This is a genomic window from Rudanella paleaurantiibacter, assembly GCF_009184635.1.
GTDB classification, from domain to species: domain Bacteria; phylum Bacteroidota; class Bacteroidia; order Cytophagales; family Spirosomataceae; genus Rudanella; species Rudanella paleaurantiibacter.
Genome location: NZ_WELI01000001.1, coordinates 288,358 through 403,700, shown reverse-complemented (window position 1 = coordinate 403,700; position 115,343 = coordinate 288,358). Strand labels below are relative to the sequence as shown.

Below are 115,343 nucleotides of genomic sequence, written 5' to 3'. Positions count from 1 at the left end.
TGGCCTTGGGTTCGCCCTGACTACCGAGAAAGGGGCCGCCCGGATGCCTATTTCAGAAGGGTCGTTCGACTGGGGCGGCTATTTCGGCACTACCTATTGGGGCGACCCTAAAGAGGGTATCGTTGCCCTGATTTACACCCAAAAAGTCCCCAACTCCTTCGGCGACCTCACCGATAAGTTTAAGGTGCTGGTTTATCAGGCGATTGGGGAATAAGAAATAAGGAGGAAGGGAGGAAAGGGAAAGGGACGCAAGCGTAGTTTCGTCTTCTCCTTTCCTCCCTTCTCCCTTCCTCCCTTCTCCTTTCTCCCCTTTTCCGCAAGAATCGGGTTGATCGTCGGGGCTTGGTTGACGACCTTTGAAGCGATCAAACAACACCTCCTGATGAACCCGAACAACCCGAACAACCCGTACACGTACGAGCAAATTGCCCGCGCTATCGAACACCTGAACCGAACGTTCCGGGATCAGCCAACGCTGGGCGAACTGGCCGAGCATGCCAACGTCAGCGCGTTTCATTTTCAGCGGATGTTCACTGAGTGGGCGGGTGTGAGCCCCAAAAAATTCAGCCAGTACCTCACCCTCGAATACGCCAAGGAGCGTCTCCGGCAGGGTGTACCGCTCACGGCTGCGGCTCAGGACGCCGGCCTGTCGGGCACGGGTCGCCTGCACGATCTGTTTGTTTCGATTGAAGGCGTCACGCCGGGTCAGTTCAAGCAGGGTGGAGCAGGACTTACCATGCAGTATGGCCTTTTTGACAGTCCGTTTGGTACGTATGTGCTGGGCGCGTTCGAGGGAAAAATCACGGTTCTACAGTTTCTCAACCCGACCGACGATCCGCTTCTCCAGCTTCAGACTACCTGGCCCGAAGCCACCTGGCAGCACCATCCAGCAGCTGTGCAGGCATTGGCTACGCTTATTTTCCCATCCCTTAACACCCATCAAGCCCGGCCGACCCACCCCTTGCCGGTGTTACTGCGTGGGTCGGCCTTTCAGCTAAAAGTGTGGGAAGCCCTGCTACGGATTCCGGAGGGCCAACTGGCCAGTTACGATCAGATTGCCGAAGCCATTGGGCAACCCACAGCCTCACGGGCGGTAGGTACCGCTATCGGTAGCAATCCCATTGGCTACCTCATTCCCTGCCATCGGGTTATCAAGAAAACGGGCCTGTTTGGTGGCTACCGCTGGGGCATCGACCGCAAGCAGGCCATGCTCGGCTGGGAGGCCGCACGTTGCGAAGTAGGCCTTCGGGTCTGACGGGCCGGGCGGCAAATCCAGCATACAGCTCATCGCTGTGCGTAATTCCGATTAACTTGGCCCAACAATCCAACGCCCGGCCATGCCTTACGCACTCGAACATCACTACGTCCAGACCAACGGTATCCGACTGCATGTGGTGCAGGCCGGACCCACCAACGGACCCCTTATCCTTCTGTTGCATGGTTTTCCGGAGTTCTGGTACGGCTGGAACCACCAGATTCTGCCCTTAGCCGAAGCGGGTTTCCGGGTGTGGGTACCCGATGGCCGGGGCTACAACCTGAGCGATAAACCAACAAACACGGCCGCTTACAACCTCGACGAACTGGCCGCCGATGTGGTTGGCCTCATGGATGCGGCCCAAACGCCCAAAGCCATTGTGGTTGGGCACGACTGGGGGGCGGCCGTAGCCTGGTGGGTGGCCGCTACGTATCCCGAACGGGTTGAGCGGCTCGTGACCGTCAACGTACCCCACCCGGCTGCGATGAAGCAGTTTACCCGACAGCAACCCCGGCAGATGCTCCGAAGCTGGTACATCGGTTTCTTCCAAATCCCGGTGCTACCTGAGTTTTTTTCGCGGCTGGGCAACTGGTCGGCCCTGGCGCGAACCCTTCAGTCGAGTAGCCGACCCGGTACGTTTTCGGCCGACGACTTAAAGCTTTACCGCACTGCGTGGTCTCAGCCGGGGGCCATTCGGTCCATGATAAACTGGTACCGGGCGCTGGCACGGCATCCGCCCCGCCGACGGGCGCAACGCCGAATCACCGTGCCGACTTTGTTGATCTGGGGAGCTCAGGATCGGTTTCTGATGCGTGAGATGGCCCAGCCCAGCATTGACCTCTGCGAACAGGGGCGGGTGGTTTATTTTGAAACCGCTACCCACTGGGTTCAGCACGAAGAAGCCGAGGCTGTTACAAATCTGATTATCAGCGGATAGCAGTTTTATAGCCGCTTAATTAGCGGGGTAATAGCAAACGCTACATCGGGTTTATTTCCCGGCCTCTAAAACCCGCTTCAACACGGCCACAGCCTGAGTCAGCTCATCTTCAGTGCTGGAAGCAAATCCCAGCCGGGTGCTATGGAGCCATTTACCCGCCGGGTTGTGTACCAGCCCCGGCGATAAGTATAGCCCAGCCCGCAAAGCACGCTCGGCCAAACGCGCTAGATCGACGGCCGGGTCAAACGTAGCCCAGATAGCCATGCCACCGTCAGGCTTCTGAAACTGCACCCAATTGGGCAGCTCGTGGGTGAGCAGAGCGCACACATGGTCGCGTCGACTCTGATACGCCCGCAGCGATTTCCGAAAATGCCGCTTCATCTCGCCCGTGTGAAACAACTGGCCCACTGCGTACTCGAGGACAATATCGCCCTGCCGGTCGATGATGCGCCGAAACCGGGCCAACTCGTCGATCAGGTCGGTTGGTGCAACCACATACCCCACCCGAAATCCCGGCGACACCGATTTGGTGAGTGAGCCCACATAGACAACCAAACCATGCCGGTCGGCGCTGGCCAAAGGCAAAATGGGGCGACCGAGGTAGTGGTAGTCAAAATCGTAGTCATCTTCGAGCACGGCAAACCGGTACTGCTCGGCCAGTTGCAACAGCCGCACCCGGCGGTCGGACCGAAGGGTTACGGTGGTTGGATAGTGGTGATGGGGCGTTACATACACCATCCGAACGGGCTGAGACTCGCACAGGTGCGCCAGAGCGTCCACGTCGAGCCCATGCTCATCCACCGGCACCGTGCGCACCGTAGCCCCAGCCCGGCGCGCGTTCATGGTAGCTCCCGCCCAGGTGGTTTCGCCCGTCACGACCACATCGCCCGGTTGCAGCAACACCTGACAACTTAGGTACAGTCCCATGATGCTCCCCCGCGTGATCAGAATATTGTCGGGCGTGGTGCGCAGCCCCCGGGTTGCATTGAGGTATTTCGACAGCTCCTCGCGTAGCAACGGATGGCCCTTCACGTCGCCATAGCCTACGTGCGCCTGCGGGTTGCCCCAGTTCAGGTACGACCGATACGCCCGGCTCATGGCATCGAGCGGAGCCAGCCGGGCGTCCGGGAACCCATCGTCGAAACGCAACCCTACCGGGCTGCTAAGTACGGGCCGCTCCAACTCGGTCCGGCGGGTAAAAGCAAAGCCCGTTTGGGTACCCATACGGGTGGGCGCTCCCGTATCTAACGCCTGTGGGCGTATGCTGGGCAGGTGCGAGGCTATAAACGTGCCGCTTCCGGGTCGGCTTTCGATCCAGCCCTGCGCCAGCAGATCGTCGTAAGCAGCCACCACGGTTTGCCGGTGTATGCCGAGCCAAAGCGCCAGTTGGCGGGTGCCGGGCAACCGTTGCCGAGCGGGTAAGGTACCCGCCCGAATCAGTTGCCCCAGCTGCTCGCTCAACTGTTCGTATATGGGCTGCCCAGCCGCCTTATCGAGCTGTATCAGCGTTTTGAAGGGCAATGTCATCGGCTCACGAAGTTGAAAACGTCAGATGGAGGTATTCGCTACAACTTACGAAACCGAATAGCGCACCCGCCCCCTTTAGCCAATCGCAACGTCAGTTTAGATGCGCGGGTAACGCGCTGTTTATCGATTGTGTAGGCTTCCGGGTTGGTGTCCCAATCAGCGTTGTCAGCGTCGCGGTAAAAGGTTGCCTCATAGGTGGCTCCTGCCTCCAGAAAATCGAGCGGCAGGGGCAGCGAGCGGCTGTTCTCGTCGGTGATTGCCCCCAGAAACCAGTCACTGCTCCCCTTTCCTTTGCGGGCTGTCATGACATATTCGCCTGGTTCGGCCGCCAGAATCCGGGTATCATCCCAATCAACGGGAACATCCCGGACAAACTGGAAGGCATCCAGATATTTCAGGTAATTCTCGGGCAAATCGGCCGCCATCTGAAGGGGGCTGTAGAGTGTCACAAACAAGGCCAGTTGCTTGGCCAGCGTCGTACGAACGCGCGTGGTACGGGTGCTCTCAAACTGGTTGAGCCGCATGTGGAACAGCCCTGGTGTGAAGTCCATTGGGCCGCCCAGCATCCGCGTAAAGGGCAGTATGGTGGTGTGCTCGGGCGTAATGCCGAGGGTTGGGGCATTGTTGAACTCACTGCCCCGGGCGGCTTCGCTCGCCAGCCAGTTTGGGTATGTCCGATGCAGGCCCGTCGGGCGCGACGATTCGTGCGAATCGACCATGATTTTGTACTGAGCCGCCTTTTCGGCTACCCGCTGGTAATGGTTGTTCATCCATTGACCGTCGTGGTGTTCTCCCCGAGGGATAATCCGGCCTACATAGCCTGTTTTTACTGTATTGATCTCTTTTGAGCGCATATACCCAAAAGCCGCGTCCATCCGTCGCTCGTAATTAGTGACCGAGCCGGAAGTTTCATGGTGCATAATGAGCCGGATGCCCCTTTGCCGGGCGTAGGCCGTAAGGGCGTCGATGTCGTAGTCGGGGTAAGGAGTCACAAAATCAAATACGTCCTCTTTCCAGTTCCCGAACCAATCTTCCCAACCCACGTTCCAGCCCTCAACCAATACCCCATCGAAACCGTACTGAGCCGCAAAGTCGATGTATTTTTTCACATTGGCCGTGTTGGCCCCGTGCTTCCCGCCCGCCAGGGGCCAGTTTGCTTTCCCGACGTGCATTTCCCACCACATACCCACAAACTTCTGGGGTTTGATCCAGGAGGGGTCCGCAATGCGGGACGGCTCGTTGAGATTCAGAATCAGTTTGGATGCCAGCAGATCGGTTGCTTTATCGCTCACAATCACCGTGCGCCAGGGCGTTTGTGTGGGCGTTTGCAGGTAGGCTTTGTTACCAACAGCATCGGGAACCAACTGCGCCCGGAACGCCAACCGAGCCTTATCGAGCCGCACGTGCATGACCGGATAATTCAGCACAGCCGCTTCGAACAGGCTGATATACAAGCCCGAAGCCGTTTTCATCAGCAACGGCGTTTGCACGGCATCGGGGCCTATAATGGCCTGTAAGGCAATGTCTTTCTCTTTAGCTGCAGCCGCCACCGCATCTATTTCGCTCAGCTTGGTAGTATTATAAAGGTACTCGTTGGTGTCATAATCGCCCGGAATCCAGAAGGTCTGATGATCGGCCGCCATCCGAAACTCCGTATGCTCGTCGGCTACTACAAAATGCTGGAAGTCGGGTTGTTGGGGAAACTCATACCGGAACCCCAGACCATCGTTAAACACTCTGAACCGAACCACTACCTGCACGGCCGGACTTGTCTGACTAGCCAACCGAAGGGCCAATTCGTTGTACTGATTCCGAATTTGTGCCACCTCACCCCACACCGGTTTCCAGGTCTCATCGGTCCGCGACGAATCCACCGAAACCAGCCGAAACCGGTTGAGTGCCAACGCCGGTTTGCTCAGGGTGAAGCCAAGAGCCGAAGGTTGCACTACGGGCTGCCCCTGAAATGTAAGGGCGTAGGCGAGTTCGCCCGTAGCATTGACGCTGACAGTGAGCCGAATACGCTTATCCGGCGACGAAGTTGTGCGAGTCGTCTGACTATAACAGACAGCAGAAAGCGCACTGAGCCAGCAGAGGGTAACCAGAAAATAGAGGAGCTTCATACAAGGCAGATTGGTTAAACGGCCTATCTCAGTCACCCAGACCCGGCCCCTGAAACGGTCTGGCAAACTACAAACTTTAGCGCAACAACAGACAAAGCCCTTAGGAGTGCCACACCATTGCATGGACTACGGTCTGTGTCTCTGCCCCTGATTCGGGCTGGCAACGGTCGGCGTATCCTCTTAATTTTTCCTAAATCGCCCGGCCAGCCGCTAATAAAAAAGTGGCATTCTACAGAAACCGTTATTTTTGTATCCATACGGTACGAGATTCAATGATTGGATCTCGCCGTTCGTTTAACAGTCTGCATGGCGCGTAGAAAGAAAAAAGTTGGTCGGTACCCCGGAGGTCTCATCCTGTTCAGCATGACGGTGGCCCTGTTTCTGATTGGGTTTTGCGGTTTGCTGGCTCTCCAGTCAAAGCGGCTCGTGACGTATATCCGCGAAAACTACGAGGTACGGGTGTTTCTGGACCGCGATATCGACTCCGCAAAGGCCGAACCGGTGTACAAAAAGATTGTGGCTCGCCCGTACGTGCTGACGGCCAACGGACAACCGCAGGTCAATTTTGTAAGCCGCGATGCCGCAGCCCGCGAGTTTATTGCCGAAACCAAAGAAGATTTCAAGACGTTTCTGGACGATAACCCCCTGCACGACAGCTACCGAATCCGGCTGGCCGAAGACTATTTCGAAGAGGCTAAACTACAGGCGGTCAAGAAAGACCTGGAGGCTATCGACGGTATTTCGGAGGCCGTGTATCAGGAGAATCTGGTCGATACGATCAACCGTAACATCAATAAGATTTACATTGTGATGACGGGGTTCGCAGTGGTGCTGTTGCTCATCATTGTGTTGCTCATGAACAACACCATTCGGCTGGCGTTGTATTCACAGCGGATGCTCATTCGGAGTATGCAGCTGGTAGGTGCCACCAACGGGTTTATTACCCGCCCCTTTCTCTTGCGGGGCTTGTGGCAGGGCCTGCTGGCCGGACTGATTGCCTCGGGTTTGCTGGTGGCTTTACAACAGGCGGCCGTGTATAACCTGCCCGAATTGGCGGTGTTGCAGGAGCCGGTCAAAATCGCGATGATACTCGGAGCCTTGGTGGTGCTGGGGATGCTCATTGGTTTTGTGAGCACGTATCAGGCCGTTCACCGTTACCTGGGCGTTTCGCTCGACGAATTGTATTAAGAGAATGCACAATGAATAGGGTGTAATGAATAATTGGTTTGTGTGCTGGCTATCAGCTTTTTCATTACACATTTTACACTATTCATTATACATTCAATTCAACCTAAGTGCTTAAAACAGCCTTCGGCACGGCAAACCTGATGCCCCCGGAAGCGTAAACCGACATAAAGACATGGCAAAAGGTAAATCGTTAATGACCCCTGTGCCGAGCCGTACAGACAAGACTGCGGCCCGGCCTGCCTCAGCGGCAGCCTCACCCGTTGCTGAAGTGGCCCCCGCGGAAGAGCGCGTCGTATCAGCAACGCCCAAATCAACGGTAAGTGCGATGCCCTTTGGCGCAGCTAACTACCGGCTCATGGCCATTGGCCTGGCGGTTATTCTGGCGGGCTTCTTTATTATGACGCTCGACAAAGAAGAATTTGGCTTCGGCTTTCTGGGTCTGACCCTCGGTCCGTTGGTGGTTCTGAGCGGCTTTATCATCGAATTCTTCGCAATTCTGAAGAATCCAAAGGCCTGATTGGACCCCTCGGAGCAGGTTGAGGTTTGGGAAATCAATAGGGATTTTCCAAACCTCAACCTATTTTTGGGCCTCCAAACTGCTCTTGCATGGATTTACTGCATGCCGTTCTTCTGGCAATAATTGAGGGTCTGACGGAATTTCTGCCGGTGTCGTCGACTGGCCACATGATTATCTACTCCTCACTCGCGGGTATCGCTGGCGACGAATTTACCAAGCTCTACACCGTCAATATTCAGTTCGGCTGTATTCTGTCGGTGCTGGTTCTGTACAGTCGGCGGTTTTTGCAGACCACCGATTTTTACGCCAAACTGTTTGTGGCGTTTCTGCCCGCAGCCGTAATCGGCTTCCTGCTCAATGACTTTATCGACTCACTGCTCGAAAACGTGACGGTGGTGGCTATTTCGCTCGTTCTGGGCGGCATTGTACTCGTGTTTATCGACCGCATTATGCGCGAAGTCCCCCGCGATTACGACGTCACCTTTCCCGAAGCGGTTAAAATCGGATTCTTCCAGTGCATTGCCATGATTCCGGGGGTGTCGCGGTCGGCAGCTACCATCATTGGCGGCATGTTTCAGGGCCTGACCCGCACACAGGCGGCCGAGTTTTCGTTTTTCCTTGCCGTACCTACCATGGCTGCGGCTACCGGCTACAAACTGCTCAAAACGTACAAAATGCTCGAGCCCGCCGACTACCAGACGCTGCTTATCGGCAACGGCATTGCCTTTGTGGTTGGGTTGCTGGCCATCCGGGGCTTCGTGGGTTTCCTGACCCGCTACGGCTTCAAGGTGTTTGGGTATTATCGTATTGCGCTCGGGCTGCTGCTGCTTGGCCTCATGGCGGCAGGGGTGAAACTGGACGTGGTGTAAAGACAGCTTAGACTTGGAAAAACCAAACGTACCCATTGACCCCGCGCTGGTCATTCTGATTGATAAACCGCTGGAGTGGACATCGTTCGACGTGGTTAACAAGCTGCGCCGGGCCTGTAAATTCAAAAAAATCGGACACGCGGGCACCCTCGACCCGCTCGCTACGGGCCTGCTCATTCTGTGTTCGGGCAAGAAAACCAAAGAGATCGACGGGTATCAGGCGCAGGAAAAAGAATACACCGGCACGCTGGTTCTGGGTCGCACAACGCCCTCGGTTGATCTGGAAACCGAGTTCGATGCGCAGTTCGACACCTCAGCCATTACCCCCCTTCAGGTGCAGCAGGCCGTTGGAGAGCTAACCGGCGAAATTCAGCAGATTCCGCCTATATACTCGGCCGTGCGCGTCAACGGAGAGCGGCTGTACGAGAAGGCCCGCCGGGGCGAAACCGCCGACATCAAGAGCCGCACCGTTACGGTATCGCGGTTCGAGGTCGACACGAAGCAGGTAGGTCAGGAGCCTTTCCCGGAAATCCCGTTTCGTATTGTCTGCTCCAAAGGCACGTACATTCGGAGCCTGGTGCGCGATTTGGGCCTTTTGCTGAACAATGGCGCCTACATGAGCAGCCTGCGCCGGACCCGAATCGGTGATTTCAGCATCGAAGACGCCGACACGGTCGACGCGTTTATTACCCGCTACCGTACCGAAAACGGACTCGACCTACGCCCATGAACGTACACCACGGTATAGATCAACTAACTCCCCTGCGCAATGCCGTTGTCACGAGCGGTACCTTCGATGGTGTACACCGGGGGCACCAGAAAATTCTGACCCGCCTGACCGAAATAGCGGAGAGTATTGGTGGCGAATCGGTTGTGCTGACGTATTGGCCACACCCCCGCACGGTTGTTTCCAACGACAGTCAGAACCTGCGTCTGCTGTCTACGCTGGAAGAAAAAATTGAGCTTTTAGCGGCCGCCGGCGTCGGTCATCTGGTAGTCATTCCGTTTACACGCTCGTTTTCGCAACTGACTTCCGAAGAGTTTATCCAGTCAATTCTGATACAACGTATCGGCACCCGCAAGCTGGTGATCGGCTACGACCACCGGTTCGGCCGCGACCGCGAAGGTGGATTCGACTACATTCAGCAGCATCAGGTGCAGTACGGGTTTGAGGTAGAGGAAATTCCCCGTCAGGACATTGAGGATGTCGGCGTTAGTTCGTCTAAAATTCGGGCGGCCCTGGCCGAGGGGCACATTCACGCTGCCAACCTGTTTCTGGGCCGGGCGTATAACCTCACAGGCACCGTGGTAAAAGGGCGGCAGTTGGGCCGGACGCTCGGTTTCCCGACGGCCAATTTACAGGTCGACGACCCGATCAAACTGGTGCCGGCCAATGGCGTGTATGCGGTCGATGTCCTGTACAAAGATCAGGTACTGGGTGGGATGACCAACATCGGTTTCCGGCCTACGGTAGCTGGCGAAAATCAGACCATCGAAACGTACATTTTCGACCGAGACCCGGCCGTTACGTTTAGCCGCGATATTTACGGCGAACATCTGACTTTGCGGTTCCGCGAGTTTATCCGGCCCGAGCAAAAATTCAGCGGTTTACCGGCCCTTGTGGCACAGCTACAAGCCGACGAACAAACCGCCCGCACGCTGCTGGCTGATAAGTAGTTTATGGTTTTTGGTTCATAGTTTTTGGTTGCGGGGGTCGATTCGTTTGAATTGGCCAATGGATACCAATTGAATGTGGATCACGCGGATCGGGCAGATGTACGCCGATTATCAATCCGCGAGAATTCACTTAATCGGTGTCATCCGCGTGCCAATTCCTCAATACTGCACAAATGTCCAATACTACGATCGCCAAAACCAATGCGCTAAAAACTATAAACCCCCGAAGCGGCTTCGGGGGTTTTCTTTTGTTGTTTACTGGATGAGCAGGGTTGTGGATCAGCCTTCGGCCAAGCCCACCTGGATATTAGTCACGCAATTCTCGGGTATTTCGAAATCGGGTATAGTATAGACTTCGCGTAACCGGTTGTCGGGCTTGTACCCCTCCCGATACAGGGTCGCAAAAAGCACATCGTACATCGGCATCAGCTCGGCCCAGGGACCAACAAACGTGTAGTTCACGTGGCGGAAGGCGTCAAATGTTTTGAGAACAAACGCCGACGAACCCGTGGGCTCACCCGAAACCGGCAAAGCAATCTCCAGATCAAACGGAACCGTTTCGTCGCCCGTGACACCTGTGTAGATGAACTGAATCGGACCGGCCGGCTGTAGCCCCAAACGAGCGGCCTCTTCAAACAACTGCTCCGGCACGGGGTCGTACTGCGTGATGGTCGGCAAGGTGGCACGTGTCTTAAACGCAAGCGCCGTAAACGGGAGTGTTTCGGCAACGGAGAGGGCGGTGGCCGGGATAGTCAGTTGGGTTGTCATACGCGGTATCGGTTTTGGTGAATGACTATCCCAAAGGTCGGTTGGGTGAGTGACAGCCCTATGTCAGCAGGGTTTGGAGAGGCCCAACTTTTTGTTTTTACCGGGTCAGCCAGGCCACCAGCAACAAGGATAGAAACGCCGATAATCCCATCCAAACGGTCATTACGCTGTAGGTTCGGAGCATGAGCGGAGTGGGTAACTGCCCAAACCGGGCCACCACCCAAAAATACGCGTCGTTGGCGTGCGAGAGCGTCATCGACCCAGCCCCCATGGCGGCCAATACCAGCACTTTGTCCCAGTCGGTCACAAACCCCAGCATGGGCAATAGCGGCTGCAACAGCGACGCTACAGCCAACACAGCCACGGTCGAAGAGCCCTGCGCAGTTTTGAGCAGCACCGTCAGTCCAAACGGCAATAATAAGCCCAGGCTCACCTGTTGAGCAAAGCCTGTGAGCTGGGTTTCGAGGCCCATATGCTTAATAATTTCGCCAAAGGCCCCACCAGCCGCTACAATCACCAGCACAGGCCCCGCTTTAACAATCGACTCCTCCGTCAGCTCGTTGAACAGAGCTTTTGTGAGCTTCGGAAACAGGCTCAGGGCAATGCCGATACCCACTCCCAGAGCCGCAATCGGGTCGCCCAGAAAACCGACCCCGGTTAGCAGCGTTGCGGGCCAAAGTGCTGGGTTCAGGCCCAGCACCGACTTGAGCGCAATAAGTCCGATAGGCACAAAAATAGCCGCCAACGCCCCTGTTACGGACGGCAGCAGGGTGGGCGGGCTCGGCTCAGGCCGGAGCGTATCAATCTCCGCATCAAACTGATCGACAGACCAGCCAAACCGCCGGTCGGCGTACCGCGCCCAAAGGTAGGCCACTACGGTTGGTGGCAGAGCCAGGGCAGTACCGAGAAGCATCATTTGGCCCGTATCGGCATTGAGCACCCCCACGGCGGCCGTAATACCCGGATGCGGAGGCACCAGACAATGCACCGAATACAAACCTCCCGCCAGGCACAGCACCAGCCGCAGATGCCCTTGCTGCACCCGTTGGGCCAGGGCCAGCACCAGACCGCTCAGCACAATAAAGCCCGAATCACAAAAGATGGGGAGCCCCACCAAAAAGGCCATCAGCGTAACAGCCAACGCGGTTTGGCCCGCCCCTACCCGACTGAGCAGAAAATTGGCGATGCTCAGCGTAGCCCCGCTCCGGTCGAGTAAGCTGCCCAGCAGGGTACCCAACACAATAAGCAACCCCACTTTCTCGATGGTGTGCCCAAACCCCTCGCGGGCGTATTTGAGCACATCGGCCGGCACAAACCCGGCCAGTAGCCCCAGCGTGAGGGTCAGGCCGAACAAGACAACAAACGTGTGCAGTTTAAACCGGGAACTAAGCAAAATAATGGCCACAATGCCAAGCAGCAACAGGAATAGGGGGTTCATACCTGCATAAAGAAACCGGCCCCCGAAAGCTACGCAAAGCGCGTTTCGAAGGCCGGTTGGTTTAGTATTGCCCCGAAGGGGGCCATAGCCCCTATACCACCACTTTTTTGGGCTGGGTGGTCATAAATTCTTTAAGGTAAAACGGCTCAAATGCGGCTACGTCTTCAAAGCGGCCCGCTTCAAACTGATGAAATGCGAGCTGCCCAATTGTGCGGGCCGACGGCCGGATTGGCTCATCGGGAAACAGAGCGTTGGGGTGTAGGCCCAACACCGGGCGGCACTTAGCGGCTCCGTCGCCAAAAAAGACAACCGGCCCCTCTGCCAGCCATTCGGCAAACGATTGCTCATCAATGATTTCGGCAGCCGTGAGCTTCACCTCCCGACCTGCCTTGTCGTACAGCGCACAGTACACCTCCATTCGGCGGGCATCGATCATGGGGCAAAGCAGAGGTGCCTTTTCGCCCAAGGGCATCAACCGCCGGACCTGCTCGGCCATAGCCCGTAGCGTATTGACGGCCAACAGGGGTTTATCGAGCGCAAAACACAAGCCTTTGGCGGTCGAAACGCCAATGCGCAGGCCCGTGTACGAGCCCGGCCCTTTGGCCACAGCAATGGCGCTCAGGTCGCTTAGGTCGAAGCCCGCCTGCCGCACCACGTCGCCCATAAGCGTAGTCAGCATAGCCGACGAGGTACGCTCGGTAAACAATTCGTAAGCGCCCAGCAGCGTAGCCGACGTAGCCCCGGCCTCGGCCCGGTGCAGCGCTACCGAACAAACCGTTGTCGAGGTATCAATTGAAAGAAGAAGCATAGTGAAAAGGGAGGAAAGGAGAAGGGAGGAAAGGAGAAGGGAGCTTGTATCATATTGCCCCTTTCTCCTTTCCTCCCTTCTCCCTGTTCCTTATTTTTTAAGAATTCCCCGGTATTTGTTCATGTCTTTGAACAGGTCGAGGGCGGCTTTCATTTCAGGGTCGTTGTTGAACGATACCTCTTTCATGCCTTTTTGCAGGTAATAGTGGCCCGCAATTTCGTTTTCGAGCAGGGCTTTCAGCTCCGGCTTAAACGTAGCCAAATCAGCATCTTTGCTGTGACCCACGCGGGTTTTCAGTGCCTTGAGCTGATCCTGAATCTGATCGAAATACTTTTCTTTTTTGGCCGATGCTTCGAGCGTACCGAGGTCTTTTTCAACCTGCGTAGTGTAGTCGTACTCCTTGTCTTTGAGCCAGTTGGCAAACTCGTTGTACTCGGCATCAGTCAGCCGAAACTCACGGGCGGGTTTGATGGTCGGGTGCTCGTTACGATACTTCACGGCATAATCGAAAATCAACCCCTTGTTGGTCAGGCTCAGTGCAATTGGTGTCGGATTAGGCTCCTCGGTCACCAGGTCGGGCAATACTCCTCCCCCATCATACACCACCCGACCGGACTTAGTTTTGAAGGCCGTGCGGAGTGAGTCGGGAATCTTACCCACGCTGCCGTCGGGGTTGCGGTGACTATAATCAATAGCCTGAATACAACGTCCACTCGGAATGTAGTATTTCGCGGTGGTGATTTTCAGCTTCGTATTGAACGACAGCTCGCGGGTAGTCTGCACCAACCCTTTGCCGTAGCTCCGCTGCCCAATCAGCACACCCCGGTCATAGTCCTGAATCACGCCCGCCACAATTTCAGCGGCCGATGCGCTCCGGCTATTCACCAACACCGCAATCGGAATTTCCAGATCGAGCGGGGGGGCTAGTGCCGTGTAGGTTTTGTTCCACTCCTGCACCTTACCTTTGGTGGTCACTACCTCCGAATCTTTCGGGATGAACAGGTTCGAAATATCAATGGCCATGTTGAGCAACCCACCGGGGTTCTCCCGAACATCCAGAATGAGCTTTTTCATGCCCTTCCCTTTCAGCTCAACCACCGCCTGACGCACCTCGCGGGCCGCCGTTGCCGTAAAATCTTTGAGGTCAATGTAGCCTACTTCGTCGTTAATCATGCCGTAGTAGGGCACGTTGGTCATCTTCACCACGTCGCGCATCACGGTCAGCTCCAGCGGGTCTTTCTGTCCGTAGCGTTTCACCGTCAGCTTCACGGCCGTGTTGGTTTGGCCGCGCAACAGCTTACCGGGGTCGGCATCTTTCCGGTCTTTCACGGTCACGCCATCCACCTTCAGAATCTCATCACCGATACGCAAACCCGACTTTTCGGCGGGCGTGCCCTCGTAAATCATCATCACGATGCTCTTATTCTGCCGCTGCCCAACCAAGGCCCCGATTCCGTTGTAGCGGCCGGTGGTCATGGTCATGTAGTCTTCAATTTCGTCTTCGGCAAAGAAGTTGGTGTACGGGTCCAGGTTCTTGAGCATCGCGTCGATACTCGTTTTCACCATCCGGTTGGGGTTCACCTCATCCACGTAGTACATGTTCAGTTCCTTGAACATGGTCGCGTAGATGTCGAGGCTACGGGCAATTTCGAAGAACCGATCGTCGCGGTTGAAGGCGGTAAGGCCACCTGCAATCATCAGGGCCGACGTGCCAAGCAGTAGTTTTTTGCGGATAGTCATGTGCTTCATTGTTCGTCATTTACCATTCGTTGCGGCCCGTGAGGTTAGTAAAAACCTGCCGGATGCAACACGCCATCATCGGGGCGGATCAACGTGCTTCACATCTACTTTTTGCAGGGCTCGTCGCATACCGCGTTCTATATCCTCAAACGATAATTTTGTTTTGGCAATATACAAAAACGCAAGTTCTGTTGGTGGCGTATTGGCGTGCCCTAGTCGCTGCTTGTGTAGCCGGTATGCTTCGCGGACCCGTCGGCGCAACAGATTACGGTCGACGGCCCGCTTAAACTGCCGCTTGGATACATTGATGAGCACCGCCGGGAGCGTTTCGATAGGCTCAGCAGCGACCGCAAGCCGTTCACTATCCGTATCGTCAGACAGCGGTGCGGGGGAGGTCTCCGGCCGTGGGGGGGCGTATTGGTAGATCACCCGAAACGGAAAAAGGTAGAACGAATACAAGTCCGCTCTACCTTTTTGGAATAAACTCTGAATTTTCGTTTTGCCCGACAGGCGTTCTGTTTTGGGGAACGTGTGGCGCATAAGACGGTGGTTGATAATAGCAGTTGAGGAGTTGGCAGACACGTTGCCAGCAACCGGCCACTACCGGCTATAAATCAGCCACTACAATTTGAAGCGATTGCCTTTCTTCTCGTCAGAAACAGTCAGTTTGTGACGACCTTTCGCCCGACGACGAGCCAAAACGTTCCGGCCATTAGGCGTCGACATACGCTCGCGGAAACCGTGCTTGTTTCTCCGCTTGCGATTTGAGGGTTGATATGTTCTTTTCATTGCCGTATAAATTCAATAGCGTAATGCCTGTTTCCAAAATGAGTCCGCAAAATTACGCGATACCCGGCTATATTACAAGGAGTGTTTTGAATTTATTATGGCTGTAACCGGCTATACCCCAGCCCAGCCCGCCAATCGCCCATAGCCACACGCGCAAACCGACTTTTCAGCGGCTTTTCGCCCCAAAAACAATCCCGCGCTTTCGGCGTATTACCTTTGTCTATTGCTTAGTTGACCGGTTCGGAAACGGAGGATACAGGCTCCGGTGCCCCCTAAACGAACAACCCAAACGTATTGAATCGTATGTATTACCGACTCGCTGCCGACCCTTCTCTCCCTCATTACATTGCCGTAGAGGCCCGACTCACCCAGGTAAATCAGGCGGAGGTCGAACTGCAATTACCCGCCTGGCGGCCGGGTCGGTATGAGCTTCAGCACTTTGCCAAAAACATACAACGGTTTGCCGTCACCGATGGCGCAGGTACCCCGCTGCCTTTCCGCAAAATCACAAAAGACCGGTGGTTGGTACAGACCAACGGGGCTCAGGAAGTGGTAGCCCAATACAACTACTACGCCAACCTCATCAATGCCGGTAGCAGCTACCTGAGCGACGATACCGACGCGAGCCCCATGCTGTACGTAAACCCCGTAAATCTGTGTTTGTACACTGAGGGGCGCATTCACGAGCCCTGTACGCTCGAACTGGACATTCCGGCCAACTGGGTCATTGCCTGCGGAATGCCCCAAACCGCTCCCCGAACTCTGTATGCCCGGGATTTTTACGAGCTGGTCGACTGCCCGCTCATTGCGGCTCCGGCTCTGCACCAAATTCAATACGAAGCCCGGGGTGTTGATTTTACGGTTTGGGTGGCCGGCCGGATGGCCTTCGACCCCGAACGGGTTGTGCGCGATTTCAAGCGGTTTTCCGAAACGCAAATTGACCTGTTTGGCGAGTTTCCTGAGGAGAACTACCATTTTCTGACCATTGTGCTGCCCGTAGCACACTATCACGGTGTGGAGCATCGCAACAGCACCGTGTTGGTGCTGGGGCCCGCCGATGAGGGCGAGGGGCTCTACACTGATCTGCTGGGCGTAGCCTCGCATGAGTTGTTTCATGCCTGGAACGTGATCCGAATCCGCCCAGCTGAACTACTGCCTTACGATTTCACAGCCGAAAATTACTTCCCCACCTGCTTTGTCGCCGAAGGCGTAACCACCTACTACGGCGACCTGATGTTACGCCGGTCGGGGGTGTTCAACGAAAACGCATACCTCAAAGAGCTGCACGTAACCCTGAAACGGCACTTTGAGGCCAACGGGCGGGCTTTTCAGTCACTCACCGAATCGTCGTGGGATCTCTGGCTCGACGGATACGATAAAGGGGTGCCTGACCGGAAAGTATCGGTTTACCACAAAGGGGCCATTGTAGCGCTTATTCTGGACTTGCACCTGCGGCAGATAAGCGGAGGCACCCGATCGCTCGATGATGTAATGCGACTCATGTGGCAGCGGTTCGGCAAGCCGTTTGTGGGCTACACCCTGGCCGATTACCGGGCCGTAACTGAAGAAGTCGCGGGCGAGTCGCTGGATTGGTATTACAACACCTGCATATTCGGCAATGAATCGTTACTCCCACTGCTGAACAGCTATTTGAATACGCTTGGGCTCACCGTCTCGACCGACGAAAATGGGAGCGTTCAGCTTATCTCGTACAGCCAATCCGCCTAATCAAGGATTAATTTCTTTCGGAATCTGATTCAGCGAGATGCAGTGGAGTAGACCGACCATATCGTCGCATAACTTCATTGGTCAGACCCATGCTGGTTCACGCATTTTTAGCCGGCCTCTGACTGCTTGCTCTGGCGAGAGGGTGAGCAAAATGCTCTTTAAGTCTACTATATACATATTATATATACACTAACAATCAATGTATTAAATATTTGATGTAACCATTACTTTAACTCATCTTTATGGTTCACTGAGCATATTTGCCTGTATATTTACCACCGGCAGTCTCAGCCCAATTCAACCCATCAAAATCGCATGATTACCTCTTTACTACGAATCAGTTTACTGATAGCCCTACTGGCCCCCGCTGTGGGCTTTTCTCAATCAGCACCTTCGGCTTCTGACTATTTCAACGAAGGCATCCAAAAAAGTAACGCGAAGGATTACCCCGGTGCGTTGCAGGCTTTTACCACGGCCATCATCATGAACCCCGAAAACGCGCCGAGTTATTACAACCGGGCGTTAGCCAAAATCAGCCTAAACGACATTCAGGGGGCTATTTTAGACCTGGACCAGGCCATTGAGTTAAACCCGCAGGATGCCAACGCGTTTCTGTACCGGGGCATCAACCGGACAAAAATCGACGATTTCCGGGGGGCCGTACAGGACTTCAACCGCGCCATCGAGATCAACCCCAACGACGCCCTGCTGTACTACCATCGCGGGCTTAGCCGGGCGCAGGTCAACTATCTGGCTTCAGCATTGGCCGACTTTAATAAGGCGGCTACGCTGGCACCTAACGACGTAAATATACTTACAGCTCGGGGCAACTGTAAGACACAGATGAACGACTTCAAAGGGGCCCTCGCCGACTTCAGTCTCGCACTGGAAAAATCGCCGAACAAATCGCAGGCCCTAGCCGGCCGGGGCTACGCCCGCTTACGGCTCGAAGATGCCAAAGGGGCCCTCGCCGATTTTGTACGGGCTATCGAAATCAGCCCCAATGACCCTGATCTCTTTTACAAGCGTGGGCTCGTGAAATCGCGCATTGGTGATTTTGAAGGGGCAACGGCCGATTTCGACAAGACCCTCCAACTGGAGCCGAGCCATTTCCGGGCGCATTTTAGCCGGGGCTATTGCCGTAGCCGTCTGGGCAGCCAGAAACAAGCCATCAGCGACATTGACAAGTCGATTGAGATGGGCAACAATAACCTGCAAACCAAGGCGTACTACAGCGAATTTATCACGCAAAACCTGTTGCCGCTGCTGGGCACGGTGATTCAGGATCGGTACAAGATCAACGAACTCCCCGACGACCGGTCGGATGCGTTTTTGCTTCGGGGTCTGCTCAAAAATGCGTCGGGTGAAGGTAAATCCGCCCTGGTTGATCTGAACCGGGCTATCGAACTGAACCCCACCAATGCCGAGTCGTATTTTATCCGAAGCATCATCCGCTCATCGCTCGGCGATCAGCGCGGGGCTGTCATCGACTGCAATAGCGCCGTGAAGCTGAACCCCCGACATGGCGAAGCGTATTACCTGCGTGGAGTAGTTCGTTACGATACCGGCGACGAACAGGCCGGCTGCATCGACCTGAGCCGCGCGGGCGAACTGGGTTACACACCGGCTTACAAGATTATTGGTGAGAAGTGCAACCGCGTGACGGCTCAGCGGTAAACCCGTCTGGTTTATCGGTTTGGGTTTAGGAGGTTCTCTAAGTACAGCCAGGTGCTCCAGCTCAATCCATTAAACCATCGAAATAACCAATATAGAAAAGCCCCGAAACTGGCCAGTTTCGGGGCTTTTCTATACCTCTACTCGAAGTCCTCAAGAACGTCGGTTACGCAGCCGTTCGGCGAGCAGGGCCACGCCTACCCCTACTACTACGCCCACCGCATCGGCCAGCCCATCATACCAATCGAAGGTGCGGCCGATGGGCATGATTCCCTGCCAGACTTCAATCAGCATACCGTAAGCGATACCAGCCAGAATCACCAACCCCGGCCGGCGGCCCAGGTTGACCCACAGGATACCGAACACAAAGAAGACACCGGCATGATTCCACTTGTCGGAGTTGGTCAGGTTGACCTTGCCATTGCCCGGCAGCGAGCAGGCAACGAAAATGGCGATGGTCCAGCCTACAGCCAACCAGTATTGTAAAGATCGACCGGCAATTGTCATCGGAGTCGGCGCGTAGTCAGAAAGAGGAAAAAGGCCGTGAGGCTCACAAAATACACCACATTACGGGAGTCGATAAGCCCCCGGCCCAGCGCGCGGTATTGCTCATCGAAAGCCACGTAGGCAAGGTAATAGCCCAGATTGCCTAAAGCACCCAGGCCCGCCAGCGAGCTCAGGCCCACATAAAACAGAAAGCACACAAACACGCCGAGCACAAACGCCACCACCTGATTGTCGTTGAGCGACGAGGCCCACAACCCAATAGCCACAAACACGGCTCCCAGCAACAGTAAGCCCACATACGAGCCCAAAACAGCCGCCGAGTCGATGTTACCGGGGGGGCTGCCCAACTGATACAGCGTCAGGTAATACAGAGCCGTTGGCAACAGCGTGAGCGCCACCAGCAGCCAACAGGCCAGAAACTTACCGCCCACAATAGCCCGGCGACTCACGGGCTGGGTCAAAAGCCATTCGAGCGTGCCGGTACGCACCTCGTCGGCAATGGAACGCATGGTAATAGCCGGCACCAGAAACAGCATTACATACGGCACCAGATTGAAAAACGCAGCCATATCGGCATAGCCGTATTCCAGCAGACTGGTATCCGGAAACACCCACAACATCAGGCCCGTGGCGGTCAGAAACACCGCCATGATGATGTACGCGATGGGCGAACTGAAAAATTGGTTAATCTCTTTCCGAAAAATGGCCAGCATCAATCAAAGGGGTTCGTTTTTTTGCGGCTCATGAACGCGCTCACCAATAACGACAAAAGGAAGCCCCAAAATATCCAACCGAGAATTCCGGTGATGAAACTAATACCGCTCACCCCTTTTTTCTGCTGATCGGCCAGGGCGTCCATCTGCTCATCGTATTTCTCCAGTTGTTCGTCGGGCACGTTGAACCCTTCCATGAAATCGCGGGTCTGCGCCAGCGTTTTTACCACTACATCGGGATCAATAAATGCCGTGTACACCATCGTGTAGGTGGTATCAAGGAGGCCGATGATGGCAAACATCTGTACCCCAAGGCTCAGTCCTTCGGTGTAGGTCATGTAGCCGCCGTTCTGTTCCCGAAGCTCCCGCATGGCCAGTATCAGGCCAACCAGCAGGATAACCAGAGTCAGGGCCGGAAACGCAAAACTAAAGTAGTAACCCAGTGCGTACCGGATCGACGTCATCAGGATTTCGACTAAGGCCGTCATCAGGCCCCATTTAAGCGCAACACGAGCGGGAGATGGTTCCATAGTTTGTTTGAAAGTGGTTAAGGGGTGTACGGTTCAGGCTCAGCCTGGATTCATGATGCTGTAATCCTGCTTGCGGAAAATAAGCGACAAAATGAGTGCCGGAAAAACCGTCATGAGCGACTTTTTCAGCAGTTCGTCCCAAATCAGCTCGGCAGGCTGAGTGGCTTTGGTTTTGGCGATCTGAGCCGCAAACGCTTCTTCACTAAACTGCTTCACAAACGCAGCCTTATCACTCGTCTGAAATTTCAGCAGGTCGGCAATATAACGGGTAAACAGGTCGGCATCGACAAAGCTGATGAAGAGGTAAATAAACCAGCCCGTCAGCAAGGCTGCCACCACATTAATCACGTAGCAGATCGTGAGCCCCTCCCACAGGTGCAGCAGGCCGCCATTGATGTATTTCCGGTAATACCAAAGCGTGGTCCCCATGGCAATGAGGTAAAACCCAAAGTCGAGCGGGCGCATGGAACGCACGTACAACACCGACTCAACGCCCATCACGTACAGCACCAGCAAATACGCTATGGCCAAAGCACCCGTAGCCGCCCCTGCAATAAGCGGAACGCGGAGCAATGGATGCGAAAAAAAAGAGGTTTCAGCAGACATAGTTCAAATAGTAATGGCCAAAGGGTGTTGGGCGTTAGAGTTAAGAGTTGACCGAAGCAGCCCAACGGTTACGTAGTTGAGCAGAATTGGCCTTACCTTTTAACCCTTACCGCCAAAGCTTCCCTCCCCGAACGGTGCCGAGCACCCGCCCGGTGAGCGTTTGGCCCAGAAACGGTGAATTTTTTGATTTGGAAACCGAACGGTCGAAGGTCCAGGTTCCCGACGGATCAAACAAGGTGAGCGTAGCTGGTTCGCCCTCGGCGATGGTCGCGGTGGGTAGCCGCAATACGCGCCGTGGGCCGGTGGTCAGGGCCGCAATCAACTGCCCCAGCGGCAAGCCGGGATTATGCGACATCAGGGCACCGAATACTGTTTCTAGACCGGTCATACCAAACTCGGCATGATCGAACTCCACCTGCTTGCTTTCGTCGTCCTGCGGGCTGTGGTCCGACACGATAGCGTCAATAGTGCCATCGGCCAAACCGGCCCAGAGTGCCTCTACATCGGCCCGTGACCGGAAAGGCGGGTTTACTTTCAGAAACGTGTCGAAACCCGCCAGAGCGGTATCGTCGAACACCAGCTGATGGGCCGCTACGTCGCAGCTCACCGGAAGGCCCTGTTCTTTGGCCTGCCGAATCAGCTCCACCGACTTAGCCGTTGAGAGGCACGAAAAATGCAGCACCGGCAGGGTATCTGCTTCGGTGGTACCGGCCTCGCCCAGCACGTAAGCCAACAGGCGCAGGTCGCGGGCTACCATCAGCTCCTCGGCCATGGCAGGCATTCCTTTCAGGCCCAGCAGGGTACTTTGCACGCCCTCGTGCATCTGCCCGAAGCGGGTCAGGCCGGTTTCTTCGGGGCGGTTCATAAGCAACCCACCCAACGGCCGGAGATATTGCAAAGTTTTGAGCAACAGGTCGGCGTTTTGCAGAGGGTGCTCCCCATCCGAAAACGCAACCGCACCGGCATGGTGCAGGTCGATCATATCCGTAAAGTCCTCGCCTTTGGCCCCTTTGGTAATGGCCGCGATGGGGTGCACCGCCACGGGTTGCCCCTCAGCCATGCGCCGGACGTAGCCGAGCGTGTCTTTCGAGTCGACCACGGGGCGGGTGTTGGGCAATACGGCAATATCGGTAAACCCACCGGCTACGGCGGCCCGGCAGGCACTCGTCAGGTCTTCTTTTTGCTCAAAACCGGGGTCTCCGGTCGACACGCGCATATCGACCCAACCGGCCGACAGGTGCAGGTTAGGCAGCTCGACCACCTGCGCATGGTCGGGCGCATCGATTCGGTCGGCAATCTGACGAATCAATCCGTTTTCGATGAGCACGTCGCGCGTCAGGCCGTTAAAAGCCGACTCAGAATGGATAATGTGCGCGGAACGAAGAAGAATGGACATAATTTTGGAGGTAATACCCTAAAAAAAAGGCCCCTGATGGAGCCTTTCCTCTATTCAAACGGTAAACTTACTGACCGATTAATTCCTTGTACGCATCCACGCTCAGCAGGTCGTCGGGTTGGGCGGCATGGGCGGGTTTCACCTTCACAATCCAACCAGCACCGTAAGGGTCAGTATTGACCAGTTCGGGCGATTTTTCGATCTCGGTATTTACCTCCAGAATTTCGCCTTCGATGGGCAAAAACAGATCCGAAACCGTTTTTACGGCTTCGACCGAGCCAAACACATCACCCTTGCTCAACGACTGACCAACGGTGTTGATGTCTACGTAAACAATATCGCCGAGTTCGTGCTGAGCGAAATCGGTAATCCCAACGACAGCCGATCCGTCGGCTTCAAATTTGATCCACTCGTGATCCTGGGTGTACTTCAGTTCCTGGGGAAAGTTCATTGATCGCGCGATGTTTGCCCCGCAAAATACGGCAGTCCGGGCGGGATTTGCAAACGCGAATCGGGGTTGGCCTATTCCAATTTATGGCCGTACATTCGTCCTCGTCAAAACCGAAACCCGACCTCATGCTTCAGTGTCTGCTCTCTATCGCGCTGCTTTTTCTCAGCTGCGCGTTCGCTAAGGCCCAGCTCATCAGCGACTCGCTCCAAATCGAAGGCCGTTACCGTTCGTTTCATTTCAACGCCCCCACGCAAGCCCTAAGGCAACCGGCCCTTGTGTTTGTGATGCACGGCTCGGGCGGCAATGGCCGGGGCATGATGAAAGCCGCCGAAAAAATGGAGCAATTGGCCGCCACGAGCAACACACTGGTGGTTTACCCCGATGGCTACAAGCGATACTGGAACGAGTGCCGCAAGGCATCGCCCGCACAGGCCAACCTCGACGATGTAAACGAGCAGGCCTTTTTCACAGCCATGATCGGGTATTTTGTCAAAAAATATGGCGTCGATACGAAGCAGGTATTTGCGGTGGGAACGTCGGGCGGAGGACATATGGCCTACAAACTGGCCCTGACCATGCCGCAACAGTTCCGGGCGGTAACGGCCCTCATTGCCAACCTGCCCGATACGTCTAACCTGGACTGTGTTCCGTCGGGCAAGCCGGTGGCCGTGATGATTGTTAACGGTACCGACGACCCCATTAACCCCTATCAGGGTGGCCCGGTGGTGCTGGGCAAGAACATGAACATGGGCGAGGTACGCTCTACCGACCGGACGTTTGCGTACTGGGCCGAGCTGGCAGGCCATACTGGCTCGCCCACGCACGAAACCCTGCCCGATACCGACCCTAGCGACGGCAAAACGGTAGAGCGGTTTGCGTACCAGACCCCCGGTAAGCCCGATGTGGTGCTGCTCAAAGTAAACGGTGGCAAACACGACTACCCCAACGATCTGGATGTACACGTTGAAGCCCTGAATTTTTTCCGCAAGCAGGTCCGCTAAACACCTAAACCCCATGTCAACCCCAACCAACCGCCGTTCTTTTTTAGGTAAACTGGCCCTCGCCGGGGGCGCATTCTCTGCCAACAGCCTGTTTGCCCAGGCCCACGCAGCCGACTGGGCCGAGGCCTCGGCCCGCGTCGATCAGCTCACACCCCAACAGGCCGCTACCGACGAAGATTACTGGCACCGGATTCAGCAAGCGTACCCAGCCTCGTCGTCGAACATCCTGATTCTGAACAACGGGGGGGTATCGCCGGCTCCGCTCATTGTGCAGCACGCCCTCGAACGGTACAACGCCCTCATCAATCAGGGGCCATCGTACTACATGTGGCGGATTCTGGATCAGGGCCGCGAGGCCGTGCGCGACAAACTGGCCCTGCTGGCAGGCACCCCGGCCGACGAGATCGCCATTAACCGCAACGCTACCGAAGCCCTCCTGACGGTGATTTACGGCCTCCCGCTCCAACGGGGCGACGAGGTGGTGGGCACCTTACAGGATTACCCCAACGTGGTGCAGGCCTGGCGGCAACGGGCGAGCCGGGAAGGTGTGGTGTATAAACAGCTCAATTTTAACTTCCCCATCGAAGACGACGACGCCATTGTGCGCGCCTACGAGAAAGCCATTACGCCCCGTACCAAAATTCTGCACGTAACGCACGTGATTAACTGGATGGGGCAGATTTTACCGGTGCAGAAAATCTGCCGGATGGCCAAACAGCGCGGAGTGGAAGTGCTCGTAGACGGGGCGCACTCGTTTGGCCTGCTCGATTTTAACATTGCCGACCTCGGCTGCGACTATTTCGGCACCAGCCTGCACAAGTTTTTGTCGGCCCCGGTGGGTACGGGTATGCTCTGGATCAAGCAGGAGAAAATTGCCGGTATATGGCCGCTGCTCTGCAACCCCAGCCCCAACAGTGCCGACATCCGCAAATTCGAAACGCTGGGCACCCGCAGCTTTGCCATTGAGCAGGGCATTGGCGAAGCCCTCAATTTCCATAATGCCATTGGCACCAAACGCAAGGAAGAGCGTATCCGCTACCTCAAAAACTACTGGGCCGAGCGGGTGGTCAACATCCCCCGCGTGCGCCTGCACACCTCGCTCAAGGCACCGTACTCGTGCGGTATCTGCGGAGTGAGTGTCGACGGCATGACCATTGCCGAGCTGGAAAGCGGATTGTTTGGCAAATACAAGATTAACACCTCACCCACGGTCTGGGAGAACATCAGTTGCGTACGCGTAACCCCCCACGTGTACACCTCCCTCGCCGACCTCGACCGGTTGGTGATGGCCATTACCCAGATCGCGAAAAGTAAATCTTGATAGACCTGTTTGCCCCGCTCTGTTCCGTTTCGGGTGGGCTACTTGGTCGATGAGGAAAGCCCCGTTTGGGCAAATACCCTCCCCAATTAAGCGGCCCATTGGTAGAAGCAGACCCCTTACCCGTTTTTAGGGTAACAGACACGTATGCAATAGAAAACCATGAGTCGACGTACCTTTCTGAAAACCACCGCCACCGCGACCCTCGGAGCCGCCCTTTTACCAAATTCTCTGTTTGCCGGAATGCAGTACCACCACCCCGATGACAAACCCGTGCGGCTGGGCTTTATCGGGGTGGGCCAACGGGGCCGCAACCACCTCCGCAACGCGCTTAACTTCCCCAACGTCACCGTTACCGCACTCTGCGATACCGACCCGGCCGCCCTCACCCAGAGCCAGCAGATGCTGACCAAAAACGGCCGCAAAGAAGCCGCTACCTACGGCAAAACCGACCGCGACTTTGAGAACATGGTCAAGCGCGACGACATCGACGGAATCATTATCTCAACGCCCTGGGAATGGCACGTGCCTATGGCGCTGGCCACCATGCGGGCGGGCAAATACGCCGGGGTTGAGGTGTCGGCTACGGTAACGTTGCAGGAGTCGTGGGACCTGGTAAACACGTTTGAGAAAACGGGCTCCCACTGCATGATTCTCGAAAACGTGTGTTACCGGCGCGATGTGATGGCCGTGCTCAACATGGTGCGGCAAAATGTGTTTGGGGAGATCAACCACCTGCAATGTGGCTATCAGCACGACCTGCGCGAGGTGAAGTTCAACGACGGCACCAAGCCCTACGGCGGAGGGGTGGAGTTTGGCCCCAAAGGCTACTCGGAAGCCCGCTGGCGCACACAGCACTCTGTAGACCGCAACGGCGACCTCTACCCCACGCACGGCCTGGGGCCGGTGGCCGAGATGGTCAACATCAACCGGGGCAACCAGTTTTTGTACCTCACCTCGATGGCCTCGCCCGCGCGTGGGCTGCACAAGTACGTGGTGGATAAAGGTGGCCCCGACCACCCCAACGCGAAGGTGAAGTTCAAACTGGGCGACGTGGTGCAGACCATGATCAAATGCGCCAATGGCGAAACCATTCTGATTACGCACGATACCAACTCGCCCCGCCCCTACTCGCTTGGGTTCCGGGTGCAGGGCACGCAGGGCCTCTGGATGGACGATGGCAACCTCATTTACATTGAAGGCCGTAGCCCCAAAGCCCACCAATGGGAGCCCGACGAAGCCTACATGCAGCAGTACGACCACGCCTACTGGAAAAAAGAAGGCAAACTGGCCGAAGGGGCCGGGCATGGCGGTATGGACCACTTTGTGATGCGCGACTTTATCGACTCGGTTCGGAACCGCACCGCGCCCCCCATCGACGTGTACGACGCAGCCGCCTGGAGTGCCATCAGCCCGCTTTCCGAAGAGTCGATTCGGAAAGGCTCAACGGCCGTTGCCATTCCCGACTTTACGCGCGGCAAATGGAAGACCCGCAAGCCCGTTTTTGCGTTAGATACCGTATAGACATCCGTGTAGCTTCTGTAGGCCGGTCGCCCCGACCGGCCTACCTCCAATACCACAACCCTCAACCGAATGAACGTAAACCGATTAACCCCCACCCTCTGCCTCGTGGGGCTTTCGCTGCTGACAGCCTCTACCACCCGGCTCAACCCCACGCGCGCGCCCGGCGAACTGAAGTTTGCCCGGCATTTTGTAGCCGCCGAAAGCTTTGAATCCGTCGGGATTATCGACGTGAACAAAGACGGAAAACCCGACATTGTTTCGGGCGATTTCTGGTACGAAAACGGCGAGGAACGCAAAAACTCGTTCCGCAAACGGAAGCTCATCGGCGACCAGAAACGCTTTTCGGAATACTACGACGACTTTTCGACCATTCCGCTCGATGTGGATGGCGACGGCGATCAGGACGTCGTGACGGGGGGCTGGTTTAGCGGAACGTTGCGGTGGCTTGAAAACAACGGCCCCGAGGGTAAGCAGCCCTGGCCAGAACACGAAATTGCGCAGGTCGGCAATGTAGAAACCACCCGCGCCTGGGATGTAGATGGCGACGGAAAAGTGGAGATTGTGCCCAACAACCCCGGCAAGCCGCTGAAGTACTTCACCCTGCAAAAACCCAACACGTTCAGGCAGGTACCCGTGGCGCCCACGCAGGGCCACGGCCTTGGTTTCGGCGACATCAACGGCGACGGTAAAGGCGACTTTATTGTGAGCAACGGCTGGCTCGAAAACATGGGCAACGAGCGCTGGGAACTCCGCAAAGAGTTTGACCTCGGTACGGCAAGTGTCCCGATTATTGTGACTGATCTCAATGGCGACAAACTGGCCGACATGATTGTGGGTCAGGGTCATAGCTACGGCCTGCACTGGTACGAGCAGAAGCGCACTGGCAACACACGCACCTGGGTGAAGCACAGTATCGACGAGAAAAACTCGCAATACCACAGCATGGAGTGGGCCGATATTGACGGCGACAAACGCCCCGAACTAATCACGGGCAAGCGGTTCAGAGCCCACAACGATGGCGACCCTGGTTGCTACGACGACGTGGGCCTGTATTACTTTACGTGGGACGGTAAAACCTTTACCAAACACACCGTAGCCTACGGCCCGGCCGGGGTGGGCAAAGGCACCGGCATCTATTTCGCCCTCGCCGACCTGCGCGGCACCGGCCGACCCGACATCGTAGTGGCCGGCAAAGATGGGCTAACGGTGTTTTTTAACGAAGGAAAGTGACCATCTCTTAACCAACAGTTGTCGTCCCGAATTTTCCGTAATCGGTAGAATAGGCATCCAAGGCATCAGCTTTCTACTAAATTCAGACCTACCCCGAGTTTGCTTGCCTATCCGGTTGGCAATTCGGGACGACTTCCGTTTGCCTATTCTGTATCCTTACGAATCAGAACCTGATAACCCGTGTACAAGACCGTTTTTCGGTCGCCGAAATGTTTGAGCAGCAGGTCGATAGCCCCCTGACAACGTGCATGTACCGGCTGATCGGGCTCCCAGAGGTAATCATCAAATAACATAAGCCCGCCTACTTTAAGTAGCTCCCAGCTATAAATTCCGTCGGCCAGTACATTAATGGCCTCATGCGCACCGTCGATGTAAATTATATCGAAACTAGCGGGCGGTAGCTGAAGCAGGGCTATCTCCGACCGTTCCTGAATCAGGGTTACCTGCCCAGCTTTGCCGGTGAGGCTAATGTTGTGCATAAAGCGCGGGCGGGGCGGGTTGACAGGCCACGGCATAGGATCTACACATACCAGTTGAGCCGTTGGGTGTGTTAGTACATTCTGGAGAAACCAAACCGCCGACCGGCCCTCAAAACTACCGATTTCGAGTATGCGCAAATTAGGTGCATTGCGGTAACGTGTAAACCACTGTTCCCAGTTGGAGTAATTATAGGTAGTCCAGTCGGAGGTAAAATCAAACGTACTGATCTGCTTGAGCTGCCTTTCAAACTTCTTTTCCCGTAGCGAACGTAAGTAGTTCATTAATAAACCTGTAACCTGATTAATCCGATGGAGAGAAGAGATAATATTACGGTGCATTGTGTAGTAACGAAAGTAAAGTTGGCAAAACAACCCGCTAAAATTAAGGGAAATCCCTTAGCCTAACAGATGAAAGTAATACTATGATAGTATATTTGCGTTGAGTCAAGTAGGTTTACTAACCTGTTTTAATAGAGGGACTTACACCTCTTACCTGCAAGTTACCTCCCTACCGAAACGCCCCGTTACTTGTTATCTCTTTCGTGCAAGACATGTCTTTTCCTGTTTACCGTACTAATACCCCCGCCGTTGTAGGTGAGTTTTTTGATAACGAAGTTATCCTCGTCAACATGAGCATGGGCCATTACTATAGCCTACGCGACACAGCAGCTACCATCTGGCAGGGCCTCGATGCTGGCCTCTCAACCGAAGCCCTCGTCCAACGGCTCGTAGACAGCTACACCGTTGAGGCCGCCGAGGCCGAAGCCGCCGTGCTCACCTTTTTAGAGCAACTTGTCCGCCAACACCTCGTTGTTCTGACCGACCAACCCCTCGCGACTAAATCGCTGGATACGCCCTCAGCCCGCCGACCTTACACCCACCCCCTGCTTGAAACCTACACGGATATGCAGGACTTACTGGCCCTCGACCCTATTCACGACGTTGACCCTCAGCAGGGCTGGCCTATTCAGAAGTAAACAATGCCTGCTTCTACAGTCTCCTTTTCAGCGTTTGCCCAAGCCTGTTTCTCCGCCTGTGCCAACCTGACAGCTCCCGTGTATACGCAGACATTTGATTTTGCCGCCTGCCGCTTACAGATTCAATTTGTGGGGGAGGTACCTGTCTCTTTTTTTACCGATGCCATTGCGCATCGGGCCGTAAACGACCAGGCCAATCTCTCCATTTCCGACTTGACCGTTTGGGTAGCCGACCGCCACAACTCGGCGCTCCAACTACCCGCACCTTTCTGGTCGTGGGGAGAGCTGGGGCAGCACGGTACTATTCCGGGCATTGACCCCCAACAGGGCTACGCATCCTATCAGCAGGTGGGCAACGTATTTACCCTTCTCGACCGGGCAAACAACCGGGCTCTTATCTGGGCCGACAACCTCACCGACCTCCCCGAATGGGAACGTAGCTTTCCCTTTCGGACACTGCTCCACCAATGGCTCGAGCCTACACCCTGGGTACTGGTGCACGCGGGGGGTGTAGGAGACCCTACAAGCGGGCTGCTGCTTACGGGGAAGGGGGGCGCAGGGAAGTCGACGGCCACACTAGCCTGTCTCGATGGTGGCCTTGGCTACGCCGGCGACGACTTTGTACTTATCGACACCACCACCGGACTCGTCCATTGTCTCTACAATGTAGCCAAACTCGAAGCCGACAACCTGAGCCGTTTTCCGCACTGGGCCTCTCAGGTGGCCAATCGCGATTCGATGCCCGCCCAGAAAGGACAGCTGTTTGTTTACCAGCACCGGCCCCAACAGGTGCTCAATCAGTTTCTATTGCGGGCCATTGCCCTACCACACTTTGGCGGAACAACAGGCACCACCTATCGCCCGGCAACCTCCGCCGAGGCTCTGCTAGCCCTTGCCCCCTCTACGATGGCCCTGCTCGGAGCCGGACCGACTACCTTCCGCAAACTAACCCAGCTGGTAGAGCAATACCCCCTCTACTGGCTCGAAACCGGTACCGACCTGCCCCAGATTCCGGCGGCTGTTCGGGGTATATTAAGCCAACTTAACCCAAAGCCAATGCCCGACGCCAAGCCCCAAACCGACACCAGTAAGGCTGCCCCACAGCCCCTAGTCAGTGTGATTATGCCTGTTTACAACGCAGAACGGTTTGTAGGCGACGCTATTCGATCGGTGCTCAACGGACAATACCCAAATGTTGAGATTATTTGTGTAGACGATGGCTCCACCGATTCGTCGGCCCAGATTGTGCAGGCTTTTGGGCCAGTAGTGCGTTACGTATATCAGGAAAACCGGGGGCCGGCAGCCGCCCGTAACCGGGCCTTCGAGCTGGTGCGGGGCGAGTTTGTAACGTTTCTGGACAACGATGATCTTTACCCGGACTACAAACTGAGCAAACAGCTGGCTACGTTTGCCGCCGAGCCCGACCTGGACGTGGTCTTTGGCAAAACCCAGTATGTTTTTCTGGATGGTTCTAACCCGGAGCGGTTTCACTTCCCCGATGAGTCGCGCACGGTCTGGAATATTCTGATGGGGGCCGGGCTGTTTCGAACAAGCGTATTTCGGCGCATTGGCCTTTTCAACGAAGAACTGCGTATTGGCGAAGATGGCGACTGGTACAACCGCGCCCGCGAACAAGGTGTCCGAATTCGCTCTACCGATGAGGTCATGCTCTACTACCGACACCACGATGCTAATTACACCCGCGATGAGGAACTGGTCAAAAGTACCCTGCTAAAGGCCATCAAATACTCGCTCGACCGCCGACGCAGCGGACAAACCGTGCAGGCACTGCCCCATTTTTCACAATTCCAGCAGGAAACTCCCCCAGCCGAAACCCAAAGCCCGTCATGACCGTCAGCCCTACCGTTAGTGTAATCATACCAGCCTACAATGCCGGGCGGTACGTGGTTGAATGCCTTGAATCGGTATTAACCCAGACCCGGCTTCCGACCGAGGTAATCGTGATCAATGACGGCTCAACCGACGACACCCTCGAATGGCTATTGCCGTTTGCCGACCGGGTCTGGCTCCACAGCCGCGAAAACCGGGGCGTATGTCAAACTCTCAATGAAGCCATCGGTTACGCATCGGGCAACTTAATTGCTTTTATTGATGCCGACGACCGCTGGGAGCCCCACAAACTGGCTCGCCAACTCGAATATATGGCACAAAACCCGGCACTGGATGCCTGTTTTAGCTATATCAAGCAATTTGTCAGCCCCGACCTGCCCGCACCCGTCAGGGCCAGTATTGCCTGTCCTGCAGAGGCCCAACCAGGGTGGTCGAAAATTACGTTACTCATTCGACGCGACGCCTTTGCTCGTACTGGCTTGTTTGACCCGGCTTACCATACCGGTGACTTTATCGAGTGGTTTACCCGCGCCAAACACGTAGGGCTCTGCTATGCCATGCTGCCCGATGTACTGGCCCACCGGCGCTTACACCGCAACGGACTGGCTTCGCAAACCCAGCACCAGCACGAATTCGCCCAGATTCTGAAAGCTCACCTGGAACGCCAGAAAACAAAAGCACCCCAACAGGAACCCTAAGTTATTCATATCGAGTGCGTTATTACTACCAACTTCTTCCCGACCAGCAACTGCTTCTTAAAGCAGCTGTGCTCCCCGCTGCAGAAGCACTCCCCTATTGGCAGGCTTACCGACAGGCACGGGGAGTCGGTCGGTTTTCGCCCACCGACCAATCGTTACTCCCCCGCTTATTTGATCCCGTCGACTGGGAATCTCAACGGCTGATGCCCCTTATTTACCGTAATCTGGAACCGACCGGCGACGCACTTGTTCCGCACCTGCGCGGTATTTATCGCTATACCTGGATGAAAAACCAACGGCATCTTCTCAAAATGCAGCAGGTAGTACGCGTATTCAATGAGGCCGGTATTGAGTCGATGATGCTGAAAGGAATCCCGCTGACCCTCCACTATTATGCCGATGCAGGGGTACGAATGATGGGCGACCTCGACGTGATGGTGCCTTTTGAGCAGGCTACGCAGGCAATTGCCTGTATTCAGCGCCCCCCGCTGAATCTGCGGGTGAGCCAATACGAAACCCGCCACCGCGATACTATACACGCTATGCACGGATGGGACGCCGACAAAATTGACGTAGACCTGCACTGGCACCTGCTATCCCAGCATGCCTACCCATCGGCCGATGCCCCGTTCTGGAATAACCGGCAAACTATTACTCTGCCCGATAGCACACCGGCCTACATGCTCTCGGCTACGCATCAGTTGTTTCACGTACTCGCCCACGGCAGCCCGCTTTTTCACGCTACGACCACCCCCATTTTGCGCTGGATTCCCGACAGTCTGGCCGTTTGTCGGCGGGCTGACCCCACCATCGACTGGACCGAGCTGGCCGAGCTGGCCCGCCAATACGGCCTTACCGCCCCCATTCAGCTTGGGTTGCGGCTGCTGACAGATGAGTTTGGATTGGCCCTGCCCGACTCGGTACACCGCTGGCTACACGACGCGCGCCCCTCGGCTACCGAGCAAACGTACTATAGTCTCTTGCCCGTTAAGTCGTCGAATATGTTGAGCAAAGCCTACCGTTACATCAGAAAACAACAGCTGGCTTACAACCTGTTTCGGAAAGGCAAACCCGGTCCCTCGCAGATACGCTGGATGTATAAACAGGCCCGGATGCGCTACGACTGGAAAAACCACGATTTACCCTACGACGTATGAACGCGTCGCTCGTTCTGGTTATCGGGCTAACTTTTGTTATTACCCTCATCGGGACACTCGCCCTGGCCGTACGAATTGTGGGGTTACGCACCCACCGCTGGTCAATGGCGTATGCCCTGTTCAACATTATGGTGTTGGTATCGCGGTTGGCTAGTACCCTACAGGCTCCGTTGTTGGCCAAAACCATCGAAACAAACATAAAAGCCGGGCAGCTGGGAGGAACCGCTGAGTTCCGGTTTATTATGTTCTCGGCCACCCTCGCCACCCTGGTGGGGGGCGGGCTGTTACCTTCGTTTCAGCGCGTACTGGGGCGGGCTGTCGAACGGTACTATGATTACCGCTCTATCCCAAAACTTATGCTCTCCAGCCTACGCTGGCGTACGCTGCGACGGATGCCAGCCTACCTCAAATGGCCCGATCCGGCCAACCTCGACGGCTTGTATCGTCGGCGGGTGGTGTCGATACCTATGCTTATGCTCAACGCCGTATCAAGCGCTGTGCTGACGGCCGGGGTGCTGGCTACACTCTACGCGGGCTACCTCAACCCCGATCTACGCTCAACCTCAGCGTCGATGTCAGGGCTAATTAACGGACTGGCTACTATTCTGGCCACCCTGTTTATCGACCCCGATTTGGCACTGCTGACCGATGAGGTGGTCGCCGGGCAAGTAAGTCAGGGAGCGTATCGGCGGTATCTGGCGCAGACACTACTGGCCCGGCTGGCTGGAACAGTACTGGCACAGGTTCTACTCATACCATTTGCGCATGGGATAGTATGGGGGGCTGAGATGCTACGGGTGTAGGAGCTAATCTAAACTTTCATGCCCACAACCAGGCTAGTTTGTTTGGGTAAACAACCCGTGCCTTGTGCCTTTGGTAGGCATGAAAACCACAACCCGACTCGCCTTTTTCGCCCTCCTTCTCTTTCTGGCATCGACGCTCTCCCGCGCCCAGACCGACACCGTGCGGGCCAACGCCAAATTGCCCGATCACCCGCGTCTGTTGCTGCTGAAAGGCGAGGAAAAAGCCCTGCTCAAAGCCATTCAGGCCGACCCGGTCTGGACGAAGGCGCACGGGGCTATTCTGGCCGAATGCGACCGGATGCAGAGCCTCCCCCCCGTTGAACGCATCCAGATTGGTCGGCGGTTGCTCGACAAGTCACGCGAGGCCCTGCGCCGGATTTTCTTTCTGTCGTATGCCTACCGGCTGACGGGTCAGAAACCCTACCTCGACCGGGCCGAGCGCGAACTGCTCGCGGTGTCGGCCTTTAGCGACTGGAACCCGTCGCACTTTCTCGATGTCGCCGAGATGACCATGGCCGTGTCTATTGGCTACGATTGGCTTTACAACGACCTCTCAGAAACGGCCCGGACGCAAATCCGCGAAGCCATTCAGAAAAAAGGCATTGAGCCTTCGCTCGAAAAGAAACATAACAGCTGGCTGACCGCTACGCACAACTGGAATCAGGTTTGCAACGCGGGCATTACGTTTGGCGCGTTGGCCCTTTACGAAAATAACCCTGAGCAGGGGCGTATGCTGGTGAACCGCGCCGTTCGGACGGTGGTGCGCGCTATGGCCGACTACGCCCCCGACGGTGCCTACCCCGAAGGCTACAGCTACTGGGGCTACGGCACCACGTTCAACGTGCTCCTGATTAGTGCCCTCGAACGTGCCTTCCGCAGCGATTTTGGATTATCCCGCCAGCCGGGTTTTATGCAAACGGCCGATTACCTCCTGCACATGACCGGCCCCTCGGGAGCGTCGTTTAATTACTCCGATGCCGGCCGTGGGGGCGGGGTTCAACCGGCTATGTTCTGGTTTTCGCAGAAACGCAACGACCCCTCGCTCCTGTGGGTTGAGCGCACCCACCTGACCGCCGACCCCAAACCGATGCTCAACGACCGGATTCTACCCGCCATGATGGTCTGGGGAAAAGGCGTGAAAATGAACCGGATTAACCCGCCAGCCGCTACCCTGTGGGCGGGCGGTGGCAAAAACCCGGTGGCTTTGTTCCGGTCGTCGTGGCAAGACCCCAAAGCCGTATATGTGGGCATGAAAGGCGGCTCGCCCTCGGTGAACCACGCGCACATGGACGCGGGCTCGTTTGTACTCGAAGCCAATGGCGTGCGCTGGGGCATGGACCTCGGTATGCAGGATTACAACTCGCTCGAATCGAAGGGCCTGAACATCTGGGGCAAAGACCAGAACGCTCAACGCTGGCAGGTGTTTCGGTACCGCAACGAGGTACACAGCACGCTGACCGTCAACAACGAACTGCAACGGGTAAACGGCAACGCCCCGCTGACCAGCTACGCCAGTACGCCCGCGTTTCAGAATGCCACAACCGACCTGAGCAGCGTGTACCAGGGGAGCCTTAAAACGGCCCGGCGGGGTATTGGGCTCATGGCGGGCAGCTACGTGGTGGTACGCGACGAACTGGAAGCCGCTGCCCAACCGACCACGGTTCGTTGGTCGTTGCTGACACCGGCTGAGGTGAGCATTACAGGCCCCAACACGGCCGAGCTGCGGAAAGATGGGCAAACACTCACCCTCCGCGTGCAGGAGCCCGCTCAGGTAACCATGAAAACCTGGAGCACCACCCCGCCCAACTCGTACGATGCGCCAAATACTGGTTCGTCGGTAGTAGGATTTGAGGTGCAGATGCCCGCCGGGGCAACGGGTGCACTCACGGTCTTGCTCATTCCGCAGGGGGCCAACGTGCCCACCACGCCAACCCCGGCCCTGAGCAGTTGGCCGCGTAAATAAATCTGTCGTGCGTGTACCCGTTGGCGGGAACGGCCCGGCTTTTAAACCCGTGTTTTTCGGTATGAAACGTCATAAACGCATTCTTCTCGGCATAGCGGGGCTCGTTTTTGGGGCCTCGGTGGCTCTGAGCTGTCAGTCAGAACGGCAGGAGCGCCTGAGCCAGAAAGAGCCGCCCGACGACATTTCGGTGCTGGAAGCCTTGCCGGTACACGTACCCGAACCCAGCGACAACCCCGGCACACCCGCCAAAATAGAACTGGGCCGGATGCTTTTTTACGACCCAATTCTGTCGGGAAAACGGGATGTAGCCTGCGCCACCTGCCACCACCCCGACTTTGGGTACGCCGAGTTTTTGCCCGTATCCATCGGGGTCAATGGGGAGGGTACAGGCACCAAGCGGCATTTCCGCGAGCCCAACACCATTCCGTTGGTGAAACGTAACTCGCAGTCGGTACTCAACGCGGCTTTCAACGGACTAACCCACGAAAACCCCGTTGGGGCCGAGCAGGCACCCATGTTTTGGGATTTACGGGCCAGCAGCCTCGAAAAACAGGCACTCGAACCCATCAAAGCGTTTGAAGAAATGCGGGGCCATGCCTACGCCAAAGAGGTAGCCCCCGACAGCGTAGTGGCCCGGCTTCGGCGTATCAGTGAGTACCGACGCCTGTTTGGGCAGGCCTTTGCCGACCCCGTGCCGGTCACCGTGCCGAATCTGGCGCGGGCGTTGGCCGCCTACGAACGTACGCTGGTTGCCAACAACTCACGCTTCGACCAGTTCATGCGGGGCGACAAATCGGCCCTCTCGCAAACCGAGCAGGAGGGGCTGGCGCTGTTTCTGAAGTCGGGCTGTGCTAAATGCCACAACGGCCCCATGCTGTCGGACTTTAAGTTGCATACCCTCGGTGTGGCCGATTACGCGGCCTTGCCCGAATCCGACGCTGGCCCCGACAACCGGTACGCGTTTCGGACGCCCACCCTCCGCAACCTGAGCCGCACAGCACCGTACATGCACAACGGCACACTGCCCGACCTTCAGAAAGTACTTATGTTTTACGAAGACCTATCGGGCACTACCATTGCCAACCCGCGCGTACAGGCCGAGCAGCTCGACCCGCTCACCAAACACCTGCGGGTGCAGTTTCGCGACATCAACACGATTATTGAGTTTCTGAACACGCTCAACGACGATTCCTTCGACCGGAACATTCCGAAGCGCGTACCCAGCGGCCTGCGTGTTGGTGGCAACCTTTGAATGGTTTAGATTTTTGGCGGTCGAAAGACCTTTTAGATTTACAATGGCACGCGGATAACGCTAATTTAACGGATTCGCGCTGATGAGTAAATCTGTGAAAATCGGCCCAATCCGTGTCATCCGCGTGCCAATCTTTTACGTGTAAACGGCACGCGGATAACGCTAATTTAACGGATTTACGCTGATGAGTAAATCTGTGAAAATCCGCTTAATCCGTGTCATCCGCGTGCCAATCTTTTACGTATAAACGGCACGCGGATAACTCTAATTTAACGAATTCGCGCTGATGAGTAAATCCGTGAAAATCTGCCTAATCCGTGTCATCCGCGTGCCAATCTTTTGAATTCAAATCAAACGCAGATAACGCTGAAACCACAAACAACCTCAATCTGTGAACCGTCGCTTTTTTATTCGCCAATCGGCTGGCGTACTGGCCGCACCCGCGCTGACCATCCCGAACATACAGCCTCAGCCCAAGCCCACCACCGACCGGGTCTACTGGCTCCAGACCCTGCTCAAAATTGCCGAGCCGGTGCTGGTAACCGCAGCCGCTGGGCAACTCCGCGAGAAGATGCCCGTCGAGTCGGCACCGGGACAGCAGGCAAGTCGGCAGGCGGTTACGCATCTGGAGGCTCTGGGCCGCACACTGGCGGGTATAGCCCCCTGGCTTGAGGCCGAGGTACCCGCCGATGAAAAAGCGCGTCAACAGCGTTTTGGCGAACTGGCCCGGCAGGCCATTGCCCGCGCCGTTGACACAAATAGCCCCGGTACGTACCTCAACTGGACCAAAAATAACCAGCCCGTTGTAGATGCCGCGTTTCTGGCCCATGCCCTCGTTCGGGCGCCGAACGCCCTCTGGGCCAGGCTCGACACCACTGCTCAACAGAATCTGCTGGCAGCCCTCCGCCAAACCCGAACCATCAAGCCGTTTTTCAACAACTGGCTCCTATTCAGTGGGATGATTGAAACGGCCTTGCTTAAACTGAACAGCGAAGCCGACGAAATGCGGCTCGACTACGCCATTCGGCAGCATGAGCAGTGGTACAAGGGCGATGGTGTGTACGGCGACGGGCCTAATTTCCACTGGGACTACTACAACAGTTTCGTGATTCAGCCAATGCTCGTAGACATAGTGCAGACCTTGCTGCCGCTGCGGAAAATAAGCAAAGCCACCGTCGACCCGATTATGGCCCGCGCCAAACGGTTTGCCGTCGTGCAGGAGCGGCTCATTGCCCCCGATGGCTCGTTTGCGGCATTCGGGCGGTCGCTGGCGTACCGGTGTGGGGCGTTTCAGCACCTGGCCCAGATGGCTCTGCAACGGTCGCTGCCCGACGAGCTACCGGCCCATCAGGTTCGGTCGGCGCTGACGGCCGTGATTCGGCGCACCATGGACGCTCCCGGCACTTTCGACCCGAATGGCTGGCTCACCATTGGGCTATGCGGGCATCAGCCCTCGCTCGGCGAAAATTACATTTCAACCGGGAGCTTGTACCTCTGTACGGTGGCGTTTCTGCCCCTGGGTCTACCCCCTACCGACCCGTTCTGGAGCGGCCCCACCGTGGATTGGACGGCCCGTAAAATCTGGTCAGGGCAAGACGTAAAAGCCGACCATGCCCTGTAAAATTGAGGGAGTGAATGAATAATGTATAATGAAGAATGATTCTCCAGCTGATTATCAAGCCATTTATTACCTTTCTTACACTATACATTTTACAGTATCCATTCTACATTATACGCTATACATTTGACGTTTACTGATTACTCCATGACACCCTTTTCCGACAGTCGCCGAACGTTTCTGAGCCATCTGGCCACCACAGCCGCCGTAGCGGCCAGCACCGACCTCTGGGCCGCTACCCCCGCCCCCGAACCACTCCGGATTCAGGTCTTTACCAAACACCTCGACGGATTTAGCTACGACGAAATAGCGGGCCTATCGGCCGAAGCCGGTTTCGATGGGCTCGATATGACCGTCAGGCCAGCAGGGCATGTACTGCCCGAACGCGTTGCCGACGACCTACCTCGCGCTATTGAAGCCGCCCGGAAAGCGGGACTTAGCATCCCCACCATTGTGACAGCCCTCACGAGTGCCGAGTCGCCCCAGGCCGAGGCTATCGTGAAAACAGCTGCCGCGCAGGGCGTACGGGCCTACCGAACCGGCTGGATTGATTACCTACCAAACGAAACGATGGAGGCCGGGGTCGCGCGGATTCGCAAAGACCTGGCTGGACTCGCCCGGCTCAATCAGAAATACGGTATTCACGGCGGGTATCAGAACCATAGCGGCCAAAAATTTGGCGCTCCCGTTTGGGACCTCGCCGATGCCCTGCGGGGGCAGGATGCCCGCTACCTCGGTTGCCAGTACGATCTGTACCATGCCACCGTCGAAGGGTCGAACAGCTGGCCACTAGGTTTCCGACGCATTCACCCCTTCGTGCGTACGGTCGACGTAAAAGATTTTCGCTGGATGGGTTCGGGGCAGAAACTAAAAAACCAATCGGTGCCGCTGGGTGAAGGGCAAACCGACTTCCCGGCTTTTTTCCGGCTTATGAAACAGGTTGGTGTGCGACCGCTGCTGTCTATCCACTTTGAATACCCCATGCCCACTGCCAAAGACGGGGCTGAGGGACGCAAACAACTCGTAGCCGGCATGAAACGCGACCTGACAGTGCTCAAAAACTGGCTCTCCGAAGCGGGTCTGTAGCAAGTCCTGCTTCATCCAATCGCCAATTCATCAAATCGCTCATTCACTCAATCAACTCAGCGTCACCACGTCGCGGCTGTATTTCCGGCGGTAGTCTTGCGGAGTAAGGCCGGTAATCTGCTTAAACACCTTCCGAAACGTTTTCACGTCGTTATAGCCCGCATTGTACATGATGGAGCTAACGTCGTCGGCGTTTTTTTCGAGGGCTTTCTTGGCCGACTCCACCTTCACGCGTTGCAGGTATTCGAGCGGGGTGTTTTGGGTGGCCTGTTTGAAGCGCCGGATAAAATTGCGCTTGCTCATATTGGCCTGTTCGGCAATTTGCTCCACCGAAATAGGCAGATGGTAGTTTTGTTCGATGAAAGTCTGGGCTTTCAGAATCGGCGCATCTTCGTGCTTGCGCTGCCCCTGAAATACCACAAAATGCGACTGACTTACCCGGTCGAGGTCGATATTGAACCGGCGGCTGACTCCAATGCTGATGTCGCGCCCGCAAAACTTCTCGATCAGGTACAGAATCAGGTTCCACGACAGCAAGGCCCCGCCACTGGTGTAGATACCGTCTTTGTCGGTCATAACGCTATCGGTCAACACCTCCACATCGGGGTAGCGGTGTTGCATGTCTTCGAGCGCGGTCCAGTGCGAGGTACACGACCGCCCCGCCAACAGGCCCGCTTCGGCCAGAAAATAGCTTCCCAAACACATACTGGCAATTTCGGTGCCCTCAGCCCGGCGGGCCAGTAACCATTCAATCAGGCGGCCGTTTTTCGACAGGGCCAGCTCGGGGCTGACATAAAACGCGGGCACCAGCACCAGATCGGTTTCGGTTACCTCATCGAACGTGCGTGAGCTGATAAACTGAGCCGGTACATGGAGCTGAATAGGCCCGCCGGCATCGCTCACCAGTTCGAGCTGAAAGGCGGGCGACTGGCCCATCTGCCCCAGAAATCCGTTGGTGGCGAGCAGGAGATCAATGGCGCCGGAGATCGACGACAGCACCGCGTCTTCGTAGACGAGCAGGGCAACTTTCTTCATGGTTTTCGGGGAAATAGGTACCCCAAAAATACGCAATTCCGGGCAGATTTGGTGGCACAAACGCCCCCGAAAATAGGCACGCTTAGCCCGTATACGTTTGGAGAATTTTGCCGATTTTTACCGACCGCAAAACAACAAATCCCGATGAACCTCCGAACCGATTTCCCCGAGTCGATCCTGTTCAAACGACGGGTCGAAGTATTCAAAACCAACGTGGCCGCCCCCCAACAGGCCGATGCCCTCGCCCAATTACTCAGCCGTCAGTTCGGATTGTACCGCGTCAATTTCGACCTCGACGACTGCGATAACGTGTTGCGGGTTGAGGGTAGCCAGATCAACCCCGACCGAATCATGAGCGTTCTGCACGCCGTGGGGTATGAGTGTGATTTATTGTAAGGAGGAAAGGAGAAGGGAGGAAGGAGCAAGGGAACGGTTGAGCGATGTGTACCCTTACCTCTCTTCCTCCTTCTCCTCCGATTCCTCCTTTTTCCCTTACTCCTTCCCTACCGCCGTCACTTTCACCCGGCTGTAGTAGAGCGACTGATCGCCTTCAAAGCCTGAATCGGTGCCGACGAAGACCCAGAGTTCACCAGCCTCGTTTGTCTTGACCGTCAGGGGCTTGCCTTTGTTCGACCGCTGAATCAGGGCGTATCCTTCTTCCTGTTTACCGTTGGCTACGTTGCCAATGATAACCGCATTTTTACCCTCATCCGACTGTGAGCCTTTGTCGACACTCAGGTGGTAAAAATCGTCTTTCTTCACTTTTTCGGGTTTCTGCGCCGATGCCCCGGCTTTCAGAAACACGCTCGTAGCCGGTGAGCCGCCAATGCCGATGCTGTTTTCGGGGTACATGGAGGCCAACTCCACATCGAACAGCAACGTGTACTCCGTATTGGGAGCCAAACCGGTCAGTTTTTTCCGGACAAACATAAACAGATCGTCGCTACGGTTGCGACCGTACACGTGCAACGACTTGCGCGTGCTATCGAGCGGGCTGGGCAGTTTTACGTATTCAAATTTAAATTGGATGAGGGAGTCCTGCGCGACCCCGTAATCGGTGTATTCGCCCTCCCAGCCGTTCTGTCCATTGGCAAATGTTTCGTCCAGCAAAACACCGGTAGTTGGTTTGGGAGTCAGCGACTGATTGTCCTGACAGGCCACGCTCACCAGGGCGAGTAGGGCCAACACAGACGTGGTTAATCGATTCATGCGTGTTGTTAAAAAATAAAACAAAAGGGGTTGAACACCTCCGGAGTGTACCCAATAGACCCCGTTTATTTCTCGACCGTTGGAATAGAGTATCAAAAAAATGGTCTTATTTCCCGCTGCCGTCCGCAACATGCATACAATCAATTTATTAGCAAACGGCTCATCATTTACTAATTAGTGCGTTACATTGCATTTTCGTCCCATCACCAACACGTTCCCTATATGTTGCACGCTATTCACCCATTGAAAAGCGGTTTACTCGCCCTGGTGGCATTGCTCACGCTGAGTACAGCGCGGGCGCAATCTCTACAACCCGGCTTCGATCCGGCCGAGTACATTGAGCTAATGAAAGTGTCAGCTCGCTTTGGCGACTCCACCTACGTAGCCAGTTATCCGGCCCCGCAACGCTTCAAGCCCGTATATCGCTCGCCTATTGTGGGGCTCGACAACCGCTGGGACCTCTGGACCGACAACGCGCAAACGGCCGTTATCAGCCTGCGCGGCACTACGGCCAACAGCACCAGCTGGCTCGCCAACTTCTACGCGGCTATGGTGCCGGCCAAAGGTGATTTACAGATAAGCGATACCGAAACGTTTGCCTACAACCTGGCCGAGAACCCCAAGGCGGCCGTACACGTAGGCTGGCTGGTAGCTACCGCATTTTTGAGCAAGGATATTCTGCCCAAACTGGATTCGAGCTACCAGAAGGGCGTCAGAAATATTCTGGTGATGGGGCACAGTCAGGGCGGGGCCATTGCTTACCTGCTGACGGCCCATTTGTACAACCTCCAGAAATCGGGGCGGTTACCCGCTGATATGCGCCTGAAAACGTACTGTAGCGCCGGGCCTAAGCCGGGTAACCTGTACTTCGCCTACGAGTACGAAGCCATGACGCAGGGCGGCTGGGGCTTCAACGTGGTCAACTCCGCCGATTGGGTGCCCGAGGTGCCTCTGTCTATCCAAACCCTCAACGATTTCAACGTGACTAACCCGTTTTCGGGCGCACCCGATGTAATCAAAAAGCAAAAGCTCCTGAACCGGATTGTGCTCAAACACGTGTACAACAACCTGACCAAACCCGCCCTGAAGGCGCAACGAAACTACCAGAAGTACCTGGGTACCATTGCCTCCAAAACGGTTCGCAAAAACCTGAATGGCTACGTAGCGCCTGAGTACTACAACAGCAACCACTACGTTCGGACGGGCCAGACCATTGTGCTCCGGGCCGACTCCGCCTACTTTGTAAAATACCCCGAAAGCAAAGAGAAAATATTTGCTCACCATTTTCACCCGCCCTACCTGTTTCTGACCGAGCGGCAGTTTTTGGGGGCCGCGCAAACAGGGGCGGCAGGGAAAAACACGGGGGCACTGGGCGGCAGCTGGGAGCTCAATTACATATCGGGGCCTCGCATTGCGTTTGGCGGCCTCTACCCGGAACAAAAGCCTACCCTTACGTTTGGCACCGACGGACGCCTGAGTGGCAACACCAGCTGTAATGCGTTCAACGGGCCCGTAACGGTCAGCGGCAACGGCATCCGTTTTGCCGACAGTATGGCTATGACCCGCAAAATGTGCCCCGGCGAGGGCGAGACCGTCTTTTTGAACACGCTCAAACGCGTGAATCGGTACGCTCTGAGCGACCCCAATACCCTTGTCCTCCTGACCGACGACGTGGCCGTAATGCGGTTTACCCGAAAATAACCACCTATTATCATCCCCATGAAAACACGATATAGAATCCTTCTGGCAGTATGCTGCCTCGGAACAGGCTGCCAGCAAGAACGGTCGGCAACAGATACGGAGCAAACGACACAAACCGCAGCCTCTACCAAACCAGGCAGCGCCATAACCACCGAATGCTACGCCTTTGCCTCACCCCAGGATAGCGTCCGGCTCAAGCTTGTCCGCTCCGGCAATACCATTACCGGCGAGTTACTTTACAGGTTTAGCGGAAAAGACCAGAACACGGGAACGATTACCGGCAGCGTACAGGGCGACACTATCCTCGCCAATTACACCTTCGAGTCGGAAGGGCAACAGTCGGTGCGGGAGGTGGTGTTTCTGCGCAAAGGGAACAAACTCGCCGAAGGCTACGGCCCTGTGCAGGAAAAAGACCAAGTGATGGCGTTCATTGACCGGTCGAAGCTGTCATTCGATAACGACATGCTGTTAACGCCCGTGCCATGCATACCCTGACCTTATCGCTCCGCCGGTTTAGTCGGCACCTCGCCTTCTCCCTGCTTTGCTGTAGCCCGGCTCTGGCGCAAACCTCGGCCCCCGAGCCGGGCCAAAAAACGGTTTATCTGCACTCCGTACTGGGTGTATCGGCCCCGGGGCTTTCGGCCCTCAACACCGAATTAACCAAAGCCGGTTTTCTGGCCCTGCCCGAACAGTATCTGGTTCGGGGGGCAGGTTTTACTACGTTGTTTCCACGGATCAGGCTGGCTACGTTGTTCAATTTCTCGTCGTACAGCACCACCCGAACGGAGCAGGGCCGCAGTAGCTGGACCCGGGCCTCTACGGCAGGCACCTCACTGGGGCTTATTGTCCGTAACCGCGAGCAGTTTCAGCTAATCCCGTACGCCGGGCTGGTGTTTTCGTGGTTTGGCGCTCGGCTGTCCGACGTTGCCCCCGCCAGCAACACCTTTGCCGGGTATCTGGTAGGCCCCACCAATCAGATTCACGTGGCCCGCAACCAGTTTATGGGGAATCTGGGCCTGCACGTAGCCCGGCCGAGTTTGGGCAGTAGCCCACTCGCCCGCAAACTGTTTGTGGGGGCGCGGGTCGGGTATTTCGTGCCCCTCACCCAGCCCGACTGGCAAACCAACGGGGTGTCGTTGAGTGGAGGTCCCCGACCCAACACCCAGGGGGCTTACCTGCATCTGTTGCTTGGCAGTGCGCTCTGATTAGCCCTAATAAGGCCAATAAAAAACCGGTCGGCCGGGCGCTTTCCCTGAAGAAAGTCGCCGGGCCGACCGGTCAGCTATGAGGGACATTACCCTTGGCAGTCAACACCCTGTTGATACGGAGCCGACTACCCTAAAAATACATCTCCTTGCGGTTAAATTAGGCAGCAACGAGGCTATTGCCCATCAGTTGCCGGTGACTTTGCCGACACCAGCGTAACAAATGGAGCCGCTCGGCAGGCGTTAACCAGCCCAGAAACTTACGCAACTCCTTACGAAACAACGCCCGGTCGAACCGCACTTTCTCCAGGACACATTTACTGTATTCGAGCCAGTTCATCGATTGGGGTGATTTAGGTTGAACGTCTACTACTTGAACTTCTTCTCTCAAAACAACACCAACAATCTTAAACCACCCTTACAGATCCATTAGAAAAAACTTAGAATTAGGGTGTGCACCCACCAACAACGTTAAACCCAAAACTCTAAACTAAAGATGCGGCAGCGAAAGCCGGAACGTGCTCCCCTCGTTTGGTTTACTTTCAAGGGTAATCTTGCCCCGGTGCAATTCAGCAATGCGCTGACAAATGGGTAGCCCCAGCCCAAACCCCTCGTACTCATGCACGTTGGACGCCCGCCGGAAGGGCTCGAAAACGGCAGCCTGCTCACCCACCGGAATGCCAATACCCGCATCCTGTACCACCACGTGGCACTGCTGATTATCGGTCGTGATGCACACCCGCGCCGTATGGTCGGGCGAGTATTTACAGGCATTATCAAACAGGTTGAGCAATACCCGGCGCAGGAGCATCGCATTGCCTTCTACCAGTGTTTCGTCGTCAATGTCGGGGGCCTGCCCGTAGTGAATATCAACCCGGTAGTTGGGGTGGCTGCTGAGCAACTCGTCGCGGGCTTCGAACACCGCATCGTCGATTCGTACCGGCTCCAGCGGCATCTGAATCACATCTTCGAGCGACCGCGCCAGAAACAACAAACTGTTGGCCAGGCCAATCAGCCGGTCGGTATCGAGCAACATCGTGTGCAGTACCCGTTCGTGCTCCGCGCGGTCGAGGGGTTGGCGCAGAGCCAGTTGTATTTCCGACTTGAGGGCCGTAAGCGGGGTACGCAACTCGTGCGACGCGTGCGAAACAAAGGCCCGTTGCTGGGCAAAGGCTTCGTCGAGCCGGGCCAGCAGGGCGTTGAAATTCATCGCCAGTTGTTCGAGTTCATCGCGCCGGTTGCCCTCGTCAAGCCGTTGCCGCAGGTTGCGGGCTGTTATGGACTTAATCTGCTGGTTGAACTCATTCAACGGCCGCAGCGACTGCCCCGCGAAGAAAATTCCCGCCAGAATCGTGAGGCCCACCCCCCCAATAAACCCCCAGAATAAGGTGTTGCGCAGGTGCCTCAGTTCGGTCAGGCCGGGGGCATCCAGAGCCGAGGCCAGTACCACGAGTTGCTGTTGTTTCTGGGTCGAAGCAATACCTACCATCTCGTACTGCCCCATTTGTACTTCGAGTTCGCCCTCCTGCCGGATTCGGTTTAGCAAGGCGGGTGGATGGTCAATCTCGGCATCATCAACACTGCTGTAGATGAGCTTATTGGCATGATCGAACACCAGCACTTTCTCGTCGAACAAGGCTGTGAGCGAGTTCCGGTCAATGATTTTGAGCATAGCCCGGTCTACCTCCTTCACGTGCACCAGAAACCGCACCGTTGTGCGGGCTTTTTGCTTCAGCCGGTCGTAGAAATCGTCGCGCCGGTAGGTCGATGCCGTCACGTAAATGATGCTGAACAACAACAGCAGAATGGTGGCTACAATGAGCGAAAACCGAAGGGCAATCTGAGCCCGGAGCGTCATGATGGTTGGAAACACGGGGCGGTTAACGGTCAGGTTAGTCTACTTTAAGCACATAACCCAGCCCCGACCGGGTATGGATCAGCTTGGGCTCAAAATCCTTGTCAATTTTCTTCCGCAAATAGTTGATGTACACCTCTACCACGTTAGTTCCTGGGTCGAAGTTGAGGCTCCATACACGCTCGGCGAGATCGGCTTTGGTCACTACCCGGCCCCGGTTCCGCACCAGTTCCTCCAGCAACCGAAACTCCTTCCCCGTCAGGTCAATACGCTGGGTATCGCGGTACACATCTTTGGCGGTCAGGTTCACGGTCAGGTTAGCGATCCGCACCACCTCATCGGCAATGTTGGCGTTGAGCCGCTCCGACCGCCGGAGGCAGGTAGCCACCCGGGCGCTCAGCTCCCGCCAGTCGAAAGGCTTCACCATATAGTCGTCGGCCCCGCGTTCCAGCCCTTCCACCTTGTCTTCCACTTCGCCCAGAGCCGTGAGCATGATAATGGGCAGGTGCGGCTTGGCCGACCGCAGGTTGCGGCATACCTCAAACCCGTTGAGGCCGGGCAGGTTAATATCTAAAATAACCAGATCGACCGGCTGTTGCAAGGCCAAATCACGCCCGTTGTACCCTTCGTACGCTATTTCGGTCTGATACCCTTCGGCGGCAAGGCCCCGACTGATATTCTGAGCAATACGGCGGTCGTCTTCAATAATCAGAATCGTTTTCATAGTGCGGCATCATACAGGCCGGTACAGCACCGGCCCAGCCTTCGTAATTCAGTAGCCTTTTGTTTCGTTACAGGAACCAGTAAAGATATCAGACGCTGGATACTGGACCTCTATCCTCTCTCATATCGGGGAATATTATCTATTGCCCAACGTACAGTACTGAAAACAAAGGTATCTTTCTCTTTCAAACGCCCGAAGGGCGCGCTATGTGACGGGTTCGGACACCCAGAGCAAAACAATATAAGTAATTATCTGTAAACCAATTTATTATAACCTTAAAATTAAAACTACAGTCCCAAAATGGGGCTAATTTCTAAGCTTTTTCTAAGGAAAGTGTAAGCTTCTTCTAACAGGCAAATGGTTAGTTTGCCAAACCAAATAAAGTCCCCCCCGTATGCCGAAGCCAACCGGCAAAAAGTACTAAGAGACTTTATATTACCTGGTGTTTCTGTTTTGAGTCGAGCCCGATCAGTCACGCAGATGACTCAACGTTATGAAGTTGTCTGTGAGTTGATTTTGCCATTGAAGCGTACTGTAGGGTTACCAGATAGCTCCCGACCTGCTGGCCGGGAGTTATTTTTTTTGACACTCCCCGGCCTAAAGGCACGGGGATTCTTGCTTCAACGTCCAACTAACGCCGGACTCCACAAGCTGAGAGACGCGGGGTCTCCCGTGCGGTATGCCCTACCGCCCTATTCTTTATATTGGTTGCTGCGTTCACGTCCCGCTCGTGCGTTACCCCACATTCAGGGCAAATCCACTCCCGAACCGAAAGTGTCAGGTCTGTATTGCGATAGCCACACTCCGAACAATCCTGCGAGGTGTGACGGGCATTGACCTTCTCAAACGTCCGGCCATACCAACAGGCCTTATATTCGAGCATTTGGGTTAGCGAGTACCAACCAGCATCCGATATGGATTTTGCCAGATGGTGATTCCCTAACATATTCTTAATCTGCAACTGCTCGACGGATATAGATTGGTTCTCTCTAATCAGCCGGGTCGTTAGCTTATGGTGAAAGTCTTTGCGGGTGTTGGCTACCTTCTGATGCTGACGGGCTAACTTCTGAACGGCCTTTTTGCGATTGGCAGACCCTTTCTTTTTGCGGCTCACCAACCGTTGCAGACGCTTTAATTTCTTCTCAGCTTTGTAGAGGTGTTTGGGATTCTCAATTGTTTCACCGTTCGAGGTGACTAAAAGGCTTTTGATTCCAACGTCGATACCAATACTTGCCGATGTTTCGGATAGTTGCTCAATGTATGTTTCCACACACAGGCATACATACCACCCGTCCGCACGTTCCCGAACGGTAGCCCGTTTGATTCGGTCCGGCGTTCCGGTTCCCGTACAAGGTTGACTATTGCGGTATCTGATCTTTCCAAGCTTGGGTAGCTGAACGTGCGTAGAGTTGATCTTAACGCCCTGCTTAAACGAAAAGGATTGATACTGACCCTTCCGGGCGAACTTGGGAAAACCCTTGCCCTGTTTAAAGAATCCATCATACGCATTGAATACGCGGTCGGTTACGTCCTGCAACGTCTGCGAGTGAACACAACCAATCCACGCTGTTTCTTTGGCAATTGGAGTAAGTTCTTTTTGAATCTCATTCTTGCCAATGCTCACTTTATGCTGTCCCCAAAGAGTATTTTTGTAGTCCAGTGTCAGGTTATAAATATACCGACACGCGCCTAACCATTGCCCCAATGCCTGTTGCTGGCTCGGGGTAGGGTTAAGTTTATAGCGGTATGTTTTGACCGCGTGGCGGACCGTCTGAATCATTACGCAATTGTATATCATTTATATATCACTTGCAAATATTTATGATATATATTTGCAAGTGATATGGAAAAGGAAACTCAAAAAGCCTATTTGGTTCGTATGAACCCAAGTCTACATAAGCAGGCCGAAGAAGCGGCTAAAAAGTTAGGTCTTAACTTTTCGGCATACGTCCGGTATCTTATCTCGAAAGACACTAACCCACCAGTCTGACGCACAGAACCTTACACCCATTCGGGCGCGTTGATCCGCCACGGGGCGCCCCGATTATATCCCCGACGGTCGGCCGCTGCCGCATAAAGGCGCGGGGCTTTGCGGGAGAATATTGTAATTTAATACCCTCTATGGCGGCTCGTCTTTCTCCTGTTGATTCCCTGACGGCTCTGGCCCGGTGGGCTCCCTCTCTCGTTTTTATTACGCGGTGGCTGGTCATCTGTACGCTCCTTTCGGTAGGCGTTGGCTCGGCTTCGGCTCTGTTTCTCGTCGCCCTCGACTGGGCCACCAACTGGCGCGAATCGAACCCCTGGATAATTGCCCTGCTGCCCCTCGGCGGCTTTCTAATTGGGCTGATGTATCACTACTGGGGGCGGTCGGTCGAAGGTGGCAACAATCTGCTCCTCGAAACCATTCACCGGCCCCGGTCGCCCATTCCGTTTCGGATGGCACCGCTCATTCTGATCGGTACGGTGGGTACGCACCTGTTTGGGGGCTCGGCCGGGCGCGAGGGTACGGCCCTACAACTGGGTGGGGCTATTGCCGACCGGCTTACGCCCGTGTTTCGCCTGCGCCCCCGCGACCGTCGGCTCCTGCTCATTGCGGGTATCAGTGCGGGGTTCGGCTCGGTGTTTGGTACTCCGCTGGCCGGGGCGATATTTGGCTTAGAAGTGTTTCTGGTGGGTCGGCTGAGTTACGAGGCCCTGTTTCCGGCCTTTGCTGCGGCTATTGGGGCCGATTACGTCACGCGGTGGTGGCAGGTTGGGCATACCCATTACCACATCCCGGCCGTGCCCGACCTCACGCCCGCCTACGCGCTCTATGCGGCTCTGGCGGGCCTTGTCTTTGGGGCAACGGCTATCCTGTTCAGCACCCTGACCCACCGCATCGGGCGGGCATTCAAAGCCCGGCTGGCGTTTGCACCCCTCCGGCCGCTGGTGGGCGGTACGTTGGTAGCCGGAGCCGTGTGGGCCCTCGGCAGTACGCGCTACATTGGCCTGGGCGTACCAGTTATTGTCGAATCGTTTGAGCAGACCCTTTCGCCTGCCGATTTCATCCTCAAAATCCTGTTTACAGCCCTTACGCTCGGTGCCGGGTTCAAAGGGGGCGAGGTTACTCCCCTGTTTTTTATCGGGGCCACGCTGGGCAGTGCCCTCTCGGCCTGGCTCCCCTTACCCACGGCCCTGCTGGCCGGTATGGGCTTTGTAGCTGTATTTGCCGGGGCGGCCAATACCCCCCTGGCCTGCATTCTGATGGCGCTCGAACTGTTTGGCGTAGCCTGCGGCCCTTACGTAGCTATTGCCTGCGTAGTGGCGTACCTGTGCACCGGGCACCGGGGTATCTACGGCGCGCAGGTTATTGGGCAGGCCAAGCAGTTGCGATGGGGGCGGCAACAGGGGCAGCGACTGACCGACCTGACCCGCCCGAAGCCCTGAACACCCGCCGAACCCGGTACGGCTTCTTCCCCTGCGATTCGTGATAGGTACGTAGCTGACCCTCAGCCAGCAACCCCATACCAGCCAGTTGCAGGCTCCCCAGCATGGCCACCGCACCCAACGTGACCAAACTGAACGATTCGGACCGGAAACCCAGCCCCTGCCCAACCCACAGCAATGCCCCCACGGTGGCCAGCAACAAGCTGAGCCCTCCAAACAGGTGCATGGGCTTGTGCCGGTAGCGTTTCAGGAAATACAGGTAAATGAGATCGCTCAACACCCGAAAGGTGCGGCTCAGACCGTATTTCGACTGGCCAATGGTGCGGGCATGATGCCGCACAGGCACTTGTACGATCCGCGCCCCCTCCAGATAGGCCAGAATACCCACAAACCGGTGCATCTCGCCATAGAGCCCGATGGACTTGGCCAGCTCAGCCCGAAACAGCTTAATGCCACAGCCATTGTCCTGCACAGGCGCTTTGAGCACCCAACGCACCAGCGCATTGGCCAGTTGACTGGGCAGTTTTCGGAGCCAGAACCCATCCTGCCGGGCCTGCCGAATACCCATGACCAGATCTACGTCCTGCCGTTCGGCAGTTTCGAGCATCCGCAGAATATCGGTCGGGTCGTTTTGGCCATCGCCGTCCATCGTGACGATAAAGGCCCCCGTGGCTGCGTCGATACCGGCAGCCAGAGCCAGACTTTGCCCGTAGTTCTTTTGTAAATCCAGCACCGTCAAACGCGGATGAGCCATCGCCTTCAGCTCGGTCAGTGTGGCATCGGTCGAGCCGTCGTTCACATAAATCAGTTCGTAATCGACGGGTTCGAGGGCCGCGCTCAGCTGACTGATAAGCGGGGCAATGTTGCCGGCCTCGTTGTACACCCCCACAACAACCGAGAGGTATGGTTTTTTCATGATAGAGAAAGTACGGTCGGTTTTCCTAACTGCTCGACCATGTGTGTGAGGCCCTCGCGCAAATTGGTGGCTGGCGCATAGCCGAGCAACCGCCGGGCTTTGTCAATGTCGGCGTAAGTCAGTGGAACATCGCCCGGCTGATCGGCCTGCCATTCAATGGGCGAATGCCGCCCGGTAATATCACGCAGCAACCAGACCAGTTCGAGCAGCGATACCGGAGCCGCGCTACCCAGATTGATCACCTCGTACCCACTCACCCGCCGGATGGCCCGTACCATACCGTCGACAATATCATCGACGTACGTATAATCGCGCTGACTGTGTCCATCGCCGAAAAGCCGGACGGGCTGCCCCCGGTACAGCTGATGCAGAAACCGCGAAATGGCCATATCGGGCCGCTGCCGGGGGCCGTACACCGTAAACAGGCGCAAACAGTACGCATTGAGACCATACAAACGGCTGTACTGACTGCACACCAGCTCAACCGCCCGTTTGGAAAGCGCGTAGGGCGATACTGGTTCATCGGCCGGGTCGGTTTCGAGAAAAGGCCCCTGCACCCGGTTGCCGTACACCGACGACGACGAGGCTACCACCACCCGACTAACGCCCGTATCGCGCATGGCGTCGAGCAGCACTGTGGTGCCGTTGAGGTTATGATCGAAGTAAGCAGTTGGGTTTTGTAAGGATGGCCGCACACCCGCCAGACCCGCCAGGTGCACAACCACATCAACGGCCTCGTGCCGAAGTACGTGACGCATAAACTGCGGTTGCCGCACGTCGCCCTCGTACACCATCACCGACCCGGCCGGGCCCAGCCGCCGGATGTTCTGGCGTTTCAGGGCCGGATCGTAGGCACTGTTGAAATTGTCGACAATACTCACCCGATACCCCTCACGCAGCAGTCGGCCCGCCAACGTTGATCCAATAAAACCGGCTCCTCCCGTAATCAGTACATTCATAACGCGCAAACAATGAGCGGTTTAACACACAAACCTATACACACTAAGGGGATAGTTTAGAACTCTGTATGCAATTTAATATGAACATTTAATAAAATTAGCTTTTTTTGTTATGCCAAACCAAAGTAGGTCGACTCAAACGATCACCGTAACAGCTAAAGAATCCCTCTTCAGGAGTGGAGTACGTGTACAAACGCAGTACGGTAGTCGGATGGGTTTGGCGTTTTGAGTGGATAGAAAGGTATGTGGGAGTATTTTCGACGGTGGCGTATGGGGAAACCCGACGATGGCCCTTTTCAGGAGCGCATGGCGGCTACATGGCCCGTAGATATGCACAATCACTTGCTTCCGGGCGTCGATGATGGGGTGAAAACCCTCGACGAAACCATGACGTGCCTCCGGCAATACGCGCAGTGGGGTATCCGGCGGGTGGTTTGTACCCCGCACATTAGCCAGGATTACCACCCCAACACGGTAGCCTTGTTGCGCGAGAAAGAAGCCCTGGTGCGGGCAGCCATTGCCGATGCGGAGTTGCCAATTACGTTTAGTGTGGCAGCCGAATACCTGCTCGATGAGAACTTTGACCATCAGCTCCGGACCGACTCGCTTATGACATTCGGAGAGGCTCAGTATGTGCTGATCGAAACCGGGTGGGCAGCCGCGCCCCGGCAACTCACCGACTGGATTTTTGCTATGCAGGTGAAAGGCTACACCCCCGTGTTGGCCCACCCGGAACGGTATCGCTATTACCAGACCGAGCCGTATTTGCTCAAGCAATTACGAGCCCAGGGGTGCCATATGCAGCTCAACCTCTTGTCGCTGACGGGGCGGTACGGCTCCCGAACCCAGCGGTTCGCGCAATTGCTTTTGCAGGAACACTGTGTTGACTTTCTGGGCAGTGATCTGCACCGAGAGGCTGATTTGGCCTGTTTGCCCGCCGTATTCACCTCAGCCGACTGGGACTTGCTTTCGAAACAACCTCTTGTGAATCAGAAGCTTTTGTAACGTGAGTTTATAAAGATTGGCAGTTCGATTCTGTGCTCTGCCCAAGACCTTCTAAGCCAGTTCCCACGTAATCATAACCCCAAACCGATACACTGAAACGTCGGCCACTCCAAAAATCTGGACCTTACCCTAACAACGATAAACCAGAAACCAAAAACGATAAATCACTCAATGTCCAGTTTTACAAACGGTTCGCCCATACGCGCTCAACAGCCCGAACGAGCGCCCGTAATTAGCCTCAACGTCTCCCTCGGCTCGTACGACCACATTCGGGAGTCGATTATCCGGGCCGCTCAACAGGGCGAGTCGCGGACGGTCTGCTTTGCCAACGTGCACATGACCATTGAAGGCCAACAAAAGAAAGAGTTTGCCGAACTGGTCAACGGGGCCGACTGGGTGTGTGCCGATGGCGTACCCCTGACCTGGGCTATCCGGCTGCAACGCCAGATTCGGCAGGATCGGGTGGCCGGTATCGATATGCTACCCGACCTGGTTCGGCGGGCAGCCGACGAGAGCCTGCCGGTCTTTTTCTACGGTTCCACGCCCGATGTACTGGCCAAAACGGTAGCCGTTTGCCAGGAACGGCACCCCAACCTGCAGATTGCCGGCGTTTTGTCGCCCCCGTTTCGGCCGCTCACCCCGGCCGAGGAAGAAGCGACCATTGACCAGATCAACGCGTCGGGTGCCCGGCTGGTGTTTGTAGCCCTCGGATGCCCCAAGCAGGAACGCTGGATGGCGCAAATGCGGGGTCGTATTGGGGCCGTGCTGCTCGGTATTGGCGGGGCGCTCCCCATTCTGGCCGGGGTGCAGTCGCGGTCGCCCCTTTGGATGCAGCAAAACGGGCTCGAATGGGCCTACCGGCTGGCTATGGAGCCCCGGCGGCTGTTTAAACGCTATGCCGTGACCAACTCGCTGTTTCTGTTGCACCTGGCCCGGCACTCGTTCCGACTCATGCTTAACCCGCAACGCTCATGAACGCACCTCATTCGTTAGCCCCGATTGTGTTGTTTGGCTATAAACGCCCCGCCGAAATTCAACAGACGCTCGACGCCCTGCGGGCTAATTATCTGGCTTCCCAGAGCGATTTGCATGTGTTTATCGATGGACCTAAAAAACCCGCCGATGAGCCTAAAGTAGCAGCCGTGCGGGCTATTGTCGACGCGGTTGATGGATTCCGAAACGTGTATCGGCACTATGCCTCCGAAAACCGAGGGTTAGCCACCTCGGTCATTACGGGCGTATCGGCCGTGATGGCGCAGTATGGCAAGGTTATCGTACTGGAAGACGACCTGCTTACTACGCCCAACTTCCTCGATTACATGAACAGCGCACTCACGCACTACGCGCATGAGCCGCAGCTGTTTTCTATTTCTGGCTATACCTTTCCGTTTACCAAACCCGCCCATTATCCGTTTGATGCGTACGTATTTCCCCGCACGAGTTCGTGGGGGTGGGCTACCTGGGCCGACCGGTGGGCCAAGGCCGACTGGTCAGTAGCCGATTATGATGAGTTTGTGGCCGACAAAACCCGTTACCGCCAATTTGCGTACTTCGGCAGCGACCGACCCAGGATGCTCCGGCGCTGGCGCACCAAAGAAATTGACTCGTGGGCCATCCGGTGGTGTTATGCACAAGCCAAACATCAGGGTGTAACCCTCTACCCGACCGTATCGAAAATTCGGAACATCGGTTTCAGCCTCGACTCAACCAACACATCAGGCTATAACCGGTACGAAACCATCCTGGACCCCGGCACCCGGCAAACGTTCACGTTTCCCGATTCGCTCGTTTGCTCCAGCCATTACGTGCGGGGTATGCGGCAGCGGTTTAGCCTGCCCACCCGCCTGACCAGCCGGGTTTTATCGGACCTGACCCGTATGCGCCGACATCTTTCATTTTGACCCTCCGTTTGCAAACTCTCGTAATGAAACGACTTTTCTTCGGTGGCCTCACGGCCATTGCCGCTCTGACTCCTGGCTTCGCGCAACAAATTCCGGACACCACCCAACGGGGGCAACGGGTGTTTGCCGAGGCCGGGGGGCTGGTGGCTTCGGGCTCGTCGACGCCCTTCTGGCTGCGCTCGCGCCAGTACGGAATTGTTCCGCTCAATGCACCAGCCGGTCTGGTACGGGTGGGCGCCGTCCGGTTTCTGGGCGACCCCGACAACCCCAAACAGGTACACCTGAAACTGGGCCTTGAAGCTGTAGGCACAGCCGCGCCCGGTGCCGCCCGGGTGTTGCTCCCCGAGGCTTACGCCAGCGCCCGGCTCGGTGCGTTTGAACTTTATGTCGGCAAACGGCGCGAGGTGTTTGGCCTGGGCGACACCCTGCTGACATCGGGTAGCTACGCCTGGTCGGGCAATGCAATGCCGATTCCGAAACTACAGATTGGCACGCGGGGGTTTGTGCCCGTGGGCTTCACCAAAGGGATTCTGGCGGTGTCGGCCCTGTACGCGCATGGCTGGTTTAGTAACACCGACTCGGTGCAGGGGTCATTTCTGCATCAGAAAGCCCTGTTTGGCCGAGTCAGCCTGTTTCGCAACCGGGTTCGGCTGTTTGGGGGCGTCACGCACCATGCGCAATGGGGTGGCCGGTCCGAAGCCGTGGGAAAACTCGCGCCCGGTGGTCGGCTCCCCAGCTCGCTCCGCGATTACTGGCGGGTCATCACCGTAGATCAGCCCCCGGCCAGCGACTCGGCCCAGTACAGCCAGTTTGACCTGCTCAACCGGGTAGGCAACCACCTCGGCTCTATCGACGTGGCCCTCGAACTGGCCGGTAGCCGGGCCAACTGGTATCTGTACTACCAGCACCCGTTCGAAGACAAATCGGGGGTAGCCATGCAAAATATGCCCGACGGGCTGTACGGCCTGCGGTGGCGCAACGCGGCTCCCGAGATCGGCACGGGGTTTCGGCTGCAGCAGGTTACGGCCGAACTCCTGACCACCATGAATCAGGGCGGATTTACCATCGACACTAAAAACCGGCAGTACGACGGAGCCGACGACTATTTCAATAATTATCAGTACCGCGACGGCTGGACCCATCAGCAGCGGGTACTGGGAACGCCATTTCTGACACGTTACCTCGACACCCGCCCCGACCTGCGCGATTTGCGCGGGGGGTTCGGTCGTATGATGATCAGCAACAACCGGGTACAGGTGCTGCACCTGGGGTTGCTGGGCGGCTGGCCTTCGGGTGTACAGGTACGGGCGCTAGTGTCGCACAGCCGCAACTTTGGTCGCCCTATCTGGCACGACCCCCGTACCCCGCGCACGCAACTATCGGGCATGGCCGAGGTACTGGTACCCGTGCGGTGGGGCACGCAGTCGCAGGTACGGCTCACCGTAGCCGCCGACGAAGGGCGTTGGCTCAGCAACAGTTTGGGGGCCATGCTCAGTTTTCGTACTCTTTTATCCCAACGTTGACGTATGCGGATTCTCTTTATTCATAATTACTACCAGCAACGCGGTGGCGAAGACGTCATTTTCGAACAGGAAGTGGATGCGCTGCGGCAGGCTGGCCTACCGGTCGAAACGGTTACGTTTACCAACGAAGGGTTCGATGGGTCATTGCTGGGCAATCTGAGCGGAGCTATCCGGTCGCTGCACCATAGTGGATCGGCCCGGCGGGTTAACGAAGCGCTCGACCGGTTCAAACCCGATGTGGTGCACATTCACAACCTGTTTTACACGGCCTCGCCGGGGGTAATTGATACCATCAAGAAACGGGGCATTCCGATTGTGATGACCCTGCATAACTACCGCCTGGTGTGCGTGGGGGGGATGCTGATGCGGCCCACCGAGGTGCCCTGCGAACGCTGCCTCACCCAAACGCTTCCGCTCGATGGAATCCGGTTTGGGTGCTTCCGCGACTCGAAGGTGCAGTCGGCCCAACTCACGGCCATCACGGGCCTGCATAAGCTCATGGGCACCTGGCAACGTATCGACCGGTTTATCAACCTCACCGAGTTTGGCCGGAAAAAGATACTCCAGTCGTCGCTAAAACTCAGACCGGAGCAGGTAGTCGTCAAACCCAATTTTGTGCCCGATCTGGGGTACTCCGGCCCCGAACACCGGGAGGATTTTTTCCTGTACGTAGGCCGACTATCCCCCGAGAAAGGGATTCAGACCCTGATCGACGCAGCCCGACTGGGCACTCACCCCATCCGGATTGTGGGCGATGGTCCCCTCCGGCCCCTGGTTGAGCAGGCAGCCGCCGAACTCCCGCATCTGCAATATATTGGCAAGCTACCCCGCGAAGAAGCCGCCGAACAACTGAAACGTTGCCGGGCGTTTGTGATTACGTCTATCTGTTACGAAGGCCTCCCGACTACCATGCTCGAAGCCTTTGCCACCGGAACGCCCATTGTTACCTCGGATGTCGAGAATCTGCTTACGATTATCCGGCACGGTAAACTCGGCACGGCTTTCAAGGCTGGTGACGCTCAATCGCTGCACGAGGCCCTGACACAGACGCGCCAACAACCGCTGACAACCGCCCAGACCGAGTTGCTCTACCACGAATTTCAGGAGCGGTACGCAGCCGACCGCGTACTCGACCAGGTCTTGTCGATTTATGAATCGGTGGTCAAGGAGAATACGTTCGCCCAACGGCCGGCATAGTGTCCAGCTAAAGGCTATCCAATACGCGTAGCTAGCCTCATCATTTACCCCCTAATGTGCTATTCATGCATGTTAGGGGGTTTTGTTTTTATCCATGTTCTTCTGTTTGTAAATCCTGTCCCGCGTCGCTCAGAAGTATAGTCACACGAATAGTAGCCCCAAAAAGTACAATTATTAAAAGCAGATTAACAAGAATGATTATAGGAAAAATACAACCAATACCTCTATGTTAATAGGCAAAAATTCCAAATTTTATTCTTATAAATTATTATAATATAATATATAATTATGTTTTTAATGCCCTATTAAGGCCACAGTCAAAATAATAAACTTATTATCATTTATAATAAACAATCATTCGAGATTAAAAATCATTTAATAGTGCAATTTTTAACTGTTCACCCAAACCAGTTTTGTTCAATATCCTGCCAAAAAACCGGCGGATTCTGCAACTCATCGAATTAGCCCCCTCCTCCCCTCATTTAGAGGCCAATTTTGATCAGCCAACGCGCTAAAACGATCAAAAACATGGCCCTCTCTACAGCTAACACCCTTACTCAAGTTCGTCTGACCAGCTCAATGGTCCGCTCAGCGGTACTGGCGATTACGGTACTGATGAGTGGTTTGCTGACGAGCTGCAACCCTACCGCCGACGAAGTGGCTCCGCAAGCCGTAGCTACCCCGGTGGTTGAGACTACCGCAGCACGGGTAAGTGTTCAGATCGACGCGAATGCAGTTGACGTGCGGACGTTCGGCGCAAAGGGCGATGGTCAAACCGACGACACCGAGGCTATCCGGAAGGCCCTGAAAGCCAGTACAGGCAAGCAACTGCTGTTTGGTGCCGGTACGTACAAGCTGTCGCAGGTAATCAAACTGGAGGAGTCGAATGTGGAGCTGGTAGGCGTTGGCGACGCTAAACTCGTAACGGGTGTACGCACCATTTTTGATCTGGGCTCGGTAACGAACGTTTCGTTTGCCAACCTGACGTTTGAAAGCAGCAGCCGCGATGGTAGCACGTACTACTTTGGACTGGTATCGGGCAACCGCAAAGCTATCAAAGGGTTGTCGTTTACGGGGTGTACGTTTACGGCCCCTTACGGTGCTACCTCGGGCATCAAGCTCGTGACCGACGCCGTAGGAGCCTCCGTGAGCGACCTTCGGGTAAACAACTGCACGTTTACCAATCTGGGCAACATGGGTATCGAGATTCAGAACCACCTGACCGACGGCGTGGTTCGGTTCAGCAACATTGAGGTTCGGAACTCGGTATTTCGGAACCTGGGCCTGAACGAAAACAGCGCGTACCACCACGGCATGGCGGTTAGCCTGTCGGGCAAAGGTGGCGAGATTGTCATTGCCAATAACACCATCAGCAATCCGTACGATTTGGGCATTGAGCTGGCCGGAGCCGTTAAAAACGCACAGATTCTGCAAAACGTGTTTACGGCTCTGAACCGCACCAACGTGGAAGGGAATCGCCCAACGGCCATCATCGCCATCTCATCACTGAAAGGTGATTTTCACGAAAACGTGACCATCAGCGGCAATCAGAACACGGGCGCCAACGACAATGCCTACCTGTTTCTGGGTAACATGCTCCGCTCAACCATCGAAAACAACACGTTCAATACGAGCCTGTTTGTACAAATCCGCAACGTATCGGACAGCCGTTTCCACAACAACCGGATCACGAGCCGGGGCGCCTGCGCCGTTAGCATTGAGTCGACGAGCTTCGACTGCCAGAACAATAGCTTCACCAACAGTACCATTAGCTGTGAGCAAAGCAAATCGGCAGCGGCCATTGTGAAATTCACGGGTGCCAAAACCAGCCGCAACGTAATCAGCAACAGTCAGTTGCACCGCAAAGGCACGTCAACCAAGTTTATGCACGAAAGCGACTCAGCTACGGGTAACGCCCTGAAAGACTGCACGCTGGCCAACAAGTAATCAGAATAAAACCCTACCCAAACGCAACGGGGGCCGATTCGAAAGAGTCGGCCCCCGCTGTCTTTTAGGGGTTAAGGTTTACGCGGATTATCGTTTGGGGCCTCGGGCTGGTTCGGCGCGGGCTATCGTGAAGTCGCTGAACAGGACGGTGTACTCGCTTAGAGCCCGGCTTTGAGCGTACGGGATTTGTACCGGCGCAGGGTGTAGCCGGTAAACATGCGGGCTACATCGAGCAGAAAGTAAAGCAAATGGGTTGGTGAGTGCCGGAGGGCAAAATAGAACCGGGGCTTGAGGTAGGTAGACGACCGCATGGAGAACATCCCCCGGACAAACTGCCCCAACGATAGCGTTCCTTTCACATCGAGGCCAGTAGCGTGTACGTGCTCGCGCACAACGGCCAAAACCGATACCATAAGCGGGAAACCGGCCTTGTGCGCACGAACGCTAAACTCAATATCCGCCATGTAGTGCGTAAACCGGCGCGAATCGAACAGGCCAATCTCGTGCAACACCCGAAACGGAATCAGTACACCCCGACCCGGCAAACTATCTGAACGCAGGGCCGTTGGGCCGCTTTTCAGGCGGCTGTACTGATTCTGATACTGCTGACTGGCCAGATCGACCTCACCCGTCCAGCGCAGGTTTACACGGGTACCAGCGTATTCGAGCCGGGCCGGGTTGGCCGAATCCACACTTACTGAACCAACCAGACAGGGGCCGTGCTCGCGGTACGTAGCCAGCAGCTGCGCCACGTAATCGGGACCCACCTCGGTATCGTCGTTGAGGGTCAGGATAAAGTTTTCTTCGTTGGCGGGAGCCTTATGAAACGCGTACCGGATACCTACATTGGTGGCTTCGGTCCACCAAAGGTTACCATCGCCTTTGAGCAGCACGGCTTCGGGAAACTCGGTCTGCACCATGGCGTCGGTACCATCGGTAGAGCCATCGTCTACAATAATTGTCTGCACCGACGGGTACGTTTGCCCGCGCAGGCATTGCAGGCAGGTACGGGTGTACTGTTTGCGGTTATGAACGGGAATAACGACGTAAATCATGACGAACAAGATAAGGTACGGCAGGCTGAGGGCTCTTTCGGCCCAAAATCAGATTGAAAACAGACAACAGGGCATACAGATAAGCCAGTACGGTGAGGCACCCGCCCCAAACGGATAGCTGCCCGAACACGGTCAGGAGCGTAAGGCCGTACACGGTAGCCAGCATCACCAGATGGCTAAACCGACCCGCTCTGAGCAGGGCATTGCCCAAGGCACTGATCCCGTACCCGATGAGAACCATCAGCAACAGACCGGCAAAATCATAGGCGAAATACACTTCCGAAATCAGGCCCGTTCGGATACCGAGCGCATTGTTATCGTCGAAGAGTTTCATCCAGGCGGTGGCACTATCCTGGCTAATCAGCTCGGTCTTGTCGAAACCCGCCAACCGAATCAGCGACGAATTAAGCATTTGACCGAGGGTACTCGTGAGCAGGTCATAGTTGGCAATATCGCCCGGCCCGAAGCTATTGACGGTTCGGATGTACTCCCGAAACTCGACGCCCACGGGTAAACCCTGACTCGAATATTTACCCACGTCGCTGTTACCGAGCCGGACACTTTGAAGACCACTATACATGACAAGCGCAAACAAACCCGCCACAATCATGCCTTTGTTGATCCGAAAGCTGCGGGTTGTCATCTGCTCGTAGACCATGATGGCCAGGATTGTCAGCAGGAGAAAGAGCCGCTTGCTATCGAACGACATAATCAGGACTACCACCAGCAATATCAATCCCCAGAGAACCTTGGCCATCAGAGCCCGGCTCATGCGTAGTTTGCGGTACACCACCAGCGCACTGACACAGTTGTAGAGGCCATAGCCATAAATGTAGCCGTACTGAATCTCGTACATGCTGTCGGTAATGTCTTTACCAGCCAGAAGCGGAATAAAACCAATGTTGCTGTAGATAATGGCAATCCAGATAAACGGATACGCCACAAAGCCGTACTCCAGATACCCCAGGTCGTACGACACCGAGGTGTGCATAGCTTTATGAATGGCTCCGTGAATTCGCTGCGGGTTGCTTTGTTCGTACAGCAGCATCCCGGCCGACAGAGCCGCCAGAAAGAGGGCGTAGATAAGGCAACCCTCAGCCTGCGCGATATAATACGGGTTGTGTTCGTAGTACGAGAGAATGAACGTTTCGCCAACCAGCAACCACGCTACCCAAACCGACAGGAAGAAGCGGGTAAAGAAATTACGGAGGGTAAAAATGGCAATAATGGGTAGTAAGAGGGGCAAATGACTCTCTACCGATGGGTACAGGTACGATTCGCCAAACCCGAAGTAAAGTTCGAGAGCGTACGGGAAAGCCAGTACCCCCGCGTACATGAGCAATATGTAAGGTAGATTCTTCATTGGTCGACGGCTTTGATAAACTTGGCCGGGTTACCAGCCCAGATTTCGTAGGGGGGAACATTGCGCGACACCACCGACCCGGCCCCGATCACGGCCCCCCGGCCAATGGTCACGCCTTTCAGAATAGTCGAGTGGGCGCCAATAAACACATCGTCTTCGATGCGTACCGGCTTTTTGGCGGCCTGTTCGGCGTGGGAGCCCCGGCGTCGGCCCTCGGCCGTAATCGGGTGAAAATCGGTATCGTAAATGGCGGTGTTGCCCCCGATCAGTACATGATTGCCAATACTGATGCCGCAGTGGCAGATCAGGGCCGTTCCACTCATACCTACGTGGTTACCAATGGTAATTATCCCGCCGTAGTTGGCCACAAACATGCACCGCTGTTGCCGCCCTATCCGGTTGTAATTCAGCCCGTTGTTGAGCGACACATTATCACCCATACGCATAGACGCCGGGTGCCGAATGTCGACAATGGATACGCCGTTGCTGCGAAAATTGGCTCCGTATTCCACCATATTGGCCCGGAGTAGCAGCTTACTTAGCCCCTGACCGATAGCGCCCCGCACGAGCCGGTATCCGTACCGCACGAGCCGATAGAGGCTATTCAGTAGGGTAGGCTTTTTCATAGCGTTGCCAGTGATTTTTGGTATTCGTACCGGCAACACAGGGTCAGTAAGAGGCACCAGACCGTGCTCACCCACACCACACCCGACAACCCTAATCCCAGCACCTCGATAAACAGGTAGTTGAGCGGGAAAAAGAGAACACAACCAACCGCTGAGACAATCGTAGCCAACCGTAACCGACCCACCGCGTTGGTGTAGTAGTTGTAGTTACTCAGGAGCACATACGCGCCCGAATACACCGTGAAGGCAAACGCCAGCTCAAACGGAATAGTCACCGTATTGCCCAGCCAGATCCGGCACGCGATATTGCTCATCAGGAGCATACCAGCCGCCACTAGTACCGTAGCCACACAGAACTTGTGTAGCCGACTCATAGTACCCGTAATCCAGCGATGGTCACGCTTCAGAAACGCTTCGGCAAAGGCCGACCAGTAGGGCGCAATCACGATGCCGTAGATGGTCGGAATAAGGCTGTAATACTTGGCCGTAACGGCATAGGTAGTCACTTCGGTAGCCGAAAAGTACCGGGCCACCACCAGGCTACCCGACGTAAACATGAGCGTACTCACGAGCTGCAACACAAAAAAGCTACCGCTACGGCTCAGCACCGAGCCAATACGTACACTTGCCCAATGCCCTATGTTGGGCACAAGCCGGGCGTACGTCGTCCGAAACCCATACGCCAGAAAGCCGCCGTACACCACAATAGGCATGAAGCTCTGAATGGCCGAGAATACAAGTAGTGAGTTAACCTGAAAGTAGGCCAGCAGCAGAATCGCGACAAAGCTGATGAGGTTACAGGTCAGCAAACTCACCGATGTCAGGTACACTTTATGGTCAGCGAGCAGCACCCCGTTGTACAGCTTCATCATCATCTGCAACACGTGCCCTACCAGCACCACCCCAAACGCCTGCTGCACACCCGGTTCGTTGATCGAAAGCAGGCTAAGCAACGGGCTGAGCCAACCCATCAGATACGCCACACCAGCCACGCCAACCAATGCCAGCGCAATGAGGGCGGCCGTAGCCACCGCCGAGGCCACCACCTGCCCGGCCCGGTCGGTATCGTCGGCCACAAAACAGGCAATCAGTTCATTGCGCAGGTAATTGATAACCGCCGTTTCGACAATGGCCAACCAGTTGACCATCGAAAACAACACCATCCAGATTCCGAACTCATGCCGCGAGAGCGTCTGAATAGCCAGCGGAATAAACAGAAACGTAACGGCTATACTCAGAAACCGAACCCCAAACGAAACCACAATGCTCCGGTTGATTTTCGATTCGAGTGCCGCACCGGAGGGTGCGGCACTGGAGGGTGCCGCACCGTCTACCACATTGGCAGGTCGTTGCAGGCGAAACCGAAGCGCATGAATTACGGCGAACATGAAAAGCTTTCGTGTTTTTCGGAACGGCAATCAATGCCTTTCCGGGTTATATCGCAGTCTGATACCTGCGTGTTTTACTTGATCGTAGCGGACGACCACCCCCTAACCCCCTCCTTGAACTAAGGAGGGGGAATTGTACACCACCAACTTGACATATTGAAGGTCACCTGTAGGTAAACTGTCTGTCTGTTTCCCCTCCTGTTTTTCAAGAGGGGGTTAGGGGGTGGTCACTCTCGGCCGGTGGTCCCTCCCCTACCAGGCATTAACATTACCCTTCACCATCGCCTTCACTGTAGCGAGGCATAACTTGACATCGAGCCCCAGCGACTCCCGCCGAACGTACAGCAGATCATAATCAACTCGGTGTTTCATATTGATCAGTTCGCGGGTTTCGCCCCGTGCCCCGCGCACCTGCGCCAGGCCCGTAATACCCGGCCGCACCAGATACCGCTTATGATAGCTCGGAATCCGGGTCCAGTACATTTCGTCGTGCTGAATGGCATGCGGCCGGGGCCCTACAATGCTCATATCGCCCCACAGTACATTCAGAAACTGCGGCATTTCATCCAAGTTAGTCCGACGCAAAAACCGGCCAATGGGCGTCACGCGGGAGTCATGCTGTCGGCACTGGGCAAAGTTCCCTTTAGGGTTGTAATACATCGTCCGAAACTTGAGGCACCGAAATACCTGCCCCCGCCTACCCGACCGCACCTGCCTGAACAAACCCGGACCCGGTGAGGTAATCCGGATGATCAGGCATACAATGGGCAGCAGCCACGAAAGCACAAAGAGCGTAACAAGCGAAGCAACCGTAATATCAAACAATCGCTTACCGTATTGCGAATACCAGGATGATTGTAAACCGGTAGCTACCGCATCAACATCACGACGAACGTCGTGAACCTTAGTATAAGTTGAATCGATGGAAAGCATGGGAACAAAACGAAATAATTGGCAGTATAACCCGGAATAAAAAAGAAGTTGGCGCTACGCTCGTTTGCCGGTTCGCGCCGGTTTTTTCTCGTCGTAGTATCCCCCGTAGCCGTAGCTGTTGTAATACGCTTCACCATCACCCACGGCATTCAGAATCACATTGAGTTTCTGGAACCGCTGCTCCCGATACCACGTATCCAGTTGTTTCAGGTACAGTTTGGGCGTTAGGTCGTGGCGCACCACGTACAGGGTAGCGTCGGCCAATGGGGCAATCAGTTGGGCATCAGTCACCAGACCAATCGGCGGTGAGTCAATCAATACATAATCAAAATGCTCTTTGAGGGCATTAATCAGTTCGGTCAGCTTCGGAGTGCTGAGCAGTTCGGCAGGGTTGGGCGGAATTGGCCCGCTGGTGATGATAAAGTAGTTATCGTGCCCCGGAACCTGCCGCAGAATCTCTTCCACAGTTGCATCACCAATAAGGTAATTGCTGATACCCGACCCGTGGGCAATACCCAGATTTTTGTGCAGCTTGGGTTTCCGAAGGTCCATTTCCAGTACCACCGTCCGGCGGCCAGTCAGGGCCAGGCTGGCACCCAGGTTGAGCGAGATAAACGACTTTCCTTCACCACTGATGCTCGACGTGAACAACAGAACCTGACTACGCTCTGCATCGGTCCGCAAAAACTGGAGATTGGTTCGCAGCGTCCGGATTTGTTCGGCCAAAACCGACTGGCTCCGGCTCCGAATCACCATAGCCTCCCCATTTTTGTTCTTGACCAACTCGCCCAGAATCGGGGCCTGCGTCTGATCTTCCACATCGGCCCGGCGCAATACCCGGTTGTTGAGTGCATCGCGGCCCGCAATCACCCCAATGGGCAGCAGCAAACCCAGCAAACCAAACACCAGGAAGAAAAACCGCCGAACCGGCTTAATGGGCAGGTTACCCGCGCGGGCAGCATCAATCGTGCGGCTATCCGAAATAGTCGAGGCAAACGAAACGGCTGTTTCTTCACGCTTCTGAAGCAGGTAGGTGTACAGCCCGTTCTTGATCGACTGCTGCCGGGTAATATCCAGCAACGACCGCTCCTTGGCCGGAATCGTCCGAATCATGCTTTCCATGCGACCATTGTTGGCCATCAGCTGCTGTTGCGTACTCGCCAGCTGCTTCTTCATGGTTTCTACATTCTCCGTAATGTTGGTACGGGTTTCTTTGATCTGCCCGTCGAGGGTTTGTACAATCGGGTTCAGCTCCGAGGTAGTCCGCACGGCCTGCTCCCGCTTCAGTTCCAGCTCCGACAGCCGGTTTACCATCCCCAGCAATACCGGGTCGGCCAGGCCGAGGGTAGCCGGGGCCAACCCCTGACTGCTCGACTGACTCTTCAGATACCGGTCCAGGTCGTTGAGGGCGCTCATCTGAATCTTTACCTGATTCATCTGTACGTCGTTCTGCTGCACTGTGGCCAGAAAATTCTGCGCCTGCGCCCCCAGATCGGTAATTCCCTGGTTCGATTTGTAGCGCTCTACGTCTTTCTCCACCGATGCCAGTTCGCTCGAAATCAGGGCCAGCCGCTCTTCAATAAAGCGCAGGGTGTTAGCCGCCATCTTGTTTTTGTCGGCAATGGCCGCCTGATTGTATTCTTCGATCAACTCATTCAGCATGGCCTCACCCCGGTGCGGCACAGCATCTTCGAGGGTCAGCATAATCACACTCGATGCCTTTGAGGTTGGCTCGGCCTTGAGCTTCTTCAAAAAGTCGGTAACGGCTTCGGTTTGCGTCACCACCTGCACCCGAACCGGTTCCGTATTAACCCCCACGGGCTTCCGGTTGAACACCCGCAAACGACCGTAAGGCGTCTGCACACTTTCGTTGAGGGGGTACACCTTCCCGTTGATGTCGACCGTCTGATCCGACAAAAAGGCAAAATTCAGTTCGCTTTCGTACAACTGGGGTGTTGGCTTCTCCACAATCAGCCGAAACGGAGCCTCGTACACTTCGCGGTACCCAAACCGGGTTGGTTTATAATACCGGGTAGTCAGTTGGAGCCGCGACACAATCTTGTCCATCAGTGTGTACGACTTCAAAATCTCGATCTCATTATCGACCACCTTCTTGGGCGTGAAGATTTCGAGTTCTTTCAGCACACTGCTCTGATCAAGGCCTTTCTTTTCGTCCTTAATCAGCAAACTGGCCTGCACTTTATACACCGGTTGCTGATACAACAGGTACACGTAGGCAGCCGCCAGCGCGATAGCCATACTCGCTACAAACCAGGGCCAGTTACGCGCATATCGCATAAGTACCGCCCGTAAGTTTTTCGATTCGCCCTCGACCATCTGGTACGGGACGTAAGAATAAGTTGAGTCGTTGTTCATAGTACTTCTTGAGTTTACCAGCGTGAAGCAATTATGGCCAGAAAGGATAGGGCACTCAGTACAATAGGGGTGATCTGATACACCCGGTCGACACTAGCGACCCGCGCCTTAACGGGTTCTACATACACCACGTCGTTGGGGTGCAGGTAGTAGTAAGGCGACTGAAATACATCGCGCCGGGTCAGGTCGAGCCGCACGGAGGTACGCTTTCCGTTTTCTTCACGGATCACAAGCACATTATCGCGCCGACCGTACACGGTCAGGTCGCCCGCCAGCCCCAGGGCTTCGGGCAATGAAATTTGTTCGTTCGAAATATTGAAGAGCGACGGTCGGGCCACCTCGCCCAGTACCGTAATTCGGAAGTTCAGATTCCGCAGGCTCACCGTTGGCTCTTTGAGATAATCTTTCAGCCGGGTCTGAATCTGACTGGCAGCCTGTACATTGGTCAGGCCCGCTACCGCAACCTTGCCAATCAGGGGCAGGGTAATGGTATTGTCAGGGGCTACCAGATAGCCGTTGTAAGCGGGCAGGGGCGTTGTTGAGTTCAACGTCGACGGGGCGGCTGTAAGCGGCTGTGCCGGGTGCGGATTGAAAAAAGCCGAGGCTTCGGGGTTGAGGCTACTCACCTGTACCGACAGCAGATCACCCGGCCGAATGGTTGCCGAGAAAGGGGCCAAACGGATAGAATCGGGCGTACTCGATATGTCCTGAAAATAGACCAACTGTTTAGGACTCACGCAACCCGACAGCCAGACTAGTAAGAAAAGTCCAGTGATAAATACTCGCTTGCTCACCTCAACAGAAAAACTTGACATATGAATATTAATTATATTAAAAAACAAATTTTATCCCTGCATTTTGGTCAAAACCCCTCAGAATTTTCTTCCAGACAGTCAAAGATAAGGCCCGAACAGGATATATCTAAATTATGACTTTATGTTCATGTAAATTTTTTTCAAAAAAACATTACCTACACAAACCCCATTTACCTACTTAGTCCAGCTAAATAGTGAACAGAATATTACTTACACTCGGAAGTGGGTGGTTATCAGAGCGAATACCCCAAAACGAGCTGAATATTCTTTGTATCGTCGCCATAAGCCTTTACAGCTACTCCTCCCGTCAGGCCCGATCGGCTTTTGGCCAGCAGGCTATATTTCTGATACGTTGTCGGATTATACGTAGGGGGCCGGACAATATTCCAGCCCATATGCGCGGTCAGACCGAAAGGGCCCATCCAACATTCGTAGCCCGCCAGCATGGTTACCTGTCGATGCGCCTGATACCCCCCGTGCCACCGCCGAAGCTGTTCCCGAAAACTCCGGTCGTCGAGCACCTCTACCCCACCCGACAGATAATGGCTTCGCCAAACGGCATACCCGCCCACCAGATTAAGCCCCCAGATGGGGTAGCCACGCTCCGGGCGGTCGGTGGTGGCCGGCAAAACCCGCGTTGACCCCAGCATCACCATCCGGGTGAGCCACCGTTTACCCAGCATACCCGAAGGGCACTTAGGCCGTTTGGCCAACTGCGCGCCCGACGCTCCGGTAAAATAGGTCATACCAACCGTAAGAGCGGGCGTGTTGAGTCCCTGATTGGGTAACCGAACACCCGCATTTGACAGATGCTTACCTTCCAGCCCAACCAGAACCCGCCAGCCGGGGGCTACTACGTACCGGGCCAGCAAACCCGCACCAATCAGGCCGTTCATGGCTGTACCAATAGCCCGGTTGGTCGGGTTGGTTTCGGCATCGTACTGTCGACTCACGTACGAAACACCCGCCAGAATCCGGCCAGATACCGCCAAACGACCCCAACTGAGCAGTTGTGGCTCGTAAAACAAGGCAGCCCCGAGCGAATGCCCCAGTACAACTGGGTTCCGAAACGAATACGCCTGTACCAACACCCCGGCGCGGGCAAGCGGCCCACACGGTACGCCGTTATTCTGCCGAACCAGCAGTCGGTTAAACGAAGCCTCAACGCCTACCGCAGCCTGCTCACTGTTAGGCACAAACCGGGCCGGGCTACCCAGGCCGATCTGTGTGCTGAGGCCAAATTCCCGCTCGTCGGGTACAAGCCGAACCTGCGCCCGCACATTGGTGCAGACAACCGCCAGCAGGCTCCCGAGCGGCAAGGCGGCCAGCGCAAATCGGCGTTTCAGGGGGTGTCTACGGCGTGGAATCATCGTCTCTAAACTGGATAACGTAGGCAGAATGCCGATCAAACAGGGTTATTGGCCGTACAATCCGGTATGGCTCGCCCACCAGATTGGCCGAATCAGCGATGTAGTACGCCCCCCGTATTTTCTGGGTACTGCGCCGGAGCACATCGCCCCGCAAGGCTTCAATATGGAATGTGTTGAGGTCGGCCCCGCCATCAAACACAATCGTGTTACGGTATGCATACAGCGGACTGCCCAAGGTGGGCCGTACGGCCTCCTCAGTCTTCTGCTTGTAGAGAGCCCGCTTGGCAGCCCGGCCGGGTAGTACCAGCCAATTGAACCCCAACCGAATGACGAGCATGACAGCCACGAGCCAGACTAACCGGTTGGCCGGTTGCCGGACCATCTGTAAGACCAGCAAGGCCAGCCCCAGCGATATACAGGCCGTTTTCCAGACCATACCGGGTAGTTGTTGGGTAGCCGGTACAAACAACGTGGCCCAGCACCCGACCGCCAGAATACCGGTAGCGACCAACCATATCCGCTCCACCCAGAACCGGTATGGCTCGGTGGGGGTACTGTGGTTGACGTACAGATAAGCCAGAACGGTAAGCAATAACGGCATGAGACCGATTAGATAGCGACCGTAGGTTTGGGGCGAGGTCCAGTACACCAGCACGGTAAGCCCAAACGTCAACGCATTGAACGCAATAAAGGGCTGCTGCTGAACCTGAGCGCGGGTTCCGGGCCGGAACAACAGGGCCACCAAAAGCAGGTAGGGCGCAAAATGGTACAAGACCTCCACCGGAAATGTAAACAAGTGCAGCACGGTTGGCCCAATCCCGAAATGAGCAACCGTCCGTTTGGCGCTCTCATTGAACAGTACGCCAGCCACCTCGGCCAATGGAATCGAATTGCGACTGAAGTAGGCCACATAATACGTCGTCAGCAATCCAACAAACAGCAACACTCCCGCCAGATGCGCCGGATGCAGCAACCGTTTCCATTGCCGGGTGTATCCCAGCCACCCCACCAGTGTCAGCACCTCAAACGCAATTGACGGTAAGCCTTTGAGCATAAACCCAACCGCTGTTAGGGTATAGCTGCTCAGGTACATGAGGGTGTATTTTTGCCGTTGCTCGAAGTGAAATACCAGTAGCATGGTCGTGTACGTAACCCACGAGTAGGTAATCTCGATTAAGCCAAACAACGAATCGTACAGCAACACCCGGCCGGTGGTGAGCGTCATGAGAGCAGCCAGAAACGCAACCGTGGGCGATGTGTACCGGCGCACAAACGCGTAGATCGTCAGCCCAAACAGGAGCAACGAAACAAGCATTGGGAAACGCAGAGCAAACGACGAATACGAACCAAACAGGGCATACGAGCCCAGAATAATCCAGTTGTAAAGAGGTGGTTTGTTGAAATACCGCTCGCCGTTGAGGGTTGGCGTGAGGTAATCGCCCGACAGTTTCATTTCAAGGGCAACCAGCGCCCGGCGCGATTCATCGCCCGGGTCAAGGGGCATTAGCCCCAGATGCGTCGTCAGCACAACCAGCAAGCCTACAACCAGGGGTATAGCCAGTTGATCAGGAAGAATAGGTTTGCTTAGTAACGGTGTCTGCATGGGCAAAGAGTCCATCAAAGTAGTAGACTACTTTGCCCCAAAGTTGGAGAGCACAATTATTTTATCAAAAATTTATTTGTCAATTCTTTCATATATAATCTAATCTTAACGTGAGGCAGCTGGTTGAGGCCGCCCGGCGGACATCGCTGCCCAAGCCCATAGAAAACAAAAAGAGGTGTCATCTTTCCACATAAGATGACACCTCTCAATACGTTAGCAACACTCCTTATTCGGCCAGATTGAAGCGAACCTGTACCCCACCGGCCGTAGTTGCCCGACGGTACGAGTTGAGTACGAGCGGATCATTGAACGTACGGTCGAAGTAGAAGTTGAGGTTCAACCGGCGGCTCACAACATAATTGATCGTGGGGCGTATCTGGAAGTTATAGTTGCCCGACGTGACAATCTGCTCGGCATCGAGCTTGCGCTGAATAGCCCGCGTGTCGCGCAGGGTGAACTGAAACTGGAACGTCATATCGTTTTTCAACCGCCGACGCTGCCCGTTAACCATAAAGGGCAACCGGAAATTGTTTTTGGTGTACCCTACCGTTGCCGTGATGTCTTTGTTGGTCAGGTCGGCCACCTGCGCGTTGGAAAGGTTGAGTGCTACATCGCGGCTTTGGTTATACTCAAACCGGCCCGACCAGCGGTTTTTGGTCTGGAACTGAACGCCCAGCAAGGGTGCAAACCGCTCGGTCATCTGGATCGTGCTCATGACAAAAACCGGAATGTACAGACCTTCGAGCGTGGCCCGGCTGGCCAACGGGTAATCCATCACAGCCAGATTGACCAGCATAGCCGAGTAGTCGAGTGCCGACACAAAGTTGCCTACGCTGTAGTTCGACGTGTAGCTGTGGGCCAGCGTAAACGAGTTGAACCGTTTGCGGAACATCGGCAGGCTACTCAGACCCGTGTAGTCGATACGCCAGTTGGGTAGGGGGAAATTGTAGAACGGCGACAGGCTCGTTTTCTTCACACTCTGCCCACTGTAGGCGGCAAAAAACGCCGGAATCAGAACATCCTGCGAGTTGAGCGTATAGCTGCCCGGTCGGCCCGGCTCGGTGGGGTTTACCTGCTGCAACCGCGCCAGAATCTCTTTCCGGTTGTCTTCGAACCGCTTGAACAGGGTCGAAGCATTATTATTTACCCGCGAACTAAAGCCCAGGTCGTTGAAGGCTGTTCGGAACGACCAGAACGACATGCTGAACTGACCGTTGCGCACCGGGCTTTGGCTCTCGAAGTTGCCACCTACGGTTGAGGGCCGGTAAAACTCCTGATACGAGTCGGCGCGGGTGAGCCGCATCTGTACGTTCATCCGGAAATCCTTGAAGGGCTCCAGGTTAGTAGTTGCCGTGAAGTTTTTGGCGATGCTCTGCTGGAACGCCGTGTTGAGCACGGTGCTGTTGGTGAGCCAGCCACGCTCGGCCGCCTTGATCTGAATCTGCCGGTCTTGTGCCCCCAACACAAACGGCAGACCGGGCGCGCCCTCACGGTCGAGCCCGAAGAACCGGGGTGTCCGCAAGAAACCAGGCAAAATGGTCGATTCCTGAATGGTATAGTTGAAGTTGATGCCGCGCACGGTTAGCAACACCCGCGTAGCCGACTTGAGCAAGCGGTTTTCGTTACGCACAATTTCTTCAATATCACCGGGGCTGCGGGCAAAGTTTTTCCGCACCGGCGAGGGCGTATTGGCCCAGCGTAACGCTCTGATCTTGTTGTAAAGCAGCACTAGATCGATACGGCCCGTGATACCCCGCTCGCGGTTGTTGCGCAATACGTTACCAAACGAAGCCCCGGTAGAGTCGGTTAGGCCAAAGGCGTTGGCCTGAAACTGGTAGCCCATGCCGTAGTTGACATCGGCCGCAATCCAGTCGGTGAGCGGGAGTTTATCGAGCGGAAGTCGGTACGTAAAGCGCAGATCCTGCTGGTAGTTTTTGATGCGTCCCAATTTCTGCACACTCTGCCAGATGGAGTCGCGTTTCCATTGGCGGTCAATGTCGCCCGCCGGTTCGTCGATAATGGCGTTGGCCTGCGACTTATAGGTGAGCAACAGGTTTTTCGTCAGGTTCCAGGTAATATCGTAGTACCGGTTGAACAGGAAGTATTTTTCGAACAACGGAGCCACGCCAAGGGTGGTCAGGCCCGTTCCGCCACTGCCCGCAGCCGTAGGGTCGGCGTTACGAAGCTGGGTTTTAATGAAGCTCCGGTCCATATCCGTCCGTATCGATACCACGGAGGGTACCAGGCTCAGATTGAAATCTTTCAGCCAGAACAGGTACTTGCGCTCCAGACTTTTTACGTTCTTGAACGGCTCAAGTATACGGGGTTGCGGACTGTACGTGTACGTAATGCCCCCCCGATACTGCCGTTGCAGGTACTGATCGGTTAGGATGTTGGTGCGTTCAATGTCGTTGAAGGCATACGAGAACCCGAAGTTTTCGACATCGTAGAAATGATTCTTCGCGTTGGGGTTGGTTTTCACCTTCCGCACGTTGGAGAGGTTAATCCCCCGGCGCATGGTGCGGTCCTCGACCATCCGGCGGTACGACGACCGGGCCGAGCCATCGGGGAAGGCCAGTAACGACTGTTCGAGCTTCACATCGGGGTCGAGCGGGTCAAACTGCGGGGCAATCCGGCGGGAATCGACGTTGAAATACATCGGAATGCGCAGGCCCCACTTTTCGGGAAAGAGCTTATCAATCGACACTGCCGACGACACCCCGTACTCCACCGTGAGGTCACGCGTACGCTCGCCCACTTTGGTTTGTACCCCGCCAAATCCGAAGGTTGTAAACTTACCTGAAGCCGTCACGTTGGCGAAATCAGCCAGTTTGACGTTCATAGCCACCACCCCAGCCTTACCGGCCGTTTGGTCGTAGCCGTTGGTGCGAAGTTCGTTCACCCAGATCGTAAACGTTTTGGGTTGCTGATCGGCCGAACGCGGGTTGCGTACCCCAATCATAACAGACTGCACCGCACTCAGGTCAGGGTTACCCACAACCGTGATCTTGTACACTTTCGACGGGTCGTCGGGATCAACGGCCTGTCCCTCGTAAGGCACCGCCGACCGACGGGTCAGCTCACCATTTCGGCGAACTTTCAGGTCGATCAGGTCCTGCAGGAGAATATCTATTTCGTTCTCGTTGGGCCATACTTCGGTATCGGCAATGGCCGACGAAGGCGTGGCCTGCAGACCGGGGGTTTCAATTTCGTAGTAGTTATCCGTAAAGTCGGTACCAATTCGCATAAAGGCCGCCACCTGCCCGCTTTCATCCTGCTCGTTGTGCATGTGCACAAACATCTTGAGCCGCTTGCGGAATTGCAGGTCGAGGTTGGTGATACGGAAAGCCCCCCGCGAGTCGCCATCGCGCAGGTTGGTCACGCTCAACGCCATCGACTGCTCGTTGAGCTCCACGTTGGCAATCTGCGTAAAGTCGCGGTCGCGCTGGAAGCCCGGCGGCACCGTGTACCGATATTTGGTCTGTGCTACTCCCCCCCCGGTAACGGCCGTTGTGCTCTGACTGTTCTCTTCGATATTTACCGTAGTAACCTTAAACTGAGCATCGTAGGGCTCGGGCACTTCCTGCAAACCACGCTGATTCAAGTCGCCTGTAAACCGGCGGTACTGGTTGGCTTCCAGTTGAAGCTGCCCGAACCGAAGCACTACCGGCTCCTGGAAATCGGTCATGTACATCCGGATGAACCGGATCGACTTGAAGCCGTTGATATTACCGACCTTGCGGGCAAAGTCGCGCACCGGAATCCGAAACTGGTACCAGGTAGTCCCCTCCGTTTCAATTTTGTCAACAATATAGCCCCGGCCAACCTGCAACTGTCCCGGCCGCAGATCAATGGGGTATTCGTAGTAGGCTTCGTTGTCGTTGATGGTATTGTCGACGTTCAAATCCTCAATATCGGGCAGGTTAGTCGACGAGGGTGTCAGGAACTGGTTGCGATTGTTGAGGTCTTTGGAGTTACCATCCATGCCCATAAACTGCTTGTACCGGGCAACGATGTACTTAGCCGAGTCGGCCTGTGGGCCGAGGTAGAACCGGAAGTCGTCGTTTGATGGGTCGCTTTGAATCTGCTCGAAGGCATCAGCATTGACCCGGGGCCGAATCTGGGTGAGGAAGTCCGCAAATTTCTGCTGCTCTTCGGCATTGGTCAACCCGTCGAGGCCCACGTCCTGCCGTTCGAGATCTCCGGCCTGATTTGAGAAGGCATTGGTCACAAACTGCTGCCGGGTCACCTTACCCCAGGCCGTGGTGTCGTTGTCGGGGCCGCGGTCTTCGGGGTTTACTTTCAGGCCGTTTTCAAAATTGAACCGACCGTCTTTCACTACATCTTCCGAAATATCGCCGAGGTTGAAAATCAACCGCCCGCCCGTGGTATTGGGTTTGTTGCGCGAATCGTCGGGGAAGGCCCGCACCTTACCCCGCTCACCGGGCAAAAACGGGTCCATCATCCAGAAGGTAAGCGTTTCGACGTTGGCATTGTCGAAATCAATATCCGAACCCACCGCCCGCGTTACCGAACCGAAGTTCTGGCGTGGATTGGGCAGGAAGCCCTCACGGGTCAGGTTAGGATTGTAATTGTACATACCCCGCTCGCTGGGGAAGTAAGCTACGTCGAGGATTTGGGTCGGTAATACAACGGTTGGCGTTGAACGACCGGGAAACAACTGGTTAGGCAGAAAGTACTGCTCATAGAAATTCCGCTTGTCGTCTTCGGACAGGTTGAGCGGGATAGCCCCCGGCAAGGTGTTGTTGTAAATAGTCTGGTCGACGCTATACACCGAAATTTTGGCGCGGTTGTAGGCGTACTCCAACGGATTCTGAACCGTACCCTGTGGAAACTGGAGCGGGGTGGCCCCCAAACGCCAGCGGGTCGGTTGTCGGGTCAGGTCAAAAATGGTCCGGGCGGCTTCAAAATCATCAATAAACGAGTTGTCATTCACACGGGGCGCTACACCGGGGAAAAGCTGGGCTACCTCGGCCTGCAACGCAATGGTCGACAACTCTTTGGTTTGCAGGAACGGCAGCTTATCGACAAAGCGGGTCAGGCCGGGCAATTCTTTCCGGAGGTTCAGGTTGAAACCCAGAATTGTGTTGTTGACAGGCTCATTGCCAATGGCCACGCGGGTCAGAAAACCGGCGGGCGTTTCGCGCATGTTCATGGCCGTCATACCCACCGAAATATCGGGGCTGATGGCGTAGTCGAGCCGGGTACCGATGAGTCGGCGAATCTGGTTCTGGAACAAGTCGGGCTGCTCGTAGGCAATCCGAATCTCGCGGCCCGATGCTACCACGCTCTCGTTCAGGATGCGGAGTTGGCCCGTCGAAGCCTCGAAAATGTAATCGGCTCCGGCCGACAGAGGAACGCCCCCGGCCGACACCTGCACCGATTCTTCTTTCACACCAAATGGCAACTGCACGGACGGCCCTACCCCCGACTGCACACTTCCTTTGAGGAAAAACTTGTTGCGGTCGGGCACCTGAATGGCATCAGCCAGGGTCAGGCGGTACAGCTCATTAAATACGTACTTTGCCCGCAGGTCTTCTTCGGCATCGGTAAACTGCCGCGACAGGTACGACCCAAACGGTTCGAGCACGGGGAATATAATCCGGCCAAATCGCGGATCAACGGTTACGTTCTCGACAAAGTCGAAGTTGCCGTCGGGCTGCTTATCAAGTTGCTGGTTCAACTGGTCCATATTGAACACCTGCACCAGCGGCCGATCGCGCAGGTTCTGCCCCTCCTGCAAGTTGGGGTTATCGATACCCGTCTGATCGTCTTTGTACACGATTCGGAGCTGAAAGCCCTGCCGGTTAATCTGCTGACCAGCCATCGCACCAGCTCCGCCCATGCCACCTGCCCCACCGAGGGTATAGATGTTTTTCATCATCAGGTCCCACATCGGCAATTGCAGGTTGTTGCGGATAGTGGCCGACTTCAGCATTTTCAGCACCAGCACCTCATTGTCGCGCCGATTCTGGTAATCCTCGGTCAGTTCACCCACCTTGTAGCTCCGGCCCTGATAGGTGTATTCGAAAGCCACAGCCAGCACCTCGTCGTTGCGCAAGGGCGTCAGCAACGAGATATAACCCAGCTCAGGGTGAAATTTGTACTCCCGATCGGTCAGGCGCTTGGCGCCCCGCAACAGGTCGTAGTCGACGCCCTTCTGGAAGCCAAACTGCCCGTCGAGCACAAAACTCGCCCGGTCAACCTGCCGAATATCGGGGTTGTTCCGAAGCCGGTCGTAGAGGGTATTCGAGCGGTTATCGGCCGTAGCCGATCCGGCAATAATCTGCACATTCGGGTTGTTGGGGCTATTGAGCCGCCGGTTTTCACCCAAATCAGAGAAAGCCGCCAGGTTACGAAGGGTTTCGGTGGTGTTGGTTCGGTTGGTAACGTAGACCTCCAAACGCGTGATATTCACACCCGTTGTAATCATGGGCAGCGACCGCAAGCCGCGCTCGTAGTTATCCCGGAAAAACTGCGACAGGAAGAAGTGCCGGTTCTCATCGTACTGATCGGCCCGGAGTTCATACGGCCGCCCGATGGTGCCACCCCGCAACACAATCTCCTGCTTGCGTGAGCGTTGCTGCGAGCCCACCAGCGTTGCGTTGAGCCGCCCAAACCGAAGCTGCGATTTGAAACCAAAGAGGTTTTGCACGCCCGGAATCAGTTGGCTGTTGATGGGCCAGCTAATGTTACCCAGTTCGAGGCCCTGAATAATGCTTTCGTTCTTGGGCGTAAAATCAGGAATAGAAGGAGCCCCCAGCCCCTGTGTAAGGTTACGACCATTGGGCAAGCCACCCGGTAAACCGCCGGGCAGGCCACCGGGTAAACCGGGCGGCAGTAAGCCTTGTGGTTTATAGTTCAGTTTGAGGGCATTCTCAAAGTTAAAGCTGGCTTTGGTATCGAAGTTGGCGAGCATACCGAGCCGCTCCCCAATCTTGCCATTGAAGTTGATGTTGATCTGCTCGTTGAAGATAAAATTACCTTGCCGCCGTTGCTGAACCGGAATAGCCGGGTTGTCGATAAACTGATGCAGATACCCAAAGTCGAGCATCACAAACCCGTTGGGCTTAAAATCGACCTGCGATCCACCAAACAGCCGGTCGACTACTGGCGGCAACTCCAGTTTTGGGAGTAACCCACGCCCCCGTACGGCACTTTGGCCGTCGCGTTGTGCACTGTAATCACGCCAGAGCGACTGCTGTGCGCGCCCATTTTGCAGGCGCTGATAATCACTAAACGGGATACTCTCGGCCGGCCTGAATGGCAGCGTACCGACGCCCGGCGTGGATGCGCCCGGCGGGGTTGTACTGGATATAGGCCCTTGCGGTGAAGCGACGCCCGATGTACCAACGCCCAACGTACCGACGCCCGGCCGTACTTGTTCGTAAACAGACAGGCGGTCGCGGCTGTCGAGCCGAATATCGGTCCCCACTCCTTGCGGATCGCGCAGGATAAACGGTGAGCGGGATGTGCGTTCGGAGAAGCGGGTGGCGTACCGGTCGGGCCAGTTGACGGTAGGCCGCCGATTGGCCGAGCGGGCCGCCCGGATGCTATCGGCGCGCTCCTGAGCCGCCAAACGGGCATTGGCACGCCGGGTTGAGTCGGCCTGTTGGGCTGCCTGAGCCGCCGGGGTGGTATTGCGCCGGGGTACGGTTCCGCGCCGACCGTTCTGGGCCAGTGCGTTCGTATTCAGCACGCTAACGGCCGAAACCCCCAGCGTTGCACACAGCAGCCATCGGGCTACAGCCTGCCGCCTGATCCGGCGTTGAAGCGTAGTCACAGAGGTAAATAAGAAGTCGTGAACAAGGTAAGGGTTCACCATTGGTAATGCGTCAAATCGGTGGTGTGACAGATCACGATACGGCAACTGCACAGGTCTTCACTTCAAACGGCTAACATCGTGCCAATCGTATAAACATTGGACAATGAACAGCGAACAATAACAACGAACAGAGAACGGTGAACAACTAACAATGAGCAACTAACTGTGCTCAGAACGCCTACATGTAGAGCCGCATACGGCCTTACAAAAAATAACACATTGATTATCAACAAAAAGCAAAGAATTACCAGTCATTGGTAACTGCTCACTGTTGGTTGTTAGTTGTTCACGGTGCGTTGCTCATTGTCAGCGCAGTGCACGGCGAATTACGTCTTCAACGCTCAGATCGGCACCATCGGCGCTTTGCAGGATAGAATCGACATTTTTCTCGGCCAATGGCCGTTGAAAGCCGAGGGCCATCAAAGCAGCCAGGGCTTCTTCACGAACGGGATTAGCACCCGCCACCTGCCGGTACGTGGGCCCGTCGGGAATGACGCCGGCCTTCTTCATCTTATCTTTTAACTCTAAAATAATTCGTTGGGCCGTTTTGGCACCTACCCCTTTGATGCTTTGCACCACCCGCACATTCTCCGACAGAATAGCCATACGGAGGTCAGACGGGCTCAGGGCCGACAGAGCCATCAGGGCGGTGTTAGGCCCCACCCCCGACACGCTGATCAAATCCTGAAACAGGGATTTTTCGTCGCCACTCGCAAATCCGTAGAGGAGTTGGGCATCTTCCCGAAAAATGTGGTGGGTAAACAGTTTTACCTTGTCGCCCCCGCCGGGAAGTGTTGAGTACGTGGCTAAAGAGATGTGAACCGCGTAGCCTACGCCTTTCACGTCGATGATAGCGTAAGTTGGCTCTTTGTAAGCCAGCGTTCCGTCTAAGTATGCAATCATGCCTTAATGGCGTCTCGTTTAGAGGGTTACTAATCGGTAAATATACACAAAAAGGGGGAGAATAACCCAATGTATATGGTACCGATTGACGCACCGGTCTACGATTAGCAAGGCCCGATTATCGTTTCAAAACAGACGCTAAAGTTACCCTCAGTGGGTACTCCCAATAGACACTAGCCCACAATGAGTTTCTGGCCCGGCTTAAGAGCATTGCCCCGGATTTTATTAACTTTCTTCAGTTGCTCAATCGTCAGGCCGTCGTACCGCTGGGCAATGTTCCAGAGGGTATCACCCTGCTGTACCCGGTGGTAACGGGTCTTGATTGGCTTGCGGGCTGCTACCGACTTCGTTTTGGTCGCTTTCGGCGTGCCCTGATCGGCTAATGCTTCGGCCTGGGTCTCGCCTACATCCTTCAGGATAATCAGCTTCTGCCCCACCGCAACGGTGTTCGACGTGAGCTTGTTCCACTTTTTCAGGTCGTACAGCTCTACACCAAACCGCTCGGCTACCCGAAACAAACCCTCACCCTTCTTGACCACGTACGTGATCTTTTTAGGTTTCTGCACGAGTACCTCGTCTACATCGTCGGGGGCGGGTTCGTCATCGCTCAGGACGGGCGCGTTCGAGGCCAAAAGTGTTGTGGGTTGTTGCGCACTCAACCGCGACAGCGAGAACCGATCATTATCCTGAACCTGCTTGAGAGCATCGTACTGAACCCCCTCGGTATCGGCCAGCAGAATGTGATCCATCACGTTGGGTATCCGGCTCGCCGAGTCCAGAATTGCCTTCCGGTGCCGCTCGAAATACGCAAACTGATCGCTGGGCACACGGAGCATAAAGTTGCGCGTGTACGGCGGCAACACCCCCGTGGTAATGTGCGGGTTTAGTTTCTGCATATCGGACACGGGAATGCCAGTCTGTTTGGCAAACGTGACCACGTTGAAGTAGTTGTTCACGTGAATCGTATCGAACGGAATAGGGTAATCGGGGGCTTCGGGCGTAATGCCGTGGTCAGCCGCATAGTTGATGACGTACGTAAAGGCGATAAATTGCGGCACATACGCCCGGGTTTCTTTGGGCAGGTAGTCGTAGGTTGTCCAGAACGAATCGCCCCCCGACCGGCGCATGGCCCGCTTCACCGTACCAGGCCCCGAGTTGTAGGCCGCCAGAGCCAGCGGCCAATTCCCAAAAATGCGGTACAGGTCGCGGAGGTACTTGCAGGCGGCTTCGGTCGCTTTTACAGGTTCCATTCGCTCGTCTACGTAGTCGTCTTGGTACAAACGCATATCGCGACCGGTGCCGGGCATAAACTGCCAAAGGCCACCCGCACCCGCGTGCGACACAGCCCGGGGGTTCAGCCCCGACTCCACAATGGAGAGGTATTTCAGTTCGTCGGGTAGGTTGTACTGAGCCAGCAAACGCTCGTACAACGGGAAAAACATCGGCATCCGCTCCAGCATGGTGCGGGTGTAACTGGGTTTTCTGAACAAAAAGTGATCGACAAACCCATGCACCGTTTTGTGGTACGGCAGCGGAATGGTTTTCTGCAATTTGGGCAGCCGTTCCTGCAGGAGCGCTGCGGGTACCGAGGGGGTACTGGTGTATTCTTCAACAACTACCACCGAATCGGTGCGGGTGGTATCGGCCACAAACGGGCGGGCCGCCAAACAAACTGTACTGAAACCAAGCAGGCTCACAATCACAACGGCTGCTTTCCTCATGCTGCGTTTTGGTTTTAGATGTTTACTCGTTCCGGGTTCTTAGGCCATTTTTTACGTGATTCTCAAGCGGACAGATCGCTTTCAACGTGAAACTCCCCTACTGAATCGACCCAAACAATAAGCCTCAAACTCAAAATTACTCCTAAAAGCATTTACAAATCGGTAATCTCCTGTGCTATGGCCACCAACGAGGCTTCGGCGAAAGGCGAGGCCATCAGTTGCAGGCCAATGGGTAAGCCCTCAGGCGTGGCACCGTTGGGAATTGATATAGCCGGGTAACCCACCACATTAGCCTGAACGGTGAAAATGTCGGCTAAGTACATCTGAAGCGGATCGTCGTCAGGATTTCGGCCGGTTTTTTCACCCAATTTAAATGCCGGGCTGGGCGTAGTGGGCGACAGGAGAAAATCATACTCAGCAAACAACCGCTCGGTCTCTTCCCGAATCAGCCGACGAACCTGCTGCGCCTTGGTGTAATACGCATCGTAGTAGCTGGCGCTCAGGGCAAACGTCCCAAGCAAAATCCGCCGACGAACCTCGGAACCGAAGCCTTCAGTCCGGCTTTTTTTGTACAGCTCAATCAAGTCGGTGGCCTCGGCAGTCCGGTGGCCGTAGCGCACCCCATCAAATCGCGACAGGTTGGAGCTGGCTTCGGCCGTTGTCAGAATGTAGTACGTAGGCAGCAGTGAATCGAGCAGCGACAAGCTCACCGGTTCCACGGTATGACCAGCCGCCCGCAGGGCATCGATGGTGCGTTGGGTAGCCTCACGAATGCTCGCATCCACACCAGGGCTCTCTACCCCATCGCGGAGGTACGCAATCCGCCGGGGGGCACTCGCCATTTGGGTAGCCGCGCTGTAGGCTTCCACCGGGCGGTTCGACACAGTGCTGTCGAACTCGTCGGGGCCAGCCATAATTTCGAGCAGAAGCGCGCAATCGGCGGGGGTGTGGGCAATGGGACCCACGCAATCAAACGAAGAAGCGTAGGCAATCAGACCCCAGCGGCTGATGCGCCCGTAGGTAGGCTTGAGGCCCGTAACTCCGCAAAAAGCGGCCGGCTGCCGAACGGAGCCCCCGGTGTCGGAGCCGATACTGGCCAGGCAAAGACCTGCCTGCACGGCCACTGCCGAACCACCGCTCGACCCACCCGGCACCCGCGTGGGGTCGGCCGCGTTGCGGACAGGCCCAAAAGCCGATGTCTCGTTCGACGATCCCATGGCAAATTCGTCGCAGTTTTGGCGACCGATCACAATGGCATCTTCATCGAGCAACCGTTGTACAGCCGTGGCCGTAAACTGAGCCACAAAGCCATCGAGCATGTGGCTACCCGCCTGCAAGCCGTGGCCGGCATGGCTGAGTACGTCTTTCAGACCGATGACCATACCCGCCAATCGCCCTACGGGTTCGTTGGCCGCCCAGCGCCGGTCGAGATCGTCGGCACGTTGGCGGGCCTCCTCGGCATAAACCTCCGTAAAAACGTTGAGATGTCGGTTCTCCTCAATACGGGCGAGGTATCCATCCACCAGTTGGCGGCAGGTAATGGTGCCCGCCCGGAGGTCGGCCTGAACCAAAGAAAAGCTACGGTAGTAATCGGTCACGATATGAAAGTCAAAAGCCAAAAATCGCTACGGAGGGGCAAAAAGTCAAAAGTCGCAGATCAAAAGTCGACCTACGCAGTCACGATGAATGCGTCAACCGACTTTTGATCTGCGACTTCAGGCCGCGTGGGCGGCTCGACAAATTCTGCTTATTTCGTTTCTCTCAGTCCGTCCTCGATATTCTCGCGAACGTCTTTCGTGGCATCCTTGAACTCACGGATACCTTTTCCCAGGCCACGGGCCAATTCGGGAAGTTTTTTCGCGCCGAACATCAGGACGATCACTGCAAAGATCAGAATCAATTCTCCTGTGCCCAGTCCTCCAAGGAAACCTAAAATGGATGCGAAAGTCATAATTTTTGGGATTTGAATATATGCAAAGTTAAAGTAAAAGAACGTAAAATGAATAATGCAGAATGAATAATCAACTGTCTGACAGGTTGGCCAAAGGCTCCGCATCAACCATTATTCATTAACCATTCCTCATTAAAAGTTAGCCAATCGGGATAATATCCTTCCGGCTCTCCCACTGTGCAAACTTCTCCAGATCGTCTTTTACGGAACTGAACAGCCACATCAACAGGGCAATATCATCGGTCAGACCAATGACCGGCAGTAAGTCCGGTATAAAGTCTATGGGCGACACAAAGTAAATCAGTACGGCCAGCATCCGAAGCAGCGTTTTCCAGGGTATCTCGCGATACTCGCCCGACGCGTACGCTTTGAGCAGGCGGGTCAACAGGCTAAGCTGCGCGCGAATGCCTGCGTTGGCTCCCGAGAGGCCACCCGACTTCTGAAGGGCGTCCTGCACTAATTTCAGGATACTGCGGCTGTTTTTGGCCGTTCGGTAAGCGCGACCGCCTGCCGACCGGAAAAAAACTGATTTGAGCACACGCGACAAAAGACTGCTTTTTTCCATCTATACTTTTGTTGGCCGGTTGTTTGGGTGAAAAGATCATGGTGGAACCGTCCAGACGTATAACATCAAACGGGTCGAATATATTTCAAAACTGAGCCACAGGCCCAATTTATTTTGCAAGGTCAGAGCGCACCGTGGGCGGCAAACCCGTTTACAAAAAGATGTGGGCAGTTTGCCATATCTCTTTCAAAATAGATTGGTTTGTCCACAATCCAGGCCGTAATTTTGCGGCCGGTTTCAAAACGTCAAAACCCGGACAGCAGTCCTTTATAACCGTATGAAAATAACCGTAGTAGGAGCAGGTGCCGTTGGGGCAACCTGCGCCGATAACATCGCCCGCCGTCAACTCGCTCAGGAAGTCGTATTGCTCGACATCAAAGAAGGTCTCAGCGAAGGCAAGGCACTCGATATGTTTCAGACGGCCACCCTTTGTGGCTTCGATACCAAAATCACGGGCTCTACCAATGATTACGCAAAAACAGCGGGTTCAGATGTAGTCGTGATCACGTCGGGTCTGCCCCGCAAGCCCGGTATGACGCGTGAAGAACTGATTGGCACAAACGCCAATATCGTGAAGGGCGTAACCGATAACATCCTGAAGCACTCACCCGAAGCGATCATCATCATTGTGTCGAACCCGATGGACACAATGACCTACCTGTCGCTCAAAACATCAGGGCTGCCCAAAAACCGGATCATCGGTATGGGTGGTATTCTTGACTCGGCCCGCTTCAAAACGTATCTGTCATTGGCCCTCGACTGCCCCCCGAACGATATTCAGGGTACTGTAATCGGCGGTCACGGTGATACGACCATGATTCCGCTCACGCGTTTGGCTACCCGCAACGGTATTCCGGTTGGTCAGTTCCTCGACGGTGAGACCCTCCAGAAAGTAGCCGCTGATACCATGGTGGGCGGTGCCACCCTGACCAAACTGATTGGTACGTCGGCTTGGTACGCACCGGGTGCTGCCGTGGCTGAACTGGTTGAGAGCATCGTGCGCGATCAGAAGCACATTTTCCCCTGCTGCGTAGCCCTCGACGGTGAGTACGGTCAGTCGGACATCTGCCTCGGCGTACCCGTAGTGATCGGCAAAAACGGCTGGGAGCAAATCATCGACTACAAACTGAACGACGAAGAGCAGGCGGCCTTCAACAAGTCGGCTGATGCCGTTCGGAACATGAACGACGTACTGAAGACCCTCGATCTGGGCATTTAAGTGAATGTACAATGGGGAATGCGTAATGAGTAATGCATAATGAGTAATGAACAATGATTACCAACCTATTCATTATCCATTTTGCATTATCCACTTTTTTACATTATTCATTCTACATTATTCATTGCCTCAAGTCGTTTCGGGTTTTTAGCTTAGGGGCCCCATTCTCTCCCCTATGTTCCACGTTTGGTGCACTAAAAACCTAAACCACCTAACTGAGTGATTGAGTGAATACTATTTTCGAAATGGGTTCGCTCAATCACTCTCTATTTACGATCCATGAGAAACGTTCTTTTCGCCGGGCTCCTGTTGAGCCTGTTTGCGTTTATAGCGGCCCCACAAACGGTTGAGCGGCTGTCGGCGACAATGACAACCCGGCAGGTACAAAAAGGAAAATCAGTGACGGTCCGGGGCGAGGTGTATTACCAGCGCAATGGTAACATGGTCACACACTTTACTTTTCCGCAGGAGATCGTGATTCTGGCTAACAAGCTGGGCGAAACCCGCATTTATGACCCTCGCCGGAACGCCGTCATGCGCTACCAGAACAACGCGTTCAGCACCTCGACTACCCAACTGGCGTACTTTCTGACGGGGGCTACTGCCGATATGGGCCTTATTCAGCTCGGGTTTGTGCAAGACCGCACTTACAATACCGGCAAACTGCTCGTGACCGAGTGGCGACTCAAAACCCCCGACCCCAAAGCGGCCATTCAACGGGTTAAAGTGGTGTTCGATAAAGCCAACCCGATTTACATGGATTATAAAAACACCGCTGGTAAGGTTATCCGCAAGGTGTTTTACTACAGCTACCAACCAATCGACGGGCGTCCGTTTCCGATGGCGACAACCGAGATTGTGTACGACGGTGCCGACTCAACCGTAGCCAAAACCACCTACGGCGGTATCAAAATCAACGGCGATGCCAACAGTCCATATTTTCAGTACAGCATACCGGCCAATGCCCGTGTCGAATAAATCGTTTGAGCCCTCTGTAGAGCCACACTATCTTGTAGCTCATGTACAGCACATTGTGGCTCTTGTGCGTCAGCCTTTGTCATGGTAAAAATCCCGACTAAAACGCGAAATCTTTTACGGAATACAACGCGAATTATCGCGTCTCTATTCGTGGTGCTTTGCTGCTACCCGGCTCTGGCTCAGAGCCGTCAGCAAGCCGACCTTCAGCTAATTGCCAGCCGGGATTTCCGAACGGGCGACGAGTTTGCGCAGTATCGTCGGGCAGGCAACAGCAACCGTACTCTGGCTACCCGCCGACAAAGCTGGCTGGCGCGTTATAACCCCGTATCGCTCACGCTCAAAGGAGCCATGCTAGGGTATCAGCGGCTCATGTCGCAGCAGTTGGCTCGCTCCTGCCCTTACCAACTCACCTGCTCCAACTTCAGCAAAAGCGCCATTGAACAGTACGGCCTTGTGAAAGGCGTTTTTCTGAGTGCCGACCGCATTACCCGTTGCAACCGCATCGGGTTACTCGACGTACGGCTTATTAACATCAACGAACAGGACGGCACCGTTCTGGATTCTCTCAGCTGGTACCGATGAAATGGCTTCACTATGGGGCGTTGTTGCTTTGGATGAGTTTATCGGGAGCGTACGCGCAACCTCCTATTTCGTTTGGGCGCGAGTGGCAATTTGCGCAGTATCTGGCCGACAAAGAGGCCGTTACTGAAGCCGTTTACGTCCTCGAGCGGCTCGAACCACTGGCCCAAACCAACGCACAGCGCGACTCGCTCAATTATTTTCGGGGCTGGCTTGCCTACACCAGCAAAGACTTAACGGTAGCGCACCGGAAACTTTTGTCGGTATCGGCAACTTCGCCGTTTTACACCAAGTCTCGCTACTTTGGTGCGTACTGCCTTGCCTTTGTCGGCAACCGCGACTCAGCCCGTGTGGCTATGCAAACCCTGCCCACGCCGGACTCGACGTTTCGCGAGCTTAAAGCCCTGCAATTAGGCGGGCTGGCCCTGTTACAACGCCGGTATGCCGACTATGAGGCCCAACGGCAGTCGTTTACCTACCGCTCGTATGCCCTGGTCAATGAACAGCAACGGCTCAACCGTTACGACTCGACCCTGCGTGCCGAAAAACGCCGGTCGCCGTTGGTAGCAGGTCTGTACAGTGCCGCGTTGCCGGGCTTAGGCAAAATTTACGCGGGCAAAACAAAACAGGGGATTGCGGCCTTTCTGCCCATTCTGTCGCTTGGGTTGCTCACGTACGAGGGCCTACGAAAAGATGGCCCGCGCAGTGCCCGGTTCATTGGCTTCGGGTCATTGTTTACGGTTTTCTACGTCGGCAATATCTGGGGCAGTATTCTATCCGTGAAAGTCAAACGCAACGAATTCAGGCGCGAGTATGATAACAAGATTCTGTTTGATATGCACATTCCTGTGCGCAACCTGCTTAACTAACGGGCAGTCGCTGGCGCAGTGGTGGTTGCAACAGGCCGACTCGCTGGCCGGGGCCGGGCGTTTTTTCGAAGCAGGCATCGCCTACGACCGGGTCGGTTTTGAAGAAGCCGATTCGGCGGCCCGGCTGTCGGCTGTATTCGGTAAGGTACACTGCCTGAAACAACAGGGACGATTTGCCCCCGCCGTGCAGTACCTCAACGGCGAGGTCACCAATATCTACCCCGACTCGGTGCTGCTGGTACTACGGCACGAGCAAATTACCTGTGCGTATCTGGCCGGGCAGTTTGAAAACGCCCTCTCCTTACTGGAACGCCTGCCCTACCTTCACCCCGACCGCCCCACCGAAACCCCGCTGACGCGTGTAGTACGGATTCTGTCGCTCAACGAACTACAGCGCTGGCCCGAAGCCGGGGCCGCCTATCAGCAATTGCTTGCGCAGGCTGGTGCCGACACCACAAAGACCCCTTACAGGCAACTCCCCCGGCTCAAGAGCGAACAAAAGGCCGAACGTCTCTCTACGTTCATACCGGGCGGGGGTCAATTTTATGCGGGCAAACCGGGCGAAGCGATCCTGAGCATTCTGGTGCAGTCGGCGGGTTTGTATTTCGGGGTTACCAACTTTCTGGCGGGTTACTACCTCTCGGCCTGGGGTGTTGGAGCCGCCCTGTTCGGGTCGTTTCACGCGGGAGGAATTCGCCGGTCGCAAAATCTCGTCAAGGAATACAACAGCCGACAGGTACGGCAGTTCAATGAGACGGTGAAGAAAGAAGTACTCAAACAGGTAGACAAGTGAATGTACAATGAAGAATATCTGCACTATACATTCGATTGTATCTTGGCACTTAGCCAATAAACCAACGCTGCAAAAGGTATAAAAAAGAAGGCATCTCACCGGGTGAGATGCCTTCTTTCATTTCATAGACTTTGAGCCCTTACTTAGCCCACATAAAGAACTTCGGGTTGTCGATATAAGGCGACAGGTTGTCGTTGTTGATGATCAGGACGATCAAGTCAACAAGAGGTACAACGCCAAAGATACCACCACACGTCAGGATGTAACCAATCCAGGTAAGTGGCTTGGTACCCAGGTACAGACGGTGAATACCCAGACCACCCAGGAACAGGTTCAGCAACAGAGCCGGAACAAACTCTTTGTTGGCTTTCACCTGCGTTGGAGCAGCTGTCATGGCGGTCATTGCCGACTGGTTTTGCAGCATATCGTTCTGCACAACTGACAGGCTGATGTCTTCGCTCTGGGCGATCAACTGCTCTACTTGCTGGTCATCGACCATGTACGCTTCAACGGATGCATCGGCAGCAAAAGCACTCATGCTGGCTACGGTGAGCATCAAGAAAAGGAATACTTTTTTCATGAATGAATTAGTAATAGTGAATCGCGTAAAACTAGGATGAAAAGCAGTACGTCACAAACACAAATATCTATTTTCAACATGAATTGATTTGAACGGTGGGCGAACCCGCTAAAGTGAGCGACAAACTGGATTATAGGTCACAAAAAACCCCGCCTGGTGACCGGGCGGGGTTTGTATGTTGAAAAGTCAGGGACAAGCCCCCTTCCTTACAGTTTCTGTACTTTAACGGCGTTGAGGCCTTTCTTGCCATCAACTACTTCGTACTGTACCTGATCGTTTTCACGGATCGTGACGCCGTTCAGGCCGGTGATGTGTACGAAGATTTCTTTCTTCGACTCATCATCAACAATAAAACCGTACCCTTTGCTTTCGTTGAAAAACTTTACTACTCCTGTTTGCATGATTGTAAAAAGTAAAAAATAAAACATTAAAAAGGCACTTTCTTACAAAGGACGCAATAGGCACCAAAGACGCAAACAAGAGTACTTGGCAATCAACTGAACGCACTTTGTCAGGCAGTGTGTGGCATCTTGATAAGATAACCGACTCCCTTTGAACACAAAAGAAGTAAATTTGTTCCACACAACCGCAAAACTTTTCACTAATTTAAGGCCGTTAAATAAATGGTTTATTTTGAGTAACAGGCCACTAAACAAAATCCTGTAGGTTTTCGTTGTGTAATACCGAGTTCAACGTATATACATTGCCCAGCAGGCGCTTAGCTTCATGAACAAGATCAGATACTTCGTCGAAAAACAAGCTTTTGGTGTTTGCTCAGTTCTGGGTGAACGCATGAATATCTCCGCCAGCAGCATCCGGCTGTATTTCATTTACACCTCGTTTCTGACGCTCGGCTCACCCGTCGTTATTTATCTGGTGCTGGCATTCTGGATGGAGATGAACAAACACCTCCGGCGCCACGCCCACCCTACCATCTGGGAATTGTAGCAGGAGTTTTCCGGGATGGGCTTCCGGGTGCATGCAACATGCGCCTGGAACACACGCCTACCCATTCTCGACCAATTCAGCGTACGTCTGTTTTTTGTTGGCAAAATACTGCCACACAATGCTTTGTTGCACCACCGGCAGCTCGGAGAGTTGTTGTTGGGGTTTCAGCGCCCGGCGTTGTTTCATGAGGGTAGGCAGGTGCCCGTAAAAAGCAAAGTGCGCCCGAATAATAGCCCAGACATCGGCTATCTGCCCCTGTTTCAGAAACAATACCGACGACAGACCGTCGAGTACCAACCGAAACAGCAACTTGGGCCATAACCAGCCCGAAGGCAGGTTTTTGTACAACATGTACAGGCTGTTGCGGTAGTTCAGATACGTTTTGTGGGGGTTTACTTTGGGCAGGGTGCCCCCGCCAACGTGGTACACCGTCGACTCACCACACGCCCAGGCCTCGTAGCCCAGCCGCTGTATGCGCCAGCACCAGTCGATTTCCTCCATGTGGGCAAAAAAATGGGCATCAAAGCCCCCCGACTGGTGAAACACATCGGCCCGAACCACCAGACAGGCCCCCGTTGCCCAGAACACGCGCCGGTTGTCGTTGTACTGCCCCCGGTCGGGCTCGAACGTGGCAAATACACGGCCCCGGCAAAACACGTAGCCGAGGTAGTCGAGGTAGCCACCAGCCGCACCAGCGTGCTCGAAAAGGTCGCGCCGGTTGAAATCACGGATTTTGGGTTGACAGGCCGCAATACGCGGGTTGGCATCCATCAGGCGCAGAATTGGCTCAATCCAGCCTGCAGTCGGTTCAATATCGGAGTTGACGAGCGCGTAATACGTAGCCCCGCCGTGTACCTGCCGAATTTGTTCGAGAGCTTCGTTATAGCCACCGGCATAGCCCGTGTTACGCGTGAGCCGGACGACCGTTACGGCCGGAAAATTGGCCTGCAAATACGCCACCGACCCATCGGTAGAGGCATTGTCGGCCACAAAAACCGGGTGCCCGTCGGCGTGTTGGAGTACCAGCGGCAGAAACTGCTCCAGAAATGTTTGTCCGTTGTAGTTAAGGATAACTAAGGCAAGCCGGGTCATTCAGATGGTTTGCGGCTTACAGATTTGAGCTCCCAGCGGCAGCTAACTGCAAACTGTAAACACGCAACTGTAAACTATTTTTAAAAGTTACGGCATCATGCTACCCAGGTCCATTCCGGGAATATTGGGCAATAGGCCTTCGGTCGATTTGCGAAGGTGTTCACGGATTTTGGGCTCCATTGTCTCCATGGCTTTGTTGATGGCCGCTACCACCAGATCCTGAAGCATCTCACGGTCGTCGTTGGAGGTACCGATTGATTTCACCATGTCCGGATCAATGTCAAGTTTGATCACCTGCTTGAGACCATTGACGGTGGCCCGCACCATACCCGCCCCCGACTCGCCTGTTTCGGTGAGAGTGGAGAGACTCTGTTGGGCTTCCTGCATTCGGGCCTGAATGTCTTTCATCTTCCCGAACATGTCCATCATATTTCCTAAGTTTCCGAACATATCTTCTTTAAGTTTTTCGTTTATGGTTTTTCGTTTGGAGTTGCTGACGCCCGATTACTCGCCTACGCCCCAGCTCTCATAAACCACATCGGGTGAACGCTCACCACTAAAACTGTCTTGCACCCCACCCCAACCCCTCCCCGATAGGGAGGGACTAGGCTTACGCTCAACTTAGGCCCCTCCCTATCGGGAAGGGGTTGGGGTGGGGTACTTAAAACAACTGTCTTTTACCGAATCAGCAGCACTGAATCTGATTTGACGGTCTTTTTGCCCGATCCATCGGTCACCTCAACGCGCCAGACGTAGGTACTCGCCGGAGCAGGCTGCCCGTTGAGGGTGCCGTCCCAGCCGTCGTTCTCGTCGGAACTTGTAGTGCTGTAGATCACCGAGCCCCAGCGATCGAAGATAGTCAGCCGGTAGTTGTCGGTGAAAAACCCTTTCGCCTGGAAACGGTCGTTGATACCGTCGCCGTTCGGGGTGAAGGCCGTCGGTGCAAAGATACCGGCTTCGAGGTTCAATTCATACGGGTTCGACCGGCTACTGAACCCATTGGTGGCTGTAGCCACAATCACAAACCGGTACAAGGGCAGGTCGGGGTCGCTGCGGTCGGGCTCAAAATGGGTGTTACTACCCACCGGTTGCCGGCGTAACACATTGCCCGTGATTCGGTCAATGATTTCAACTTCGTACTCCACTACGGGAATTGGGCCAAAGGGTGAGTCGGCGGTCCAGTCGAGGGCACCCGGCGAATCGGAGCGCAACCAGATGGTACAAGCCGAGGCCGAGGGGTCCGACTCCTGCCCGCAGGCATTGCGATACACCACCCGGTAGCAATACGCCTGACTGCTCGTTTTGGCCGATTTGTCAATAAAAATAGCGTCGTTGGTTGTTTGCCCCACTACATTGAACGGCCCGCTGGGCGAGTCGGCGCGGGAGATAATCGTAGTAAAATTGGTGGTAGCCCCCACGCTCGGCTGTAACGCCTGATACCGAACCGACCCATCCGTTTCAACACTCACCCGAATGTCAGTCATAGGCTGGGGCGGTTGCCCGTTGGAGCCCGTCACACAAATAGAGTTGGAAACAATGGTTGTATTACCAATCTGCGCCTGTACCTGATAGCAATACCGCTCCCCACAAACAATCCCGTTGGCATCTGTATACGTGCTGGTATTGCGGTTTGAGGCCCCCTGAATAGGCAACGTGAAACCATCTTTGTTGAGGCTCCAGCGGAAACTACCACTGGTGGTGGCCGTGTATGGCGCCCATGTCAGATCAACCCGGTTAGCCCCCGACTGCGCATTTAACACAATACTGCAATATTCTTCGGTCGAGGTCGGTGCCGGGCATTCGCTCGCGGTACGCAGTTGAAAACACTGGCTTTGGGCCGTATTGGCTGCGATAGTAACCGTTTGGCCGCTCAGGGCTGTTTGGTTGGTAGGCTGAAACGCTCCTCCGGCACCCCGTTGCCAGATCTGAATGGGTGTATTGGCTGCGCCCTGCACCCGCATTCGAATGGTGTTGGCATCTACGGTGGTCAGATTGGTAACCACGGGGGGCGCGGGCGGGGTATCAACAGGCGTTACGGTAAACGTACTTTGGAGCGCATTGCAGTCACTTACATTGAAGTACCGTCCCTCAACCTTGATCGTCACCGGGTTGGTACTGGTGTACGTATGCTCAATAGCGGGTCCGTTCTGGGCCTGCGTGGTATAGTAATCAATGACAGCCCCATCGCCCCAATCAACCCGAACAGCGTCGTACTGACTGGTGATGTTTGTCAGCGCAAAGCTCAGGGTTGCTTTCCGCCCCGAACAGGAAACAGCCGAAAACGAAATAGGTGCATTGGGCAGTACAGTGACGGTTTCGCACTTAGCCAGAGGAGCATTTGTTCCACCACCACTTCCAATTTGTAGAATGGTGTAAGTGCCGGGTGTAGAACTTGTAGGGAGCGTAACGGTGGAGGTACCGGTCAAGTCGGAGACACCGCCGGTGGTGGGTAAACCGTTGCCATTGTAGCCAAAAATGTACTGGATATTTTTTGCACCAGCTACCGTGTTCGTCACCGAAAAATTGGTGTTGCTATTGGCACATACCCGTGTGCGGTTGAGGGTAAAACCTCCCGCCGTAACGCCGGGCTGCGGCTGGCAATAGTTCTGCGCCAGGGAGATACCTCCGCCAAACCACCCCAGAGCGATAGCGGCCCAGCCCAGTACCTTCAACAACCGGCCCGATACAGCAACGCCGTAAACCGCCCGGTTAAACGCAACCCAACCGGGCGCAAAGCCCCGGTAATCCACAAAGCACCTCACAGAAAGTAACCGTTTGATCGTTATCTAAAATCCGTTTGCTGATGCATTATCAACGCCTTACGGGTCGTTTTAGCGCCCTCCCGAACGTATCTTTGTGGTGAATCGTTAGTTCATCAACAAATTCACTGCTACCAGCCAACTCGCTATGAGCAATAATAATACCAGTAGTGATGAAAATCCGATTCGGCTCGACCGAATTGAGGACGCCATCGCTGCCATCCGTGACGGAAAGATTATCCTCGTCGTTGACGATGAGGACCGTGAGAATGAAGGCGACATGATTTGTGCCGCCGAAAAGATTACGCCCGAAATTGTCAACTTCATGACCAAAGAAGGGCGCGGTCTTATGTGCGCCCCGCTTACGCAGGAACGCTGCGACGAATTGGGCCTTACCATGATGGTTGGCGACAATACCTCGGTGCACACTACTCCGTTTACGGTTTCGGTCGATTTGCTCGGTAACGGCTGTACCACAGGCATTTCGGCTTCTGACCGATCTAAAACCATTCAGGCGCTCGTAGACCCCAACACCCGACCCGAAGATTTGGGCCGCCCCGGGCATATTTTCCCGCTTCGGGCCGTTGAAGGGGGCGTAATCCGGCGGGCCGGCCATACCGAGGCCGCCGTTGATCTGGCCCGGCTGGCGGGTCTGCAACCCGTAGGCGTGCTGATTGAAGTCCTGAACGAAGATGGTACGATGGCCCGGTTGCCGCAACTCCGCGAAATTGCCGACCGGTTTGGTATGGTGCTCGTGAGTATTCAGGATCTGATTGCGTACCGGCTTCGTACGGAGAGCCTTATCCGGCGCGAAATTGGCGTAGACATGCCCACCGAGTGGGGGCATTTCGACCTGATCGCGTTTAAACAAACCAACACCGACGATACGCACCTGGCCCTGGTGAAAGGGTCCTGGGAGCCGGGCGAGCCCGTGCTGGTGCGTGTACATTCATCGTGCGTCACGGGCGATATTTTCGGATCGTGCCGGTGCGACTGCGGGGGGCAACTCCACGCGGCCATGAGCATGGTTGAGCGCGAAGGTAAAGGCGTGGTGCTGTACATGAATCAGGAAGGGCGCGGTATCGGGCTGATTAACAAACTGAAGGCGTATAAACTTCAGGAGCTGGGCCGCGACACGGTAGAGGCTAACCTGGAGCTGGGCCTGCCAATGGACGCCCGCGACTACGGCGTAGGCGCTCAGATTATGCGCGACCTCGGCATCAGCAAAGTCCGGCTCATTTCGAACAACCCTAAGAAACGGGCGGGTCTTATGGGTTACGGCATTGAAATTGTCGACTCCGTTGCCATCGAAATTCCGGCCAACCCCCACAACGAAGCCTATCTGCGCACCAAACGCGACAAGATGGGTCACGCGATCCTGAAGGGGTAAACGTTTTTAGTGACGCGTTGCGGAAACGTCTACCTGACACGTAGCCCGGAACCCACCAAAAACGATAAACCAGAAACAATAAACCGAAAATAGACCCTCAAAAGCTGGAAGATCCCGGTTTTGAGGGTTTATTTTTTGCCCGACGCAACTGTCCGCCATTACGCTCCGTATTGTCAGATGAACCGGTTCAACTGTCGTATTGCCAATTCACAATCACTGTTGACTATGCATTTTACTATTCCTGGCCGCAGCCTGTTTCTGGCGCTGGCCGTGACTCTTTCCATGATGGCCTGCGATAACGACACCACCGAACCGGTTGGTGCAGTTGATGACGCAAGTGTAAATCTCACCACCACCGCACTCGGGCCGGTTCTGACGGGCAGTGGCGGCAAAACGCTCTACTTCTTTGCTTCGGATGTCAATGGAACATCGGCTTGCACATCCCCCCAATGCCTAACCAACTGGGTTACCTTCTACGCGGAGCCGAGCGCCCTGCAAGTGGGTACCGGGCTCAATGCAACCGACTTTACCGTGATTAACCGGCCCGATGGGCGGCTCCAGACGGCTTACAAAGGCTGGCCGCTGTACTATTTTAAAAACGATGCCAAAGCGGGCGATGTACTCGGCGACAATGTGGGCGGGGTCTGGATGGCAGCCAAACCCAATTACTCCATTCTGATCGGGAACACCCAACTGGTGGGGCACGATGGCAAAAATTATGTCACCGCCAATACTATCGCTTATACCGAAGGCACCGGTAGCACCCTGTATTTGACCGACGCCCGCGGAATGGCCCTATACGCATTTGCGAATGACCGGAAAAACAAGAATAATTACACCCGGCAGGACTTTAGCAACAACCCCACCTGGCCGCTGTTTGAAGTTCCGGCGTCGGCTCTGGGCGAATTGCCCTCGTCGCTGAAAAAAGCAGACTTCGGCAGCATTACGGTTTTTGGGCGCAACCAGTTGACTTATAAAGGCTGGCCGTTGTATTACTTCGGCGGAGATGGTACCACACGCGGAGCCACCAAAGGGGTTAGTTTTCCCCGGCCCAACGTTTGGCCCATTGTCAATGCCAGTACACCCGAAGCACCCATTTAGTACCCCACCTAAAGCAGGCTATTGGCACACGCCCGCCTTGCTCTCGGTGCAATTGCTCAAGAGTAACGACCCGTTTTGATGAACGCTTGATCGGATGGCTAACTCGCCCAACTCACCGGCTCTACCTGACCTGATCGCTCGTTGCCTGCGCAATGAGCGACGGGGCCAGGAACTGCTTTACCGGCAGTTTTACGGGTACGCCATGAGCGTTTGTATGCGGTACACCCACTCGCGGGAAGAAGCCCTAGAAGTGCTCAATGATGGGTTTCTGAAAGTGTTCACCCGGCTCGATGGGTACGACATCAACCAGCCATTCAAGGGTTGGCTCCGCCGAATCCTGATCAACACGGCCGTTGACCACTACCGGGCGTCGGTACGCCATCAGCACGAAGATATGGGCGAAGCCGGACACGTATCGACCGATATGGCCGATGCGTACAGCCAACTCGCCCACGAAGAATTGATTGCACTTATTCAACAACTGTCGCCAGCTTACCGGCTGGTATTTAACCTGTACGTGATTGACGGATTTAGCCACGACGAAATAGCCGGGCAACTCGGGATTTCGGTGGGCGCATCGAAATCAAACTTAGCCAGAGCGCGGGAAAACCTGCGGGCCATGATTCAAAAAAAAGGCAACGATGAGTATGCAAGAGCAACCCGATAACGACGCGGCCTTCGACGGCCTCGACCGGCTCTTCAGAAAATCAGCTGAAGAGTTTGAGCCCCCGTATGACCCTGCCGCCTGGACAAGCATGAGCGCCCAGCTCGACGAGCGCGACCGAATTGCGGGCTGGGGTAGGCTGCTCCGCTGGAGCCTGGGCCTGTTGGGCCTCCTTCTGCTGCTAAGCGGAGGTTGGTACAGCTACCGGCAGGCCCAAAGCGAGCCCACAGCCCTGCCCAGACAAGGGGCAGCCCCCCGATTGCCGGTTGGAGCAGCGGCTTCGGGCGGGCAGCCCCTTGCCCGGGCCGCTTCGCAGTCACAACCGGTAGCTGAGCAATCTGCCATTCGCAGCGGAACCGACAACCCAGCCGGTAGCGAAACGGGTGTGTCGGCGGCCAAACCCGCCGTGCCTGGGCAACCAGCCGTAGCAACAGCGACCAACAGCCCAGCGGGCGTAGTGTTACGCCCAACGCAGGCTACGAACCCGGTGCCAAACCGACCGTTGACCAAAATACAGACAACAGTACCCGAAGCCGATGATCAACGCATAGCCATCAACCTTCGGGAGCGGGCAAACCCCCGCAACGACATTGCCGGACGACCTACATACCAACCTATGCAGAGTGAGACCAGCCAGAATCGGCGACTGCGCTGGCCCGTCGTCCGGCAACCTTTATCGGCTCGCTACACGGCCGCCAACCGCGACACACCTTCCGGCCTGGCAATCCGGGCCGAAGCTGACCAGGGTATTCAGGCTCCCCCGGCTCAGCCAACGGATGGAGTTCCGAATCGCCCAGACGCCTTGCGGTCAGAAGCAGACGTAGAAACGGATGGAATCACACCAACTGAAACGGCTCTCCCGTCTGAGCCGACAACGACCCTGACGCATCGGCAAGCGCTGCATTGGCCCCAGTGGACAACCCTCGATATACCCGACCGCACGGCCCCACCCGTAGTAAACGCCCCTGTAGCGAGCCAACCCGTGCGGGAGCAGGGGCTGAGTGTTCGGCTGGTGGTTTCGCCTGATCTGAGCGGTATTGGCCTTTCGGGCTTTACCCGGCCCGGCACCAACGCCGGTTTGCTGGCCGAGTACCGCATTACCAATCGGTGGAGCGTGCAGGCTGGTCTTATTCGCAGCGTTAAGTTGTACAACGCCCGGGCCGATCAGTATTACTGGCCGGGGTATCTGAAATGGCCCGTTCGGCCGGTAGGCGTCGAAGGGCGGTGTGATATGTTCGACGTGCCGATCAATATTCGATATGATGTATTCCAACGGACAGTTAACCCGCAGCGGCCACCCGCCCGTGTGTTTGTGAGCGCCGGAGCCACCACGTACATCATGCGCAAAGAAACCTACGACTACCAGTACGAAGACCCCACCGACCCGCGCATCCGGTTTCGGTCCTGGTCGGGCAATACCGGTCGGTACGGGTTCAGTCAGTTAAATATCTCGGCTGGTTACGAACGTCCCCTGAGTCGGCGTTTTTCGTGGCAAGTGGAGCCGTTTCTGAAAATGTCGCTGAAAGAAATTGGCTATTTTAAAGTCCATTTATTCAGCACAGGCGCTTTTTTATCACTCCGTTACAAACTGTAGGCTTCCACATTTCGTACAGATGTACAGAGCATGCCAACTTTTTCGTTCAATTCGTGTAACTACATTTAAACAACCCACGTATGCAATCCGAAGTAACCACCGAACCAATCAACCGGGGTCAATTTTTACGTAGTTTGGGGCTCAGCAGCGGTGCCCTCATGGCCCTGTACTGCATGGGAACACTTACCTCCTGCTCCAGCAGCAACGAGCCAGCCACGGTTACGCCTGCTCCAACTCCCGGCGCAGGCACAGGTCTGACCGGTAATCTCGACCCCACCAAAGGCGTGGTTGATTTCACCATCGACCTGAACAACACGACCTACTCGAAGCTGAAAACCGAAGGCGAGTTTGTGCAACTGGGTCAGATTGTAGTTGCCAATGCGCAGGGAACGCTGGTGGCCCTCAGCAACGTGTGTACCCATCAGGGCGGGCAGCTTTCGTACCGTAAAGCGAATAACGATTTTCAGTGTAACGTGCATGCGGGGCTGTTTACCACAACGGGTGCCGTGAAGCAATCTCCGCCCACGGCTCCTGTAAAAGCGTACAAAGCCACCCGTACCGGCGATTCGCTGCGCATTGTAGCTTAGAAGCTGTTCGAATTAATCGCTTTAGTCTACAAGGGCATCTTTTGGCCGTTGGCCTCTTAATTTTTCTTCCCCGCGGGGGGGGTACCCTTCGCGGGGAGCTTTTCGGCCCCCTAATCGGCCGTTTCTTCCGCTCTCATTCCTTTAACGGAACCATGAAACATCTTTTTTGGGTCTTCGCCCTGAGTGTTTTGCTCACACCTGCTTTTGGGCAAACAAGCCCCGCCGACACGCTCAAGCCTAACGCGGGCGCTACGTCGGCCGATGACCTGCTGGCTGGTTTGACCGACTCGACGGAGGCAGCTCCCCTCATGCCCCGGCACATGATTTTCACGCAACGCGCCTTCTGGGGGCCTAAAGGACTGCTGCGCCTGACCAACATAGCTCCGCTTACACCCGAAGGGCGGGCTAAAGAGCTGAAAATCCGGCGCACTATGCTCGTCACCCATCAGGTTCTTGGATTTGCGACATTGGCGGGTTTTGTGGCCCAGGGTATTGTGGGGTCGCGGCTTTACAAGGCACAAGGCACCGAGATTCTCCGGATTCGTGAAACCCACAGCAACCTAGCAACGGCCATTAACATTGGCTACACCACCACGGCCCTGCTGTCGCTGACGGCCCCGCCCAAGATGGTGAGCGAACGCCGGGGGCCTAGTTCCATCAAGCTGCACAAGTATTTGGCCATATTGCACATGGCGGGCATGGTTGCCACCAATATTCTGTCGGAACAGGCGTCGAAAAACGATCAGTTGAAAAGCTGGCACCGGGCCGCAGCCTTTACTACGTTTGGGGCTTATGCAGCCTCTATCATTGCGATCAAATTTTAGGCATCACCTGTAATCAACTCAGTCATGAACGTCTTCCAAACCGGCAGAGCTCTGCTCCTGTCAGGCGGTTTTCTTGCGCTCTTTAGTTTTATTTCGCCCGATACCCCAACTCGGCCGGGCATCCGCAATACAGGCGCACACCACGTCGCCAAACGTAAACTGATGGCCGACAAAAAAGCGTCGACCATCACCTACGCCATGCGGCACCCCATGCATACGTGGGAGGGTGTTTGCCGCGATGTGACCGGCGCCATTGTGTTCGATGATGAATCGAAAAAGGTAGAAACCGTGGCTATTGTGGCCAAGGTGGCCTCGTTCGACAGTCAGAACGCCAACCGCGACTCGCACGCCATTGAAGTGCTGGAGGGAATCAAATACCCCAACGTAACCTTTGCGAGCCAACAGGTTCAGGACGATGGGTCTGGCAAACTGACCGTGACTGGCAGACTCACGTTTCATGGCATTACCAGAGCGGTCACGGTACCCGTTGTGCGGAAAGAAAGCGGAGGTATGACGGTATACGAAGGTTCGTTTATAACCAAGCTCACCGACCATGAGATCGAGAAGCCAAGCCTGATGATGGTGCCCGTAGAAGATGAGCTAAAGATCAAATTTTCGCTGGCGTTTCGGATGTAGATGCATAAGCAATCGAACATTTGTCTAACCAGAAAACAAAAATTAATTCGATTAATGCTATAGTTCTGTATTTTGGTGGCCTAACTCTTTTCCTTTGTTATGCACAACAAACTTTACGGAACTACACTACTCGTGGCACTTCTGGCGCAGAGTTGCCAGGTGAATACCGACATTCAGACGGCCCCAGCCACGCTGCGCTCCAATACCGAGATTGACGCCTTTATCCGAACAACGCTGCAACAAAAAGGTGATTTCCGTTGGGCAATGGCCTCCGACGAACTGGTTTGGAGTGCCCTGCGGCAGTCCGACGGAGTAGTGTCGGTCGGGTACAAACCAGCCGGTTTATCGGCGGATCTGCGCGAGACTATTCACACTATCGACATTCAGGATGCCCCCTGGCAACAGGCCCGACAGCAACTGCTCGATCTGGTGCTACAAACCGAGCAGCAAACCGACCCAACCCTGAAAGCAGCCGATCTGGTGGCGTTTTCGGAAGAAACCCTGCCCGTACTCGATCTGCGGGTGAAACGCCTGGAGACTATCCAGCAGTTGCGGGCGTCGGGGTTGGTGCGGTACGTGGAGCCGATGGGCTATCAGCCCGGCCAAAGCGACAGCCGCGCCAAAACGGCTTCAAGTAGCGGATGCGGATCTAATATTGCAGATATTCCCCTGACCGAAGGAGCCGATTATACAACCCTCGCCCCCGGTACCAAGTCGCCCTGGAACCACCCCTACCACGGCATCCGCGACGCCTGGAGCCGAAGCACCGGAGCAGGCACCAAAATTTTGCTTATCGATACCGGTCTCAGCGACACCCAGGACAACCTCGGCAGTGCGTTCAATCAGGGAAGCTCAACCGGGCGCACCATCGAAAAACGAGTTACACTGCCCAAAGCCTGGTTCTGGTCGTCGGCCGAAACCCCCAACGATGGCTGTGGGCACGGCACCGCCATGGCGGGGGCCATGGTAGCGCCACGAGGTACCGACGGTGCCGCTATGGGCGTTGCTTACAATGCCAGTCTGGTGAGCGTTCGGGCAGCCACCGATGTTTTTCTGGACGAATCGCGTGAAATGAAAGGCGTTGCCGATGCGTACATTCTGGCCGGTAACCGCGACGACATCAAAATCACGAGTATGTCGCTCGGTACTATTCTGTACAATTCACAGGTGGCCGACGCCATTCGGTACGCTTTCAACAAAGGGAAGCTGATGTTTTGCGCGGGAGGTACCTCGTTTGGCTGGTCGGCGGGCTGGACAGGGGTCATTTTCCCCGCCAGTATGTCAGAAGTTCAGGCGATTACGGGTATTCAGGACAACCTGAGCCAACGCTGCGAAACCTGCCACGAAGGAGCCGAAATCGACTTTGTGGTGGTCATGGAAAAAGCCGCCAACCGTCGGCACATCCCAACGCTGGCAATGAATGGCAACCCACCCTCAACGGTAGGAGGCTCTTCAGTCGCTACAGCCACCACAGCAGGCATGGCGGCCCTGGTTTGGTCGCAAAACCCAACCGCGACCCGCGCTCAGATTCTGGACCGCCTGAGCCGGTCGGCCAGCAACTACCCCAACCGAAGCAGCAACTTTGGCTGGGGCCGCATCAATGTCAATGCCGCCCTTACGGCATTCTAAGTGAATGAACAATGTAAAATGCATAATTGAATTACCTACTCAAAGCCAGTCACTTCATTATGCATTTTACATTGTTCATTATACATTTAATTCAGTCTGAGTACTCACCAGTTTCGGCTTACGAAAACCGCGCCAGGCCAGCACGGCACTTATCACCGTCAGCACGGCGCTGAGCACATAGGGGGCACCCGGAAAATACACCGGCGCACCCGCACTGGTAAAGTACGAAAACAGGTTGGTCATGATGAGCGGCCCAAAAATGGACGTGGTGCTGGCCAGACTCGTCAGGGCACCCTGCACCTCGCCCTGCTCATTGGCAGGTACCTGCGTTGAGATAATACCCTGAATCGACGGCCCGGCGATGCCCCCGAGGGCATAAACTCCCATGAACGCAAACATCATCCAGCTCTGGGTGGCCATAGCGAAAAGGGCAAACCCAACCGCCGAAAACATGAGCCCAACATACACCGACCGCTGCTGCCCTAGCTTCGGAATAATAATCCGGGTGAGGCCGCCCTGCACGATGGCAAAGCACAGGCCAATCATTGCCAGCGACCAGCCAACAATTTCCTCATCCCAGCCAAACTTTTCCATGGTGTAAAACGTCCAGGTACCCTGCACCGAAAAGCCAGCGATGTAGATCAGCACGAGCGAGGCCACCAGCCCCAGGATAACCGGGTAATGGCCCAGCCGGAGCAGAGAGCCCACGGGGTTGGCCCGTCGCCAGTCGAACGGCCGACGATTTTCAGGAGCCAGTGATTCGGGTAACACAAACAGGCCATACAGAAAATTGACAAACGAGAGGCCGGCGGCCACAAAAAATGGCGTTCGTGGGCCAAACTGAGCGAGTGTACCACCCAGCGCGGGGCCGAGAATAAAGCCAACCCCAAACGCAGCCCCCACAAGCCCGAAGTTCTGCGCCCGTTTTTCGGGGGTGCTGATGTCGGCAATGTACGCGCTCGCCGTGGTAAAGCTGGCTCCGGTAACGCCCGCCAGTAAACGACCCAGAAAAAGCCACTCAATGGTTGGCGCAAAGCCGGTCAGCGTATAGTCGATCCCAAACCCAAGCAACGAAAACAGCAGCACCGGCCGACGGCCGTACCGGTCGCTGAGTCCACCCAGCACGGGGGCAAACATAAATTGCATACCGGCATACGCAAATGTCAGCCAGCCACCATAACGGGCCGCCTGGCTCAGATCGCCCTGAATGAGTTGCTCAATCAGCTTGGGCACCACCGGAATAATGATGCCTAACCCCGTCACGTCGATCAGAAGGGTGATAAAAATAAACACGAGGGCGGGGCCACGCTTGGCCGAGCCACCACGGGCCTGGGTAGATTGAGTCGACATAAGAAAGGAATGCGAAATGATGAATGGGCTGGTGCGCAGGAGTTTATCTGGCACCAGCCCATTCATCATTTCGCATTATGCATTACGCATTAATTAAGCGTATGTATTCAGCATCACCGGCATCACCAGCATCAGCAGTTCTTCGTTTTCTTCCTTGTCGGCCGGGATAATAAGACCCGCCCGGTTTGGCGCCGACATTTCGAGCGAAATCATCTTGGCGCTCAGGTTTCCGAGCATCTCCACGAGCAGCTTGGCGTTGAATCCGATCTCCATCGGTACTCCTTCGTAGTCGCACAAAAGAATTTCGTTGGCCTCGTTCGAGTAATCAAGGTCTTCGGCCGAAATCGTGAGCTTATTGTCTTTCAGCGACAGCCGAATCTGGTGCGTTGTGCGGTTGGCGTAGATCATAATCCGCTTGAGCGAATTGAGCAGATCGGTACGGCCAATCGTCATGACGTTTGTATTGTTGGTCGGGATAGCGTTTTCGTAGTCCGGAAAACGCTCATCAATCAGGCGGCAGATCAGCTGCGTAGTGCTAAACGAGAACGACGCGTTGGCCTGACTGAACTCAGCCCGTACATCAACTCCCTCGGGCAACGACGCCTTGAGGAGCTGGAGGGCTTTCCGGGGCACGATAAGCGAGGTATTGGCCGAGCCCGAGATGTCGGTCCGGCGGTAACGGATCAGGCGGTGGCCATCAGTAGCCACAAACGTGGCCTTATCGTCGCTCAGGTTCAGGTACACCCCCGTCATGGCCGGGCGCAGATCGTCGGTGCTGGTCGCAAAAACGGTGTTATTGATCGCGTCGAGCAGGGCATCAGACGACAATTCGACCGACAGATTTTTGTTGACCGCCGGGATTTTGGGGAAATCAATCGGGTTTTCGCCGGAGAGTTTGTAACGGCCGTTATCAGTCAGAATCTGCGTACCAAACGTTTCGGTATCGATCTGGAACGTGACGGGTTGTTCGGGCAGGCTCCGCAGGGTGTCGAGCAGCAGCTTGGCCGGAATCGCAATCGACCCATTCTCCGTCGCATCAACCGGGATTTGGGTGGTCATGGTCGTCTGGAGGTCTGAAGCCGTAACGGTCAGTGTCCCGTCCTCGATTTTAAAGAGGAAATTCTCTAAAATGGGCACAATGGGGTTCGACGCAACTACCCCGTTTATATTGGAAAGATTCTTAAGAAGAACCGAGGAGGAGACGATAAATTTCATAAGGCCTGTGTTGATTACAATAGAGCAAAACTAAAGAAAAAGGTGGTACTTTCTATGCCGTACGGGGCATAAGTTTACGTAAAGCGAGTGGGCGTTTCTCCAGCCCTCATCGCACCGAGAAACTACTTAAGGTACAGCTGGTACCCGCTTCGTTGGTGATGCAGATAGGCCCGGTTGTTGCGTCGGCGGGGACCGTCACAATAAGTCCCTGGGGCGTGGTGCCGGTGCCTCTGAACCGGGCCGCCGACGATTTACCATTGCCAAACCGAACTTCCTTTGTCGACGCCAGATTAGCACCGGTTATGGTAATCTCGGCTCCGACAGCGGCCGTTGTGACCGACAAAGCAAGGTTGGCGGGTGGCAGCAGGGCATTGAAATTTACCGTTGTGCAGGTTGTTCCACCTTCGTTGGTGAGACAGATAGGCCCATCCAGCGCGTCGCTTGGCACCGTCACAATCAGGCTTTGCCCTGACACTCTGAACAAGGCCGGATTGGACCGCCCGTTGTTAAACCGCACTTCCCGCACATTAGTCAGGTTGGTACCTGTAATGGTAATGGTGCCTCCCAACGTACTACTGGTAGGTGTAAACAGGACATTAGCTGGTGGAGCCAACACGGTAAAACTACCAATGGAGCAGGCTGTTCCGGCCTCGTTAGTGAGACAAATGGGGCCATTCTGCGCGTCGGTGGGGACCGTCACAATCAAGTTTTGCCCCGATACCCTGAACCGAGCGGGGGTTGAGCGGCCGTTACTAAACCGCACTTCCGTAACATCGGTCAGGTTTTGGCCAGTCACGTTGATATCGGTGCCTACCCGAGCCAGGTCGGGGCCAAATGCAATGCCCGCTGGAGCCCGAAGAGCAGTAAACGATACGGCGGTTGTGGTTTCGCCTGCGTCGTTGACTACCCGCACGGGGCCACTCTGCGCGTCGTTGGGCACGCGTACCCACACCTCGCCGTCGGTATCGCGGCCGTCGTTCTGGGCGGGGTTGGCGCTACCGGCAAAATACACCTTCGCATTGAGCAAAAACGTTCCGAACACCTGCACCCGGTTACCCACAATGGCTTTACGGGTAAATTCGGTCACAGTGGGCGGCAACACCACGGTCAGGCTGCGGGCACTGGTTACACTACCCGCCCGGTTAGTCAGCACAATGGGTCCCGTGGTAGCGTCGGGCGGCACGGTAAGCTTCACCTCCGAGCTTTCGATCCGGCTTGTGATAGCGGCCGGGCGACCGTTCACCGTCGCGCCGGTTATTCGGTAAACGCTTTGGCCATTGACGGTCACCTCGCGCCCACGCAGGGTACGCAACGGCGTAAACGTCAGCCCCGATGGCGCGTTGTAGTACAGTATGGACTGGGTACTGGTGATGCTACCGCCGAGACTGGTCAGAGTCACGAAAAACTCACCGGTTTGCGGGCGGTCGGGCAAGGTCACTTCGAGCTGCGTATCGCTCAGGACTCTGAAGGTGGCGGGCAGGTTTCCGACCGTCACTGCCGACACATCGCGAAGGTTACGACCGCTGATAATCAACCGATCACCCCGAATCCCTTCGGTAATACTGAACCCATTTGGATTGATGGTAGGCGCAAACGCCACCAGGACGCTGTCGGCGCTGGTGACGGTGAGCTGATCGTACAACGTAACGGCTATTTTACCGGATGTAGCCGTGGGAGGCAGGCTAAACCGAAGCTCAGTATCGGTATTTTTGGTGATAGGCATCACCTGGCCATTGAGTCGCACCACGCCATCAAACAGGTTTTTTCCCTGCACCGTCACTTCTTCCGACAAACGCGGCCGACGGGGTGAGAAGGCCGTAATTTCGGGGGTACCGGCAATCAGATACGGTCGGTTTGTGATTCCGCCTACGGTTTCGACCTGTAGATTTTGCGGCCCGCGCGGCACCACCGGCACTGTGACCGTGATGGACTGGGGGGTGTTGGCCACAAATGTGTTGACCCCGCCCGGTCCAAACCGCACCCAGACCAATTGGTCGAGGTAATCACCGGTGATAACGACGTTCTGCCCTGGCAAGGCATTGCCCGGCGTTACGTTGTTCACAACAGGGAGTGGTTGCAGCACCGAGAACGCGACCGGATCGGTAATACCTTGCTCGTTGGCCACTTGCACCATAGCCAGGCCAATGGGCATCCGGGGTACGTTTACTTTGATTGTCTGATCATTGGCCTCTTTTACCTCAGCCGGAAACACAATGCCGTCTTTACCAAAGGTGACCGTTGGTTTATCGCTAAACTGATACCCTGTCAGGGTGATTTCCTGCCCAATGGGCGAGCGATTCGGCAAAGCCTGAGTAAGTTCGGGGGGGTACTTTTGCACCCGGCAACCCACCAACACAACTAAGCACAAAAGGGCAAACAGAGCCCGCACACGTATAATCTTTACCATCAGAATCAACCCGCCGATACAGTGTCGGCCACAAAAGTACAGAAAAACGGGTATCCTCTTTCGCTCCCGTTAACCACCCGTTAAAACCATCTGCTTTGCTTCGGCAGCCTTTCAGACAAAATCCGATTTGCAAACGCGCTTAAAACGGATAGTTTTGTCATACTGACCATCAGACAGATACCGTTGGTCAGAACCCATGACTACCTACACCCCCGGCCTGCACATACTGGCCACCTTTACGGCCCCACTCACGCACCTGACAGATACCGACGGTTGCCGGACCCTGTTCGACGCCCTCATCGACGAGCTGGGCCTTGCCAAAGTAGGCGAAACCTACCATGCTTTCCCCAATGGCGGGTTTACGGCCGTTGTTTGCCTTACCGAATCACACGTGTCGATTCATACTTGGCCCGAGTTTGGCGTGGCTACATTTGACGTCTTTTTGTCTAACTTTCAGCGCAATAACGAGGCCAAGGTGCGTCTGTTTTACGCGCGCACACTGAGCCATTTCGACGCGACCGAACAAACCCGCCACGAACTGACCCGATGACCGACGCTCTACCCTCCGACTCGCAGCCCGCATCGGCAACGCTTCAGTGCCCCCACTGCGGACATACCATTACGTATTACGACGTAACGGGGAGTTCATTTTATGGTTGCCCCAACTGCCAAACCTTTTTCAAGTACGAAACCGAAAGCCTACCCCGACGCCTGACGCAGTTCGACAATCAGACCAAACCCGTATTGCCGGTTGGCACAGAAGGCTTTATAGAAGGGCAGTTTCACCGGGTGGTGGGCTACATGCACCGAAAAGAACGGGGCAAGCCCTACAACTGGGTTGAGTACATACTTTTTCGGGCCGATGGCGTGTACACCCAACTGGCTGAATACGAAGGCCATTGGACATACATAGTTCCCACCAAAGCCAAGTATAAAGAATACGGCAAAGGCGGAAATGCCTACTACGTCGACACCGAAGAACGGCAATACCGGCTCTACAACCGCTACGACCCTCAGACCCTGCTGGCCATTGGTGAGTTCGACTGGAACGTGCTCGACGACGACCGGATGCGTGTATCGGAGTACATCAACCCGCCCTACACCCTCGTGGCTGAGGTATCTTCTACGCGCACCGATTGGTACAAGGGCATCTATAAAACCCGTCAGGAGGTAGCCAACGCCTTTGGTCTGAGTCCCTCCGACCTACCCAAACCGCAGGGAACAGGGGCCGCCCAACCCGCCATCAGCCCTGAGAAATGGCAGGGGGTTCTGTCGTTTACGGGCATGGCTCTGGTGATTTTGTTCGGGCTGCAACTCCTGCTGGCGGTTGTAAAACCCCGTCAGTTTGTGCTCGATACCACCTACAGCACCGAACTCGACACCGGTGCCACCAACGTGAGCAACGGCCTGTTTAAGCCGGTCATCTCGCCGTCGTTTACCATCAAGGGTCCGGCGGCTCTCGAAATCCGGGTGTCGGCCGACATCGATAATCAGTGGGTGGAGCTTCCGATGAGCCTGGTGAACGAGCAAACGGGCCAATCGTACGAGTTTACCAAGGTGCTGGAGTATTATCACGGTGTGGATGGGGGCGAAAGCTGGTCGGAGGGCGGAGCCGTCGACGAAGCCGAACTGTCGCGGATTCCGTCGGGGCGGTACCATCTGAACCTCTACCCTATCTCACAGGGAAAAACCAGTGTGCGGGGCTCGCTCCGGGTGACCCAAAACCCAACGATCTTCGGCAACCTGATGATATTGCTGACACTCCTCCTCATTTATCCCATTTACCTCTTGTTCAAAAAACAGATTCTGGAAAGTAACCGCTGGCAAAACAGCGACTTTGCGGATGAAGGAACCGAATAAACTTACTTGCTCCCATGCTCAAAAACCTTTCGGCTATTAAGGTCTACGTTTTCCTGATCGCGCTTTTGCTCGGCGGATTCGCCTGGGCGGGCCTGACGGGTACCTGGCTCACCGGCGACGACCTCGACAGTGTCGAAAAACGCGACGACAAAAAAGGCTTCCACCGGTCGGTAGGGCGCGGCTACCGGGGTGGTCGCAGTGGGTTTTATCATAAATAGGAAAAAGGGAGAAAAGGACGAAGGGAGAAAGGGAGGAAAGGAAGCTTATTCGCAATCGCCTGTTGCTCACTGTTCGTTGTTCATTATTCATTGCTCATTGCTCATTGTTCGTTGTTCGTTGATAACTGTTCACTGTTTTAACTCTCCAATTGTATGGAATACAAATACATCGTTGCTTCGATTGTTTACTCGCTGGTAGGTATCGTGATTCTGGTCATTTGCTTCGTGACCATCGAAAAAATTGCTCCGGAAAATCTCTGGAAAAAGATTGTTGATGAGCAAAACGTAGCGCTCGCGATTCTGGCCGCTGCGTTTATGATTGCCCTGTCGATCATTATCAGTTCGGCAATTCATGGCTGACGAACCCACCGACCCGTTGGCGGCTTCTAAAACTCACCGGCCTGAGGGCGAATCGCTCAATTCGTTCCAGATTCTGCTGCTCCTGTCGGTCTTTGTGATTGCTACCTGCGGGCTTATTTACGAACTCATTGCGGGCACCCTCGCCAGTTATCTGCTGGGTGATTCGGTCACGCAGTTTTCGACCATCATCGGGGCGTATCTGTTTGCGATGGGGATTGGCTCGTGGCTATCGAAATACCTCGACGGCGACTTGCTGCGTTGGTTTATCCGCATCGAAATTCTGGTGGGCATCGTCGGCGGGTTTAGTGCCCCGTTGCTGTTTGTACTGTTCGAGTACGTGGCCTCGTTTAGGGTGGTACTGTACGGGCTGGTGGGACTTACGGGCATTCTGGTAGGGCTCGAAATTCCGTTGCTGATGCGGATTCTGGAGCATCAGCTTTCGTTTAAAGACTTGGTATCGAGGGTATTCACTGTCGATTACATAGGAGCCTTGCTGGCGTCGGTTATTTTTCCGCTGGTGCTGGTGCCACAGCTCGGCCTTATTCGTACAGCCCTATTTTTCGGGCTGCTCAACGTGCTGGTAGCCGCTTTTGTCCTGTACAAATTCCCGCAAACCCGCCCCTACCGCACCGCGCAGGGTATGCTGATTGGCTTCACGATACTGGGCTTACTCGCGGGCTTCGCCCTGGCCGAACGGGTGATGACCTACACCGAAAGTGTAGCCTTGCAGGACAAGGTAATCTACAGCCAATCGACGCCGTATCAGCGCATTGTACTCACCAGCAACGCCCGCGAAATGCGCCTGTACCTCAACGGCAACCTTCAGTTCAGCTCGGCCGACGAATACCGCTACCACGAGGCCCTGGTGCACCCGGCCATGCAAGCCAACCCACGCGCCCGGCGGGTACTGGTGCTGGGCGGGGGCGACGGACTCGCCGTGCGGGAGTTGCTCAAATACCCGGCTCTGCGCACCATTCGGCTGGTGGATCTGGACCCCGGCATGACACAACTGTTCAGGCAAAACGAACTCCTGTTGAAGCTAAATAAGCGGTCGTTACTGTCGCCCAAAGTCGACGTGGTCAATGCCGATGCCTACACCTGGATTCGGCAGGATACCGCCCGCTATGACGTGGTAGTGGTCGATTTTCCCGACCCGTCCAACTACTCCATTGGCAAGTTGTACAGTACCGCTTTTTACCGCGAACTCGACCGGGTGCTGGCACCGGGTGGTGTCGTGGTGGTGCAATCGACCTCACCCTACGTGGCCCGGCGGGCGTTCTGGTGCATTGCACACACGCTGCAAGCAGTGGGTCTGCGTACCTTCCCCTACCACGTACACGTGCCGTCGTTTGGTGAGTGGGGCTACGTGCTGGCCAGCCGCACAACCGAGCGCACAGGCTGGCCCAGCCCCAACCGGCTGAACCTCCCCGCCGGCCTGCGGTATGTGAGCCCACTTACCTTACGCGACATGACCACCTTTGCGCCCGACATGGCCGAGGTGCCTACCGAGGTCAACCGGCTCAACAATCAGGCGCTGGTTCAGTATTTTGAAGATGAATGGAGCGCCGTGCCATGAAACCCAACCGCCGGACTTTTCTGACCCAAACGGCCCTCGGCGTAGCAGCACTGGCCACAGCTCCCCTACTGCCGGGCTGCCGCACGGCGCAGGCCATACCCGGCCAAACCCTCGGGCCAAACCACCGGGCGGGCCACTGGCTGCGGGGGCCTTTGCCCGACCTGACCCATACCGCCCCGGCCGAAACACATTCGGCAGAGGTAGTTATTGTAGGCGGGGGTATTGCCGGCCTGTCGGCACGGCGGTGGCTGGCCAAAGCTGGTATAACCGATGTGTTGCTGCTTGAGCTGGAGGAAAAAACCGGTGGTAACTCGGCAGCGGGCCAAAACAGCGTGTCGGCCTACCCGTGGGGTGCCCACTATCTGCCCATTCCCGACATCCGCAACCGCGAACTCCTCGATTTTCTGGCGGAGGCAGGGAGTATTACCGGGTACAACCAGGCCGGACTGCCCCTGTACAACGAATACCACCTCTGCCACGACCCCGAAGAACGCCTGTTTATCAACGGGCATTGGCAGGAGGGCCTCGTGCCTGAAATTGGCGTGCCTACCCGCGACCGCGACCAGATTCGGCGGTTTTTTGCCGAGATTGAAACCCTCCGGCAAGCCGTAGGTACGGATGGCCGCGACGCTTTCGCTATTCCACTCGACCACTCATCAGCCGACGCCCGCTACCGGAACCTGGATATGCAATCGTTTGCCGATTACCTGACCCAGAAAGGGTTTACCTCGCCCTACCTGCGCTGGTATCTGAACTACTGCTGTCAGGACGATTACGGCATTTCGCTCGAACAAACCTCGGCCTGGGCCGGGCTGCATTATTTTGCCGGGCGCAAGGGGCGGGCCGCCAACGCGCCGGGCTCGGCCGTGCTGACCTGGCCCGAAGGCAACGCATTTCTGGCCGACCAGTTGCGGCAACAGGCCGAAACACCCACCTGCACAAACACCCTGGCTTTTTCGCTCGAACAAACCGAAACAGGAGTTCGGGTGCTGGCCCGCGACCTGGCCCGCAACCGGACCGTAGCCATCAACGCCCGAACGGCTATTCTGGCTACGCCTGCATTTATCACCCGTCGACTACTGGGCAAAGCGGCACCGGCTGCGGCACCGCAACCCTTGACTCATACGCCCTGGGTGGTTGCCAACCTCACGGTCGATGCGCTGCCGCAGGGACCGGGTGTACCGCTCTGCTGGGACAACGTGGTGTACGGAACCGATTCGGTCGGCTATATTTCGGCCAACCATCAGCATCTGCACGATAGCCCGCAGCGGGTAATCACGTTTTACAAACCCCTCACGGGCCATACCTCCGCGCAGGTGAGCGAAGCCCGGAAACGAGCCTACGGCACCACCCGCGAGGAGTGGATTACCGAAATCCTGGCCGAACTCGAGACGGCCCACCCCAGCATTAGCCAGCACGTGCAGGAAATCGACATCTGGGTGTGGGGGCACGGCATGGCAGCCCCGGCGGTGGGTGCGCTCTGGCACAGCAACCGTACGGTACAGAGCCAACCGATTGGCCATTCGATTTATTTCGCCCATACCGATTACAGTGGTATATCGATTTTTGAGGAAGCTTTTTACAGCGGCATCCGGTCGGCTCAGGCCATCCTGGCCAACCGACAATCCACCGCCCTCTAACCGCAACACCCTGCCGCCGTGACACAACCCTGGATTAAATCGCCCCGATTCGATGGTCTGTTTATTCTGCTACCGCCATTCGCGGCTTTGGCGGTTGTGTTGCTGTTGCCCGAACGCTTCCGCAGTACCGACGAGATGCCCGTGATTGCCTGGGTGAGTCTGGTACTACTCATCGACGTGGCTCATGTGTACAGCACCTTGTTTCGGACGTACTTTGACCCGGCCCGGTTTCGGCCCCGGCGCACGCTGTTTCTGACCATCCCGGTACTGTGCTACACCGTAGGCGTGGGGTTGTACAGTCTCGATGCCGGGTGGTTCTGGCGCGTACTGGCGTACCTGGCAGTGTTTCATTTTGTGCGTCAGCAGTACGGTTTTCTGCGGCTTTATTCCCGCACCGAAAACGCCCCCCGGCCCTACCGCCAACTCGACACCGTGGTGATTTACGCGGCTACGCTCTACCCATTACTTTGGTGGCACCTGACTCCGGGGCGTCATTTCAACTGGTTTGTGGATGGCGATTTCTGGCAAACGGCCTCTCCCCAAACAGGCATCCGCACGGTCCTGACGGCCCTTTATATCGGTTTACTGCTCCTGTACGCGGCCAAAGAGGTGCGACTGTACCAGACCCGGCAGTGGGTCAACTGGCCCCGCAATCTGCTGGTAGCAGGTACGGCCCTATCGTGGTACGCCGGTATTGTACTTTTCAACGGCGACGTAGCCTTTACCATGCTCAACGTAGTGGCCCACGGCATACCCTACATAGCCCTGATTTGGGTTACTTCACGGCCTAGCCGGGGCGTGTGGGCGTCGCTGTTACGTTCGTATGGCATTGTCTTTTTCCTGGGCGTACTGGTCGTACTGGCCTATCTGGAAGAGGGCCTTTGGGATGGACTTGTCTGGCGCGAGCACCCGTCGGTGTTCGGTATGTTTGGGCAACTCCCGCCCGTTCAGACTGATACCTGGCTCGCCTGGCTGGTCCCTCTACTGTCGCTCCCCCAATCGACACATTACGTGCTCGACGGCTTCATCTGGCGCAACCGCCCCGAAGGCTAACGGAGTGGCATTACTCCTGAATACTGGACATTAGATGTTGGACTCCTCTACAGAATGGTACCAAGTCTAGCGTCTAACGTCTGAAGTCCGAATGTCCAGTACTGAAGTT

At 55.5% G+C, this 115,343-nt stretch carries 102 protein-coding genes (1 of these 102 running past the window's edge); 56 read left to right on the top strand and 46 right to left on the bottom strand.

All coding sequences use genetic code 11. The annotated features are described in order from the left end of the window. The 3 genes from F5984_RS01735 to F5984_RS01725 form a co-directional block, all read left to right on the top strand. Positions 1-214 carry the end of a serine hydrolase domain-containing protein gene (locus F5984_RS01735; protein WP_152122219.1) on the top strand. It extends 1,061 nt beyond the left edge of the window, so only the last 214 of its 1,275 coding nucleotides appear in the window; its start codon lies off the left edge, out of view; the stop codon is at positions 212-214. A gap of 168 nt (positions 215-382) precedes the next feature. Then, positions 383-1,255, top strand: a complete 873-nt coding sequence (locus F5984_RS01730; protein WP_152122217.1) for a methylated-DNA--[protein]-cysteine S-methyltransferase — start codon at positions 383-385, stop codon at positions 1,253-1,255. An 82-nt stretch (positions 1,256-1,337) separates the two neighbouring features. Beyond that, complete coding sequence (locus tag F5984_RS01725) at positions 1,338-2,192, top strand: alpha/beta fold hydrolase (RefSeq protein WP_152122215.1); 855 nt, start codon at positions 1,338-1,340, stop codon at positions 2,190-2,192. Positions 2,193-2,243: 51 nt separating this feature from the next. Here F5984_RS01725 and pdxR read toward each other — a convergent pair whose 3' ends face one another. Next, a complete protein-coding gene (gene pdxR / locus F5984_RS01720) occupies positions 2,244-3,719 on the bottom strand; it encodes a MocR-like pyridoxine biosynthesis transcription factor PdxR (protein WP_152122213.1) in 1,476 nt (491 codons plus the stop codon). A gap of 38 nt (positions 3,720-3,757) precedes the next feature. Continuing rightward, entirely contained in the window at positions 3,758-5,839 is a 2,082-nt protein-coding gene (locus F5984_RS01715; protein ID WP_152122212.1) for a glycoside hydrolase family 97 protein, read from the bottom strand. A gap of 306 nt (positions 5,840-6,145) precedes the next feature. Here F5984_RS01715 and F5984_RS01710 point away from each other — a divergent pair, with 306 nt between their 5' ends. From F5984_RS01710 to F5984_RS01690, 5 genes are all read left to right on the top strand, one after another. After that, positions 6,146-7,027, top strand: coding sequence for a cell division protein FtsX (locus F5984_RS01710; RefSeq protein ID WP_152122210.1), 882 nt, complete (start codon positions 6,146-6,148; stop codon positions 7,025-7,027). Positions 7,028-7,199: 172 nt separating this feature from the next. After that, a complete protein-coding gene (locus tag F5984_RS01705; RefSeq protein ID WP_152122208.1) occupies positions 7,200-7,544 on the top strand; it encodes a DUF3098 domain-containing protein in 345 nt (114 codons plus the stop codon). Positions 7,545-7,633: 89 nt separating this feature from the next. Further along, entirely contained in the window at positions 7,634-8,413 is a 780-nt protein-coding gene (locus tag F5984_RS01700) for an undecaprenyl-diphosphate phosphatase (protein ID WP_152122206.1), read from the top strand. 13 nt (positions 8,414-8,426) lie between these two features. Beyond that, complete coding sequence (gene truB, locus F5984_RS01695) at positions 8,427-9,143, top strand: tRNA pseudouridine(55) synthase TruB (protein ID WP_152122203.1); 717 nt, start codon at positions 8,427-8,429, stop codon at positions 9,141-9,143. Further along, entirely contained in the window at positions 9,140-10,090 is a 951-nt protein-coding gene (locus F5984_RS01690) for a bifunctional riboflavin kinase/FAD synthetase (protein WP_019987834.1), read from the top strand. The genes truB and F5984_RS01690 overlap by 4 nt, the downstream gene beginning before the upstream one ends. A gap of 279 nt (positions 10,091-10,369) precedes the next feature. Here the strand turns inward: F5984_RS01690 and F5984_RS01685 are convergent, their stop codons facing one another. From F5984_RS01685 to rpmH, 6 genes are all read right to left on the bottom strand, one after another. Next, positions 10,370-10,858 carry a hypothetical protein gene (locus F5984_RS01685; RefSeq protein ID WP_019987835.1) on the bottom strand — a complete coding sequence of 163 codons (489 nt, stop codon included), beginning with the start codon at positions 10,856-10,858 and terminating at the stop codon, positions 10,370-10,372. Positions 10,859-10,955: 97 nt separating this feature from the next. Then, entirely contained in the window at positions 10,956-12,296 is a 1,341-nt protein-coding gene (locus F5984_RS01680; protein WP_152122202.1) for a GntP family permease, read from the bottom strand. Positions 12,297-12,387: 91 nt separating this feature from the next. Beyond that, positions 12,388-13,104: a tRNA (adenosine(37)-N6)-threonylcarbamoyltransferase complex dimerization subunit type 1 TsaB gene (tsaB, locus tag F5984_RS01675; protein WP_152122200.1), complete on the bottom strand. Its 717-nt coding sequence runs from the start codon at positions 13,102-13,104 to the stop codon at positions 12,388-12,390. Between the two features lie 90 nt (positions 13,105-13,194). Then, entirely contained in the window at positions 13,195-14,844 is a 1,650-nt protein-coding gene (locus tag F5984_RS01670; protein WP_152123125.1) for a S41 family peptidase, read from the bottom strand. 75 nt (positions 14,845-14,919) lie between these two features. Then, positions 14,920-15,384, bottom strand: a complete 465-nt coding sequence (gene rnpA, locus F5984_RS01665; RefSeq protein WP_152122198.1) for a ribonuclease P protein component — start codon at positions 15,382-15,384, stop codon at positions 14,920-14,922. 81 nt (positions 15,385-15,465) lie between these two features. Next, positions 15,466-15,633 (bottom strand): 50S ribosomal protein L34, encoded by a 168-nt coding sequence (rpmH, locus tag F5984_RS01660; RefSeq protein WP_083940536.1) that lies wholly within the window; start codon positions 15,631-15,633, stop codon positions 15,466-15,468. 303 nt (positions 15,634-15,936) lie between these two features. On the opposite strand from rpmH, the gene F5984_RS01655 reads away from it, so the two are divergent. Both F5984_RS01655 and F5984_RS01650 read left to right on the top strand, forming a co-directional pair. Continuing rightward, positions 15,937-17,361, top strand: a complete 1,425-nt coding sequence (locus F5984_RS01655) for a M61 family metallopeptidase (RefSeq protein WP_152122195.1) — start codon at positions 15,937-15,939, stop codon at positions 17,359-17,361. Between the two features lie 315 nt (positions 17,362-17,676). After that, on the top strand, positions 17,677-19,038 hold the full coding sequence (locus F5984_RS01650; RefSeq protein WP_152122193.1) for a tetratricopeptide repeat protein: 1,362 nt from the start codon (positions 17,677-17,679) through the stop codon (positions 19,036-19,038). Between the two features lie 150 nt (positions 19,039-19,188). On the opposite strand, the gene F5984_RS01645 is transcribed toward F5984_RS01650, so the two are convergent. From F5984_RS01645 to gcvH, 6 genes are all read right to left on the bottom strand, one after another. Then, positions 19,189-19,542 (bottom strand): VanZ family protein, encoded by a 354-nt coding sequence (locus F5984_RS01645; RefSeq protein WP_152122191.1) that lies wholly within the window; start codon positions 19,540-19,542, stop codon positions 19,189-19,191. Next, positions 19,539-20,255 carry a gliding motility-associated ABC transporter permease subunit GldF gene (gene gldF / locus F5984_RS01640; RefSeq protein ID WP_152122190.1) on the bottom strand — a complete coding sequence of 239 codons (717 nt, stop codon included), beginning with the start codon at positions 20,253-20,255 and terminating at the stop codon, positions 19,539-19,541. The genes F5984_RS01645 and gldF overlap by 4 nt, the downstream gene beginning before the upstream one ends. Next, on the bottom strand, positions 20,255-20,785 hold the full coding sequence (locus F5984_RS01635; protein WP_246168768.1) for a DUF4199 domain-containing protein: 531 nt from the start codon (positions 20,783-20,785) through the stop codon (positions 20,255-20,257). Before F5984_RS01635 ends, gldF begins: the two co-directional genes overlap by 1 nt. Positions 20,786-20,824: 39 nt before the next feature. Beyond that, positions 20,825-21,391 carry a DUF4199 domain-containing protein gene (locus tag F5984_RS01630; protein ID WP_152122188.1) on the bottom strand — a complete coding sequence of 189 codons (567 nt, stop codon included), beginning with the start codon at positions 21,389-21,391 and terminating at the stop codon, positions 20,825-20,827. Positions 21,392-21,497: 106 nt separating this feature from the next. Then, entirely contained in the window at positions 21,498-22,787 is a 1,290-nt protein-coding gene (locus F5984_RS01625; RefSeq protein WP_152122186.1) for a dihydroorotase, read from the bottom strand. A gap of 67 nt (positions 22,788-22,854) precedes the next feature. Further along, positions 22,855-23,238, bottom strand: a complete 384-nt coding sequence (gcvH, locus tag F5984_RS01620) for a glycine cleavage system protein GcvH (protein WP_152122184.1) — start codon at positions 23,236-23,238, stop codon at positions 22,855-22,857. A gap of 125 nt (positions 23,239-23,363) precedes the next feature. Here gcvH and F5984_RS01615 point away from each other — a divergent pair, with 125 nt between their 5' ends. The 4 genes from F5984_RS01615 (at position 23,364) to F5984_RS01600 (ending at position 28,311) form a co-directional block, all read left to right on the top strand. Continuing rightward, positions 23,364-24,239: an alpha/beta hydrolase family esterase gene (locus F5984_RS01615; RefSeq protein WP_185155390.1), complete on the top strand. Its 876-nt coding sequence runs from the start codon at positions 23,364-23,366 to the stop codon at positions 24,237-24,239. 13 nt (positions 24,240-24,252) lie between these two features. Next, complete coding sequence (locus tag F5984_RS01610; RefSeq protein WP_152122180.1) at positions 24,253-25,560, top strand: aminotransferase class V-fold PLP-dependent enzyme; 1,308 nt, start codon at positions 24,253-24,255, stop codon at positions 25,558-25,560. A 159-nt stretch (positions 25,561-25,719) separates the two neighbouring features. Continuing rightward, positions 25,720-27,081, top strand: a complete 1,362-nt coding sequence (locus tag F5984_RS01605; protein WP_152122178.1) for a Gfo/Idh/MocA family protein — start codon at positions 25,720-25,722, stop codon at positions 27,079-27,081. Positions 27,082-27,150: 69 nt separating this feature from the next. Next, positions 27,151-28,311 carry an FG-GAP repeat domain-containing protein gene (locus F5984_RS01600; RefSeq protein WP_152122176.1) on the top strand — a complete coding sequence of 387 codons (1,161 nt, stop codon included), beginning with the start codon at positions 27,151-27,153 and terminating at the stop codon, positions 28,309-28,311. A gap of 143 nt (positions 28,312-28,454) precedes the next feature. Here F5984_RS01600 and F5984_RS01595 read toward each other — a convergent pair whose 3' ends face one another. Beyond that, complete coding sequence (locus tag F5984_RS01595) at positions 28,455-29,072, bottom strand: class I SAM-dependent methyltransferase (RefSeq protein ID WP_185155389.1); 618 nt, start codon at positions 29,070-29,072, stop codon at positions 28,455-28,457. A gap of 269 nt (positions 29,073-29,341) precedes the next feature. Between F5984_RS01595 and F5984_RS01590 the strand changes: the two genes are divergently transcribed. From F5984_RS01590 to F5984_RS01550, 9 genes are all read left to right on the top strand, one after another. After that, positions 29,342-29,767: a PqqD family protein gene (locus tag F5984_RS01590; protein ID WP_152122172.1), complete on the top strand. Its 426-nt coding sequence runs from the start codon at positions 29,342-29,344 to the stop codon at positions 29,765-29,767. A gap of 3 nt (positions 29,768-29,770) precedes the next feature. Next, positions 29,771-31,618: a glycosyltransferase gene (locus tag F5984_RS01585; protein WP_152122171.1), complete on the top strand. Its 1,848-nt coding sequence runs from the start codon at positions 29,771-29,773 to the stop codon at positions 31,616-31,618. Continuing rightward, positions 31,615-32,316 carry a glycosyltransferase family 2 protein gene (locus tag F5984_RS01580; RefSeq protein WP_152122169.1) on the top strand — a complete coding sequence of 234 codons (702 nt, stop codon included), beginning with the start codon at positions 31,615-31,617 and terminating at the stop codon, positions 32,314-32,316. Before F5984_RS01585 ends, F5984_RS01580 begins: the two co-directional genes overlap by 4 nt. Before the next feature lie 14 nt (positions 32,317-32,330). Further along, positions 32,331-33,473 carry a nucleotidyltransferase domain-containing protein gene (locus F5984_RS01575; protein WP_152122167.1) on the top strand — a complete coding sequence of 381 codons (1,143 nt, stop codon included), beginning with the start codon at positions 32,331-32,333 and terminating at the stop codon, positions 33,471-33,473. Next, positions 33,470-34,276, top strand: a complete 807-nt coding sequence (locus F5984_RS01570; protein WP_152122165.1) for a lipid II flippase family protein — start codon at positions 33,470-33,472, stop codon at positions 34,274-34,276. The genes F5984_RS01575 and F5984_RS01570 overlap by 4 nt, the downstream gene beginning before the upstream one ends. Positions 34,277-34,355: 79 nt before the next feature. Then, entirely contained in the window at positions 34,356-36,239 is a 1,884-nt protein-coding gene (locus tag F5984_RS01565; protein WP_152122163.1) for a heparinase II/III domain-containing protein, read from the top strand. Positions 36,240-36,300: 61 nt separating this feature from the next. Continuing rightward, a complete protein-coding gene (locus F5984_RS01560) occupies positions 36,301-37,491 on the top strand; it encodes a cytochrome-c peroxidase (protein ID WP_152122162.1) in 1,191 nt (396 codons plus the stop codon). Between the two features lie 391 nt (positions 37,492-37,882). After that, entirely contained in the window at positions 37,883-39,112 is a 1,230-nt protein-coding gene (locus tag F5984_RS01555; protein WP_185155388.1) for a DUF2264 domain-containing protein, read from the top strand. A gap of 144 nt (positions 39,113-39,256) precedes the next feature. After that, complete coding sequence (locus F5984_RS01550; RefSeq protein ID WP_152122160.1) at positions 39,257-40,195, top strand: sugar phosphate isomerase/epimerase family protein; 939 nt, start codon at positions 39,257-39,259, stop codon at positions 40,193-40,195. Positions 40,196-40,246: 51 nt separating this feature from the next. Here F5984_RS01550 and F5984_RS01545 read toward each other — a convergent pair whose 3' ends face one another. Continuing rightward, on the bottom strand, positions 40,247-41,230 hold the full coding sequence (locus F5984_RS01545) for a GlxA family transcriptional regulator (RefSeq protein WP_152122158.1): 984 nt from the start codon (positions 41,228-41,230) through the stop codon (positions 40,247-40,249). Between the two features lie 144 nt (positions 41,231-41,374). Between F5984_RS01545 and F5984_RS01540 the strand changes: the two genes are divergently transcribed. Beyond that, positions 41,375-41,626, top strand: coding sequence for a hypothetical protein (locus tag F5984_RS01540; protein ID WP_019987865.1), 252 nt, complete (start codon positions 41,375-41,377; stop codon positions 41,624-41,626). A gap of 96 nt (positions 41,627-41,722) precedes the next feature. On the opposite strand, the gene F5984_RS01535 is transcribed toward F5984_RS01540, so the two are convergent. Then, positions 41,723-42,439, bottom strand: a complete 717-nt coding sequence (locus F5984_RS01535) for a hypothetical protein (RefSeq protein WP_246168767.1) — start codon at positions 42,437-42,439, stop codon at positions 41,723-41,725. 222 nt (positions 42,440-42,661) lie between these two features. Here F5984_RS01535 and F5984_RS01530 point away from each other — a divergent pair, with 222 nt between their 5' ends. The 3 genes from F5984_RS01530 to F5984_RS01520 are packed head-to-tail and all read left to right on the top strand — an operon-like array spanning position 42,662 to position 45,345. Beyond that, a complete protein-coding gene (locus tag F5984_RS01530) occupies positions 42,662-44,140 on the top strand; it encodes an META domain-containing protein (protein WP_152122156.1) in 1,479 nt (492 codons plus the stop codon). Positions 44,141-44,158: 18 nt separating this feature from the next. Beyond that, a complete protein-coding gene (locus F5984_RS01525; RefSeq protein ID WP_152122154.1) occupies positions 44,159-44,635 on the top strand; it encodes a hypothetical protein in 477 nt (158 codons plus the stop codon). Next, positions 44,623-45,345 carry a hypothetical protein gene (locus F5984_RS01520; protein ID WP_152122152.1) on the top strand — a complete coding sequence of 241 codons (723 nt, stop codon included), beginning with the start codon at positions 44,623-44,625 and terminating at the stop codon, positions 45,343-45,345. The genes F5984_RS01525 and F5984_RS01520 overlap by 13 nt, the downstream gene beginning before the upstream one ends. Positions 45,346-45,505: 160 nt before the next feature. Here the strand turns inward: F5984_RS01520 and F5984_RS01515 are convergent, their stop codons facing one another. The 4 genes from F5984_RS01515 to F5984_RS01500 form a co-directional block, all read right to left on the bottom strand. Next, on the bottom strand, positions 45,506-45,685 hold the full coding sequence (locus F5984_RS01515; RefSeq protein WP_152122150.1) for a hypothetical protein: 180 nt from the start codon (positions 45,683-45,685) through the stop codon (positions 45,506-45,508). 150 nt (positions 45,686-45,835) lie between these two features. Then, positions 45,836-47,203 carry a HAMP domain-containing sensor histidine kinase gene (locus F5984_RS01510; RefSeq protein ID WP_152123121.1) on the bottom strand — a complete coding sequence of 456 codons (1,368 nt, stop codon included), beginning with the start codon at positions 47,201-47,203 and terminating at the stop codon, positions 45,836-45,838. Between the two features lie 34 nt (positions 47,204-47,237). Then, positions 47,238-47,924 carry a response regulator gene (locus F5984_RS01505; protein WP_152122148.1) on the bottom strand — a complete coding sequence of 229 codons (687 nt, stop codon included), beginning with the start codon at positions 47,922-47,924 and terminating at the stop codon, positions 47,238-47,240. Positions 47,925-48,555: 631 nt separating this feature from the next. Continuing rightward, the gene (locus F5984_RS01500) at positions 48,556-49,704 is read right to left on the bottom strand and encodes an RNA-guided endonuclease InsQ/TnpB family protein (protein ID WP_185155387.1); all 1,149 of its coding nucleotides are present in this window, start codon (positions 49,702-49,704) and stop codon (positions 48,556-48,558) included. Between the two features lie 63 nt (positions 49,705-49,767). Between F5984_RS01500 and F5984_RS01495 the strand changes: the two genes are divergently transcribed. Continuing rightward, on the top strand, positions 49,768-49,914 hold the full coding sequence (locus tag F5984_RS01495; protein WP_152122144.1) for a toxin-antitoxin system HicB family antitoxin: 147 nt from the start codon (positions 49,768-49,770) through the stop codon (positions 49,912-49,914). Between the two features lie 131 nt (positions 49,915-50,045). Then, the gene (locus F5984_RS01490) at positions 50,046-51,350 is read left to right on the top strand and encodes a voltage-gated chloride channel family protein (RefSeq protein ID WP_221412950.1); all 1,305 of its coding nucleotides are present in this window, start codon (positions 50,046-50,048) and stop codon (positions 51,348-51,350) included. Here the strand turns inward: F5984_RS01490 and F5984_RS01485 are convergent. Next, complete coding sequence (locus F5984_RS01485) at positions 51,271-52,266, bottom strand: glycosyltransferase family 2 protein (protein ID WP_152122142.1); 996 nt, start codon at positions 52,264-52,266, stop codon at positions 51,271-51,273. The two genes, F5984_RS01490 and F5984_RS01485, sit on opposite strands and share 80 nt — an antisense overlap. Continuing rightward, entirely contained in the window at positions 52,263-53,225 is a 963-nt protein-coding gene (locus tag F5984_RS01480) for an SDR family NAD(P)-dependent oxidoreductase (protein ID WP_152122140.1), read from the bottom strand. Before F5984_RS01480 ends, F5984_RS01485 begins: the two co-directional genes overlap by 4 nt. Positions 53,226-53,495: 270 nt before the next feature. Between F5984_RS01480 and F5984_RS01475 the strand changes: the two genes are divergently transcribed. The 6 genes from F5984_RS01475 (at position 53,496) to F5984_RS01450 (ending at position 60,798) form a co-directional block, all read left to right on the top strand. Further along, positions 53,496-54,230, top strand: coding sequence for a tyrosine-protein phosphatase (locus F5984_RS01475; RefSeq protein ID WP_152123119.1), 735 nt, complete (start codon positions 53,496-53,498; stop codon positions 54,228-54,230). 171 nt (positions 54,231-54,401) lie between these two features. Further along, positions 54,402-55,205, top strand: a complete 804-nt coding sequence (locus tag F5984_RS01470; protein WP_185155385.1) for a WecB/TagA/CpsF family glycosyltransferase — start codon at positions 54,402-54,404, stop codon at positions 55,203-55,205. After that, the gene (locus F5984_RS01465) at positions 55,202-56,131 is read left to right on the top strand and encodes a glycosyltransferase family protein (protein WP_152122138.1); all 930 of its coding nucleotides are present in this window, start codon (positions 55,202-55,204) and stop codon (positions 56,129-56,131) included. The genes F5984_RS01470 and F5984_RS01465 overlap by 4 nt, the downstream gene beginning before the upstream one ends. A 23-nt stretch (positions 56,132-56,154) precedes the next feature. Beyond that, the gene (locus F5984_RS01460) at positions 56,155-57,654 is read left to right on the top strand and encodes a capsule assembly Wzi family protein (RefSeq protein WP_152122135.1); all 1,500 of its coding nucleotides are present in this window, start codon (positions 56,155-56,157) and stop codon (positions 57,652-57,654) included. 3 nt (positions 57,655-57,657) lie between these two features. Next, complete coding sequence (locus tag F5984_RS01455) at positions 57,658-58,851, top strand: glycosyltransferase family 4 protein (RefSeq protein ID WP_152122133.1); 1,194 nt, start codon at positions 57,658-57,660, stop codon at positions 58,849-58,851. A 528-nt stretch (positions 58,852-59,379) separates the two neighbouring features. Beyond that, complete coding sequence (locus F5984_RS01450) at positions 59,380-60,798, top strand: glycosyl hydrolase family 28-related protein (protein ID WP_152122131.1); 1,419 nt, start codon at positions 59,380-59,382, stop codon at positions 60,796-60,798. A gap of 158 nt (positions 60,799-60,956) precedes the next feature. Here the strand turns inward: F5984_RS01450 and F5984_RS01445 are convergent, their stop codons facing one another. From F5984_RS01445 to F5984_RS01375, 15 genes are all read right to left on the bottom strand, one after another. Beyond that, on the bottom strand, positions 60,957-61,853 hold the full coding sequence (locus F5984_RS01445; RefSeq protein ID WP_152122130.1) for a glycosyltransferase family 2 protein: 897 nt from the start codon (positions 61,851-61,853) through the stop codon (positions 60,957-60,959). Continuing rightward, entirely contained in the window at positions 61,825-63,216 is a 1,392-nt protein-coding gene (locus tag F5984_RS01440) for a hypothetical protein (protein WP_152122128.1), read from the bottom strand. Before F5984_RS01440 ends, F5984_RS01445 begins: the two co-directional genes overlap by 29 nt. Beyond that, positions 63,213-63,842, bottom strand: coding sequence for an acyltransferase (locus tag F5984_RS01435; RefSeq protein ID WP_152122126.1), 630 nt, complete (start codon positions 63,840-63,842; stop codon positions 63,213-63,215). The genes F5984_RS01440 and F5984_RS01435 overlap by 4 nt, the downstream gene beginning before the upstream one ends. After that, positions 63,839-65,230 (bottom strand): lipopolysaccharide biosynthesis protein, encoded by a 1,392-nt coding sequence (locus F5984_RS01430; RefSeq protein WP_152122124.1) that lies wholly within the window; start codon positions 65,228-65,230, stop codon positions 63,839-63,841. Before F5984_RS01430 ends, F5984_RS01435 begins: the two co-directional genes overlap by 4 nt. 252 nt (positions 65,231-65,482) lie before the next feature. Next, on the bottom strand, positions 65,483-66,163 hold the full coding sequence (locus F5984_RS01425) for a sugar transferase (RefSeq protein WP_246168766.1): 681 nt from the start codon (positions 66,161-66,163) through the stop codon (positions 65,483-65,485). A gap of 54 nt (positions 66,164-66,217) precedes the next feature. Continuing rightward, entirely contained in the window at positions 66,218-68,539 is a 2,322-nt protein-coding gene (locus tag F5984_RS01420; protein WP_152122122.1) for a GumC family protein, read from the bottom strand. A gap of 14 nt (positions 68,540-68,553) precedes the next feature. After that, entirely contained in the window at positions 68,554-69,354 is an 801-nt protein-coding gene (locus F5984_RS01415) for a polysaccharide biosynthesis/export family protein (RefSeq protein ID WP_044129382.1), read from the bottom strand. 233 nt (positions 69,355-69,587) lie between these two features. Then, positions 69,588-70,724: an acyloxyacyl hydrolase gene (locus tag F5984_RS01410; RefSeq protein WP_152122120.1), complete on the bottom strand. Its 1,137-nt coding sequence runs from the start codon at positions 70,722-70,724 to the stop codon at positions 69,588-69,590. Then, entirely contained in the window at positions 70,708-72,327 is a 1,620-nt protein-coding gene (locus tag F5984_RS01405) for an ArnT family glycosyltransferase (protein WP_246168765.1), read from the bottom strand. Before F5984_RS01405 ends, F5984_RS01410 begins: the two co-directional genes overlap by 17 nt. 226 nt (positions 72,328-72,553) lie before the next feature. Next, entirely contained in the window at positions 72,554-80,173 is a 7,620-nt protein-coding gene (gene sov, locus F5984_RS01400; protein ID WP_152122118.1) for a T9SS outer membrane translocon Sov/SprA, read from the bottom strand. A 306-nt stretch (positions 80,174-80,479) separates the two neighbouring features. After that, positions 80,480-81,076 (bottom strand): Holliday junction branch migration protein RuvA, encoded by a 597-nt coding sequence (gene ruvA, locus F5984_RS01395; RefSeq protein ID WP_152122116.1) that lies wholly within the window; start codon positions 81,074-81,076, stop codon positions 80,480-80,482. Between the two features lie 173 nt (positions 81,077-81,249). Further along, positions 81,250-82,797: a lytic transglycosylase domain-containing protein gene (locus F5984_RS01390; RefSeq protein ID WP_152122114.1), complete on the bottom strand. Its 1,548-nt coding sequence runs from the start codon at positions 82,795-82,797 to the stop codon at positions 81,250-81,252. A gap of 152 nt (positions 82,798-82,949) precedes the next feature. Beyond that, positions 82,950-84,395, bottom strand: a complete 1,446-nt coding sequence (gene gatA / locus F5984_RS01385) for an Asp-tRNA(Asn)/Glu-tRNA(Gln) amidotransferase subunit GatA (protein ID WP_246168764.1) — start codon at positions 84,393-84,395, stop codon at positions 82,950-82,952. A 149-nt stretch (positions 84,396-84,544) separates the two neighbouring features. Continuing rightward, positions 84,545-84,748 (bottom strand): twin-arginine translocase TatA/TatE family subunit, encoded by a 204-nt coding sequence (locus tag F5984_RS01380; protein ID WP_019987899.1) that lies wholly within the window; start codon positions 84,746-84,748, stop codon positions 84,545-84,547. A 139-nt stretch (positions 84,749-84,887) separates the two neighbouring features. Next, positions 84,888-85,313, bottom strand: coding sequence for a YkvA family protein (locus F5984_RS01375; RefSeq protein ID WP_152122110.1), 426 nt, complete (start codon positions 85,311-85,313; stop codon positions 84,888-84,890). 277 nt (positions 85,314-85,590) lie between these two features. Here F5984_RS01375 and mdh point away from each other — a divergent pair, with 277 nt between their 5' ends. The 5 genes from mdh to F5984_RS01350 all read left to right on the top strand — a co-directional run bounded on the left by mdh (position 85,591) and on the right by F5984_RS01350 (position 89,751). Beyond that, entirely contained in the window at positions 85,591-86,532 is a 942-nt protein-coding gene (gene mdh / locus F5984_RS01370) for a malate dehydrogenase (protein WP_019987901.1), read from the top strand. A 279-nt stretch (positions 86,533-86,811) separates the two neighbouring features. Continuing rightward, a complete protein-coding gene (locus F5984_RS01365; protein WP_152122109.1) occupies positions 86,812-87,510 on the top strand; it encodes a LolA family protein in 699 nt (232 codons plus the stop codon). Between the two features lie 153 nt (positions 87,511-87,663). Continuing rightward, positions 87,664-88,092 carry a membrane protein insertion efficiency factor YidD gene (yidD, locus tag F5984_RS01360; RefSeq protein ID WP_246168763.1) on the top strand — a complete coding sequence of 143 codons (429 nt, stop codon included), beginning with the start codon at positions 87,664-87,666 and terminating at the stop codon, positions 88,090-88,092. Next, positions 88,089-88,958: a hypothetical protein gene (locus tag F5984_RS01355; RefSeq protein ID WP_152122105.1), complete on the top strand. Its 870-nt coding sequence runs from the start codon at positions 88,089-88,091 to the stop codon at positions 88,956-88,958. The genes yidD and F5984_RS01355 overlap by 4 nt, the downstream gene beginning before the upstream one ends. Continuing rightward, positions 88,921-89,751: a tetratricopeptide repeat protein gene (locus F5984_RS01350; RefSeq protein WP_246168762.1), complete on the top strand. Its 831-nt coding sequence runs from the start codon at positions 88,921-88,923 to the stop codon at positions 89,749-89,751. Before F5984_RS01355 ends, F5984_RS01350 begins: the two co-directional genes overlap by 38 nt. A 139-nt stretch (positions 89,752-89,890) precedes the next feature. Here F5984_RS01350 and F5984_RS01345 read toward each other — a convergent pair whose 3' ends face one another. Further along, complete coding sequence (locus F5984_RS01345; RefSeq protein ID WP_246168761.1) at positions 89,891-90,331, bottom strand: TM2 domain-containing protein; 441 nt, start codon at positions 90,329-90,331, stop codon at positions 89,891-89,893. 206 nt (positions 90,332-90,537) lie between these two features. Beyond that, on the bottom strand, positions 90,538-90,732 hold the full coding sequence (locus tag F5984_RS01340; protein ID WP_027302881.1) for a cold-shock protein: 195 nt from the start codon (positions 90,730-90,732) through the stop codon (positions 90,538-90,540). A gap of 325 nt (positions 90,733-91,057) precedes the next feature. Between F5984_RS01340 and F5984_RS01335 the strand changes: the two genes are divergently transcribed. Further along, positions 91,058-91,279: a PspC domain-containing protein gene (locus tag F5984_RS01335; RefSeq protein WP_152122103.1), complete on the top strand. Its 222-nt coding sequence runs from the start codon at positions 91,058-91,060 to the stop codon at positions 91,277-91,279. Positions 91,280-91,336: 57 nt separating this feature from the next. Here F5984_RS01335 and F5984_RS01330 read toward each other — a convergent pair whose 3' ends face one another. From F5984_RS01330 to F5984_RS01320, 3 genes are all read right to left on the bottom strand, one after another. After that, positions 91,337-92,371, bottom strand: coding sequence for a glycosyltransferase family 2 protein (locus F5984_RS01330; protein WP_152122101.1), 1,035 nt, complete (start codon positions 92,369-92,371; stop codon positions 91,337-91,339). An 87-nt stretch (positions 92,372-92,458) separates the two neighbouring features. Next, positions 92,459-92,821, bottom strand: a complete 363-nt coding sequence (locus F5984_RS01325; protein ID WP_152122100.1) for a YbaB/EbfC family nucleoid-associated protein — start codon at positions 92,819-92,821, stop codon at positions 92,459-92,461. A 227-nt stretch (positions 92,822-93,048) separates the two neighbouring features. Beyond that, positions 93,049-95,133, bottom strand: coding sequence for a T9SS type B sorting domain-containing protein (locus tag F5984_RS01320; protein WP_152122098.1), 2,085 nt, complete (start codon positions 95,131-95,133; stop codon positions 93,049-93,051). 145 nt (positions 95,134-95,278) lie between these two features. Between F5984_RS01320 and F5984_RS01315 the strand changes: the two genes are divergently transcribed. From F5984_RS01315 to F5984_RS01280, 8 genes are all read left to right on the top strand, one after another. Next, positions 95,279-96,520 carry a bifunctional 3,4-dihydroxy-2-butanone-4-phosphate synthase/GTP cyclohydrolase II gene (locus F5984_RS01315; protein WP_152122096.1) on the top strand — a complete coding sequence of 414 codons (1,242 nt, stop codon included), beginning with the start codon at positions 95,279-95,281 and terminating at the stop codon, positions 96,518-96,520. A 225-nt stretch (positions 96,521-96,745) separates the two neighbouring features. Then, positions 96,746-97,621: a COG4315 family predicted lipoprotein gene (locus F5984_RS01310; RefSeq protein ID WP_246168759.1), complete on the top strand. Its 876-nt coding sequence runs from the start codon at positions 96,746-96,748 to the stop codon at positions 97,619-97,621. Positions 97,622-97,715: 94 nt separating this feature from the next. Continuing rightward, positions 97,716-98,288 (top strand): RNA polymerase sigma factor, encoded by a 573-nt coding sequence (locus tag F5984_RS01305; RefSeq protein ID WP_152122093.1) that lies wholly within the window; start codon positions 97,716-97,718, stop codon positions 98,286-98,288. Beyond that, entirely contained in the window at positions 98,269-99,879 is a 1,611-nt protein-coding gene (locus tag F5984_RS01300) for a hypothetical protein (protein WP_152122091.1), read from the top strand. Before F5984_RS01305 ends, F5984_RS01300 begins: the two co-directional genes overlap by 20 nt. An 80-nt stretch (positions 99,880-99,959) precedes the next feature. Beyond that, entirely contained in the window at positions 99,960-100,466 is a 507-nt protein-coding gene (locus tag F5984_RS01295) for a QcrA and Rieske domain-containing protein (RefSeq protein ID WP_152122089.1), read from the top strand. A gap of 152 nt (positions 100,467-100,618) precedes the next feature. Beyond that, the gene (locus F5984_RS01290; RefSeq protein ID WP_246168757.1) at positions 100,619-101,290 is read left to right on the top strand and encodes a hypothetical protein; all 672 of its coding nucleotides are present in this window, start codon (positions 100,619-100,621) and stop codon (positions 101,288-101,290) included. A gap of 24 nt (positions 101,291-101,314) precedes the next feature. Next, entirely contained in the window at positions 101,315-101,926 is a 612-nt protein-coding gene (locus F5984_RS01285; protein WP_152122087.1) for a YceI family protein, read from the top strand. A 99-nt stretch (positions 101,927-102,025) separates the two neighbouring features. Beyond that, a complete protein-coding gene (locus F5984_RS01280; RefSeq protein WP_152122085.1) occupies positions 102,026-103,555 on the top strand; it encodes a S8 family peptidase in 1,530 nt (509 codons plus the stop codon). A gap of 78 nt (positions 103,556-103,633) precedes the next feature. On the opposite strand, the gene F5984_RS01275 is transcribed toward F5984_RS01280, so the two are convergent. The 3 genes from F5984_RS01275 to F5984_RS01265 form a co-directional block, all read right to left on the bottom strand. Continuing rightward, positions 103,634-104,905, bottom strand: coding sequence for a TCR/Tet family MFS transporter (locus F5984_RS01275; protein ID WP_152122083.1), 1,272 nt, complete (start codon positions 104,903-104,905; stop codon positions 103,634-103,636). Positions 104,906-104,998: 93 nt separating this feature from the next. Beyond that, entirely contained in the window at positions 104,999-106,120 is a 1,122-nt protein-coding gene (dnaN, locus tag F5984_RS01270) for a DNA polymerase III subunit beta (RefSeq protein WP_152122081.1), read from the bottom strand. A 106-nt stretch (positions 106,121-106,226) separates the two neighbouring features. Beyond that, positions 106,227-108,527: an IPT/TIG domain-containing protein gene (locus tag F5984_RS01265; RefSeq protein ID WP_152122080.1), complete on the bottom strand. Its 2,301-nt coding sequence runs from the start codon at positions 108,525-108,527 to the stop codon at positions 106,227-106,229. Between the two features lie 196 nt (positions 108,528-108,723). Between F5984_RS01265 and F5984_RS01260 the strand changes: the two genes are divergently transcribed. The 7 genes from F5984_RS01260 to F5984_RS01230 all read left to right on the top strand — a co-directional run bounded on the left by F5984_RS01260 (position 108,724) and on the right by F5984_RS01230 (position 115,234). Beyond that, positions 108,724-109,077 carry an S-adenosylmethionine decarboxylase family protein gene (locus tag F5984_RS01260; protein ID WP_152122078.1) on the top strand — a complete coding sequence of 118 codons (354 nt, stop codon included), beginning with the start codon at positions 108,724-108,726 and terminating at the stop codon, positions 109,075-109,077. Further along, on the top strand, positions 109,074-110,387 hold the full coding sequence (locus tag F5984_RS01255; protein ID WP_152122075.1) for a DUF4178 domain-containing protein: 1,314 nt from the start codon (positions 109,074-109,076) through the stop codon (positions 110,385-110,387). The genes F5984_RS01260 and F5984_RS01255 overlap by 4 nt, the downstream gene beginning before the upstream one ends. A 14-nt stretch (positions 110,388-110,401) precedes the next feature. Beyond that, positions 110,402-110,605 (top strand): hypothetical protein, encoded by a 204-nt coding sequence (locus F5984_RS01250; protein WP_152122073.1) that lies wholly within the window; start codon positions 110,402-110,404, stop codon positions 110,603-110,605. Positions 110,606-110,758: 153 nt separating this feature from the next. Continuing rightward, entirely contained in the window at positions 110,759-110,965 is a 207-nt protein-coding gene (locus F5984_RS01245; RefSeq protein ID WP_152122071.1) for a DUF350 domain-containing protein, read from the top strand. Next, positions 110,958-112,541 carry a polyamine aminopropyltransferase gene (locus tag F5984_RS01240; protein WP_152122069.1) on the top strand — a complete coding sequence of 528 codons (1,584 nt, stop codon included), beginning with the start codon at positions 110,958-110,960 and terminating at the stop codon, positions 112,539-112,541. The genes F5984_RS01245 and F5984_RS01240 overlap by 8 nt, the downstream gene beginning before the upstream one ends. Further along, entirely contained in the window at positions 112,538-114,181 is a 1,644-nt protein-coding gene (locus tag F5984_RS01235) for an FAD-dependent oxidoreductase (protein WP_246168756.1), read from the top strand. Before F5984_RS01240 ends, F5984_RS01235 begins: the two co-directional genes overlap by 4 nt. A gap of 18 nt (positions 114,182-114,199) precedes the next feature. Beyond that, positions 114,200-115,234 carry a hypothetical protein gene (locus F5984_RS01230; RefSeq protein ID WP_152122065.1) on the top strand — a complete coding sequence of 345 codons (1,035 nt, stop codon included), beginning with the start codon at positions 114,200-114,202 and terminating at the stop codon, positions 115,232-115,234. Positions 115,235-115,343 lie beyond the last annotated feature (109 nt).

Coding starts and splice junctions, on each gene's coding strand:
- F5984_RS01485 (WP_152122142.1), bottom strand. CDS start 52,266: ATGAAAAAACCATACCTCTCGGTTGTTGTGGGGGTGTACAACGAGGCC.
- F5984_RS01420 (WP_152122122.1), bottom strand. CDS start 68,539: ATGAACAACGACTCAACTTATTCTTACGTCCCGTACCAGATGGTCGAG.
- F5984_RS01610 (WP_152122180.1), top strand. CDS start 24,253: ATGTCAACCCCAACCAACCGCCGTTCTTTTTTAGGTAAACTGGCCCTC.
- pdxR (WP_152122213.1), bottom strand. CDS start 3,719: ATGACATTGCCCTTCAAAACGCTGATACAGCTCGATAAGGCGGCTGGG.
- F5984_RS01700 (WP_152122206.1), top strand. CDS start 7,634: ATGGATTTACTGCATGCCGTTCTTCTGGCAATAATTGAGGGTCTGACG.
- F5984_RS01365 (WP_152122109.1), top strand. CDS start 86,812: ATGAGAAACGTTCTTTTCGCCGGGCTCCTGTTGAGCCTGTTTGCGTTT.
- mdh (WP_019987901.1), top strand. CDS start 85,591: ATGAAAATAACCGTAGTAGGAGCAGGTGCCGTTGGGGCAACCTGCGCC.
- gldF (WP_152122190.1), bottom strand. CDS start 20,255: ATGCTGGCCATTTTTCGGAAAGAGATTAACCAATTTTTCAGTTCGCCC.
- F5984_RS01565 (WP_152122163.1), top strand. CDS start 34,356: ATGAAAACCACAACCCGACTCGCCTTTTTCGCCCTCCTTCTCTTTCTG.
- F5984_RS01380 (WP_019987899.1), bottom strand. CDS start 84,748: ATGACTTTCGCATCCATTTTAGGTTTCCTTGGAGGACTGGGCACAGGA.
- F5984_RS01685 (WP_019987835.1), bottom strand. CDS start 10,858: ATGACAACCCAACTGACTATCCCGGCCACCGCCCTCTCCGTTGCCGAA.
- F5984_RS01705 (WP_152122208.1), top strand. CDS start 7,200: ATGGCAAAAGGTAAATCGTTAATGACCCCTGTGCCGAGCCGTACAGAC.
- F5984_RS01435 (WP_152122126.1), bottom strand. CDS start 63,842: ATGAAAAAGCCTACCCTACTGAATAGCCTCTATCGGCTCGTGCGGTAC.
- F5984_RS01725 (WP_152122215.1), top strand. CDS start 1,338: ATGCCTTACGCACTCGAACATCACTACGTCCAGACCAACGGTATCCGA.
- F5984_RS01305 (WP_152122093.1), top strand. CDS start 97,716: ATGGCTAACTCGCCCAACTCACCGGCTCTACCTGACCTGATCGCTCGT.
- F5984_RS01440 (WP_152122128.1), bottom strand. CDS start 63,216: ATGAAGAATCTACCTTACATATTGCTCATGTACGCGGGGGTACTGGCT.
- F5984_RS01670 (WP_152123125.1), bottom strand. CDS start 14,844: ATGACTATCCGCAAAAAACTACTGCTTGGCACGTCGGCCCTGATGATT.
- F5984_RS01235 (WP_246168756.1), top strand. CDS start 112,538: ATGAAACCCAACCGCCGGACTTTTCTGACCCAAACGGCCCTCGGCGTA.
- F5984_RS01460 (WP_152122135.1), top strand. CDS start 56,155: ATGAAACGACTTTTCTTCGGTGGCCTCACGGCCATTGCCGCTCTGACT.
- tsaB (WP_152122200.1), bottom strand. CDS start 13,104: ATGCTTCTTCTTTCAATTGATACCTCGACAACGGTTTGTTCGGTAGCG.
- F5984_RS01630 (WP_152122188.1), bottom strand. CDS start 21,391: ATGTCTGCTGAAACCTCTTTTTTTTCGCATCCATTGCTCCGCGTTCCG.
- F5984_RS01635 (WP_246168768.1), bottom strand. CDS start 20,785: ATGGAACCATCTCCCGCTCGTGTTGCGCTTAAATGGGGCCTGATGACG.
- gcvH (WP_152122184.1), bottom strand. CDS start 23,238: ATGAACTTTCCCCAGGAACTGAAGTACACCCAGGATCACGAGTGGATC.
- F5984_RS01530 (WP_152122156.1), top strand. CDS start 42,662: ATGTTGCACGCTATTCACCCATTGAAAAGCGGTTTACTCGCCCTGGTG.
- F5984_RS01265 (WP_152122080.1), bottom strand. CDS start 108,527: ATGGTAAAGATTATACGTGTGCGGGCTCTGTTTGCCCTTTTGTGCTTA.
- F5984_RS01280 (WP_152122085.1), top strand. CDS start 102,026: ATGCACAACAAACTTTACGGAACTACACTACTCGTGGCACTTCTGGCG.
- F5984_RS01430 (WP_152122124.1), bottom strand. CDS start 65,230: ATGTTCGCCGTAATTCATGCGCTTCGGTTTCGCCTGCAACGACCTGCC.
- rpmH (WP_083940536.1), bottom strand. CDS start 15,633: ATGAAAAGAACATATCAACCCTCAAATCGCAAGCGGAGAAACAAGCAC.
- F5984_RS01375 (WP_152122110.1), bottom strand. CDS start 85,313: ATGGAAAAAAGCAGTCTTTTGTCGCGTGTGCTCAAATCAGTTTTTTTC.
- F5984_RS01545 (WP_152122158.1), bottom strand. CDS start 41,230: ATGAAGAAAGTTGCCCTGCTCGTCTACGAAGACGCGGTGCTGTCGTCG.
- F5984_RS01480 (WP_152122140.1), bottom strand. CDS start 53,225: ATGAATGTACTGATTACGGGAGGAGCCGGTTTTATTGGATCAACGTTG.
- F5984_RS01605 (WP_152122178.1), top strand. CDS start 25,720: ATGAGTCGACGTACCTTTCTGAAAACCACCGCCACCGCGACCCTCGGA.
- F5984_RS01650 (WP_152122193.1), top strand. CDS start 17,677: ATGATTACCTCTTTACTACGAATCAGTTTACTGATAGCCCTACTGGCC.
- F5984_RS01515 (WP_152122150.1), bottom strand. CDS start 45,685: ATGAACTGGCTCGAATACAGTAAATGTGTCCTGGAGAAAGTGCGGTTC.
- F5984_RS01590 (WP_152122172.1), top strand. CDS start 29,342: ATGTCTTTTCCTGTTTACCGTACTAATACCCCCGCCGTTGTAGGTGAG.
- F5984_RS01690 (WP_019987834.1), top strand. CDS start 9,140: ATGAACGTACACCACGGTATAGATCAACTAACTCCCCTGCGCAATGCC.
- F5984_RS01470 (WP_185155385.1), top strand. CDS start 54,402: ATGTCCAGTTTTACAAACGGTTCGCCCATACGCGCTCAACAGCCCGAA.
- F5984_RS01645 (WP_152122191.1), bottom strand. CDS start 19,542: ATGACAATTGCCGGTCGATCTTTACAATACTGGTTGGCTGTAGGCTGG.
- ruvA (WP_152122116.1), bottom strand. CDS start 81,076: ATGATTGCATACTTAGACGGAACGCTGGCTTACAAAGAGCCAACTTAC.
- F5984_RS01520 (WP_152122152.1), top strand. CDS start 44,623: ATGCATACCCTGACCTTATCGCTCCGCCGGTTTAGTCGGCACCTCGCC.
- F5984_RS01525 (WP_152122154.1), top strand. CDS start 44,159: ATGAAAACACGATATAGAATCCTTCTGGCAGTATGCTGCCTCGGAACA.
- F5984_RS01415 (WP_044129382.1), bottom strand. CDS start 69,354: ATGTCAAGTTTTTCTGTTGAGGTGAGCAAGCGAGTATTTATCACTGGA.
- F5984_RS01455 (WP_152122133.1), top strand. CDS start 57,658: ATGCGGATTCTCTTTATTCATAATTACTACCAGCAACGCGGTGGCGAA.
- F5984_RS01490 (WP_221412950.1), top strand. CDS start 50,046: ATGGCGGCTCGTCTTTCTCCTGTTGATTCCCTGACGGCTCTGGCCCGG.
- F5984_RS01295 (WP_152122089.1), top strand. CDS start 99,960: ATGCAATCCGAAGTAACCACCGAACCAATCAACCGGGGTCAATTTTTA.
- F5984_RS01315 (WP_152122096.1), top strand. CDS start 95,279: ATGAGCAATAATAATACCAGTAGTGATGAAAATCCGATTCGGCTCGAC.
- F5984_RS01340 (WP_027302881.1), bottom strand. CDS start 90,732: ATGCAAACAGGAGTAGTAAAGTTTTTCAACGAAAGCAAAGGGTACGGT.
- F5984_RS01585 (WP_152122171.1), top strand. CDS start 29,771: ATGCCTGCTTCTACAGTCTCCTTTTCAGCGTTTGCCCAAGCCTGTTTC.
- F5984_RS01595 (WP_185155389.1), bottom strand. CDS start 29,072: ATGAACTACTTACGTTCGCTACGGGAAAAGAAGTTTGAAAGGCAGCTC.
- F5984_RS01345 (WP_246168761.1), bottom strand. CDS start 90,331: ATGAAAAAAGTATTCCTTTTCTTGATGCTCACCGTAGCCAGCATGAGT.
- sov (WP_152122118.1), bottom strand. CDS start 80,173: ATGGTGAACCCTTACCTTGTTCACGACTTCTTATTTACCTCTGTGACT.
- F5984_RS01425 (WP_246168766.1), bottom strand. CDS start 66,163: ATGCTTTCCATCGATTCAACTTATACTAAGGTTCACGACGTTCGTCGT.
- F5984_RS01355 (WP_152122105.1), top strand. CDS start 88,089: ATGAAATGGCTTCACTATGGGGCGTTGTTGCTTTGGATGAGTTTATCG.
- F5984_RS01510 (WP_152123121.1), bottom strand. CDS start 47,203: ATGACGCTCCGGGCTCAGATTGCCCTTCGGTTTTCGCTCATTGTAGCC.
- F5984_RS01410 (WP_152122120.1), bottom strand. CDS start 70,724: ATGATTCCACGCCGTAGACACCCCCTGAAACGCCGATTTGCGCTGGCC.
- F5984_RS01500 (WP_185155387.1), bottom strand. CDS start 49,704: ATGATTCAGACGGTCCGCCACGCGGTCAAAACATACCGCTATAAACTT.
- F5984_RS01405 (WP_246168765.1), bottom strand. CDS start 72,327: ATGCAGACACCGTTACTAAGCAAACCTATTCTTCCTGATCAACTGGCT.
- F5984_RS01655 (WP_152122195.1), top strand. CDS start 15,937: ATGTATTACCGACTCGCTGCCGACCCTTCTCTCCCTCATTACATTGCC.
- F5984_RS01255 (WP_152122075.1), top strand. CDS start 109,074: ATGACCGACGCTCTACCCTCCGACTCGCAGCCCGCATCGGCAACGCTT.
- F5984_RS01495 (WP_152122144.1), top strand. CDS start 49,768: ATGGAAAAGGAAACTCAAAAAGCCTATTTGGTTCGTATGAACCCAAGT.
- F5984_RS01505 (WP_152122148.1), bottom strand. CDS start 47,924: ATGAAAACGATTCTGATTATTGAAGACGACCGCCGTATTGCTCAGAAT.
- F5984_RS01290 (WP_246168757.1), top strand. CDS start 100,619: ATGAAACATCTTTTTTGGGTCTTCGCCCTGAGTGTTTTGCTCACACCT.
- F5984_RS01730 (WP_152122217.1), top strand. CDS start 383: ATGAACCCGAACAACCCGAACAACCCGTACACGTACGAGCAAATTGCC.
- F5984_RS01680 (WP_152122202.1), bottom strand. CDS start 12,296: ATGAACCCCCTATTCCTGTTGCTGCTTGGCATTGTGGCCATTATTTTG.
- F5984_RS01275 (WP_152122083.1), bottom strand. CDS start 104,905: ATGTCGACTCAATCTACCCAGGCCCGTGGTGGCTCGGCCAAGCGTGGC.
- F5984_RS01240 (WP_152122069.1), top strand. CDS start 110,958: ATGGCTGACGAACCCACCGACCCGTTGGCGGCTTCTAAAACTCACCGG.
- F5984_RS01570 (WP_152122165.1), top strand. CDS start 33,470: ATGAACGCGTCGCTCGTTCTGGTTATCGGGCTAACTTTTGTTATTACC.
- F5984_RS01715 (WP_152122212.1), bottom strand. CDS start 5,839: ATGAAGCTCCTCTATTTTCTGGTTACCCTCTGCTGGCTCAGTGCGCTT.
- F5984_RS01310 (WP_246168759.1), top strand. CDS start 96,746: ATGCATTTTACTATTCCTGGCCGCAGCCTGTTTCTGGCGCTGGCCGTG.
- F5984_RS01475 (WP_152123119.1), top strand. CDS start 53,496: ATGGGGAAACCCGACGATGGCCCTTTTCAGGAGCGCATGGCGGCTACA.
- F5984_RS01560 (WP_152122162.1), top strand. CDS start 36,301: ATGAAACGTCATAAACGCATTCTTCTCGGCATAGCGGGGCTCGTTTTT.
- F5984_RS01245 (WP_152122071.1), top strand. CDS start 110,759: ATGGAATACAAATACATCGTTGCTTCGATTGTTTACTCGCTGGTAGGT.
- F5984_RS01535 (WP_246168767.1), bottom strand. CDS start 42,439: ATGAATCGATTAACCACGTCTGTGTTGGCCCTACTCGCCCTGGTGAGC.
- F5984_RS01540 (WP_019987865.1), top strand. CDS start 41,375: ATGAACCTCCGAACCGATTTCCCCGAGTCGATCCTGTTCAAACGACGG.
- F5984_RS01550 (WP_152122160.1), top strand. CDS start 39,257: ATGACACCCTTTTCCGACAGTCGCCGAACGTTTCTGAGCCATCTGGCC.
- F5984_RS01445 (WP_152122130.1), bottom strand. CDS start 61,853: ATGATTTACGTCGTTATTCCCGTTCATAACCGCAAACAGTACACCCGT.
- F5984_RS01710 (WP_152122210.1), top strand. CDS start 6,146: ATGGCGCGTAGAAAGAAAAAAGTTGGTCGGTACCCCGGAGGTCTCATC.
- F5984_RS01335 (WP_152122103.1), top strand. CDS start 91,058: ATGAACAAGATCAGATACTTCGTCGAAAAACAAGCTTTTGGTGTTTGC.
- F5984_RS01300 (WP_152122091.1), top strand. CDS start 98,269: ATGCAAGAGCAACCCGATAACGACGCGGCCTTCGACGGCCTCGACCGG.
- F5984_RS01465 (WP_152122138.1), top strand. CDS start 55,202: ATGAACGCACCTCATTCGTTAGCCCCGATTGTGTTGTTTGGCTATAAA.
- F5984_RS01580 (WP_152122169.1), top strand. CDS start 31,615: ATGACCGTCAGCCCTACCGTTAGTGTAATCATACCAGCCTACAATGCC.
- F5984_RS01450 (WP_152122131.1), top strand. CDS start 59,380: ATGGCCCTCTCTACAGCTAACACCCTTACTCAAGTTCGTCTGACCAGC.
- F5984_RS01600 (WP_152122176.1), top strand. CDS start 27,151: ATGAACGTAAACCGATTAACCCCCACCCTCTGCCTCGTGGGGCTTTCG.
- F5984_RS01625 (WP_152122186.1), bottom strand. CDS start 22,787: ATGTCCATTCTTCTTCGTTCCGCGCACATTATCCATTCTGAGTCGGCT.
- F5984_RS01325 (WP_152122100.1), bottom strand. CDS start 92,821: ATGTTCGGAAACTTAGGAAATATGATGGACATGTTCGGGAAGATGAAA.
- rnpA (WP_152122198.1), bottom strand. CDS start 15,384: ATGCGCCACACGTTCCCCAAAACAGAACGCCTGTCGGGCAAAACGAAA.
- dnaN (WP_152122081.1), bottom strand. CDS start 106,120: ATGAAATTTATCGTCTCCTCCTCGGTTCTTCTTAAGAATCTTTCCAAT.
- F5984_RS01285 (WP_152122087.1), top strand. CDS start 101,315: ATGAACGTCTTCCAAACCGGCAGAGCTCTGCTCCTGTCAGGCGGTTTT.
- F5984_RS01615 (WP_185155390.1), top strand. CDS start 23,364: ATGCTTCAGTGTCTGCTCTCTATCGCGCTGCTTTTTCTCAGCTGCGCG.
- F5984_RS01330 (WP_152122101.1), bottom strand. CDS start 92,371: ATGACCCGGCTTGCCTTAGTTATCCTTAACTACAACGGACAAACATTT.
- F5984_RS01250 (WP_152122073.1), top strand. CDS start 110,402: ATGCTCAAAAACCTTTCGGCTATTAAGGTCTACGTTTTCCTGATCGCG.
- F5984_RS01260 (WP_152122078.1), top strand. CDS start 108,724: ATGACTACCTACACCCCCGGCCTGCACATACTGGCCACCTTTACGGCC.
- F5984_RS01390 (WP_152122114.1), bottom strand. CDS start 82,797: ATGAGGAAAGCAGCCGTTGTGATTGTGAGCCTGCTTGGTTTCAGTACA.